Annotated in this window: 138 protein-coding genes, 1 tRNA gene, 1 other RNA gene and 1 pseudogene (2 of these 141 only partly in view); 70 read left to right on the top strand and 71 right to left on the bottom strand. The window is 61.4% G+C overall.

The window, feature by feature from the left end; genetic code table 11:
- The 6 genes in view from DXY04_RS10530 to DXY04_RS10505 are tightly spaced (at most 35 nt apart) and all read right to left on the bottom strand, a layout consistent with a single transcriptional unit that may run on beyond the window.
- Positions 1-252 carry the 5' portion of a PHP domain-containing protein gene (locus DXY04_RS10530; RefSeq protein ID WP_115162017.1) on the bottom strand. The gene continues 396 nt to the left of window position 1, outside the view, so only the first 252 of its 648 coding nucleotides appear in the window; it begins with the start codon at positions 250-252; its stop codon lies off the left edge, out of view.
- A 13-nt stretch (positions 253-265) separates the two neighbouring features.
- Entirely contained in the window at positions 266-838 is a 573-nt protein-coding gene (gene hemJ, locus DXY04_RS10525; RefSeq protein WP_115162016.1) for a protoporphyrinogen oxidase HemJ, read from the bottom strand.
- A 35-nt stretch (positions 839-873) separates the two neighbouring features.
- A complete protein-coding gene (locus DXY04_RS10520) occupies positions 874-2370 on the bottom strand; it encodes a cryptochrome/photolyase family protein (RefSeq protein WP_115162015.1) in 1497 nt (498 codons plus the stop codon).
- A gap of 2 nt (positions 2371-2372) precedes the next feature.
- Positions 2373-2660: a hypothetical protein gene (locus DXY04_RS10515; protein ID WP_115162014.1), complete on the bottom strand. Its 288-nt coding sequence runs from the start codon at positions 2658-2660 to the stop codon at positions 2373-2375.
- Complete coding sequence (gene uvrC / locus DXY04_RS10510) at positions 2657-4642, bottom strand: excinuclease ABC subunit UvrC (protein WP_115162013.1); 1986 nt, start codon at positions 4640-4642, stop codon at positions 2657-2659. The genes DXY04_RS10515 and uvrC overlap by 4 nt, the downstream gene beginning before the upstream one ends.
- A 9-nt stretch (positions 4643-4651) precedes the next feature.
- Positions 4652-5134: a flavin reductase family protein gene (locus DXY04_RS10505; RefSeq protein WP_115009275.1), complete on the bottom strand. Its 483-nt coding sequence runs from the start codon at positions 5132-5134 to the stop codon at positions 4652-4654.
- Between the two features lie 69 nt (positions 5135-5203).
- Here DXY04_RS10505 and coaD point away from each other — a divergent pair, with 69 nt between their 5' ends.
- Positions 5204-5695, top strand: coding sequence for a pantetheine-phosphate adenylyltransferase (coaD, locus tag DXY04_RS10500; RefSeq protein WP_115162012.1), 492 nt, complete (start codon positions 5204-5206; stop codon positions 5693-5695).
- A 1-nt stretch (position 5696) separates the two neighbouring features.
- On the top strand, positions 5697-6716 hold the full coding sequence (locus tag DXY04_RS10495) for a hypothetical protein (RefSeq protein ID WP_115162011.1): 1020 nt from the start codon (positions 5697-5699) through the stop codon (positions 6714-6716).
- Here the strand turns inward: DXY04_RS10495 and dacB are convergent.
- The 5 genes from dacB to dapF all read right to left on the bottom strand — a co-directional run bounded on the left by dacB (position 6661) and on the right by dapF (position 11528).
- Positions 6661-7968 (bottom strand): D-alanyl-D-alanine carboxypeptidase/D-alanyl-D-alanine-endopeptidase, encoded by a 1308-nt coding sequence (gene dacB, locus DXY04_RS10490; protein ID WP_115162010.1) that lies wholly within the window; start codon positions 7966-7968, stop codon positions 6661-6663. The two genes, DXY04_RS10495 and dacB, sit on opposite strands and share 56 nt — an antisense overlap.
- A complete protein-coding gene (locus DXY04_RS10485) occupies positions 7965-8471 on the bottom strand; it encodes a DUF4330 domain-containing protein (RefSeq protein WP_115162009.1) in 507 nt (168 codons plus the stop codon). The genes dacB and DXY04_RS10485 overlap by 4 nt, the downstream gene beginning before the upstream one ends.
- Before the next feature lie 62 nt (positions 8472-8533).
- A complete protein-coding gene (locus DXY04_RS10480) occupies positions 8534-9250 on the bottom strand; it encodes a DUF1995 family protein (protein WP_115162008.1) in 717 nt (238 codons plus the stop codon).
- Positions 9251-9262: 12 nt separating this feature from the next.
- Positions 9263-10435: a cysteine desulfurase family protein gene (locus DXY04_RS10475; protein ID WP_115162007.1), complete on the bottom strand. Its 1173-nt coding sequence runs from the start codon at positions 10433-10435 to the stop codon at positions 9263-9265.
- Positions 10422-11528 (bottom strand): diaminopimelate epimerase, encoded by a 1107-nt coding sequence (gene dapF, locus DXY04_RS10470; protein WP_115162006.1) that lies wholly within the window; start codon positions 11526-11528, stop codon positions 10422-10424. The genes DXY04_RS10475 and dapF overlap by 14 nt, the downstream gene beginning before the upstream one ends.
- Before the next feature lie 27 nt (positions 11529-11555).
- Between dapF and DXY04_RS10465 the strand changes: the two genes are divergently transcribed.
- Both DXY04_RS10465 and leuS read left to right on the top strand, forming a co-directional pair.
- Complete coding sequence (locus DXY04_RS10465) at positions 11556-11777, top strand: hypothetical protein (protein WP_115162005.1); 222 nt, start codon at positions 11556-11558, stop codon at positions 11775-11777.
- Positions 11778-11786: 9 nt separating this feature from the next.
- Positions 11787-14432 (top strand): leucine--tRNA ligase, encoded by a 2646-nt coding sequence (leuS, locus tag DXY04_RS10460; protein WP_244278663.1) that lies wholly within the window; start codon positions 11787-11789, stop codon positions 14430-14432.
- Between the two features lie 12 nt (positions 14433-14444).
- On the opposite strand, the gene DXY04_RS10455 is transcribed toward leuS, so the two are convergent.
- Entirely contained in the window at positions 14445-16043 is a 1599-nt protein-coding gene (locus DXY04_RS10455) for a glucose-6-phosphate isomerase (protein ID WP_115162004.1), read from the bottom strand.
- Between the two features lie 115 nt (positions 16044-16158).
- Between DXY04_RS10455 and DXY04_RS10450 the strand changes: the two genes are divergently transcribed.
- Together DXY04_RS10450 and DXY04_RS10445 are read left to right on the top strand one after the other, a co-directional pair.
- Positions 16159-16929 carry a helicase DnaB gene (locus DXY04_RS10450; protein ID WP_115162003.1) on the top strand — a complete coding sequence of 257 codons (771 nt, stop codon included), beginning with the start codon at positions 16159-16161 and terminating at the stop codon, positions 16927-16929.
- 157 nt (positions 16930-17086) lie between these two features.
- On the top strand, positions 17087-17386 hold the full coding sequence (locus DXY04_RS10445; protein WP_244278662.1) for a hypothetical protein: 300 nt from the start codon (positions 17087-17089) through the stop codon (positions 17384-17386).
- Positions 17387-17403: 17 nt separating this feature from the next.
- Here DXY04_RS10445 and DXY04_RS10440 read toward each other — a convergent pair whose 3' ends face one another.
- The 4 genes from DXY04_RS10440 to DXY04_RS10425 are packed head-to-tail and all read right to left on the bottom strand — an operon-like array spanning position 17404 to position 20599.
- A complete protein-coding gene (locus DXY04_RS10440; RefSeq protein WP_115132654.1) occupies positions 17404-17643 on the bottom strand; it encodes a TIGR03643 family protein in 240 nt (79 codons plus the stop codon).
- Between the two features lie 37 nt (positions 17644-17680).
- A complete protein-coding gene (locus DXY04_RS10435; RefSeq protein WP_115162002.1) occupies positions 17681-18568 on the bottom strand; it encodes an N-acetylmuramoyl-L-alanine amidase in 888 nt (295 codons plus the stop codon).
- Entirely contained in the window at positions 18550-20247 is a 1698-nt protein-coding gene (locus DXY04_RS10430) for a M61 family metallopeptidase (protein WP_170951406.1), read from the bottom strand. The genes DXY04_RS10435 and DXY04_RS10430 overlap by 19 nt, the downstream gene beginning before the upstream one ends.
- Before the next feature lies 1 nt (position 20248).
- Positions 20249-20599: a DUF1257 domain-containing protein gene (locus DXY04_RS10425; RefSeq protein WP_115162001.1), complete on the bottom strand. Its 351-nt coding sequence runs from the start codon at positions 20597-20599 to the stop codon at positions 20249-20251.
- A gap of 72 nt (positions 20600-20671) precedes the next feature.
- Between DXY04_RS10425 and purN the strand changes: the two genes are divergently transcribed.
- Complete coding sequence (gene purN, locus DXY04_RS10420) at positions 20672-21232, top strand: phosphoribosylglycinamide formyltransferase (protein WP_244278661.1); 561 nt, start codon at positions 20672-20674, stop codon at positions 21230-21232.
- On the opposite strand, the gene argC is transcribed toward purN, so the two are convergent.
- The gene (gene argC / locus DXY04_RS10415; protein WP_115162000.1) at positions 21223-22296 is read right to left on the bottom strand and encodes an N-acetyl-gamma-glutamyl-phosphate reductase; all 1074 of its coding nucleotides are present in this window, start codon (positions 22294-22296) and stop codon (positions 21223-21225) included. The genes purN and argC overlap by 10 nt on opposite strands.
- 137 nt (positions 22297-22433) lie before the next feature.
- Here argC and ribBA point away from each other — a divergent pair, with 137 nt between their 5' ends.
- Positions 22434-24029, top strand: a complete 1596-nt coding sequence (ribBA, locus tag DXY04_RS10410; protein ID WP_115161999.1) for a bifunctional 3,4-dihydroxy-2-butanone-4-phosphate synthase/GTP cyclohydrolase II — start codon at positions 22434-22436, stop codon at positions 24027-24029.
- On the opposite strand, the gene DXY04_RS10405 is transcribed toward ribBA, so the two are convergent.
- A complete protein-coding gene (locus DXY04_RS10405; protein WP_114989232.1) occupies positions 24030-24473 on the bottom strand; it encodes a peptidylprolyl isomerase in 444 nt (147 codons plus the stop codon). It abuts the gene before it with no gap.
- Here DXY04_RS10405 and mtnP point away from each other — a divergent pair.
- Positions 24472-25422: an S-methyl-5'-thioadenosine phosphorylase gene (gene mtnP, locus DXY04_RS10400; RefSeq protein WP_371634538.1), complete on the top strand. Its 951-nt coding sequence runs from the start codon at positions 24472-24474 to the stop codon at positions 25420-25422. The genes DXY04_RS10405 and mtnP overlap by 2 nt on opposite strands.
- On the opposite strand, the gene murQ is transcribed toward mtnP, so the two are convergent.
- Genes murQ through dnaK form a run of 4 tightly spaced genes read right to left on the bottom strand, consistent with a single transcriptional unit; the run spans position 25404 to position 29797 of the window.
- Positions 25404-26354, bottom strand: coding sequence for an N-acetylmuramic acid 6-phosphate etherase (gene murQ / locus DXY04_RS10395; protein ID WP_115161997.1), 951 nt, complete (start codon positions 26352-26354; stop codon positions 25404-25406). The two genes, mtnP and murQ, sit on opposite strands and share 19 nt — an antisense overlap.
- A 3-nt stretch (positions 26355-26357) precedes the next feature.
- On the bottom strand, positions 26358-26831 hold the full coding sequence (locus DXY04_RS10390) for a DUF3110 domain-containing protein (protein ID WP_115161996.1): 474 nt from the start codon (positions 26829-26831) through the stop codon (positions 26358-26360).
- A gap of 43 nt (positions 26832-26874) precedes the next feature.
- The gene (locus DXY04_RS10385) at positions 26875-27822 is read right to left on the bottom strand and encodes a DnaJ domain-containing protein (RefSeq protein ID WP_115161995.1); all 948 of its coding nucleotides are present in this window, start codon (positions 27820-27822) and stop codon (positions 26875-26877) included.
- The gene (gene dnaK / locus DXY04_RS10380) at positions 27806-29797 is read right to left on the bottom strand and encodes a molecular chaperone DnaK (RefSeq protein ID WP_115161994.1); all 1992 of its coding nucleotides are present in this window, start codon (positions 29795-29797) and stop codon (positions 27806-27808) included. The genes DXY04_RS10385 and dnaK overlap by 17 nt, the downstream gene beginning before the upstream one ends.
- Before the next feature lie 124 nt (positions 29798-29921).
- On the opposite strand from dnaK, the gene pstC reads away from it, so the two are divergent.
- From pstC to pstB, 3 genes are read left to right on the top strand one after another with little or no spacing between them, the layout of a single operon-like run.
- On the top strand, positions 29922-30869 hold the full coding sequence (pstC, locus tag DXY04_RS10375) for a phosphate ABC transporter permease subunit PstC (protein WP_115161993.1): 948 nt from the start codon (positions 29922-29924) through the stop codon (positions 30867-30869).
- A gap of 1 nt (position 30870) precedes the next feature.
- Positions 30871-31788, top strand: a complete 918-nt coding sequence (gene pstA / locus DXY04_RS10370; RefSeq protein ID WP_115161992.1) for a phosphate ABC transporter permease PstA — start codon at positions 30871-30873, stop codon at positions 31786-31788.
- A 20-nt stretch (positions 31789-31808) separates the two neighbouring features.
- Positions 31809-32630, top strand: coding sequence for a phosphate ABC transporter ATP-binding protein PstB (gene pstB, locus DXY04_RS10365; RefSeq protein WP_114989240.1), 822 nt, complete (start codon positions 31809-31811; stop codon positions 32628-32630).
- Between the two features lie 88 nt (positions 32631-32718).
- Here pstB and DXY04_RS10360 read toward each other — a convergent pair.
- Positions 32719-32805 (bottom strand) — tRNA-Ser (locus DXY04_RS10360).
- 53 nt (positions 32806-32858) lie between these two features.
- Between DXY04_RS10360 and DXY04_RS10355 the strand changes: the two genes are divergently transcribed.
- The 12 genes from DXY04_RS10355 (at position 32859) to DXY04_RS10300 (ending at position 43965) form a co-directional block, all read left to right on the top strand.
- Positions 32859-33227, top strand: a complete 369-nt coding sequence (locus tag DXY04_RS10355; RefSeq protein WP_114989241.1) for a 2Fe-2S iron-sulfur cluster-binding protein — start codon at positions 32859-32861, stop codon at positions 33225-33227.
- Between the two features lie 2 nt (positions 33228-33229).
- A complete protein-coding gene (locus DXY04_RS10350; RefSeq protein ID WP_115161991.1) occupies positions 33230-34117 on the top strand; it encodes an inositol monophosphatase family protein in 888 nt (295 codons plus the stop codon).
- A 22-nt stretch (positions 34118-34139) separates the two neighbouring features.
- Positions 34140-35318, top strand: a complete 1179-nt coding sequence (locus tag DXY04_RS10345; protein WP_115161990.1) for an ATP phosphoribosyltransferase regulatory subunit — start codon at positions 34140-34142, stop codon at positions 35316-35318.
- A 25-nt stretch (positions 35319-35343) separates the two neighbouring features.
- A complete protein-coding gene (locus tag DXY04_RS10340; RefSeq protein ID WP_006851587.1) occupies positions 35344-35568 on the top strand; it encodes a ferredoxin family protein in 225 nt (74 codons plus the stop codon).
- Positions 35569-35672: 104 nt separating this feature from the next.
- On the top strand, positions 35673-37577 hold the full coding sequence (htpG, locus tag DXY04_RS10335) for a molecular chaperone HtpG (protein ID WP_115161989.1): 1905 nt from the start codon (positions 35673-35675) through the stop codon (positions 37575-37577).
- A gap of 79 nt (positions 37578-37656) precedes the next feature.
- Positions 37657-37893: a 50S ribosomal protein L28 gene (rpmB, locus tag DXY04_RS10330; RefSeq protein ID WP_006850205.1), complete on the top strand. Its 237-nt coding sequence runs from the start codon at positions 37657-37659 to the stop codon at positions 37891-37893.
- Between the two features lie 12 nt (positions 37894-37905).
- Positions 37906-38466, top strand: coding sequence for a peroxiredoxin (locus DXY04_RS10325; protein ID WP_114989244.1), 561 nt, complete (start codon positions 37906-37908; stop codon positions 38464-38466).
- A 52-nt stretch (positions 38467-38518) separates the two neighbouring features.
- Positions 38519-40009, top strand: coding sequence for a glucosylglycerol-phosphate synthase (ggpS, locus tag DXY04_RS10320; protein WP_115161988.1), 1491 nt, complete (start codon positions 38519-38521; stop codon positions 40007-40009).
- Positions 40006-41271, top strand: a complete 1266-nt coding sequence (locus DXY04_RS10315; RefSeq protein ID WP_115161987.1) for an ABC transporter substrate-binding protein — start codon at positions 40006-40008, stop codon at positions 41269-41271. Before ggpS ends, DXY04_RS10315 begins: the two co-directional genes overlap by 4 nt.
- Entirely contained in the window at positions 41268-42134 is an 867-nt protein-coding gene (locus tag DXY04_RS10310) for a carbohydrate ABC transporter permease (protein WP_115161986.1), read from the top strand. The genes DXY04_RS10315 and DXY04_RS10310 overlap by 4 nt, the downstream gene beginning before the upstream one ends.
- A 26-nt stretch (positions 42135-42160) precedes the next feature.
- Positions 42161-42976 carry a carbohydrate ABC transporter permease gene (locus DXY04_RS10305; protein WP_115161985.1) on the top strand — a complete coding sequence of 272 codons (816 nt, stop codon included), beginning with the start codon at positions 42161-42163 and terminating at the stop codon, positions 42974-42976.
- Positions 42973-43965, top strand: a complete 993-nt coding sequence (locus DXY04_RS10300) for an ABC transporter ATP-binding protein (RefSeq protein WP_115161984.1) — start codon at positions 42973-42975, stop codon at positions 43963-43965. The genes DXY04_RS10305 and DXY04_RS10300 overlap by 4 nt, the downstream gene beginning before the upstream one ends.
- On the opposite strand, the gene csaB is transcribed toward DXY04_RS10300, so the two are convergent.
- A complete protein-coding gene (csaB, locus tag DXY04_RS10295; RefSeq protein WP_115162237.1) occupies positions 43922-45004 on the bottom strand; it encodes a polysaccharide pyruvyl transferase CsaB in 1083 nt (360 codons plus the stop codon). The genes DXY04_RS10300 and csaB overlap by 44 nt on opposite strands.
- Positions 45005-45058: 54 nt before the next feature.
- Here csaB and DXY04_RS10290 point away from each other — a divergent pair, with 54 nt between their 5' ends.
- From DXY04_RS10290 to psaK, 3 genes are all read left to right on the top strand, one after another.
- A complete protein-coding gene (locus DXY04_RS10290; protein WP_115161983.1) occupies positions 45059-45352 on the top strand; it encodes a DUF2499 domain-containing protein in 294 nt (97 codons plus the stop codon).
- A complete protein-coding gene (locus DXY04_RS10285) occupies positions 45349-45636 on the top strand; it encodes a DUF3593 domain-containing protein (RefSeq protein ID WP_115161982.1) in 288 nt (95 codons plus the stop codon). Before DXY04_RS10290 ends, DXY04_RS10285 begins: the two co-directional genes overlap by 4 nt.
- 68 nt (positions 45637-45704) lie before the next feature.
- Entirely contained in the window at positions 45705-45962 is a 258-nt protein-coding gene (gene psaK / locus DXY04_RS10280) for a photosystem I reaction center subunit PsaK (protein ID WP_041434789.1), read from the top strand.
- A 51-nt stretch (positions 45963-46013) separates the two neighbouring features.
- Here psaK and DXY04_RS10275 read toward each other — a convergent pair whose 3' ends face one another.
- A complete protein-coding gene (locus tag DXY04_RS10275) occupies positions 46014-47201 on the bottom strand; it encodes an NAD(P)/FAD-dependent oxidoreductase (protein WP_115162236.1) in 1188 nt (395 codons plus the stop codon).
- 13 nt (positions 47202-47214) lie between these two features.
- Positions 47215-49146 (bottom strand): 1-deoxy-D-xylulose-5-phosphate synthase, encoded by a 1932-nt coding sequence (dxs, locus tag DXY04_RS10270; protein ID WP_115161981.1) that lies wholly within the window; start codon positions 49144-49146, stop codon positions 47215-47217.
- Positions 49147-49226: 80 nt separating this feature from the next.
- On the opposite strand from dxs, the gene ilvA reads away from it, so the two are divergent.
- The 3 genes from ilvA to DXY04_RS10255 are packed head-to-tail and all read left to right on the top strand — an operon-like array spanning position 49227 to position 51614.
- Positions 49227-50756: a threonine ammonia-lyase, biosynthetic gene (ilvA, locus tag DXY04_RS10265; RefSeq protein ID WP_115161980.1), complete on the top strand. Its 1530-nt coding sequence runs from the start codon at positions 49227-49229 to the stop codon at positions 50754-50756.
- 39 nt (positions 50757-50795) lie between these two features.
- Entirely contained in the window at positions 50796-51293 is a 498-nt protein-coding gene (gene scpB, locus DXY04_RS10260) for an SMC-Scp complex subunit ScpB (protein ID WP_114989254.1), read from the top strand.
- 24 nt (positions 51294-51317) lie between these two features.
- Positions 51318-51614 (top strand): YggT family protein, encoded by a 297-nt coding sequence (locus DXY04_RS10255; protein WP_115161979.1) that lies wholly within the window; start codon positions 51318-51320, stop codon positions 51612-51614.
- A gap of 14 nt (positions 51615-51628) precedes the next feature.
- On the opposite strand, the gene DXY04_RS10250 is transcribed toward DXY04_RS10255, so the two are convergent.
- Together DXY04_RS10250 and DXY04_RS10245 are read right to left on the bottom strand one after the other, a co-directional pair.
- Positions 51629-52102 (bottom strand): hypothetical protein, encoded by a 474-nt coding sequence (locus DXY04_RS10250; protein WP_115162235.1) that lies wholly within the window; start codon positions 52100-52102, stop codon positions 51629-51631.
- 7 nt (positions 52103-52109) lie between these two features.
- The gene (locus DXY04_RS10245; protein WP_006850816.1) at positions 52110-52439 is read right to left on the bottom strand and encodes a nucleoside triphosphate pyrophosphohydrolase family protein; all 330 of its coding nucleotides are present in this window, start codon (positions 52437-52439) and stop codon (positions 52110-52112) included.
- A gap of 56 nt (positions 52440-52495) precedes the next feature.
- On the opposite strand from DXY04_RS10245, the gene pyk reads away from it, so the two are divergent.
- The 3 genes from pyk to ftsH are packed head-to-tail and all read left to right on the top strand — an operon-like array spanning position 52496 to position 57167.
- Positions 52496-53947 carry a pyruvate kinase gene (gene pyk / locus DXY04_RS10240; protein WP_115161978.1) on the top strand — a complete coding sequence of 484 codons (1452 nt, stop codon included), beginning with the start codon at positions 52496-52498 and terminating at the stop codon, positions 53945-53947.
- 13 nt (positions 53948-53960) lie between these two features.
- Entirely contained in the window at positions 53961-55190 is a 1230-nt protein-coding gene (locus tag DXY04_RS10235) for an ABC transporter permease (protein WP_115009117.1), read from the top strand.
- Positions 55191-55247: 57 nt separating this feature from the next.
- A complete protein-coding gene (ftsH, locus tag DXY04_RS10230; protein ID WP_115161977.1) occupies positions 55248-57167 on the top strand; it encodes an ATP-dependent zinc metalloprotease FtsH in 1920 nt (639 codons plus the stop codon).
- A 49-nt stretch (positions 57168-57216) separates the two neighbouring features.
- On the opposite strand, the gene DXY04_RS10225 is transcribed toward ftsH, so the two are convergent.
- Together DXY04_RS10225 and clpP are read right to left on the bottom strand one after the other, a co-directional pair.
- Positions 57217-57372: a DUF2256 domain-containing protein gene (locus DXY04_RS10225; RefSeq protein WP_115161976.1), complete on the bottom strand. Its 156-nt coding sequence runs from the start codon at positions 57370-57372 to the stop codon at positions 57217-57219.
- On the bottom strand, positions 57369-57962 hold the full coding sequence (gene clpP / locus DXY04_RS10220; protein ID WP_114989260.1) for an ATP-dependent Clp endopeptidase proteolytic subunit ClpP: 594 nt from the start codon (positions 57960-57962) through the stop codon (positions 57369-57371). Before clpP ends, DXY04_RS10225 begins: the two co-directional genes overlap by 4 nt.
- An 81-nt stretch (positions 57963-58043) precedes the next feature.
- Between clpP and psb29 the strand changes: the two genes are divergently transcribed.
- Positions 58044-58691 (top strand): photosystem II biogenesis protein Psp29, encoded by a 648-nt coding sequence (psb29, locus tag DXY04_RS10215; RefSeq protein WP_115161975.1) that lies wholly within the window; start codon positions 58044-58046, stop codon positions 58689-58691.
- Here the strand turns inward: psb29 and DXY04_RS10210 are convergent.
- On the bottom strand, positions 58673-59914 hold the full coding sequence (locus DXY04_RS10210) for a hypothetical protein (RefSeq protein WP_136975393.1): 1242 nt from the start codon (positions 59912-59914) through the stop codon (positions 58673-58675). The two genes, psb29 and DXY04_RS10210, sit on opposite strands and share 19 nt — an antisense overlap.
- A gap of 226 nt (positions 59915-60140) precedes the next feature.
- A complete protein-coding gene (gene petN / locus DXY04_RS10205; protein ID WP_011364412.1) occupies positions 60141-60242 on the bottom strand; it encodes a cytochrome b6-f complex subunit PetN in 102 nt (33 codons plus the stop codon).
- 72 nt (positions 60243-60314) lie between these two features.
- Between petN and clpS the strand changes: the two genes are divergently transcribed.
- Positions 60315-60611, top strand: a complete 297-nt coding sequence (clpS, locus tag DXY04_RS10200; RefSeq protein WP_115132689.1) for an ATP-dependent Clp protease adapter ClpS — start codon at positions 60315-60317, stop codon at positions 60609-60611.
- Position 60612: 1 nt separating this feature from the next.
- On the opposite strand, the gene DXY04_RS10195 is transcribed toward clpS, so the two are convergent.
- Positions 60613-60840, bottom strand: a complete 228-nt coding sequence (locus tag DXY04_RS10195; protein WP_114989264.1) for a hypothetical protein — start codon at positions 60838-60840, stop codon at positions 60613-60615.
- 74 nt (positions 60841-60914) lie between these two features.
- Here DXY04_RS10195 and DXY04_RS10190 point away from each other — a divergent pair, with 74 nt between their 5' ends.
- Complete coding sequence (locus DXY04_RS10190; protein ID WP_006851066.1) at positions 60915-61190, top strand: DUF2103 domain-containing protein; 276 nt, start codon at positions 60915-60917, stop codon at positions 61188-61190.
- Here DXY04_RS10190 and DXY04_RS12385 read toward each other — a convergent pair.
- Positions 61178-61402, bottom strand: coding sequence for a hypothetical protein (locus DXY04_RS12385; protein ID WP_136975392.1), 225 nt, complete (start codon positions 61400-61402; stop codon positions 61178-61180). The genes DXY04_RS10190 and DXY04_RS12385 overlap by 13 nt on opposite strands.
- A gap of 171 nt (positions 61403-61573) precedes the next feature.
- Positions 61574-61726 (bottom strand): hypothetical protein, encoded by a 153-nt coding sequence (locus DXY04_RS12280; RefSeq protein ID WP_170951404.1) that lies wholly within the window; start codon positions 61724-61726, stop codon positions 61574-61576.
- A 127-nt stretch (positions 61727-61853) separates the two neighbouring features.
- Here DXY04_RS12280 and DXY04_RS10180 point away from each other — a divergent pair, with 127 nt between their 5' ends.
- Positions 61854-62066 carry a hypothetical protein gene (locus DXY04_RS10180; protein ID WP_115161972.1) on the top strand — a complete coding sequence of 71 codons (213 nt, stop codon included), beginning with the start codon at positions 61854-61856 and terminating at the stop codon, positions 62064-62066.
- A gap of 329 nt (positions 62067-62395) precedes the next feature.
- Here the strand turns inward: DXY04_RS10180 and ssrS are convergent.
- From ssrS to DXY04_RS10165, 3 genes are all read right to left on the bottom strand, one after another.
- Positions 62396-62579, bottom strand: a non-coding RNA gene (gene ssrS, locus DXY04_RS10175) — 6S RNA.
- Positions 62580-62586: 7 nt separating this feature from the next.
- Positions 62587-63747 carry a 5-(carboxyamino)imidazole ribonucleotide synthase gene (locus DXY04_RS10170; protein ID WP_115161971.1) on the bottom strand — a complete coding sequence of 387 codons (1161 nt, stop codon included), beginning with the start codon at positions 63745-63747 and terminating at the stop codon, positions 62587-62589.
- A 52-nt stretch (positions 63748-63799) separates the two neighbouring features.
- Positions 63800-64672: a carbohydrate ABC transporter permease gene (locus tag DXY04_RS10165; protein ID WP_170951403.1), complete on the bottom strand. Its 873-nt coding sequence runs from the start codon at positions 64670-64672 to the stop codon at positions 63800-63802.
- Positions 64673-64733: 61 nt separating this feature from the next.
- Between DXY04_RS10165 and aroB the strand changes: the two genes are divergently transcribed.
- Complete coding sequence (gene aroB, locus DXY04_RS10160) at positions 64734-65849, top strand: 3-dehydroquinate synthase (protein ID WP_115161969.1); 1116 nt, start codon at positions 64734-64736, stop codon at positions 65847-65849.
- Here aroB and DXY04_RS10155 read toward each other — a convergent pair.
- Positions 65821-67035, bottom strand: coding sequence for a class I SAM-dependent methyltransferase (locus DXY04_RS10155; protein WP_115161968.1), 1215 nt, complete (start codon positions 67033-67035; stop codon positions 65821-65823). The two genes, aroB and DXY04_RS10155, sit on opposite strands and share 29 nt — an antisense overlap.
- On the opposite strand from DXY04_RS10155, the gene DXY04_RS10150 reads away from it, so the two are divergent.
- Positions 67034-67843 carry a TPM domain-containing protein gene (locus DXY04_RS10150; RefSeq protein ID WP_115161967.1) on the top strand — a complete coding sequence of 270 codons (810 nt, stop codon included), beginning with the start codon at positions 67034-67036 and terminating at the stop codon, positions 67841-67843. The two genes, DXY04_RS10155 and DXY04_RS10150, sit on opposite strands and share 2 nt — an antisense overlap.
- Positions 67844-67868: 25 nt before the next feature.
- Here the strand turns inward: DXY04_RS10150 and DXY04_RS10145 are convergent, their stop codons facing one another.
- From DXY04_RS10145 to DXY04_RS10135, 3 genes are all read right to left on the bottom strand, one after another.
- Entirely contained in the window at positions 67869-68588 is a 720-nt protein-coding gene (locus DXY04_RS10145; protein WP_115161966.1) for a glycoside hydrolase family 104 protein, read from the bottom strand.
- A 206-nt stretch (positions 68589-68794) separates the two neighbouring features.
- The gene (locus DXY04_RS10140) at positions 68795-69880 is read right to left on the bottom strand and encodes a hypothetical protein (protein WP_115161965.1); all 1086 of its coding nucleotides are present in this window, start codon (positions 69878-69880) and stop codon (positions 68795-68797) included.
- Positions 69874-70722 (bottom strand): TIGR04168 family protein, encoded by an 849-nt coding sequence (locus DXY04_RS10135; RefSeq protein ID WP_244278675.1) that lies wholly within the window; start codon positions 70720-70722, stop codon positions 69874-69876. Before DXY04_RS10135 ends, DXY04_RS10140 begins: the two co-directional genes overlap by 7 nt.
- Positions 70723-70775: 53 nt before the next feature.
- Between DXY04_RS10135 and nadA the strand changes: the two genes are divergently transcribed.
- Positions 70776-71708: a quinolinate synthase NadA gene (gene nadA / locus DXY04_RS10130; protein WP_115132701.1), complete on the top strand. Its 933-nt coding sequence runs from the start codon at positions 70776-70778 to the stop codon at positions 71706-71708.
- Positions 71709-71775: 67 nt separating this feature from the next.
- A complete protein-coding gene (locus DXY04_RS10125) occupies positions 71776-72207 on the top strand; it encodes a hypothetical protein (protein ID WP_115161963.1) in 432 nt (143 codons plus the stop codon).
- On the opposite strand, the pseudogene DXY04_RS10120 reads toward DXY04_RS10125, so the two are convergent.
- Positions 72208-72440, bottom strand: a pseudogene (locus DXY04_RS10120) (hypothetical protein). It lies immediately after the preceding gene.
- Positions 72441-72507: 67 nt separating this feature from the next.
- On the opposite strand from DXY04_RS10120, the gene DXY04_RS10115 reads away from it, so the two are divergent.
- Positions 72508-73494 carry a ligase-associated DNA damage response exonuclease gene (locus DXY04_RS10115; RefSeq protein ID WP_115162234.1) on the top strand — a complete coding sequence of 329 codons (987 nt, stop codon included), beginning with the start codon at positions 72508-72510 and terminating at the stop codon, positions 73492-73494.
- Here the strand turns inward: DXY04_RS10115 and DXY04_RS10110 are convergent.
- A complete protein-coding gene (locus tag DXY04_RS10110; protein WP_115161962.1) occupies positions 73491-73751 on the bottom strand; it encodes a hypothetical protein in 261 nt (86 codons plus the stop codon). The genes DXY04_RS10115 and DXY04_RS10110 overlap by 4 nt on opposite strands.
- 119 nt (positions 73752-73870) lie before the next feature.
- On the opposite strand from DXY04_RS10110, the gene DXY04_RS10105 reads away from it, so the two are divergent.
- Positions 73871-75526 carry an ATP-dependent DNA ligase gene (locus tag DXY04_RS10105; RefSeq protein ID WP_115161961.1) on the top strand — a complete coding sequence of 552 codons (1656 nt, stop codon included), beginning with the start codon at positions 73871-73873 and terminating at the stop codon, positions 75524-75526.
- Positions 75526-78033, top strand: coding sequence for a ligase-associated DNA damage response DEXH box helicase (locus DXY04_RS10100; protein ID WP_115161960.1), 2508 nt, complete (start codon positions 75526-75528; stop codon positions 78031-78033). Before DXY04_RS10105 ends, DXY04_RS10100 begins: the two co-directional genes overlap by 1 nt.
- A gap of 121 nt (positions 78034-78154) precedes the next feature.
- On the opposite strand, the gene DXY04_RS10095 is transcribed toward DXY04_RS10100, so the two are convergent.
- From DXY04_RS10095 to DXY04_RS10085, 3 genes are all read right to left on the bottom strand, one after another.
- Positions 78155-78451, bottom strand: a complete 297-nt coding sequence (locus DXY04_RS10095) for a hypothetical protein (RefSeq protein WP_115161959.1) — start codon at positions 78449-78451, stop codon at positions 78155-78157.
- Positions 78452-78511: 60 nt separating this feature from the next.
- A complete protein-coding gene (locus DXY04_RS10090; protein WP_115161958.1) occupies positions 78512-79339 on the bottom strand; it encodes a PfkB family carbohydrate kinase in 828 nt (275 codons plus the stop codon).
- Positions 79340-79658: 319 nt separating this feature from the next.
- The gene (locus DXY04_RS10085; protein ID WP_244278659.1) at positions 79659-79901 is read right to left on the bottom strand and encodes a hypothetical protein; all 243 of its coding nucleotides are present in this window, start codon (positions 79899-79901) and stop codon (positions 79659-79661) included.
- A gap of 7 nt (positions 79902-79908) precedes the next feature.
- Between DXY04_RS10085 and DXY04_RS12485 the strand changes: the two genes are divergently transcribed.
- The 5 genes from DXY04_RS12485 (at position 79909) to DXY04_RS10060 (ending at position 82695) form a co-directional block, all read left to right on the top strand.
- On the top strand, positions 79909-80346 hold the full coding sequence (locus DXY04_RS12485) for a hypothetical protein (RefSeq protein ID WP_244278658.1): 438 nt from the start codon (positions 79909-79911) through the stop codon (positions 80344-80346).
- A 319-nt stretch (positions 80347-80665) separates the two neighbouring features.
- Complete coding sequence (locus DXY04_RS10075) at positions 80666-80851, top strand: hypothetical protein (protein ID WP_244278657.1); 186 nt, start codon at positions 80666-80668, stop codon at positions 80849-80851.
- A gap of 40 nt (positions 80852-80891) precedes the next feature.
- The gene (locus DXY04_RS10070; protein ID WP_115161956.1) at positions 80892-81290 is read left to right on the top strand and encodes a hypothetical protein; all 399 of its coding nucleotides are present in this window, start codon (positions 80892-80894) and stop codon (positions 81288-81290) included.
- Entirely contained in the window at positions 81287-81832 is a 546-nt protein-coding gene (locus DXY04_RS10065) for a DUF1543 domain-containing protein (protein ID WP_115161955.1), read from the top strand. The genes DXY04_RS10070 and DXY04_RS10065 overlap by 4 nt, the downstream gene beginning before the upstream one ends.
- A gap of 608 nt (positions 81833-82440) precedes the next feature.
- Entirely contained in the window at positions 82441-82695 is a 255-nt protein-coding gene (locus DXY04_RS10060; protein WP_115161954.1) for a hypothetical protein, read from the top strand.
- A gap of 1 nt (position 82696) precedes the next feature.
- Here the strand turns inward: DXY04_RS10060 and DXY04_RS12275 are convergent, their stop codons facing one another.
- Complete coding sequence (locus tag DXY04_RS12275) at positions 82697-82846, bottom strand: hypothetical protein (protein WP_170951402.1); 150 nt, start codon at positions 82844-82846, stop codon at positions 82697-82699.
- Between the two features lie 419 nt (positions 82847-83265).
- On the opposite strand from DXY04_RS12275, the gene DXY04_RS10050 reads away from it, so the two are divergent.
- Both DXY04_RS10050 and DXY04_RS12580 read left to right on the top strand, forming a co-directional pair.
- A complete protein-coding gene (locus DXY04_RS10050) occupies positions 83266-83460 on the top strand; it encodes a hypothetical protein (protein ID WP_006850620.1) in 195 nt (64 codons plus the stop codon).
- Positions 83457-83579 (top strand): hypothetical protein, encoded by a 123-nt coding sequence (locus tag DXY04_RS12580; protein WP_006849913.1) that lies wholly within the window; start codon positions 83457-83459, stop codon positions 83577-83579. The genes DXY04_RS10050 and DXY04_RS12580 overlap by 4 nt, the downstream gene beginning before the upstream one ends.
- A 25-nt stretch (positions 83580-83604) precedes the next feature.
- Here the strand turns inward: DXY04_RS12580 and DXY04_RS10040 are convergent, their stop codons facing one another.
- The 6 genes from DXY04_RS10040 to DXY04_RS10015 all read right to left on the bottom strand — a co-directional run bounded on the left by DXY04_RS10040 (position 83605) and on the right by DXY04_RS10015 (position 86224).
- Positions 83605-83949: a molecular chaperone DnaJ gene (locus DXY04_RS10040; RefSeq protein WP_115161952.1), complete on the bottom strand. Its 345-nt coding sequence runs from the start codon at positions 83947-83949 to the stop codon at positions 83605-83607.
- Between the two features lie 18 nt (positions 83950-83967).
- Positions 83968-84690: an esterase gene (locus DXY04_RS10035; protein ID WP_115161951.1), complete on the bottom strand. Its 723-nt coding sequence runs from the start codon at positions 84688-84690 to the stop codon at positions 83968-83970.
- Positions 84672-84854: a hypothetical protein gene (locus DXY04_RS10030; RefSeq protein ID WP_115161950.1), complete on the bottom strand. Its 183-nt coding sequence runs from the start codon at positions 84852-84854 to the stop codon at positions 84672-84674. Before DXY04_RS10030 ends, DXY04_RS10035 begins: the two co-directional genes overlap by 19 nt.
- Before the next feature lie 78 nt (positions 84855-84932).
- Entirely contained in the window at positions 84933-85589 is a 657-nt protein-coding gene (locus DXY04_RS10025; RefSeq protein ID WP_115161949.1) for a methyltransferase domain-containing protein, read from the bottom strand.
- 3 nt (positions 85590-85592) lie between these two features.
- Complete coding sequence (locus DXY04_RS10020; protein WP_115161948.1) at positions 85593-85814, bottom strand: chlorophyll a/b-binding protein; 222 nt, start codon at positions 85812-85814, stop codon at positions 85593-85595.
- Positions 85811-86224 (bottom strand): hypothetical protein, encoded by a 414-nt coding sequence (locus tag DXY04_RS10015; protein ID WP_115162232.1) that lies wholly within the window; start codon positions 86222-86224, stop codon positions 85811-85813. Before DXY04_RS10015 ends, DXY04_RS10020 begins: the two co-directional genes overlap by 4 nt.
- Before the next feature lie 146 nt (positions 86225-86370).
- Here DXY04_RS10015 and DXY04_RS10010 point away from each other — a divergent pair, with 146 nt between their 5' ends.
- Positions 86371-86556 (top strand): hypothetical protein, encoded by a 186-nt coding sequence (locus DXY04_RS10010; protein ID WP_115162231.1) that lies wholly within the window; start codon positions 86371-86373, stop codon positions 86554-86556.
- Here the strand turns inward: DXY04_RS10010 and DXY04_RS10005 are convergent.
- Entirely contained in the window at positions 86540-86731 is a 192-nt protein-coding gene (locus tag DXY04_RS10005; protein WP_114989292.1) for a hypothetical protein, read from the bottom strand. The two genes, DXY04_RS10010 and DXY04_RS10005, sit on opposite strands and share 17 nt — an antisense overlap.
- Before the next feature lie 38 nt (positions 86732-86769).
- On the opposite strand from DXY04_RS10005, the gene DXY04_RS10000 reads away from it, so the two are divergent.
- Genes DXY04_RS10000 through DXY04_RS12270 form a run of 5 tightly spaced genes read left to right on the top strand, consistent with a single transcriptional unit; the run spans position 86770 to position 88898 of the window.
- A complete protein-coding gene (locus DXY04_RS10000) occupies positions 86770-87267 on the top strand; it encodes a hypothetical protein (protein ID WP_115162230.1) in 498 nt (165 codons plus the stop codon).
- Positions 87264-87695 (top strand): NUDIX hydrolase, encoded by a 432-nt coding sequence (locus tag DXY04_RS09995; RefSeq protein WP_115161947.1) that lies wholly within the window; start codon positions 87264-87266, stop codon positions 87693-87695. The genes DXY04_RS10000 and DXY04_RS09995 overlap by 4 nt, the downstream gene beginning before the upstream one ends.
- Entirely contained in the window at positions 87685-88473 is a 789-nt protein-coding gene (locus DXY04_RS09990; RefSeq protein ID WP_115161946.1) for an ABC transporter ATP-binding protein, read from the top strand. Before DXY04_RS09995 ends, DXY04_RS09990 begins: the two co-directional genes overlap by 11 nt.
- Positions 88474-88528: 55 nt before the next feature.
- Complete coding sequence (locus tag DXY04_RS09985) at positions 88529-88729, top strand: hypothetical protein (RefSeq protein ID WP_006851769.1); 201 nt, start codon at positions 88529-88531, stop codon at positions 88727-88729.
- 13 nt (positions 88730-88742) lie between these two features.
- Positions 88743-88898: a hypothetical protein gene (locus DXY04_RS12270; RefSeq protein ID WP_170951401.1), complete on the top strand. Its 156-nt coding sequence runs from the start codon at positions 88743-88745 to the stop codon at positions 88896-88898.
- 24 nt (positions 88899-88922) lie between these two features.
- Here DXY04_RS12270 and DXY04_RS09980 read toward each other — a convergent pair whose 3' ends face one another.
- Positions 88923-89747: a metal ABC transporter permease gene (locus tag DXY04_RS09980; RefSeq protein ID WP_115161945.1), complete on the bottom strand. Its 825-nt coding sequence runs from the start codon at positions 89745-89747 to the stop codon at positions 88923-88925.
- A 32-nt stretch (positions 89748-89779) separates the two neighbouring features.
- Here DXY04_RS09980 and DXY04_RS09975 point away from each other — a divergent pair, with 32 nt between their 5' ends.
- Positions 89780-91144 carry a 1-acyl-sn-glycerol-3-phosphate acyltransferase gene (locus DXY04_RS09975; protein ID WP_115161944.1) on the top strand — a complete coding sequence of 455 codons (1365 nt, stop codon included), beginning with the start codon at positions 89780-89782 and terminating at the stop codon, positions 91142-91144.
- On the opposite strand, the gene DXY04_RS09970 is transcribed toward DXY04_RS09975, so the two are convergent.
- Both DXY04_RS09970 and DXY04_RS09965 read right to left on the bottom strand, forming a co-directional pair.
- Positions 91145-91900: a metal ABC transporter ATP-binding protein gene (locus DXY04_RS09970; protein ID WP_115161943.1), complete on the bottom strand. Its 756-nt coding sequence runs from the start codon at positions 91898-91900 to the stop codon at positions 91145-91147.
- The gene (locus DXY04_RS09965; RefSeq protein ID WP_198409845.1) at positions 91900-92778 is read right to left on the bottom strand and encodes a metal ABC transporter substrate-binding protein; all 879 of its coding nucleotides are present in this window, start codon (positions 92776-92778) and stop codon (positions 91900-91902) included. Before DXY04_RS09965 ends, DXY04_RS09970 begins: the two co-directional genes overlap by 1 nt.
- Positions 92779-92966: 188 nt before the next feature.
- Between DXY04_RS09965 and nth the strand changes: the two genes are divergently transcribed.
- The gene (gene nth / locus DXY04_RS09960; RefSeq protein WP_115161941.1) at positions 92967-93620 is read left to right on the top strand and encodes an endonuclease III; all 654 of its coding nucleotides are present in this window, start codon (positions 92967-92969) and stop codon (positions 93618-93620) included.
- Here nth and DXY04_RS09955 read toward each other — a convergent pair whose 3' ends face one another.
- On the bottom strand, positions 93621-93905 hold the full coding sequence (locus DXY04_RS09955) for a 2Fe-2S iron-sulfur cluster-binding protein (RefSeq protein ID WP_006849985.1): 285 nt from the start codon (positions 93903-93905) through the stop codon (positions 93621-93623).
- A gap of 402 nt (positions 93906-94307) precedes the next feature.
- Between DXY04_RS09955 and DXY04_RS09950 the strand changes: the two genes are divergently transcribed.
- A complete protein-coding gene (locus DXY04_RS09950) occupies positions 94308-94556 on the top strand; it encodes a DUF1651 domain-containing protein (RefSeq protein WP_114989376.1) in 249 nt (82 codons plus the stop codon).
- 179 nt (positions 94557-94735) lie between these two features.
- Entirely contained in the window at positions 94736-94999 is a 264-nt protein-coding gene (locus DXY04_RS09945; RefSeq protein ID WP_115161940.1) for a hypothetical protein, read from the top strand.
- Between the two features lie 404 nt (positions 95000-95403).
- Here the strand turns inward: DXY04_RS09945 and DXY04_RS09940 are convergent, their stop codons facing one another.
- Entirely contained in the window at positions 95404-95994 is a 591-nt protein-coding gene (locus DXY04_RS09940) for a nucleoside kinase (RefSeq protein WP_115161939.1), read from the bottom strand.
- A 170-nt stretch (positions 95995-96164) separates the two neighbouring features.
- Here DXY04_RS09940 and DXY04_RS09935 point away from each other — a divergent pair, with 170 nt between their 5' ends.
- Together DXY04_RS09935 and DXY04_RS09930 are read left to right on the top strand one after the other, a co-directional pair.
- Positions 96165-96407 (top strand): hypothetical protein, encoded by a 243-nt coding sequence (locus DXY04_RS09935; protein WP_170951399.1) that lies wholly within the window; start codon positions 96165-96167, stop codon positions 96405-96407.
- A 48-nt stretch (positions 96408-96455) separates the two neighbouring features.
- Positions 96456-97868 carry a serine hydrolase gene (locus DXY04_RS09930; RefSeq protein ID WP_115161938.1) on the top strand — a complete coding sequence of 471 codons (1413 nt, stop codon included), beginning with the start codon at positions 96456-96458 and terminating at the stop codon, positions 97866-97868.
- Between the two features lie 15 nt (positions 97869-97883).
- Here DXY04_RS09930 and DXY04_RS12380 read toward each other — a convergent pair whose 3' ends face one another.
- Positions 97884-98072 carry a hypothetical protein gene (locus DXY04_RS12380; RefSeq protein WP_115161937.1) on the bottom strand — a complete coding sequence of 63 codons (189 nt, stop codon included), beginning with the start codon at positions 98070-98072 and terminating at the stop codon, positions 97884-97886.
- Between the two features lie 23 nt (positions 98073-98095).
- Positions 98096-98287 carry a hypothetical protein gene (locus tag DXY04_RS11860; RefSeq protein WP_136975391.1) on the bottom strand — a complete coding sequence of 64 codons (192 nt, stop codon included), beginning with the start codon at positions 98285-98287 and terminating at the stop codon, positions 98096-98098.
- A gap of 97 nt (positions 98288-98384) precedes the next feature.
- Here DXY04_RS11860 and DXY04_RS09920 point away from each other — a divergent pair, with 97 nt between their 5' ends.
- Positions 98385-98636, top strand: coding sequence for a hypothetical protein (locus DXY04_RS09920; protein WP_115161936.1), 252 nt, complete (start codon positions 98385-98387; stop codon positions 98634-98636).
- A 488-nt stretch (positions 98637-99124) separates the two neighbouring features.
- Here the strand turns inward: DXY04_RS09920 and DXY04_RS09910 are convergent, their stop codons facing one another.
- Complete coding sequence (locus DXY04_RS09910) at positions 99125-99490, bottom strand: hypothetical protein (protein WP_115161935.1); 366 nt, start codon at positions 99488-99490, stop codon at positions 99125-99127.
- Between DXY04_RS09910 and DXY04_RS09905 the strand changes: the two genes are divergently transcribed.
- Positions 99490-99876, top strand: coding sequence for a DCC1-like thiol-disulfide oxidoreductase family protein (locus tag DXY04_RS09905; protein ID WP_115161934.1), 387 nt, complete (start codon positions 99490-99492; stop codon positions 99874-99876). The two genes, DXY04_RS09910 and DXY04_RS09905, sit on opposite strands and share 1 nt — an antisense overlap.
- 148 nt (positions 99877-100024) lie before the next feature.
- On the top strand, positions 100025-100246 hold the full coding sequence (locus DXY04_RS09900; protein WP_244272250.1) for a hypothetical protein: 222 nt from the start codon (positions 100025-100027) through the stop codon (positions 100244-100246).
- Here the strand turns inward: DXY04_RS09900 and DXY04_RS09895 are convergent.
- The gene (locus DXY04_RS09895; RefSeq protein WP_115161933.1) at positions 100231-100524 is read right to left on the bottom strand and encodes a hypothetical protein; all 294 of its coding nucleotides are present in this window, start codon (positions 100522-100524) and stop codon (positions 100231-100233) included. The genes DXY04_RS09900 and DXY04_RS09895 overlap by 16 nt on opposite strands.
- 317 nt (positions 100525-100841) lie before the next feature.
- Entirely contained in the window at positions 100842-101702 is an 861-nt protein-coding gene (locus tag DXY04_RS09890) for an NAD-dependent epimerase/dehydratase family protein (RefSeq protein WP_115161932.1), read from the bottom strand.
- A gap of 65 nt (positions 101703-101767) precedes the next feature.
- Here DXY04_RS09890 and DXY04_RS09885 point away from each other — a divergent pair, with 65 nt between their 5' ends.
- Positions 101768-102172, top strand: a complete 405-nt coding sequence (locus DXY04_RS09885; protein WP_115161931.1) for a YccF domain-containing protein — start codon at positions 101768-101770, stop codon at positions 102170-102172.
- A 30-nt stretch (positions 102173-102202) separates the two neighbouring features.
- Here the strand turns inward: DXY04_RS09885 and DXY04_RS09880 are convergent, their stop codons facing one another.
- Positions 102203-102556 carry a hypothetical protein gene (locus DXY04_RS09880; protein WP_115161930.1) on the bottom strand — a complete coding sequence of 118 codons (354 nt, stop codon included), beginning with the start codon at positions 102554-102556 and terminating at the stop codon, positions 102203-102205.
- 449 nt (positions 102557-103005) lie between these two features.
- A complete protein-coding gene (locus tag DXY04_RS09875; protein ID WP_006851383.1) occupies positions 103006-103242 on the bottom strand; it encodes a hypothetical protein in 237 nt (78 codons plus the stop codon).
- A gap of 85 nt (positions 103243-103327) precedes the next feature.
- Here DXY04_RS09875 and sodC point away from each other — a divergent pair, with 85 nt between their 5' ends.
- Positions 103328-103864 (top strand): superoxide dismutase family protein, encoded by a 537-nt coding sequence (gene sodC, locus DXY04_RS09870; RefSeq protein WP_115161929.1) that lies wholly within the window; start codon positions 103328-103330, stop codon positions 103862-103864.
- A 1-nt stretch (position 103865) separates the two neighbouring features.
- Here the strand turns inward: sodC and DXY04_RS12575 are convergent, their stop codons facing one another.
- Both DXY04_RS12575 and DXY04_RS12260 read right to left on the bottom strand, forming a co-directional pair.
- Positions 103866-104000, bottom strand: a complete 135-nt coding sequence (locus tag DXY04_RS12575) for a hypothetical protein (protein WP_255441730.1) — start codon at positions 103998-104000, stop codon at positions 103866-103868.
- Between the two features lie 60 nt (positions 104001-104060).
- The gene (locus tag DXY04_RS12260) at positions 104061-104231 is read right to left on the bottom strand and encodes a hypothetical protein (RefSeq protein ID WP_170950615.1); all 171 of its coding nucleotides are present in this window, start codon (positions 104229-104231) and stop codon (positions 104061-104063) included.
- A gap of 112 nt (positions 104232-104343) precedes the next feature.
- Here DXY04_RS12260 and DXY04_RS09865 point away from each other — a divergent pair, with 112 nt between their 5' ends.
- Positions 104344-104610, top strand: a complete 267-nt coding sequence (locus DXY04_RS09865; protein WP_115161928.1) for a hypothetical protein — start codon at positions 104344-104346, stop codon at positions 104608-104610.
- Positions 104611-104634: 24 nt separating this feature from the next.
- Here DXY04_RS09865 and DXY04_RS09860 read toward each other — a convergent pair whose 3' ends face one another.
- A complete protein-coding gene (locus tag DXY04_RS09860; protein ID WP_115161927.1) occupies positions 104635-104880 on the bottom strand; it encodes an RNA-binding protein in 246 nt (81 codons plus the stop codon).
- Between the two features lie 192 nt (positions 104881-105072).
- Between DXY04_RS09860 and DXY04_RS09855 the strand changes: the two genes are divergently transcribed.
- A complete protein-coding gene (locus DXY04_RS09855) occupies positions 105073-105246 on the top strand; it encodes a hypothetical protein (RefSeq protein WP_011364474.1) in 174 nt (57 codons plus the stop codon).
- Here the strand turns inward: DXY04_RS09855 and DXY04_RS09850 are convergent.
- Positions 105243-105490, bottom strand: partial view of a glycosyltransferase family 2 protein gene (locus DXY04_RS09850; protein WP_115161926.1) — the 3' portion only. It continues 946 nt past the right edge of the window; the window shows 248 of its 1194 coding nt (coding positions 947-1194); its start codon lies beyond the right edge, outside the window; it ends in the stop codon at positions 105243-105245. The two genes, DXY04_RS09855 and DXY04_RS09850, sit on opposite strands and share 4 nt — an antisense overlap.

Below are 105490 nucleotides of genomic sequence, written 5' to 3'. Positions count from 1 at the left end.
GCTCCACACCGTGGGGACCTCAACACCACTGGCTCGCCGCTGATCCAGCCAGACCTGGATCTCCCGGTGGGCATGGCTGCTGTGGTGATCCGTCACCGCCAGGTGCTTGAGCCCCCGATCGGTGGCCTGCTGGATGAGCTCGAGCGGTTCGAGGCTGCCGTCACTGCAGACGGTGTGGCAGTGAAAGTTGTGCGTGGTGGGACAGCTCGACGGTCCCACCTGTTCGAGCACGACTTTGAGGGGGTGGGTCATCTCAACCCTCATCTCAGGCTTTGGCGGAGGCTTCGGCCCGCAGGCGGCGCCAACGGGCATAGAACTGAATCGACGCTGCCATGAACACCACCAGGGCGACGATGAACCAGGTCGCTGCGCTGGTGGGGAACTGCGTTTTGAACACCACCAGCATCACCACGATCACCAGCAGCAACGTGGGCAGCTCATTCAGGGCGCGCAGCTGCTTGCCTGACCAAGCACAGGTGCCGGAGTGGAGTTGGCCCATCAGCCGGTAACAAAACACGTGGTAAGCCAGCAGGGCCGCCACAAAACCGAGCTTGGCGTGCATCCAACCCTGCTGAAGCCAAGAGGGCTGGGCCAGCAGCAACCCGATGGCCATCGATACCGCCACAGCCATTCCAGGCGTGGTGATGATGTTGGCGAGCCGTTTCTCCATCAGGGTGTACTGATCGCGGAACGGCTGCTGCAGTTCCGGTGCCAACTCCTCAGTTTCAACGTGATAGATGAACAGGCGCACTAGATAAAAGAGGCCCGCAAACCAAACCACGACCCCAACGATGTGCAGGGTCTTGAACCAGAGGTAGGCCTCGGGCGAAAACGTCATCAACACAACTGAACTGGGGCGACCTTACGCAGGGTTCAGGTGAGCGCGTCAAGAAAATCGCAGGCTCGACGCTGATGGGCCAACAGAACGTCGGGAGCCATGCGATCCAGGTTGCGGGCCATCATCGCCAGCCGGTATTGGCGCCGAAAGAAATCCTGATGGCGATGGATGAACGTCCAGAACAGGCCATCCCAGGTGTCACACCACTCACCTTTGCGGTAATCCGACATCTTGCGCACGTAGTTCGAGCCGGAGAGATAGGGCTTGGTGGTGAAGATGCCACCATCAGCGAACTGACTCATGCCATAGACGTTGGGAACCATCACCCAGTCGTAGGCATCCACAAACAGCTCCATGAACCAGGTGTAGATCCGGGTTGGATGGAATCCGCAGAGGAGCATCACATTGCCCAGAAGCATCAGGCGTTCGATGTGATGGCAATAGCCGGTCTCCAAGGCATGGCGGATGGCGTCATCAATCGGGGGCAGACCCGTGGATGCGGTGTAGAAGGCGGAGGGAATCGGCCGGTCGTCGAAGCCCCAGAAATTGCCGTTGCGCATCTCCACCCCGTGGCGCCGGTACATCGCCGCCATGAACTCCCGCCAGCCGACGATCTGACGCAGAAATCCCTCCAATGAATTGAGGGGGATGTCACCGGCTTTAGCCCACTCCAGCGTTCGATCCAGCACCTGCTGCGGCGTGAGCAGACCGATGTTGAGCATCGGCGTGAGCACGCTGTGCCACATCACCTGGTGCTGGGTGCTGATCGCATCCTCGTAAGCCCCGAACTCGCGCAGGCGTTGTTCGAGGAATTGATCCAGCCAACGGGCTGCATCGCCATGGGTGACGGGGTAATGGAACCCGTCCCAGCTGCCGATGCCGGTCACCCCCTCCCCGATGAGCTGCTGCCGGGCAGCCTCAACGAGGGCAACCGAGCCACTCGAGCATTCGGCCGGGGGCTCTGGAACCAAGATTCCCTTGGGGAGCTTCTTGCGGTTGTCGGCATCGAAACTCCAGCGGCCACCGACAGGACCACCGTCAGGATCGATCAGCAGATCCAGTCGCTTGCGCTGCATCTCGTAGAAGCGACCCATCAGGGGCTTCTTGCCGGAGGCGAAATGGTCCTCGATGACGGCCTCTGGAGTGAGCAGCATCGGGGTGGCGACGATCTCCAGACCGCAGCCGTGGCGGGAGGCGAAGGCGGAGATCCGTTGGCTCAGAACATCGTCCACCGGATCCGCCAGATGAAAGGACCGATAGCCCTGATCGAGCAGATCTCCGAGGATTTCAGCGGTGCTGGCCGCCTGCCCCTGCAGCACCCGCAACACGGTGAAGCCCTTGGCCTGAAGCATCTCGGCATAGGCATTCATTGAGGCCCGATGCAGGAGCAGGCGCTGCCGATGCACCTGGATGGGCCAGCGGGGATCAGTGCCGAACAGCAACGGATCTTCGATCAGGGCAACGGCCCGTCCCGCCCGAAGCGCGGGATGGTGCTCAAACAGCTGATGGGGAAAAACGAGACTGAGATCCACCGTCAGCTGTCCTCCCCAGCAAGACGGCAGGCGCGACGACCCAGGGCGGTGGCATAGGCGCGATCCACGGGTCCGGCCATGGGGCTCAACTGGCCAGCCCGGCAATTCATCACCACTTTTTCGCGATGGCCCTGCTGATCGTTGAGCCGCAGCACCAGCTGCCAGTGGTTCTTGGCGCTGCGGGTGATGCCGTCGGCACACACAGGCCCGGTGCACAGCCCGGGAGACGCCCAGACCGGAGTGGCGAGAAGAAACACTCCTGCCAGAACCATGCAGAGCTGACGGATCATGCGGAGAGTTCCTGAGGCTGCTCTTCTAAAGCAGCCCTGGCATCAGCGTCGGCTCGGTCGTCGGAAGGATGGAAGAAATCGTGGATGTCGCGGGCCAGAGCCGGTCCTACGCCAGGGGCCTTGGACAGGGTCTCAACCGATGCCAGCTGGATGGCATCAATTGAATGGAAGTGGGCCAAGAGATCCTTGACCCGCTTGGGCCCAACTCCGGGGATGTCCGAGAGGCGTGAACGCTTCATCCGCTCACCACGCTGCTGGCGATGGAAGCTGACAGCGAAACGGTGGGCTTCGTCGCGAAGGCGGCGAAGGAGCACAACTCCGAGCTGATCCGGTTCACTCTCCAGCGGCTGGCTTTCGCCGGGGAGAAACACCTCCTCGCGCTGCTTGGCGAGGGAGCAGACGTTGAGATCCTCGTGCAGATCAAGCTCGCGCAGGGCCTCCATCACGGCAGAGAGCTGGCCTTTGCCGCCGTCGATCATCACCACATCGGGCCAGTCGTTGAGGCCGTCGGTCTGCAGAGCGCTGCCACCTTTGTGACGCAGGGCACCCACATCCACCCCTTCCGCCTTGGCCCGGGCCCAGCGCCGAAAACGACGGCGCATGATTTCCGCCATCGCCATGAAGTCGTCGCTGTGGCCAGCGCGGATGCTGCTGCTGCGGATCTTGTACTTGCGGTAGTGCTGCTTGGCGGGCAGCCCGTCGATGAACACCACCTGGGAGGCCACGGCATCGCTGCCCTGGATGTGACTGATGTCGTAACCCTCGATCCGCCGCGGCGGGGTGGGCAACTCCAGCAGTTGCGCCAGATCCTCCGTGGCCAACGACTGCTTCTCCTGACCTTGCTTGGCGCGGAGCAACTCAAACTCCGCGTTGCGCTGCACCAGTTCAATCAGGTCGGCTTTCTGCTGGCGCTGCGGGCAGTGGATCTGCACCCGACGCTCGCGCTGTTCCGAGAGCCAATCCTCCATCAGTTTCTGCTGGGGCAGAGCGTGCTGCACCAACAACTCGGGGGGCACCTCAACGGAATCCACCTGGCTGTAGTGCTCTTCAATCACCCGTTGCAGGATCAACCCAGGTTCCAGACCTGAGGCGTCAGCGGTGTAGCCAAGACGTCCCACCAGCTTCCCGGCGCGCATCTGAAACAGCTGCACGGCCGCCAAACGTTCATCGAAGGCAAGGGCCAGCACATCGCGACTTACCGAGGAATCCGGCAGGCTCATCTTCTGATCAGCGGTGAGCTGATCAAGCCCCTGAAGTTGATCGCGAACCCGGGCAGCCGACTCGTAGTCCATTCGCTCGGCATACCGCTCCATCTGTTCCTGAAGCAGCTGCTGCAGTTCATCGCTGCGGCCCTGAAACACCATCGCCACCTTGCGCAGGGTGCGGTGATAGTCCTCTGAGCTGATTTTTTCCTGGCAGACCCCCGGACAGCGCCCGATGCTGTAGTTGAGGCAGGTGCGATCGGGGTACATCGGCCGGGGGCGTTGCCGCAGCGGGAACACCCGCTTCACCAGGAACAGGGTGCGGCGCAGCAGACCCACATCGACATAGGGCCCATAAAAGCGATCCAGGGGGCTGCGGAAGCGACGGCGACGGGTGATGAAAATCCGCGGGTAGGCCTCACTCCAGGTGATGCAGAGGTAGGGGTATTTCTTGTCGTCCTTCAGCAGCACATTGAAGTGCGGCTGATGGTTCTTGATCAGGTTCGACTCGAGAACGAGGGCCTCAGCCTCGCTGTCGGTGACGATGAACTCAATCTCACAGACCTGGCGTGTCATCAGCCGGATCCGTGGCGACAGGTCATGCCGACTGCGGAAATAGCTGCGCACGCGGCTGCGCAACGCCTTCGACTTACCGACGTAGAGGATCCGGTCGTCGCCGTCCCGCATCAGATAGCAACCCGGCTCAGCGGGGATCTCCTTGAGCCGGCGTTCAAGACGCTCGGGCTGCGTCAGCAGCGGTGCACCGGAGGCGGCATCCACCAGGCCAGCTCAGCCGCCGTAATTCCAGCCGGTGCTGGCCAGGTTCAGGGCCTCGCCATCGGCGATCAGGCGCGCCGTTTTCACTTCGCCCACAAAAACGGTGTGGTCACCATGCTTGATCGATCCCACGAGTTCGCACTCCACACCACCGACGGCATCGGTGAGCAGGGGAAGACCAAGTTCGCCCTCCTCGAAGGGTGCCGCTTCAAAGCGACCTCCAAGTGCCTTCTGGGGCTTGAAGAACACGGCTGCCAGATCTTTCTGATCGGCCCGCAGCACGTTGAGAGAGAACTTGCCGGTGGCCTCGATGATGGCGTGACTGCTGCTGTCAGCCCGAACACCCATCACCACCAAGGGCGGTTCGAACGATCCCTGGGTCACCCAGCTGGCCGTGAATCCGTTGACCTCATCACCGTTGCGAACGCCGCAGATAAAGAGCCCATGGGGGATCTTGCGAAGCAGGACCTTCTTGGCGTCGGCGTCGAGGCTCATGGCACGGATGCGTTGATTGAAATCTAAACAGCGATCCACTGCATAGGATCCGCCCATCGCTGATTCCCGATGCGGGCGCTCTACCCCGGCAGTTTCGACCCTCTCACAAATGGTCATATGGACCTGATCGAGCGGGCGGTGAGCCTGTTTGGAGAGGTGGTTGTCGCGGTGCTCAGCAATCCGAGCAAACGACCCGCGTTCAGTGTCGAAGAGCGGATCGAACAGATCCGCACGGCGACACGCCACCTCTCCGGCGTTGAGGTGATCAGTTTCGATGGCCTCACCGTGAACTGTGCCGTCACCCATCGCGCCGACCTGATCCTGAGGGGCCTGCGAGCGATGAGTGACTTCGAATACGAACTGCAGATCGCCCACACCAACCGCTCCTTGGCAGACGATCTGGAAACTGTGTTCATGGCCACGACGGCCCGCCACAGCTTCCTCAGCAGCTCGGTGGTGAAAGAAGTGGCCCGCTTCGGTGGATCGATCGACCACATGGTTCCGCCAGAGGTGGCGAAGGACCTCAACAGGCTCTTTAATTCAACTTTCCATATCAGCTGAGATGAACGACGTCCGGTTCTCCGTTCTCGATCAACTCGATCAGCTGGAGGAAGTTGTGCTGGAGGGCAGTCGGCTGCCCTTCACCGGCGGACGTCTGGTCAACGAAACGGATGCCGTCGAGCTGCTGGATGCCGTCCGCGATGAATTGCCGAAGGAGCTGGAACGGGCCGCCAAACTGCTGGATCGCCGGGACGAGTTCATCAACACCGCTCGCAGGAACGCCGAGGAGATCGTTGAACAGGCCCAGCGTCAGCGCGAGCAGCTGGTGAACAACGCTGCCATCCGCCAGGAAGCGGAACGGCAGGTGAATGAGATGCGTGAGCAAGCCCGCCAGCAGTGTGAGCAGTTGCTCCAGAAAACGCGCGAGCAGGGGGCGAAGTTGGAGCAGGAGATGCAAAGCAAACTGGCCCAGTTGGAACAGCAGTTCGCCTCACGCCGCCAGCAGCTGGAGCAGGAAGCACTGGAGCGTCGCCAGCAGCTGGATCAAGAAGCGATTGAGCTGAAGCGTCAACACGCTGAACGACTCGACGCCAGCCGCCAACAGGCGCAGCAGCAAATCCAACAGATCGAGGCCAATGCAGCGGAACTCAAGCGCCATCACGCTGAGCAGCACGAAGCCAATCGACAGCAGGCGCTGCAGGACCTGGAGACGATTCGCCGTGAAGCCCTGCGTCTGCAGAAGGAAGGCCGGGATGAGGCCGAGCGAATTCACAACGACGCGCTGCAGTTCCGCCAGCAGACCCAACAGCAGTGCGAGTCGCTGATCCAACGCAGCCGCCAGGAAGCAGCCGGCGTTCAGGACGGGGCCAACCGTTACGCCGAGCAGACCCTGGGGGAGCTGGAGGTTCGCCTCAAGGAAATGGCCCAGGTGGTCATGGCCGGCCGTCAGGAGCTCTCCAAGATTCAGACGATCCGCTCTGCGGCCCCTGGCGCCAACGCTGGCGACGACAGCAAAACCGTTCCGTTCAGTCGGGCTCAGCGGGCAGCGTCACGGCTGCGGTCCATGCGGGGCAACGGCTGATCCTCTGGCTGGCCAGCAGGATCTGGCCCATCACGGAGTTGGGTGCATAGGACCCGTTGGCAATCATGCTCACGTAACGCGGTCCGTTGGTGGTTTCAAGAATGCCGGAGATCGAACGAACTCCTCTGAGGGTGCCGGTCTTTCCCCAGAAGCGACCCACAAGTGGTGTGCCCCAGAAGTAGTTGCGCAGCGTTCCCCTCTGGCCTGCAATCGCCATCGAGGCCTGGTAGTAAGCCGCCAGGGGGTGTTGCGCCATGCGCCACAGCAGCACAGACAGGGAACGGCTGGTGAGACGGTTGCCCCGTGAGAGTCCGCTGCCGTCCCGCAGCCGAAGTCCCGTCATCGGGATGCCCTGGGCTTGCAACCAGCGGGTGGTGGCGATGGACGCACGGTTCACATCCCAAACGTCCGCCGCTTCACGCATCAGCACCTCAGCGGTGAAATTGTGGCTCTCCGTGTTGGCCAGGCTGAGCAGGGCGTGCATCGGCGCGGAATCCTCGCTGTGCAGGACAACACTCGCTCGCCAGTTCCGAGCAAGGGCCGCCTCTCGGGTCCGCTGATCAACCATCTGCAGGCGGATCTGTCCCCCTTGCTGCTGCACGGTGGAGTTGAGGATCCGCTGCAGCCGTGCCGCTGGATCCATCACCGCCATGTGCAGGGCGTTGCTGGTGAGAGCAAGGCGAGTGATCGGTGCGCCGTAGGCGTAGGAGCGATCCGCAGGATCCCAATCGGCAGGCCACCAGAGTTGACGCGGTTCCTCCCGCACCATCAGCTGAACCGGCGCAGAGGCGGAGCTGGAGGTGCTGCTGGAGCCGCCCTGGCCGAGGGCCACCATGGCGAACTTTTGGATCTCGGCAATGCTGAGGTCGGGATCGCCCTCCCCCACGATCTCCAGTGATCCATCGGAATGACGCAACAGCTGCGTCTTCAGACGGAAGTCGGGGCCGAGGCGATCCAGGGCAAAGGCCGTGCTGACCAGTTTCTGATTCGATGCAGGAATCCGAGGGATCCCCCCGTTCAGATCAGCCAGCAGCTGACCCCGTTGATCGACAACGCTGACGCTCCAAAGCCGCTCTTCCGTGCCCACCGCTGATTCCAGGGCCGTCTGCAGGGCCGGGCACAGTGCACCGCCGCTGAGCATGGCCTGGCCCTGACGCTGCACCACCGGAGGTGGTGCCAACAGTGGAGGCGCTGCCCTAACGGGCAACTGGGGCGCCAGCACCAGCAGGGAGACCAGGGCAGAGCGAATCACAGAGGCATCACTCCGCTCACGACACCGTTCAAGCGGTAGAGGCGACCCTCCAGCTCAACGGGCACACCCACCTTGAGCTTGGTGCCACCGATCACAACACCGGAGGGTTTGATCTCAGCCTGGGCCTCCATCACAAACCGGGCATGGCGGGGTAGAGCCGTGGCGGGGGCATCGGCGAGCACCACCGAACCATCGGGCTGCACCGCCGTCAGTGAAGTGGTGACGTCATCCACCGACACCAGGCTCACCCGTCCGGCCGGTTGATTGCGAATCACGATGTTGAGGGCTGCTTCCTCCCGCACTGAATTCAGCAGCTGCTCGGAATCAGCGCTGTACAGCCGCACCACATCAACGCTCACCTGCACAGGCTTCACGGCACCGGTGGCCTTGGCGACCGCATTCGAAAGCTTGGGGGACCAGACAACCCCGGCCAGAGCGGCCAAGGCGACGACTCCAGCCACGGCATCGATGGGTGAAAGGGATCGAAGCCTGTTGAGCACCATCGAAGGGGAGCCTGGGCTTGAACCTTAAGGAGGGTCTGAGCCTGGATCAAGCCAGAGGCGACTCAATTGCGCAGACCATCAAGGAAGCGGTCGACCCCGGACAGCTGTTGCTTGATGCTGTCGGGATCTTCACCGGCCAGAAGCGCTGCTGTGGTGTCGGGATCCGGACGTTCGGGGAGCACCTCTAGTTGCCGGTAACCATCGGGATCCTGGCGATAGAGACGCCAGTCATCGGGGAAGCAACGCATCAACGCTCCTCCCTCCAGGGGCTGGAGCCAGTAGGCCTGCTGCCAGCTGGCCACGAAACCCTTTCGGCGCTCCCGGGCCACGCTGCCGATGCCGACGGCGGCGTCTTCGAGACGTCCATTCAGCATCAGAACCACTCCTGCGTGGTTCTCACACAAGGCCTGGAACTCCTCGTAATCCGCAGGGGAGGGGTTCACCGCAAGCAGAAGGCGGGTGTCGGGAACATCGCTTTCCGCCCGTTTGAGCTGATTGAAATCAAGGATCACCTCCTTGAGGTCCTCCGCATCGCGCCGGGCCAGGGCGGCAGCACCGGCATCGGGCCAAACCATCAACAGGTCCTGACCGGCAGCGATCAGTGCTCGGGCCAGCCGCACCGCCACCGGAAGCAGGCGGAGCCCTTCAAAACGGAGGCTTGCGGCCCAGCGTTGACCGTCGCCGGATCCAACGGCCGCCAGGGCGGCTTGCAGCATGGCCTCCTCGGCGGCAAGCAGATCCGCGGGGAGGGCGAGACAGGAAGCGTCGGATTGAGTCATCGCCAAAGCATGTCAGGAAAATGCCTCGAGCCCGGATGCAAAACGGGCGGGAACGGCGTCGAGATCCTGATCCGACAACCAGGGGCCAAGGGTCAGCCGCAGGCCCGACTGACGTTCAGGCCCTGGAATGCCCATGGCCGTGAGCACAGCACTGTCGGCACTGCTGCCACTACTGCAGGCACTGCCGCTGCTGCAGGCCACCCCCGCCGCCGCCAGCAGTCGCACCAGATCGCGTCCGGGCAGCGGCTGTCCAGCAACGGTTTTGGCCAACAACGCGATGTGATGGGGCAGACGCTGATCGGGAGAAGGGCCGCAGAGCTGAAGCTGGGGTAGCTCCAGCAGGCGTTCGAGCAGTTGATCCCGTTGACGACGGATCTGGGTTGAACTACCCGGTGGAACGTGCTGGCTGACGGGGTCAAAGCTGGGAAGGGCCATCAGGGCTTCGGCCATGCCACCCACCAACGCAACAGGTTCGGTACCGGAGCGCAGGCCGTGCTCCTGTCCACCGCCGCCCTGGAGCGGTGAAAGGTCCACACCCGGTGCCCGAATCAACAGGCCCACGCCCCGGGGGCCACGGAACTTGTGGGCGGAGAGGGTCAGCAGATCAACGCCGAGCCGGTCGAAGGCGAAGCAACCCTGGGGAACAAGCTGGGTGGCATCGCTATGGATGACGATGCCGCGCTTGCGGCAGGCCCGAGCGATCGTGCTGATCGGTTGCAGTGCACCCACCTCGCCCTGGGCTGCAATCAGGGAAACCAATCGGGTTGGAGCGGATATCAACCGATCGAGCTGATCGAGCCGCAGTACGCCCTGCCCATCAACGGGCCATTCGGCAATGGTCCAGCCCAGGGCGTCCAGTTGGTGCGCCGCAGCGACCACCGCCGGATGCTCCACCGCAGAGATCACCAACCGGCCAGGGACAAGACCGGCGGCAGTACCGAGCAAGGCAAGGTGCACGGATTCCGTCGCCCCTGAGGTGACGATCAACTGATCAGGGCTAACAGCAAAGCGCTCGGCGATGCGCCAGCGCGCTCGCTCCAGAGCTTCCGCTGCTGCCAACCCAGCCCCATGGAGGCTGCTGGGGTTGGCCCAGGCCGTCTGCTGGAGTTGCTGCATCACCGCGACCACCGCCGGCAGGGGCGGTGTCGTGGCAGCAGCATCCAGGTAGAGCTCAGGGGGTTCCACGCTCGAACCGCGCCTTGGTGCGCTGCTCCAGGGACTCACTGGCGAGATTCAGCATCGAATCGAGGGACGTGCTGCTGAGGAAAGCCTGCACCTTCTGCTGCGCCTCATCGCGGAGGCAGCGGTCGGGGCGCTGACACTGGTCAGCACAATCCTTGGAGCAATCGAAGTCGGTTGCGGCCGTCGGCGCAGGTGGAGCGGCAGGGGGTTCGCTGGTCGAAGCCATCGAGGATCCTGCCGGCACCAGATCGGGCGTCAGCACCCCGTCAAACACCGCTTCGGCGGGTCCCGTCATCAGCACGGAACCGGAGCGATCACGCCACTCAATCATCAGTGGACCGCCGGGCAGCACCACCTCGGCGCAGTCATCGGCGAGGCCCAGCAGCACCGCCGCCACCAGGGTGGCGCAGGCACCGGTGCCGCAGGCCAATGTCGGGCCAGCACCCCGTTCCCAGACCCGGATCTCCAGCCGCTCACGGCTGTGCACCTGGAGGAAATGAACGTTGGTCTTGGCCGGGAAGGCCGGATGGACCTCCAGGGCAGCACCCCAGGCATCAAAGGGAATGCTGGCCAGGTCGTCGACGGGCACCACCACATGGGGATTGCCCATGCCAACGGCCGCCACCTTCAGTTGTTCTCCCTCCAGCAGCAGCACCCCCTGCGGCAGGCCGTCTTCGGGCATCAGGGTTGTGGGGATGCCCTCGGAGGTGAGGAAAGGAGGACCCATGTCCACCCGCAACTGGCCATCGGCCATCAGTTCGGGACGAATCATTCCCGCCAGGGTTTCGATGTCCCATCGGCGGCCGGGGGCATCACCGTCGGTGTCGGCCAGGTAGCGGGCCAGGCAGCGAATGCCGTTGCCACACATTTCGGCCTCACTGCCATCGGCATTGAGAATCCGCATCCGCAGTTCTCCCTCCGCCTGAGGAGGCAGCGCCAGAATCAGGCCATCGCCACCAACGCCGAAGCGCCGATCACAGATGCGCCGCACCCAGGCGGGATCGGGATTGCTGATGGCATCGGGCAGTTGTCCCTGCCGGCCTTCAACGATCAGGAAGTCATTGCCAAGTCCCTGATATTTGCTGAACTGCAGCATGCGTGGCCGGTATTGCCCCCGAATCCTATGGAGACACCTCCACTCGATCCAAGCCTTCCGGGGGTTCGGTTGCTGCAGAGCTGGATTCGTGAACAGCTCCCCCTCAGCATTGCTGTGGTGGGACAGGAGCCCATCGAGGGGCGTCTGATCTGGCAGGACCCAGAATTTCTGGCCATCGAACGGGCGGGTGCGAGCCGGCCCGTGCTGATCAACCGTCGGCAAATCAGCGTGATCCGCTCCCTCGGCTGAACACCAGGCATGTGGCACGATCGCAACCTTCCGAGCGCTGGTTCCGTGAACGCTGCCAACCCTGCCGTCGACGCCAGTGCCCAGACCGGTCGTTATGACCCAACTGCGCTGGAGCAGCGCTGGCAGGAGAGTTGGAAGGCGGATGGGGTGGACACCACAGAAGAAGGTGGTGAGAAGCCCGGATTCTTTGCCCTGTCGATGTTCCCGTACCCATCGGGAAGCCTGCACATGGGCCATGTGCGCAACTACGTGATCACCGATGTGATCGCCCGGGTTCAACGCATGCGGGGCCATGCCGTGCTGCATCCGATGGGCTGGGATGCCTTCGGACTTCCCGCTGAAAACGCTGCCATCGAACGCAATGTAGACCCCGGCGAGTGGACCGACCACAACATCGATCAGATGCGGGCGCAGCTGGATCGCCTTGGGCTTTCGATCGATTGGAGCCGCGAACAGGCGACCTGCCACAGCGACTACTACCGCTGGACCCAGTGGCTGTTCCTTGAACTGCTCGAAGGGGGGCTGGCCTATCGCAAGAACGCCACCGTCAACTGGGATCCCGTCGACCAGACCGTGCTGGCCAATGAGCAGGTGGATGGTGACGGCCGCTCCTGGCGCTCCGGAGCTCTGGTGGAACAACGCCAGCTGAATCAGTGGTTCCTGCGCATCACCGACTACGCCGAGCCGCTGCTCAACGACCTGGACGCTCTCAAAGGCTGGCCGGAACGGGTGCGCACCATGCAGGCCAACTGGATCGGTCGCTCGGAAGGGGCGGAGATCAGCTTCAGCGTTGAGGGAGCAGAGGATCAGGGGATCACCGTGTTCACCACCCGACCCGACACCCTCGCGGGGGCGAGCTACGTGGTGCTGGCACCGGAAAACGAACTGGTGGACAGCCTCACCAGCGCTGAACAGAAGAACACGGTGGAGGCCTTCCGCAAGGAGGTGGCTCGTCTCAGCACGATCGAACGCACCAGCGATGACAGGCCCAAACGGGGGGTGCCCATCGGCAGTCACGTGATCAACCCCCTGACTGGGGCGGTGCTGCCGGTGTGGATCGCCGACTACGTGCTGGACGAGTACGGCACGGGCGCCGTGATGGGCGTGCCGGCCCACGACCAACGCGACATCGCCTTTGCCCAGTCGAACGGTCTGCCGATTCAGCAGGTGATCGACGCCGAGGGTGCTGCTGAAGCCATCGCGGCCGGTCAGGCCTGGACGGATGCCGGAACACTGATCAACTCCGGCAGCTTCGATGGCACCGCCTCCAGCGAAGCCAAGGGCGCCATCACCGGCCACGGCGCCGAGCAGGGTTGGGCAACTAGCAAAGTCACCTATCGCCTGCGCGACTGGCTGATCTCGCGCCAGCGCTACTGGGGTTGCCCCATTCCTGTCATCCACTGCGATGACTGCGGTGCTGTTCCGGTGCCCCGCGAGGACCTTCCGGTGGAGCTTCCCCGGGGCATTGATCTCTCTGGAAAAGGCGGTTCGCCCCTGAGCCAGCAGAGCGACTGGGTGAATGTGGCCTGCCCCTGCTGCGGCAAGCCGGCCAAGCGGGAAACAGACACCATGGACACCTTCATGTGTTCCTCCTGGTATTTCCTGCGCTTCGCCGATCCCCACAACACCGAGAAACCCTTCAGCAGGGAGGCGGTGAACCGCTGGTTGCCGGTGAAGCAATACGTGGGCGGCATCGAACACGCGATCCTGCACCTGCTCTATGCCCGTTTCTTCACCAAGGCGCTGAAGGATCGCGGCCTGGTCGACATCAACGAACCGTTTGAACGGCTCCTAACCCAGGGCATGGTGCAGGGAATCACCTACCGCAATGCGACAACCGGCAAGTACATCGCTCCAGCGGACGTGGCAGATCCCGATAATCCCCGGGACCCCAACACCGGCGACAAGCTTGAGGTGTTGTTCGAGAAGATGTCGAAGTCGAAGTACAACGGCGTTGACCCCGCGGCGGTGATCAACCGCTACGGCGCAGACACAGCCCGCATGTTCATCCTGTTCAAGGCTCCGCCGGAGAAGGATCTGGAGTGGGATGACGCCGATGTGGAGGGCCAGTTCCGCTTCCTGCAACGGCTTTGGCGACTTGTTGAGGCGGGTGCTGCCCGCATCGACTCACTCGAGCCGATGCAACGGCCGGCCGATCTGAGCGATGCCGACAGCGACGTACGTCGGGCGCTGCACCTGGCCATCGAAGCCGTCAGCGAGGACCTCAGTGATGAGATCCAACTGAACACGGCCATCTCCGAGCTGATGAAGCTCTCCAATGCCATCAGCTCCACGGGCATCGAGGCCCTGAGTGCACCTGTGTTGCAGGAAGCTCTTTCCGGACTGGTTCGCCTGCTGGCTCCGTTCGCGCCACATCTGGCGGAGGAGTTCTGGAGCCGTCTGGGGGGAAGCGGCAGCGTGCACCGTCAAAGCTGGCCGGTTCTGGATCCAACGGCACTTGTACAGGACAGCGTTGAAGTGGTGATCCAGGTGAAGGGCAAGGTGCGGGGCAAGCTGCAGGTTCCGGCCTCTGCAAACAAGGAGGAGCTGGAACGGCTCGCCCTGGCCAGTGATGTGGCCGAAAAATGGTTGGAGGGCGCAGCCCCCCGTCGGGTGATCGTGGTCCCTGGAAAACTGGTGAACCTGGTGCCCTGATCCCAGACGGGATCAGCCTTTGCTGAAGCGCATCGAGGCGGGCTGGCTCCAGTCGCCCTGGGCACTGAACCCGCGCTGGTTGCCGGTGAGGTGACGCAAAATCCAGAAGATGGATTCATGGGTGCCATCCCCGAGAGCCAGGCGAATTTCATCGGCGGAGCGGGCCACACCGTCGGCCAGGATCGCTTCCACACGACCTTGAAGGTCGAGAATTGCTGCTGCTGCCTTCTTGCCGGCTTCTACGCCGGGCTGGTGGTAGGCGTTGATGTTCACCAGTTCGCCGTAGAGACCGACGGCACGCTCGAACAGAGCGATCAAGGCGCCGAGACGGCGTGCATCAAAGCGGCGCATGCTGATCGTCATGCTCTGGCGGCCACCCTCGGTAAGGGCTGAGCGGGTGCCCTGGAGGAAACCATCCAGGAAGTCGCCGGGGCATTCCCCGTCAAGCGTGGGGATGTCACTCACGTCTTCGAGCACCTCGATGAAGGTGGCGAAGAAATTGTCAACACCGTCGCGCAGCTGCTGCACATAGGCGTGCTGGTCGGTGGAGCCTTTGTTGCCGTAAACAGCGATGCCCTGATGCACCACGTCACCGTTGCGATCCAGGCGCTTGCCCAGGGATTCCATCACCAGCTGCTGGAGGTAACGGCTGAACACCTCCAGACGATCGCGGTAGGGCAGAACAACCATGTCGCGCTGACCACGACCACCACCGGCCACGAACCAGGAAGCGGCCATGAGGGCGGCTGGATTGCGGCGCAGATCCGCGGCGCGGGTGGCGGCATCCATCTGAGAGGCGCCGGTGAGGAAATCGCGGATGTCACAGCCAATCAAGGCACCGGGCAGCAGACCAACGGCACTGGTGATGCTGGTGCGCCCCCCAACCCAATCGAACATGTCGAAGCGCTTGAGCCAACCTTCCTTCTGGGCCTGCTGATCCAGCTTGCTGTCAAGCATCGTCACGGCAACGGCCTGGCCGGCCCACTGGCCCCCAGCCGCCTCGAGGCGATGGCGAGCCTGCTCCATACCGAGGTGGGGTTCGGGCGTTCCCCCCGACTTGCTCACCGTCACCACCAGGGTGCGGTCGAGACGACCCTCCAACCCCGCCAAAACGTTGCTCATCCCATTGGGATCGACGTTGTCGAGGAAATGAAACGGAAGCCCCTCGCCCGGGTTCTGGAGCGCCTTGATCATCAATGCGGGTCCCAGACCACTGCCGCCGATGCCGATCCAGAGCACATCGGTGAAGGCTTCGCCGTTGGGGGCCTTGATCGTTCCGTTGATCACATCGCGCCCAAAGGCTGCGATCAGATCGATTTCCCTAGAGATGTGCTGTTGAAGCTCTGATGAGGGAGCGAGTTCAGGGGTGCGAAGCCAGTAATGCCCCACCTGGCGCTGCTCATCGGGATTGGCGATGGCGCCGGCTTCCAACTCCTGCATCGCTGCGAACGCCTTGTCCATCCGCGGCTGCAGCTGCTGCAGATCGATGGCGTTCACGTGCATCCGGCTGATGTCGAGCCAGACGCCCAGATCATCGTGGTACCAGCTGAGATCGCAGAAGCGCTGCCACTGAATATGAGCGTCGGAGGCGTTGAAATCCGGGAAGCTCATGCCGGGCGGACGGTGCATTCCTGCCGAACGTATCCAGAATCTGCCGGGATGCCCACGCAAAAGGACACCCCGGCTAGTTTCATGTCACATTCCGCTAACCCCATTTCCAGCCCCCATGGCTGAGCCACTGCGATTGACCACTGGGCTGCTGGCGATGGCAGCGAGCCTATGCCTGGTTGGTCATTGGTCACCCCCGGTTGCTGAGGTTGGGGATCAGGCGCCTGTTGTGGTGGAGAACAGGCTCGAGCCCACAGATTTCTCACCCGAAGAACTGAAGCTGCTGCAACGTCGCTTCGGGGTGCACGGCCCCCAGACGCAGCTGGCCCAGCTGTTCACCAGCGGGGTGGATCAGCTCCAACCATTGCGCGCATCCACCCTGGATCGTCTTCGCGAGCTGAAGCCAGTGATTCTGCGCCAGGCAGCGGCGCATCAGGTGAATCCAATGCTGATCACCGCCGTTCTTTTCGACGAAATTCAGCACTCCAAGCCTGGGGAGAGCCTCCCCTTCATCGCCCATTCCGGTCTCGTGAAGACCCACGGACCGGCCCAGATCAGCGTGTCGGAACTGATCCATCAGAACCGGCTGCCGGCGAACCCAACACAGGAGGAGATCACCTGGGCCCGCAATCAATTGCTGGACCCCGAGATGAACATCACCCTGCTGGCGGCAAAGTTTCAACGGCTGAAGCTGGCCCTTGGCTTGCCAGAGAGCTTGATGCTGCAGGCGAGCCGTTCCTATTTGGATGCCAAGGCGATCGCCACCCTCACCTACCTCCACAACGGAAAATTGGATTACCCAGCACGGGTGTTGGGCTACATGCAGGACCCTGAACTGCACGGGTTGATTTACGGCGGTCGCCAACCGAATCCCGACATCACGGTTTAAAGGTCCATGACGAGCACTTGGCTGCGTGAGCGGCCCAACCCAATCCCTCGTCTCCTCATCCCTCAGTTGAGAGAGTTCATCAGCTCTGCCTCTCCCCCATATGGGGGATGTGGACGCCCCCCTATCTGTTGAAACATCGATCCAGCACGGCAGATCGATGAAACAACTCCTTCACCTGCTGGCATTTGGCCTGCTTGTCCCATCAACCGCACTCGCTCAGGTGGACGCCGAAGTGGCAGCACAGTGCAGAGACGCCAGGGATTTCTATGGCTGCGTCAGGAACTTCACCACTCCGGTCCGGCGTTCCTATGACATTGACCCTTATGCCGGCGTGATGGGGCAGATGGCTGCAGGCCTGATCTCAGGCACGAGATACCGCAACGCACCCCAAAAATTCCCCCGGGGCATGAGTCCGGCGGGTCTTGTTGAAGGGATCCTGCAGGGCGTCCTGCGCTGAACCCAATCGGGCTCCATTCACTTGTGGCAGCTCGCCCGGAATCGATCGGAGCGGCTGGTGGCGGCGTGTTTGGTTTTGCGGCCGCTGACCCGCTTGCGCCAGAGCTTGAACGATGACGCTTTCATCTCTTGCCGCATCACTGCGATCACCTGCGGCTCGGAGAGTCCGAATTGAAACTCGATCGCCTCAAAGGGCGTTCGGTCTTCCCAGGCCATTTCGATAATGCGATCAAGATCCTCGCTGGGGAGCGTTTTCACCGACGCAGTACACAAGGATTCGAACGCTAACGACGCATCAACTCACGCAGAGGTCACCGAGGGCCGCCAGCCGCGTCTGAAGTTTCGACCAGTCAAAACTGCGGGGATCATCCCGTTCTCCGCCCAGATCCACGTGGCGATGGGTGGTGATCGCCGCAGGCGGCAGATTGAAGGAGCGGATCCAACCCGACAACACCAGGGCCAGCGCGTCGTATTGCTTGGAGGTGTAGCCAACATGGGAACGGTTGGCATTCGCGCCTGATGGTGGTGTCTCCAAGCTCAGATGCAGAGCAAAGTTGTTGATGGAACCCTTGAGCTTCCTGTTGGTGATCGCCCACTCCCCGAGAAAGGCCGAAAAACCTGCGCCATAGGCCCGGCTCAAGGGATCCACCAGATCCAGAACGCGTCCGTCCTGGCCCACCAGGGTGTGATAACTCACCTGATCTTCATCGCGGGGATGGGGCGTCATGAAGGTGTTCAGAGCGGAGCTCAAGGAGTAGACGGTTTCGTGCAGCACCACCACCCTCGGCGTGGCGTCGATCACACGGCCGTAGGCGTCCTTGTCGTAACGCTCGCCAAAATTGGTGGCATCGATCTTCACGAACGTCCGCCAGGAACCCGAACGGGCATCGAGCTGGTTCAAACGCGACCGCAACGCCCTGTCCACACCCGAACACTGCCGGGCCAGGGGCGATCGCCAGGAGCGCGACTTCGGTGGTAACGGCACTGAAGCGGAGGGGTTGTCCTCCCGTTGGCGACCACGCTCCATCCCCACAGAAGAGAGCTTCGCTTGCTCCATCAACGACCAGCTGGTCAGCCCCAGAGCCAACGTCCCCGCTGCAGCAACGCCGATGGAGAGCGGACGGTGCTGTTCAACGCGGTTCCACACACCGGTGCAGAAACGGCTTAGACGATCTCGAACCATCGATCCCGCAACTGCCGTTGTTCCGTTGTGCACCCAGGATCCCAATCCAACGTCCAATGGTCCACACCCGCATCAGGGAAGAGCTGGGTCTCCTTGAGCAGGCTGCGTCGTGAATAGGTGACGCGCACACACTCCTGCTTCTCAAGCAGAACTGCGAGGTCACTGCTACGACGCACCCGGTAGCCATTGATCGCCAACAGCTCATCACCCACCACAAGCCCTGCCTGTTGTCCGGGACTGTCGCGCCGCACCCGCTGAATCAAAGCGGCGCCCTCAGCATCCTTGAGGGTGAGTCCATGGTCGGGATGCTTGAGCGGCACAGGGTCCATGCGCAGCCCCAGAGCCTTCACGCAATCAAGCAGGGGAACAGCCTCGGGCTGGTCAAGCCATTGATCCAGATCCGAGGCAAGATCGCGATCCCATCGAGCCACAGCCGCCTTGATGTGATCACGGCTGTAGCCACGGGCCTGACGGCCGGGGCCTTGCCACAACTCCCGCAGGATCGCGGCCAAAGAATGGCCGCGCTGCCGCAGGCGCACGTCGAGGCAGAAGGCCACCGCTGCACCGAGGCGGTAGTAGCTGATCTGGCTATCCCGCGAGGCTGGCGTGGCTTTGTAGAGCTTGATCCACGCCTCACGGGCACTGGCCGCCAACGACTGGATCGAGCAACCGGGTGACATCAGCACGCTGGACAGCTCCTCACCCAGATCCTTGAGCAGGGTCGGTCGATCCGAACAGCCCGCCAACAGGGGCAGGCTGAGGTCGAAGTAGCTGGTGATTCCCTCGGCAAACCAGAGGCCTTCGGTGATCACCGCCTGCCCGTAGTCGTAGGGGCGAAGCTCAACGGGCCGCAGCCGCCGCACATTCCACTGGTGCAGGTATTCATGGCCGATCAGCTGCAACAGCTGCCGGTACCCCTTGGGCTTGGCCAGAGCCGACCAGCTGAACTGCAGCACAGCACTGTGGTCGTGTTCGAGGCCGCCGTAACCCTGATCAAGCAGTTGCAGCACAAGCTGGTAGCGGTCCCCCGCCGGGGGAGGGGTTCCCAGCAAGCGACAGGTGGCACTGCACACCTTTTCGATGTCGCTGATGAAGTTCGGCGGCCAACCCATCGGTGGCGTTCCGATCAGCAACAGCTCATGGGTCTTGCCCTCCACCATGAAGGGTTCTGCCTGAAAAGGCCCCGCATGCAGCGGGCTATCCACGAGGGCATCGAAATCGGCAGCGACCCAGCCCTCAGCGCTGGCCTCCAGCGGCAGATGCACACTCCAGTGCTCCGGAGCCGTGACGGCAACGTGGTGTGGTGACCAGCGGCACCCGTCGATGTCCATCGCCACAGCAGCGAGGCAGAGCGACGCGAAATCAGGATCCAGCAACCCGGTGCGGACAGTGAGATCCCGGGCTTCCAGCTGATAGTTGAGCGTGAGCGGGCTCAGATCCGGCAGATCACAGAGCCACTGGTGCGGCGCCATGCGACGCACCGGCAGATCCTCGCCATTGGCCAGCAGCTGCAGGCTGTGCAAGTGCTGGGCGTGATCACGAACCGTGTACGACCCCGGCGTCCACACCGGCATTTGGAAGGTCTGGCGTTGGGTCTGCGGTGTCCACTCGATGGACACCGCGATGGTCTGCGTTTCGGGATGGCTCAGATCGAGCCGGATCTGAACCGGTTCGAACACGTCAGTTGGTCTGCAGGATCAGCTCAGCGGAACCCATGCCACCAAGGCGCACTTCGTTCATGGCGTGGAGCAGGGCGTAGCGGCGGGTCACCCGTTGCAAGCGCTGTTCAAGCCCGGGCTGGCGGCTGATGCGTTGGATGTCGCCATGCATCACAATTGTTCCGTCCTCCCGCTGGGTCCAGCCCAGGGGCATGGCTGAGCCCTGAAACGCGAGCACATCCACGGCATGGGAGTCGTCCGCGAATCCCTGCAATTTTGTCGATCGCTCCACCGTGAAGCCCTCATCACAAAGGGCCTGAACCAGACGCTCGAGGTCGGTGAAGACAGTCGGCAGGATGGAGAGATGGGACATGGACCGAACCCAGCTTTGACAGACCCTAGCCACAACAATCGAGCTGACCAGGCCCCGCTGCAGCTGGGGGTGATGGCATCCGGAAGCGGCAGCAACTTCGAGGCCCTGGCCCAGGCCATTCAGACGGGGACACTCAACGCGCGGATCCAGCGGCTGGTGGTGAACAATCCGGGCTGTGGTGCCCAGCAGCGGGCGGAGCGTCTCGGCATTCCGGTGTCGGTGCTTGACCATCGCCTGATCAAGGACCGGCGCGAGCTGGACGGCGAACTGGTGCGCCTGTTCCGCGCCGACCAGGTGGAACTGGTGGTGATGGCAGGGTGGATGCGGATCGTCACCGAAGTGCTGGTCAGCGGCTATTCCGATCGCCTGATCAACATCCACCCCTCACTGCTGCCCAGCTTCCGTGGCCTGGATGCCATCGGGCAGGCCCTGCAGGCAGGGGTGAAGGTCACCGGCTGCACGGTGCACATCGTCACCGAGGAACTGGATGCCGGTCCAATCCTGGCCCAGGCTGCCGTTCCCGTTCTCGATGGGGATGACCACGCCAGGCTCGCCCAACGGATTCAGGAGCAGGAACACCTGCTCCTGCCCAGGGCACTGGCTGAGCTGAAGCCCACCTGGCGTCAGGGATAGAACGACTGCAGGGGCAGCCCCGTCTCCGGAGCGAGGCCCGCCATCAGGTTGAGGCACTGCACGCCCTGCCCGGCCTGACCCTTGATCAGGTTGTCGATGGCACTCATCAACACCAGCTGGCCGGTGCGGGTGTCCACCTGAACCGACAGAAGGGCGCGGTTGGTGTGGCGCGCCCACTTGGTGGCGGGATAGGTGCCCACCGGCAGAACCTGAACGCAGGGGTGGTGGCGGTAGATCGCCTCCAGAACCGTGGTGCAATCCTCGGCGGTGAGACCGGGGTCGCGCAGGCGGGCATACACCGTGGACAGCAGACCACGCACCATCGGCACCAGATGCGGCGTGAACTGAAGCCGCACCTCCTGGCCAGCCACCTCCATCGCCATCTGCTCGATCTCAGAGGTGTGGCGATGGCCGATCACGCCGTAGGGCGCGATGGATTCCGAGGCCTCCGCCAGCAGCATCGCCTCCTTCGGCACGCGCCCTCCGCCGGAGGTGCCCGTCTTGGCATCAATGATGATGCCGCTGGTCTCGATCAGGCCCTGCTTGAGGAACGGCAGCAGGGGCAGCAGGCTGGCGGTGGGGAAGCAACCCGGAGCAGCAACAAGCTTCGCGTCAGCGATGGCAGGGCCGTTCCATTCCGGCAGGCCGTAGACGGCACTGCTGCAGAGTTCAGCGTCCTGACGGTTGAGGGAGCCGGCCTCCTTGGCGTACACCTGCAGCCACTGCTCCAGGGAGCGGTAGCGGAAGTCGGCGGAGAGGTCCACCACCCGCACACCCCGCTCCAGCAGTTGCGGTGCCAACTGACAGGCCAGGCCGTTGGGGAGGCTCAGAACAGCAAAATCGGAACAGGCCGCAATCCGATCCGGATCCGCTGATTCCACCGTTGGGTCATCCGGCAGGGGCAGGAAGGAGCAGACGGAGCTCCAGCGTTGGCCAGCACTGCGTTCACCGCCAAGAAAACTCACAGACAGGCCGGGATGGCCCTGAAGCAGACGGATGGTCTGCAGGCCGCCGTAGCCGGAGGCGCCGATCACAGCAACCCGTCCGCCCTTCACCGTTGCCATCGCTTCAACCGCCGACGTTGTCCTGCCTGCCATTGAACCAACCAGCCAACGGTCGATCGTACAGAGATCAATAATGAAGTCATCTCCCGGCGACCAGGCTCCTGAACCCCAGTTCCCTTGACCCCGCGAACGAACCGATCGCGTTTGATGCCATCAGCGACGCCCTGGCGGCGATCCGCAATGGGGAATGCGTTGTCGTGGTGGACGACGAACAACGGGAGAACGAAGGCGATCTGATCTGCGCGGCCCAGTTCGCCACCCCGGAAGCGATCAACTTCATGGCCACCGAGGCACGGGGCCTGATCTGTCTGGCCATGGAGGGGCAGAGGCTGGACGAACTGGATCTGCCGCTGATGGTGGACCGCAACACCGATGCCAACGAAACGGCCTTCACCGTGAGCATCGATGCCGGCATCGAGCATGGGGTGACCACCGGCATCTCCGCCGAAGACCGCGCCGCCACGATTCAGGTGGCCCTCAACCCGGCAACGCGGCCAGCGGAACTGCGCCGCCCTGGGCACATCTTTCCCCTGCGCGCCCGTCCCGGCGGCGTGCTCAAACGGGCCGGTCACACCGAAGCCGCCGTGGATCTGGCTCAGCTGGCGGGCCTCAGCCCCTCCGGAGTGATCTGTGAAATCCAGAACAGCGATGGCTCCATGGCCCGCTTGCCCGAGCTGCGCAGCTACGCCGATCGCTGGGGGCTGAAGCTAATCAGCATTGCTGACCTGATCCGCTACCGGCTGGACAACGAGCGCTTCGTTCGCCGCATGGCCCAGGCCCAGATGCCCAGCCGCTTCGGCAGCTTTCAGGCGGTGGGCTACCGCAACGAACTGGATGGCTCAGAACACGTGGCCCTGATCAAGGGTGAGCCCAATGCCCTGAGCGAACCCGTGCTGGTGCGCATGCATTCCGAATGCCTCACCGGCGATGCCTTCGGCTCACTGCGCTGCGACTGCCGGCCCCAGCTCGAGGCGGCCCTGCGTCAGATCGAAGCGGAGGGCGAGGGTGTGGTCGTTTATTTGCGCCAGGAAGGACGGGGCATCGGCCTGATCAACAAATTGAAGGCCTACAGCCTCCAGGAAGCCGGGCTCGACACCGTTGAAGCCAATGAGCGGCTTGGCTTCCCGGCGGATCTGCGCAACTACGGCGTTGGCGCACAGATCCTCTCCGACCTCGGCATCCATCGGCTGCGGTTGCTCACCAACAACCCCCGCAAGATTGCCGGCCTTGGCGGCTATGGCCTGCAGGTGGAGGAGCGGGTACCTCTGGTGATGGACCCCGGTGCCCACAACGCCGACTACCTGGCGGCCAAGCGGGAGAAGCTCGGGCATCTGTTCGAATCCGAGAGTCCCTGCGTGGTGCTGGCTCTGGCGGTGAACGTGGGCCCCGAAAGCTGGCCCACCATTCGGCAGGAAGTGGAAGCCATCGCCCAGCGCCATGGCTTCAGCCTTGAGGCCCTGCATGAACCCCGCTTGTTAGCGCTGTGGGATCGACCGCAATTCGTCTGGAAACTGAGTCCCGACGGCGTCGATGCAGCCCCCCTGCTCAAGAGCCTGGCGGCCCTGGCGGCCACCGAGCGGGTGGGTCTGATGCGCGTTCCCACGGAGCGGATGGCATTGCACCCGCCCCAGACCCTGGAACGGGTGGAACATCAACTCAATGAGTTGATCAACCTGGGCAGTGACGAACTGCTGGAAAACGGCCCGTCACTGCTGCATTGGACCCGGAGCTGATCAGCCTTCCTGGATCGTCACTTTGTTGATCTTGGAGCCGTTGGCCAGCTTCAGCACCACATCCATGTTGCCGGTGTGGCCGAAGACGGTATGCACGCCATCGAGGTGAGGCTGGGCCTCATGGCAGATGTAGAACTGCGAGCCGCCGGTGTTGCGACCGGCATGGGCCATAGCCAGGGTGCCGGCCTGGTGCTTCTGCTGGTTGATCTCGCAATCGATCTGGTAGCCGGGGCCGCCGGTACCGGCCATGCCGCGGGCGCCTTCACGGCTGTTGGGGCATCCCCCCTGGGCCATGAAGCCGGGGATGACGCGGTGAAAGGCCAGACCGTCGTAGAAGCCATCCTTGGCCAGCTTCACGAAGTTGGCGACGGTGTTCGGGGCATCGGCTTCGAACAGCTCGAGCTCGATCAGGCCTGCTTCAGTGTCCATCAAGGCCTTGGTCATGGTGGCGCGAGCAAAATTGGAGTGTAAAGAGACGCCGACCATGCCCGACCTCTCCCAAGCCCGCGTCGGTGTGATCGGCGGCAGCGGCCTCTATTCGATCCCCGGCTTGCGGCAGGTGGAGGAACGCACGGTCGACACACCCTTCGGGGCACCATCCGATCAACTGCGCCTTGGAGAGCTCGAGGGCGTCGAAACCGTCTTCCTGGCCCGCCACGGCCGCCATCACCATCTGCTTCCCAGTGAAGTGCCCTACCGGGCCAACATCTGGGCGATGCGTTCACTGGGGGTGCGCTGGCTGATCTCGCTCTCGGCGGTGGGGTCGCTGCAGGAGCATCTGCAGCCGCGCGACATGGTCGTGCCCGATCAGTTCATCGACCGCACCCGGGACCGGCCCGCCAGTTTCTTCGGCAACGGATGCGTGGCCCACGTCAGCCTTGCGGACCCCTTCTGCCCCAATTTGAGTGCCCTGTTGGCCGATGCCGCCGAACAGGGTTTGCCGGAGGGTCGACGGCTGCACCGCGGTGGCACCTATCTCTGCATGGAGGGCCCCGCCTTCTCCACCCGGGCCGAAAGCAAGCTCTACCGCTCCTGGGATTGTTCGGTGATCGGGATGACCAATCACACCGAAGCCCGTCTGGCCCGGGAAGCCGAACTGGCCTATGCCTCCCTGAGCATGGTCACCGACTTCGACTGCTGGCATGAGGATCATGACGCTGTCTCGGTGGAGATGGTGATCGGCAACCTTCAGGCCAATGCCTCAGCCACCAAACCGATCCTGAGTGGATTGATGCAGCGGCTCAAACAGGACCCTCCCGCCTCGCCGGCCCACACAGCCCTCGCCAACGCCCTGATCACCCCCAAAGATCAAGTCCCTGAACAGACCCGGTCCAACCTTGATCTGTTCACCACCCCCTACTGGGGACCATTCGATCAGGCTTCCGCCAGCTGAGCGCCGCAGGCGGCCAAGGCAGGCCGCAGCTGTTGGTTGTGCTGCTGCAGAAGAGCCTTGGCCTGGTCCACCGACAAGGCTGCAGCGGCCATCAACAGGGCGAGTTTCACCGATCCGCCGGCCTCCTCCAGGAGCGTCAGCCCCCGCTCACGCTCCACACCGGCAAGATCCCGCAGGATCCGCAGGGAACGGTCCACCAGTTTGCTGTTGCTGGCGGCCACATCCACCATGCGGTTGCCGTAGACCTTGCCCAGTTTCACCATCACGGCGGTGGAGAGGGTGTTCAAGGCCAGTTTTGTGGCGGTTCCAGCCTTCATCCGGGTGGATCCCGTGAGCAATTCAGGGCCCGTGAGCAGGCGGATGTCGATGTCGCAGGGAAGGGGCGCCTGCTCCTTTGGAACGCAGGCCATGGCGATGGCGAGGGCTCCGATGCTTTTGGCAAACGCCAGCCCACCGCGCACGTAGGGGGTGGTGCCGCCTGCGGCGATGCCCACCAGGCAGTCCTTGGCACAGAAGCCCCGCTCCACGAGATCGGCACGTCCGGCGGCCTCAATGTCCTCAAGCACTTCCGAGCTGCGCAGCAACGCAGCGGAACCACCGGCGAGAACACCTTGCACCTGCTGGGGATCACTGCAGAAGGTGGGCGGACATTCCGCGGCATCCAACACCCCCAGTCGTCCGGAGGTGCCAGCACCCAGGTAGAAGAGCCGGCCCCCGGCATGGAGGCGCTCGGCAACGGAATCAACCGCCTGGGCTAGCGCCGGGGCCACAGCGGCAACAGCCTCCTGGGGGCGACGATCCTCGTCTGCAAACAACTCCACCAGCGCCAGGGTGTCGAGCTGATCCAGGCGTGAACTGCGCCGGTTGCTCTGCTCGGTGAGCAGGTGGCCGCGGTCGCTGGAGGGCTGCAGATCAGGGTCGAACACGGCCATGGCTCAGAGCAGACCCTCCAGGCGCCGACGCAGCTCATCCAGTTCAGGATTCGATTCCGGTTCGGTCTCCATTCCCTGGCGCGCGGGCTCAACGCTCTGCTGCTCTGCCACACCGCCGTAAGAAACAGCCTCGTCCGAAACCCCGTCGTTCGCAACCGCGTCGTCCTTCCAGTTGCTCACATCGCGGTTGCTCTGGGGCGGCGCCATGAACAGACGCTCCTCGTCATTGCTGGGCACAAAGCCCGACTCGATCAGCCTTGCCTCGTAGCCGGCCTCACGGCAGAACAGATCCACATCTTCCCGATCGAGGGCCTCCACCGTCGGAACCGGAAAGTCCTGGGCCTCCAGAAGACCGGCATAACGCTCGGCATCGTCGGGGTTCTCAAACAGCAGAACCACGGTTCGTCCGGCGATTTCAAGCGAGTGGATGCCTTCGCTATCCGTACCGGCATCAAAGAGCAGGACGTGGACGCGCATCGGGAAAACCGTCAGATCAACCGGACCGGAGTCTCACCCATCGTCAACCACCCTGCTCGGATTCGCTCGCCAGTTCCTGAAGACGTCGGTAGAGGGCCCGTTCCGCATCACCAAGATCGGACGGAATCACCACAACGATCTCCACCAACTGGTCACCCCGCTCGTCATCCAGTTGCAGCCCGCGCCCCCGCAGCCGCAGCAAACGTCCACTGGATGAGCCTGGAGGAACCTGCAGCGTCACAGGACCATCCAGGGTCGGCACATCCACAGCGCAACCGAGGGCTGCATCCGGTGGGAACAGCATCAGCTTGTAGAGCACCCGCAGACCATCAATCCGCAGCCCGTCGTCGGTCACGACCCGGAGCTGAAGGAAATGATCACGGCCGCCGGGGGCAACGCCCTCAAGCCGCAGACGCCAGCCATCCCCAGCAAAGGGGGGCGTGTTCAGCTCGATCACCGTGCCGTCATCGAGCGTCAGTTCCACAACGGTTCCCTGGAGAGCCTGATCCGGAGTGAGATGAACCACCGACTCGAGATCTTCCACGGCACGCACCGGCGGCGGCGGCGGCGGTGCCGACACCGGAGGTTCATGGCCTCTGGCTTCCCGGCTGGTGTCATCACCACTGGCGTCATCACCGCGGAAGGGGGGATCGGGCTCGTCCTCAACCTCAACGGAGGAACGTCCTGTTCCACCGCCGAAGATCACATCGAGGTAATCCTCAAAATCAGGGAAGCCCTGGGCAAAGGGATCGGCAACATCCGCACGGGAACCACCCCCTCTCTGCCAGGCCTCACGGCGGCGGGGATCGCTGAGCACCGCATAGGCCTCATTAACCAGCTTGAAGCGCTCTTCAGCAACGGGATCGTTGCTGTTGAGATCAGGGTGCCAGCGGCGCGCCTCCCGGCGAAAGGCCCGTTTCAGTTGCTGATCCGTGCAGTCGGAATCAACCCCCAGCAGAGACCAGTAATCAGGCTCAGCGGTAGATGTCATCGTCCCAAGGTGCAGGGTCACGCCGGCTTAAACCACGGCCACGGTCACCCGGACGGCTGGGGGGACCCCAGGGGTCGTCGTCCCAGTCATCGGCAAACAGCTCATCCTTGAGGGAGCCCAGGGTGTTGCGGATTCCCTGAAGCGGGCTGCCATCGGCCTGACGTTCCGCCGACAGTCGGCGGTTCAGCCCGAACAACGCCTCCTCGAGACCACTGACGCAGAGATCAAGCTCCTGGAGGTCGTCATTGGCGAGGCAGTCCTGCACGTCACGCATGGCCATTTCAACGGCGCGTTGCTGCCGTTCAGCGCCATAAGGCCCCAGCTCAAGTGAGGCATCCCGCAGCCGCCGTTCCGCCTGGGCAAGCAAGGTCTGAGCCCGGTTGCGGCGCTCGATCTGGTTGCGTTTGCGCCTGTCCTCATCAGCCCTCGCCTCCGCTTCCGCCAGCAGAGCGGTCACATCCTCCTCATTGAGGTTCGAGCCGCCCTGAATCGACACCGACTGCTTGCGGCCGGTGGTGCGATCGGTGGCACTGACCTGCAGCAGGCCATTGGCATCGATGTCGAAGGCCACCTGCACCTGCGGCACCCCCCGCGGAGCCGGTGGAATCCCAGAGAGCCGGAAACGTCCGAGGGATTTGTTGTCCGTCGCCATCTGGCGCTCCCCTTGCCAGACATGGATTTCAACGGACGATTGATTGGCTTCCGAGGTGCTGAACACATCGGACTGACGCACGGGGATCGGTGTGTTGCGGGGAATCAGCACCTTCATCAATCCGCCGATCGTCTCCAGTCCCAGTGACAGGGGGGTGACGTCGTTGAGCAGCAGATCCCTGAGTTCACCGGTGAGGATTCCGGCCTGTACAGCAGCACCGATGGACACCACCTCATCGGGATTCACCGATTGGCAGGGATCGATCGGCACGAGGGTGCGCACCAGTTGCAGAACCATCGGCATCCGCGTGGCACCACCCACCAGAACGACGTCATCGATGTCGTCAGCCGACCAGCCTGAGTCGCGCAGCGCTGCCTGGACAGGACTCAGCAGACGATCCAGCAGATCGGGGCAGAGCCCTTCGAAGGTGGCCCGGTCCAGGCGGGTTTCGATGTGCAGCGGACCATCGCTGCCGGTGGCAATGAAGGGAAGCGAAATCGGGGTGCTCAGCACGCCAGAGAGTTCCTGCTTCGCCTTCTCAGCCGCTTCCGTCAACCGCTGCAGGGCCTGGCGATCGCGGCGCAGATCAACCTTGTGCTCCTCTTCAAAGGCATCGGCAAGCCAGTTGACGATGCGTTGATCGAAATCATTGCCGCCGAGTTGCGTGTCACCGTTCGTCGCCTTGACGTCAAAAACGCCGTTGGCGATGCGCAGCAGCGACACGTCAAAGGTGCCGCCACCAAGGTCGAAGACCAGGACCCGTTTGACGGCGCTGCGGTCAAAGCCATAGGCCAGAGCAGCTGCAGTGGGCTCATTGAGGATGCGCTCCACCGAGATGCCCGCCAGCCGTCCGGCGTCACGGGTGGCCTGGCGCTGTGCGTCGTTGAAGTAAGCGGGCACGGTCACCACCGCCGCTTCCACCGGTTCACCCAGATAGGTGGATGCGTCATCGACAAGCTTGCGAATGATGCTGGCCACCAGTTCTTCGGGCGCGTATTCCCGCTCGGTCACCGGACAGGGCACCCGAACCTGCCCCTGATCGTTGGCACGCACCGTGTAAGGAACCGACAGGCTGCTGTCCTCCAGTTCGTCCCAGTCCCGGCCGACGAACCGCTTCAGGTTCGAGAAGGTGTTGCGGGGGCTGAGCACCAGCTGGCGCCTTGCCAGCTGACCCACCAACAGTTCCTGATCCTTGGTGTATCCGACAACGGATGGGGTGGTTCGGCCGCCCTCGGCATTGGCGATCACGTGGGGGCGACCTGCCTCCAGCACAGCGACAACCGAATTGGTGGTCCCCAGATCGATTCCGACGATCCGCCCCATATCCCTGAAAACTTGATCCCCACGCTAACGGCAGGTTCAAACCGGCTCCAGTCCCTCTCTTAAGCGGTTGTTAATGCCCCCAAACGGTTCGGGTCATACGTTGTAAGGGCGCGCCATTGGATGCATGTCCGACCCGGACAGTCGTTACTTGCTCCGAAGCCGTCCACCAGCGGAAAAGCTGGTGGACATCAGTTTCAGAAACCTCGCCATCGCCATGGCCTCCGTTGTGGCGATCGTTCTGTTCTCAATCCTTGTGGTGGTTTTCCAGGGGAGCCTGGATTCCATGGCCCGCTACGGATGGCAATTTCTGGTCACCTCAGACTGGAATCCCGTGGACGATCAGTACGGGGCCGGAGCCGCGATCTACGGCACCTTGATCACATCACTGCTCGCGTTGATGATCGCGGTTCCCCTCGGTGTTGGCACAGCCATTTTCATCACCGAAAACATCATTCCCAAGCGAATCAGGGACGTGATCGGCCTGATGGTGGAACTGCTCGCGGCGATTCCATCGGTGGTGCTTGGCCTCTGGGCCATTTTTGTGATGGAACCGTTCATCAGGCCTGGGCTGGAACTTCTTTATCAGCTGTTCAATTGGTTCCCCCTGTTCAGCACCCCACCGATGGGTCCTGGCACCATTCCCGCCGTGTTGATCCTGGTGGTGATGATCCTGCCGATCATCACGGCGATCTCCCGTGATTGCCTGAATCAGGTTCCGCCGCAACTGCGCCAGGCGGCCTATGGGGTAGGCACAACCCGCTGGGGAGCCATCATCAATGTGATTCTCCCGGCAGCGATTTCCGGAATCATTGGTGGTGTGATGTTGGCCTTGGGCCGGGCCATGGGCGAAACCATGGCCGTGACCATGATCATCGGAAATTCCAACAACTTCAGCGTTTCGCTGCTGGCCCCTGGCAACACCATCGCAGCGATGCTGGCCAATCAATTTGGTGAGGCGGATGGCTCCCAGGTGTCATCACTGATGTACGCAGCATTCGTGCTGATTGTTCTCACCCTGTGCGTGAATATTTTTGCCCAGTGGATCGTGAAGCGTTTGAGCCTGAAGTACTGACATGACACAGACGCTCACCCTCAACAAAGCCGAGTCAGCATCTGACCTCAGCTACAAGCCCTTTCAACGCAGAAACATCAGCAGCAGGGCGCTCTCGTTTCTGGCAGCCCTGTTTGCCGCGACTGCTGTCCTGCCCCTGATCCTTGTGCTGGGCTACGTGCTCGTGCAGGGGGGCAGCAAGATCAGCCTGGCCCTGCTGACGCAACTTCCACCACCGCCAGGCCTTGAAGACGGCGGCATCGCCAATGCGATCGTTGGAACGCTGGTGGTGACGGCCATCGCTGCACTGATCGCCGTTCCGGTGGGCGTCGGCGGCGGCATTTTTCTGGCTGAATACTCCCGTTCGGGATGGTTCGCTCAGTTCATTCGCTTCGGCACCAATGTGCTGGCCGGGGTGCCATCAATCATTGCCGGCGTTTTCATTTACGGCACGATCGTCACCAGTCGAATCCTGTTCGGAAACGCCTACAGCGCCGTGGCCGGCGGCATGGCGCTGGCGGTGCTGATGCTTCCCACAGTGATCAAAACCACCGATGAAGGTCTGAAGCTGGTGCCCGACGATCTCCGGCGTGGCGCCCTCGGCGTGGGGGCATCCCGGTTCGTCACCGTTGTTCGCATCACCCTGCCTGCCGCATTAACCCCGATAGCCACAGGGGTTGTGCTTGGCATCGCCCGAGCAGCAGGGGAAACAGCTCCCTTGATCTTCACCGCTCTGTTCTCACCGTTCTGGTCGGACCTGCTTACGCCCGAAGGGATCTTCGCTCCAATCGCGACCCTCTCGGTGATGATCTACAACTTCGCGATCATGCCCTACGAATTTCACAACGAGCTGGCGTGGGCCGCATCGTTTGTGCTCGTGGTGATGATCCTGGCCCTGAACCTGTTCTCTCGCTGGCTGGCGCGATTTGCTGCCAAATAAACCTTTTTCTGCATAAAACAATGACGACTCTTCAACAGCCCCAAGCCACCGAGTCCCACAACGCAGACGTCGCCCTTTCCCTGCAGAACGTCACGATCAGCTACGGCAATTTCGAAGCCGTCAAAAACGTCTACTGCGAGATTCCCCGCGGCAAGGTGACAGCCTTCATTGGCCCATCCGGATGTGGAAAGTCCACGGTGCTTCGTTCATTGAATCGGATGAACGATCTGATCGAAGGCTGCTCACTGAAGGGAAGCATCCTGTTTGGAGGTGTAGACCTCTACGGGCCCAGGATTGATCCCGTGGAGGTGCGCCGCCGGATCGGAATGGTGTTCCAACAACCCAACCCATTCCCGAAAAGCATCTACGAAAACATCGCCTTCGGCGCTCGCATCAATGGCTACACCGGAGACATGGATGAGCTTGTTGAGCGTTCCCTCCGCCAGGCGGCGGTTTGGGATGAGTGCAAAGACAAGCTGAATGAAAGCGGGTATTCGCTCTCCGGCGGACAGCAGCAGCGCCTCTGCATCGCGCGCACGATCGCGATTCAGCCAGAGGTCATCCTCATGGATGAGCCCTGCTCAGCCCTTGATCCCATCTCAACGTTGAAGATCGAGGAGACGATGCATGAGCTCAAGAAGAGCTTCACCATCGTGATCGTCACCCACAACATGCAGCAGGCCGTTCGCGTCAGCGACATGACCGCCTTCTACAACGCAGAGGCCGTTGAAGGAGGAACCGGAAAGGTGGGTTACCTCGTGGAATTCAACGAGACCGACAAGATCTTCAACGCCCCCCAACAGCAGGCCACCCAGGACTACGTCTCCGGTCGTTTCGGCTGATCGCCGAGCCGGCCCCAGGCAAGGCCGTGATTGGGCCTTCAGGCCTAGAAAAGGGCAAAAAAAATCCGGTCCTGATGGACCGGAGAAGCGGAGAGCGAGGGATTCGAACCCTCGATAGAGTTGCCCCTATACAGCATTTCCAGTGCTGCGCCTTCGACCACTCGGCCAGCTCTCCACCGGCTAAATGGGGCAGGTGAGAATGTAGCAGGGCACTGCCAGCAGACCTTCATGCGTCCCAGCCACAGGATCACGATTCACTGGCGCCAAGAGGGTCGCACCATCACCCACGACGTCCCTGAGGGGGACTACATCCTTCACAGCTTCGAAGAGCAGGGTGACCCACTTCCTTTCTCCTGCAGAAACGGATGCTGCACGGAGTGCGCCGTTCGCGTGCAGAGCGGCAACCTCGACCAGCGCGAAGCCATGGGTCTGTCGCGGGAGCTGAGGGACAAGGGCTACGGCCTGCTCTGCGTGGCCCGCGCCATCGGGCCCCTGGAGGCTGAAACCCAGGATGAGGATGAGGTGTACGAGCTCCAGTTCGGTCGCCACTTCGGCAAAGGGCGCGTCACTGCTCGCATCCCCCTCGAGGAGGAGTGAACATGCCGGAATCGATCTGCACCCGTGCCGCCCACGAAGCCCGTCTCACCCCAAGCGATCTGGAGCGTCTTGTAGGCGTGGCCCGCTCAGCGGCCGATGCCGGTGGCCAGGAACTGATGCGCCACTACGGGCGCCTGTCGTCCATCGAAAGCAAAGGCCGCATCGGCGACCTGGTAACCAATGCCGACCTTGCTGCCGAACGCATCGTCTTGGAGCTGCTGGCGGAGCAAACCCCTGAGATTGCTGTGCTGGCTGAGGAAAGCGGGCCAGCCGGTCAGCAGGACGGCCTGAGGTGGTGTGTTGACCCCCTCGATGGGACCACAAACTTCGCCCACGGCTACCCCTTTTTTGCCACCTCGATCGGACTCACCCTGGGCCAGCAGCCCATCCTCGGGGCCATCGCTGTGCCCTTTCTGAAGGAGATGTACTGGGGGGCACCGGGGGTCGGAGCGTTCTGCAACGACAGACCACTGCAGGTGAGCAGTTGTGATCGGCTCGAAGACTCCCTACTGGTCACCGGGTTCGCCTACGACCGGCACACCCGACTCGACAACAACTACGCCGAATTCTGCTGGTTCACCCATCGCACCCACGGCGTGCGCCGGGGCGGTGCTGCAGCGGTGGACCTGGCCTTCGTGGCCGCTGGCCGCCATGACGGCTATTGGGAACGGGGCCTGTCTCCCTGGGATCTGGCCGCTGGCGTGGCGTTGGTGGATCTGGCCGGTGGAACCGTCACCGGCTATGGCAATCGACCCTTCGACCTCTCCAGTGGCCGGGTCGTTGCCGCTGGCGCCAGCCTGCATGCGGCGATCATCGAGGGGCTGTCTCAGGTGCAACCACTGCCTGGAGCCGCCTTCGGAGCGCCCGAGGTCACGGCCATGGGATCCTGAGGCGTGGCCGAGAGGACGTGAGATGGCGCTGCAACCTGCAGCTGGCGCAAAGGATCTGAATCCACGTCAGGTGGAGACCAACCGACAGCTGACGGAACGTCTGGCGTCGGTCTACCGCCTCTGGGGCTACGACGAGGTCTCGCCACCCCGGGTGGAACGCCTGGCCACCCTGATGGCCGGCGGTGCCATCGATAGCTCAGACATTGTTCGTCTGGTGGCTGATGACCCCCTCGGGCTGCGCCCGGAGATGACGGCATCCATCGCCAGAGCCGCCTGCACCCGATTTGCAGATCGCCAGAGACCGCTGCGGCTCTGGGCCTCTGGCACGGTGTTTCGCACCCGTTCCGCCGATGAGGGTGGTCAGTGCATTGAGGAAAACCTTCAGAGCGGCGTTGAACTGTTCGGCGTCAGTGGCAGCGAGGCGGAGATGGAGCTGCTCAGCCTGCTGATGGCCTCCGTTCAGACCCTGGGGCTGCAGGCCAGCCAAAAACCAAGGCTGTTGCTGGGTCACACCGCTCTGATGGATCTGGTGCTCCGTCCGTTCAGCGGTGCGTTGCGTGATCAGATCCGCACGGCATTGATCGATTTCGACCGGTTGGCCATCGAGGGCTTCGATCTGGCCGACTCTGAGAAGACCAGGCTGCTCTCCTTGTTGGACTGCCGTGGCACCCCCGACCAGGTGCTGACGCAGCTCGGCAGTCTCTGCGGGGAACAGCCGGTCTTCGATGAGCTGCGGCGCCTCTGTGCGCATCTCGCCTCGGCAGCTCAGGCTCAGGCGGTGACGATCCAGCTGGATCCAACCTTTCAACCGCATTTCGAGCTCTACACCGGCCTGGTGTTCCAGCTGGTCTGTGATGGCCGCAGTTCACCGGTGGTGATTGCCCGCGGCGGCCGCTACGACGATCTGGTGCGCCGTTGCGGCGCAACGGATGACCGGGCTTTTGGCGCAGGGTTCAGCCTCGCAATCGATCCGATCCGCGAACTGATTTCAGACCTGGATGCTGCCGAACAGGAGCAGTCCGATGTTCTCGTTGCTTTTTCAACGGCCTCGAATCTGGAATCCGCCATGGAGCGTCAGCGCGGCTGGCACGAGCAGGGACGCACCGCTGTGATGGCCCTGGAACCCCTGGCGTCCAAGCAGGAGGCTGAGCAGCAGGCGAAGGCCCAGGGTGGTCTGCAGCTGGATTGGGTCGATCCTTAGGATCCCGCTGTGCAGCAGAACCTCCATGGCTCATTCCATCGTCACTGACGTTTGCGAGGGGATCGCTGATTGTGTTGATGCCTGCCCTGTGGCCTGTATCGACCAAGGCAAAGGAAAGAACAAGAAGGGCACTGACTTCTACTGGATCAATTTCGACACCTGCATCGATTGCGGTATCTGCCTGCAGGTGTGTCCCGTTGAGGGGGCCATCGTTGCTGAAGAGCGCCCTGACCTGCAGAAGACGCCCTGATCTGGGCCAAGGGACGTAGGCGCGAAGGTACGGGGAACCCCCTGAAACAGCCGTTGAGCCCGGGTAAAACCTGTCTCTAGTGTCTGGTTTTTCACAGCAAAGGAATGGCGGTGCTGGAGGAACAGGGTCAGATTCAGATCCACACCGAAAACATTTTCCCGATCATCAAGAAGGCCGTTTATTCCGGCCATGAGGTGTTTCTGCGGGAGCTGGTGAGCAATGGCGTCGACGCCATCAGCAAGCGCCGCATGGCGGCGATGGCCGGCGACTGCAGTGAAGGGGATGACGGGGCCATTCGGATCAGTGTGGATCGCGAAGCCAAAACGCTCACCATCAGCGACAACGGCATCGGCATGACCGCCGATGAGGTGAAGCGCTACATCAACCAGGTGGCCTTCTCCAGCGCCGAGGATTTCCTGGAGAAGTACAAGCAGGAAAACGACGCCATCATTGGCCACTTCGGCCTGGGCTTCTATTCCAGCTTCATGGTGGCCGAGCGGGTTGAGCTGCTGACCCGTTCAGCCCGGCCCGAGGCTGAGGCCGTGCGCTGGAGCTGTGATGGCTCCCCGAACTTCAGCCTCACTGCCGCCGAGAAAGACCAGCCCGGCACGGACGTGATCCTTCATCTAATGGAGGACGAGCTCGAATATCTCGAACCGGCTCGGATCCGCACCCTGATCAACACCTACTGCGACTTCATGGCAGTGCCGGTGCAGCTGGAAGGGGAAACCATCAACAAGATGGATGCCCCCTGGCGCAAAAGTGCCAGAGACCTGAGTGATCAGGACTACATCGACCTGTACCACTACCTCTATCCCTTCCAGGGCGATCCCCTGCTCTGGGTTCACCTCAACACCGACTATCCCTACAACCTCCAGGGCATTCTTTTCTTCCCCAAGCAGACCGGACGTGCCGACTGGGAGAAGGGGGAAATCAAGCTGTACTGCAACCAGGTGTTCGTCAGCGATTCGATCAAGGAGGTCGTTCCGCGCTACCTGTTGCCCCTGCGGGGGGTGATCGATTCACCCGATATCCCCCTGAACGTGAGCCGCAGTGCTCTGCAAACCGACCGACGCGTTCGTTCCATCGGCAACTTCGTCGCCAAGAAAGTGTCCGACCGGCTGCGGAACCTGAAAAAGGAGGATCCCAAGGGTTACGCCGAAGCCTGGGATGCCCTGGCACCCTTCGTGAAAATCGGCGCCATGGAGGACGAGAAGTTCGCCGAACAGGTGTCTGAACTGATCCTGTTCGCCACCACTGCTGCAGCAGGGGAAGGGGACGACGCTGACCCGATCGCCTGCGATGGCCGTGCCTTCACCACCCTGGAGGGGTACCGCAGCCGACTGGCCGCGGATCAGAACAAGCGTGTGCTCTACAGCACCGATGACGTTTCCCAGGCCGGTGCGCTCAACCTCTGGACCTCCCAGGGCGCGGAAGTGCTGAAGCTGGAGACGGTGATCGACACCCAGTTCATCCCCTGGCTGGAACATCGCCATGAGGAACTCACCTTCCAGCGCGTCGACTCGGAACTGGACGAAAGCCTGAAGGACAACGATGCCGAACTCACCGATCAGGACGGCACCACGGAGTCAGACCGACTGCGTGATCTGATCAAAGCGGCCCTGGCCAACGACAAAGTGACCGTTCAGGTGCAGGCCCTGAAAGCCGAGGGGGCACCGCCGGCCATGATTCTTCTGCCGGAACAGATGCGCCGGCTGAACGACATGGGCGCCTTGATGGAACAACGCCTGCCGGGCCTTCCCGAGCATCACGTGCTGCTGGTGAACCGGCGCCACCCCCTTGTGGAGGGGATGCTGAAGTTGCGTGCCGGTGGCGTGCTGGTGGGAGCGGCGGAAACATCGCCGACCGCAAGCCTGGCCGAGGATGTGGCCCGCCATCTGTATGACATGGCGCGCCTGGGCGTCGGGGGTCTGGAGCCCAATGAGCTGGCCGGTTTCCAGACCCGCAGCGCTGAATTGATGGGTGCCTTGATGCAGAGAGGACTTTGACCTGAAGACCTTTTGCTAAATTGGTTGTTTGGAACTGGTTTTTCAGCTCCAAACAACCTCTCAGTAGAAGGACATCGTCATGTCACGGGTGTGTCAGCTCACCGGTACTCGCGCCAACAACGGCATGGCCGTGAGCCATTCCCACATCCGCACCAAGAAGCTGCAGCAGGCCAACCTGCAGCAGCGTCGCCTCTGGTGGGCGGAAGGCAACCGCTGGGTGAAGCTGCGTGTGACCACCCGCGCCCTCAAAACCATCCAGAAGAAAGGCCTGGGCGCCTACGCCAAGTCCCTGGGCATTAACCTGGCCAAGATCTGAGATCTTGAACGGGTGAATCGGCGGGAATTACTAGTCAAGTCCGGCCTTTTCCTTGCAGCTTTGACGCTCACACCCTCGCGGGCTTCGGCCCTCGGGGGTGTTGTTTTGGAAACGGGTACAACCGTGCCTGATTTCGATCTGCCCGGATCCAGCCAGTCCGAACCCGATCGGAAGCAATGGAGCAGCCGTGATCTGCGCGGCCGCTGGCTCGCGGTTTACTTCTATCCAAGGGATTTCACCGGCGGATGCACGATCGAAGCCCGGGGCTTCGAAAGCCTTCACAACGACTTCCTTCAGGCCGGTGCGGAAGTGATCGGCATCAGCGCCGACAGCGTTGACGACCATGAATCCTTCTGTGAGAGCGAAGGATTGAGCTTCCCCCTTTTGTCTGATCCCGACGGGACCGTGAGCAAGGCCTACGGGTCGTGGATGGCGCCGTACTCGCTGCGCCACACCTTTCTGATCGATCCTGACGGGGTCTTGCGTGAACGCTGGGTGGCGGTTCGACCCAACGGTCACGCCCGCGAGGTGCTGGATTCGTTGGTGTCTTTTCAGACCAAAGCCGCCGTTTGACAAAAGAGGGCTTTTGCTGAATGGTGGACCGAACGAAGCGTTGTTCAAATAAATGGGTGCGGGTCAGAGTTCATTTGTAATCCTCTATCACCGCACGCCGTTCGACGAATCAAAAGACAAGAACGGGAAAAGAATATGGGTCGATCAGAAAAGCCCTAACGGAATTATTCCAACCCTTCGCAACCTCTTCCGTAGCTGCGAAAAAGGCACTTGGATTGCCTGGAGACGGGTCGACGATCAGTCGAATGAAGGCACTGAACGGTTTGAGATGGAACAGCCTTCGCCGTTCACTCTGTGCCGAATCCCCCTGGAAGATGAACAGATCTCCAGTTTTTATCACATCACATCCAAAGAATGCTTCTGGCCAATTCTTCATACGTTTCCAACCTATTTCAATGTCAACAACGCGAACTGGAAGATCTTTGAAGAGGTCAACAAACGTTTCGCCATGGCGGCATGCGCCGAAGCCGCCGAGGGTGCAACGGTGTGGGTGCATGACTACAACCTTTGGCTGGCTCCCGGATACATCCGAGCCGAACGTCCAGACCTGAAGATTGCCTTTTTCCATCACACTCCTTTCCCGGGGAATGATGTTTTCGCCATCCTTCCCTGGCGTGAGCAGATTCTGGAAAGTTTGCTCTGTTGTGATGTCGTTGGCTTCCACATTCCCCGCTACACGGAAAACTTTGCTCGTGCCGCCACAACCCTGGTGGGGGCCAAACGTGGGCCCAAAGTGCCGGTGGACAAGAAATTTATTGAGGTGGGAACCGCCCTTTCGGAAGGCACGGTCACCAGTCACCTCGAGCACAACGGTCGCACCATTCAGCTGCTGAGCTCTCCGGTGGGCACTTCACCGGATCTGATTCAGGAATTGTGCTGGAGCCCGTCGGTTGAAAGCCATGGCGAATTGATCGTTCAAGACACCAAAAAAGGCCGAAAACTGATCCTCTCTGCCAGTCGGGTGGATTACACCAAGGGCAACGAAGAGTTGCTGCTGGCGTTTGAACGGCTGTTGGAACGACGCACGGATCTGCACGGCCAGGTGGTGCTGATGCTGGCCTGTGTGGCCGCTGCCAGTGGAATGAAGATCTACGAAGACACCCAACGATCGATCGAGGAGATGGCCGGACGCATCAACGGCCGCTTCAGCCAGATCGATTGGGTGCCCATCCGCTTTTCCACCCGCCGAATCCCCTACGACGAAATGATCGCCTGGTTCTGCCATGCCGATGTCTGCTGGATCACTCCGCTGCGGGATGGCCTGAATCTGGTGGCCAAGGAGTACGCCGCTGCTCGACGCAACCGTGGCGGCGTTCTTGTGCTCTCGGAATTCACCGGAGCCTCGGTCGTGCTGGATGGCGCCGTGCTCACCAATCCCTATTCCAATCGCCGCATGGATGAGGCCATCGAATCGGCACTGGAAATGGATGAAGACGAGCAGCGCGACCGCATGAGCCGCATGACCGATGCTGTGGAGAGCTACACGGTGAGCGACTGGGCCGAGGAGCAGATGTCTGGCCTGTCGCCCTCCACCCCGCAATGAAACTGCGCCGCTGGCTCGCAGGCGGTGCCTTGGCGCTGTTAATCGCCCTTGGTGTTCTGGTTGGATCAGCCTCCTCGCGCGCGGAGGAAGTGAGCATCCTCATGCCCTCCTCCTTCACCGATGCCAGTGCCGATCTGGTGAAAACCTTCAACCGCGAGCATCGCGGCCGGATTCATCTCAGCTTGATTCGCGGTCCGTTGAACACGGAATCGATTTCAGACCTGGCAATCAGCAGTCTTCTGCTCGGTGATGCGCCGTTCGATGCGCTGTTGATGGATGTCACCTGGTTGCCGAAATATGCCGCCGCCGGCTGGCTGGAAGCCCTGGATCCCTGGTTTGGTCAGGGCGACCAGGAGCAGCTGGTGCAAGGTGCACGGCTGGGCAATGACTACGACGGCCATCTCTACCGCTGGCCGCTGGTGGCCGATGTGGGACTGCTCTACTGGCGCACGGATCTGATGGAACAGCCACCAGCAACGCCCGATGCGCTGGTGGAGGTTGCCGGACGCCTCGTTGAAAGCCAGGCCGTTGCCAACGGTTTTGTCTGGCAGGGACGTCAGTACGAAGGATTGAGCTGCGACTTCCTTGAAGTGCTGCAGGGCTTCGGCGGTGACTGGATGGACACCACCACCAACGCCATGGAGCTCGATACGCCTGAGGCAACGGCGGCAGCAGCCTGGTTGAACGGTCTGATCAGCGAAGGCGTCAGCCCCTACGCCGTGACCAATTACGCCGAGGCGGAGTCGCTTCAGGCCTTCAAGGCCGGTGATGCCGCTCTGATGCGCAACTGGCCCTACGCCTGGGCTGAACTCCAGAAGGACGACAGCGCGGTGAAGGGCAACGTCGGCATCAGCCTGATGGTGGCCCAACCGGGTGAACGCCCCGGAGCCACCCTCGGCAGCTGGGGGCTGAGCCTGATGCGCCAATCGCAGCACAAGGAAGCAGCGGTGGAAGCGATTCGCTACCTCACCAGCGAAGACGCCCAGCGGCAGCGTTTTCTCAACAACGGCTACACCCCGATCCAGGCGGAACTGTTCAACGACCCCGAGATGCTGAAGGCCTCTCCCGTGCTGCCGGATCTGCTGGTGGCCTTGAACCATGCGGTGGTTCGTCCGCCTACCCCGCTGTATGCCCAGCTGAGCGATGTGGTGCAGCGGGAACTCAACGGCTTGTTCACCGCGGCCGGGTCCGCCGATGAGGCCATGGCCACCAGTCAGCAGCGGAGCCAGACTCTGCTGCGCGCTGCGGGAGCCACGCCATGACGATGCTCCTGGCTGCACCTGCGCTGCTGTTGATCGCGGTGGTGTTCGGCTGGCCGATGCTTCGCTACGCCTGGCTGAGCTTCCACGCTGATTCCGTTCTCACTGGCCTCGAACCGGTGGCCAACGGCGGAGCCAACTGGTGGCGACTGGCGGCCGATCAGCGCTTCTGGCTGGATGCCGGACAAACCGCGCGATTCGCCCTGATCTCAGTGGGTTTGGAGTTGCTGTTGGCCCTGGCCATTGCGCTGCTGCTGCATCAACGCTGGCGCGGCAGGGGGGCCGTTCGCGCCCTGACCCTGCTGCCCTGGGCCCTGCCCACAACGATGATGGCCCTGGGCTGGCGCTGGATCTTCAACACCCCCTACGGCCCGATCGAGGTGCTGGCACGAAGCCTTGGCCTCAACTCCCTGGATCTGCTGTCCACCCCATCGATCACCTGGCTGGTGACCGTGTTTGCGGATGTCTGGAAAACAACGCCCTTCATCACGCTGATTCTTCTGGCGGGACTCCAGAGCATTCCCGACGACCTCTACAGCGCCTTTCGCCTGGAAGGGGGAACGCCGCTTCAGGCGCTTCGCAGGGTCACCCTGCCGCTGCTGCTCCCTTACATCCTGCTGAGCCTCCTGTTCCGCCTGGCCCAGGCTTTCGGGGTGTTTGATCTGGTGCAGGTGCTTACCGGTGGTGGTCCCGCCGGCAGCACCGAAAGCATCGCCCTCTATGCCTACCTCAACGGCATGCGGTTCCTCGATTTCGGCTACAGCGCCACGGTGATGCTCGCGGGATTCCTGCTGCTCACCGCGCTGATTCTTGCGGGCACGTTGCTGCTGAGGAGCTTCGGTCTGTTGAGGTCCCTCGACCGATGACACGTGGATCGATGACAAGTGGACTGATGACACGACGTTCCCTCTGGATTGCACTGCTGCTGGTCTGGTCCCTCGGCCCAATGCTGTGGCAGCTGCTGAGTTCCTTCACCACCGCAGATGCTCTGGTCAATGACCAACTGAGCTTCTGGAGCCGTTGGACGCTCAACAACTACCGGGATCTGCTCAGCACCGATCCACCCTTCTGGCGTTACCTGCTCAACAGCAGCTTGGTGGCTTCCATCACCACACTGCTCACCTTGATGCTGGCCATCCCTGCCGCCTACGGACTGGCAAAGCTGCCTCAGCGGTTGAAAGGAATCCTCCGCACTGCCGTGGTGGGCGCCGCTCTGTTCCCTTACGTGCTGCTGTTTCTGGCACTGCTCGAACTGGCCCGCACCTTTGCCCTCGGCAACAACCTGATCGCCATCGCCATTCCCTACAGCGCTTTGTCGATGCCTCTGGCCCTGCTGCTGCTCACCGCGGCCTTTGAAGCACTGCCCAACGACCTCGAAGACGCAGCCAAGCTGGAGGGGCTGTCGTTGTGGCAGCGGCTGCGCTGGGTGCTGCTCCCCTTGATTGCACCGGCCTCCGCCAGCACGGCAATCCTGGTGTTCCTGTTCGCCTGGAACGAATATCCCGTGGCGCTCACCTGGCTGAGCCGCAGCGATCTGCTCACATTGCCGGTGGCGATGGCCCGAATTGCGGGATCATCCACCTATTCCGTCCCCTACGGCACCTACGCGGCAGCCACCGTGCTCGGTGCCATTCCTCTTCTGGTGCTGGTGCTGGTGTTTCAGCGCCAGATCGTCAGTGGACTCACCAACGGAGCCATCAAGGGATGACACTGCAACTTCGAGCCATCAACAAGCGCTTCGGCGAGCGACAGGTTCTCCACCAGCTCGACCTCGATGTGGCCAACGGCGAATGCGTCGCTCTGCTTGGGGCCAGCGGCTGTGGGAAAAGCACGGCCCTGCGTCTGATCGCCGGGCTCGATCACCCCGATCAAGGGTCGATTCGCATCAATGGTGCGGAGATGGTCGACGTGCCCGCTGAACGTCGCCGTGTGGGGATGGTGTTTCAAAGCTATGCCCTGTTCCCGCATCTGAATGTGTGGGACAACCTCGAACTGGGGCTGCGCATGCGGGGCGGCAGCGCCGCCGCCCGCGATGAACGGATCCGAGGCGTCTTGGAGGTGTTGCAGCTCAGCGGGCAAGCCCGGCAACGGCCCTCACAACTGTCCGGCGGCCAGCGCCAGCGCGTCGCCCTGGCCCGAGCCCTGTTGCGGGACCCCCTCGTTTATCTGCTCGATGAGCCGATGAGCAATCTGGATGCCCAGTTGCGTGAGGACCTGCGGCCTCAATTGCGCCGCCTGATGATCGGCGGTGAGCAGCCTGTGGTTTATGTCACCCATGACCAGCAGGAGGCGATGGCGCTGGCAGATCGCATCGCTGTGATGCGCGAGGGAAGGATTGAACAGATTGGAACACCCCGCGAGCTGTACCTGCAACCGGCCAGCACCTACGTCGCCCAGTTCATCGGCCGCCCGCAGATGAATCTGCTGCCAGCCAGAGATGGATTGATCACCGGTATCCGACCGGACGATCTAAGGCTGGATCCCGCAGGCTCACCCTGCACGATCCTCAGCCGTGAATGGTTCGGAGCCAACCAGATGCTGCTGGTGCGCTGCGATCGCGGCGACCTGCGGCTGGTCTGCCCCGGAGAGACAGCGATCGGGGCTGAGCCACGCATCAGTTGGCCCAGCGCTTGTGAGCATCGCTTCGATGCCGTCAGCGGCCGTCGTCTGCCGTCAAATCGGCTGCCATCCGATTGAGAAGCTCGCTGTGCGCTGACGCCTGGCGGCGCAGGGCTTCGGTCTGATCAGGATCGGCTGGACGGTCCACCTCGGACCGCCAAAGCGTCAGCAGATCATCCACAGAGGGAAGCGAGCGCAAAGGGATGCAGGGCACCGTGGCCATGGCCGCTGCAGCCTCCACCTTCGGGTCGTAGCTGAGGGCAGCCATGGGGCTGTTGGCCAGTCGAGCCAGGATCAGGGCATGCAACCGCATCGGCAGCACCAGGCGCGCCCGCTGCACCAGAGCGGACACAGCCTCCAGGGTCTGGGGCACCAGGGTTGAGCTGCGCGCCTTCAATCGCGCCGGCAGCAGACCTTGATCACTCAGCTGCTCCAACAGGGGAGCGTCCTGATGGTGATGGAAGGCCAGCCAGATCACCGGCGCATCCAAGTCGGCACTGAGCCGATCCAAGGCCTCCGTCAAGCAACGCCAGCCCGCGGAATCCAGCAAAGGTGTCGGACGCCAACTGAGCACGATGGCGTCGCCACCAAGCCAAGGGCGTGCCGGCATCTGCCAGACCGGATCGGCGGCCAGCACCATCGGCAGCTTGGGGGCCCAACGCTGGGCCCAATCAAAGGAGATCTGATCCCTCCAACTCGCTGCCTTGCAGAGGGGCAACACTCTGCGAACCAAAAGGCGACTGATCCGACGCCGCAAGGGTCCAAGGCCCTGCCCCCAGAGAACCACCTCGGCGCCACCGAGGCGGGCAACCGTCATCAGCAGGAGGTAGTACACGAGGCTGCTGAAGCTGGTGCTGTCCTGCAGCAGGCTCCCGCCACCAAGCACCAAAACATCAGCTCTCAGAGCCGCACGAAGACAGCGCCGCAGGGAACGGCGGTTCACCATCTGCGCCGACGGAGCCAAGGCCAGAACGGGGGCTGGATCGCGGGCTGTGATCAACAGGTGCTGCGGCTCGGGAAGAGACGACACCAGCACCTGCAGCAGGGCATCGTCGCCGAGGTTGTGCTCTCCGTAGTAGCCGCAAAGCAGCAATACAGGCGCAGTGGAGCGGACCACGGGCAGCAGCCTGTTCACTCCGGGCATTATCAACCGATTCCTAGGATTCAGAGCATGCACTCGTTGTCGCTCGGAACCTGGTGGATCCATGTCGCCTCCGTGGTGGAGTGGTGCGTGGCGATCGTGTTGATGCATCGGCGTGGGCGGCAGGGCCTGGCCTGGGCCATGCTTCCGGCCCTCGTCAGTGCCATGGCTGCCTGCACCTGGCATCTGTTTGACAACAGCGAAGCGCTGCGAGGTCTTGTCACCCTTCAGGCCCTGTTCACCGTGATCGGCAACTGCACCCTGGCCATGGCGGCATGGCAGCTCCAACATCGCCGGCAGGTGGACGGAGCCAGTGCTCCATGAACTTCGATCCCGCACCGCTGTTCGCCGCCTCGCTGATCCCCTATCTCCTGTTTCTGCACTGGCTGCGGAAAAGTGGGGCGCTTCCGTTGATGGCGGAGCGGGGCTTTCAGCTCACCCTGCTGTTTGTGGCCGTCACGATTGGTGCTGCCATTGCCGCCCTGCGCTGCTGCTCAGCGGAATTGGTGGAGATTGACTGGTTGCACGGTGGGGCAGAAGCCTTTCTCACCCTCAGCAACACGGTTTTGGTGATCGGTTTGTTGTTACCAACCCCCAAAAAAGGGTGAACAACTCTTAAGAGAGGCAGGCAAGGCGTCGCTAGCGCCGGAAGATGAGGTGTCGCTCATTGGCTCGAATGCTGACCCACCTTTTCGCGATCGCTCCCGCCTCCGTGTCCTGGTCTCCCAAGGTCGCCCTGGTGATGATCCTCTGCAATGTGGTTGCCATCATGGTCGGCAAGGCCACGATCAAGCACCCCAACGTTGGCGCCGCACTCCCCAACGCTTCCTTCTTCGGCGGCATGGGTCATGCAGCCCTGCTCGGCACCACCAGCCTCGGCCACATCATTGGAATTGGGGCCATCCAGGGTCTGGCCGCCCGCGGCGTGCTCTGAAGCACATCTCTTGAGGGAGGAGCCAGTCTCCTCCCTGAAACAACCCTTGGCTCAGAGCAGATACGGCAGCAGACGCAGGCCGTAACGCTCGAAGTTGTAGTTGAACAACAGCTCTGAAAGAGCGGGGGCTTCAGCGGTCGCAGACAGCCCATGGATCAAACGTTCCAGGCGTCGGTCCGCCCTTGGATTGTCGAGGCCCCACCAGGTGCGCCGCGCCAGCCGTCCCGACACCAACCAACGCCAACTCCGTTGGGCCTTGAGTTGCTCTTGGTAGCGAAGGGCCATGGCCGTGGAGTCCCCAGACATCCCTTCAGCGATCAGCAGTTCGGCCAGTTGATCCGCGCTGTCCATCGCATGGCGGATCCCTTCTCCCCCAAGCAGATTGGCGGAACTGGCCGCATCCCCCACCGCCAGAAGGGCACCAGCCACCAAAGGTTCGGAGCGGGCGATGCTGCTGGACACCGGCCCGCCATGGCGATCCAGCACCGGGCAGGCGCTCAAGCCGCAGCGTTGAATCAAGCGCTGAAGGGGTCCAGCCAGGCTGCCGGGACTCGGACGATCCGCCGGTGGGAGGTGACAGACCCCCACCTTCAGCCGTTGTCCCTGCATGGGAAAGATCCAGCCGTATCCATGGGGGATCCAGTCGGTGCCCAGAAAGAAACTGATCCGATCACGCCAGGCAGCCGCCTGACGGTCATCGGCCTGCAGCAGCCACTCAACGCCGATGCCCTGCAGCAGAGGATCCTTGGGATTGGGACTGAGGCCGGCCTGCTGCAGCAGATCTCGGCGTGCACCGGTGGCATCAATCAGCCAGCGCGCTGAGCGCAATGACGAACGCCCATCACGTGTTTGCAGCCGCACGCTGGCTTGATCGGCCGTGAGCGTGCTCAGCGCGGCCCGGCAGCCCTGGATCAACTCGACCCCATGGCGGCGTGCTTCCTCCCAGAGCCAGGACCGAAGCCGGCCGAAGTCGAGCACCACCCCCAGATCGCCGGACGACCACCACTGATGAACCAGACCCGAGGGATCGTGCAGCTGCCAGCCCTGCCAGGTGGCGGCAATGGCGTCATCCGGAAGACCCAAGCGACGAACAGCCTCCAGAGGCAGGGCGCCACTGGAATAGGCATGGCGATGGGGATCAGCCAGGCGATCCACCAGGGTCACCTCAGCACCCGCCCGCGCCAGTTGAATCGCCAGACGGGCACCGGACGGTCCCGCGCCAACGATCAGAACGGACACCAAGCCCTCAGCTTCAGGCCTGCAGGGCCTTGACCGAAGCGGTGGCTGGCAGATCACCAGAGGTGTTGCTGAAGCGCTCAAGGATGCGTTCAGCCATCTGGGCAGGAGTGAGGCCGAGAGCTTCCTTGCTCTGCTGCGGCGTGGCGTGATCAACCAGCTGGTCGGGGATGCCGATGCGCAACATCGACACGTTGATGTTCTGATCGATCAACGACTCCAGAACCGCTGCGCCAAAACCACCGGGCAGGGCTCCCTCTTCCATGGTGACCACGCGGGGGATACGACGTGCCAATGGATGGATCAGCGCCTGATCCAGGGGCCTCAGGAAGCGGGCGTTGATCACGGTGGTAGAGAGACCGGCTTCCTCCAGAAGCGTTGCTGTGGCGAGGGCCGGAGCCACCATCGAGCCGTAGGCCACGATCATCAGATCGTCGCCTTCCCGCAGCAGTTCACCGCGGCCGATCGGCAGCGATTCCCAACCCTCTTCCATCAAGGGCACGCCTTCTCCGGAGCCCCGCGGAATCCGCAACGCCGTGGGCCCGTCGTGCTGCAGGCAGGTCACGAGCATGCGCTGCAGCTCAGCCTCATCCTTCGGTGCCATCACCGTGAAGTTGGGAATGGCCCGCATGTAGCTGATGTCGTACTGACCCTGGTGGGTCGGCCCGTCGGCACCAACGATGCCGGCACGATCGAGCACGAAGGTGACCGGCAGCTTCTGGATGCCCACGTCGTGGATCAACTGGTCGTAGGCGCGCTGAAGGAAGGTGCTGTAGATGGCAACGACAGGACGCAACCCCTCGCAGGCCATACCTGCCGCCAGGGTGACGGCATGTTGCTCAGCGATGCCCACGTCCACGTACTGGTCCGGAACGGCCTTCTGAAGCAGATCGAGACCGGTACCAGTGGCCATGGCCGCAGTGATGCCGATCACCCGACTGTTCTGCTCACAGAGCTTGACCAGGGTCTGCCCAAACACCTTGCTGTAGCTGGGGGGCTTGGGTTTGGACGACGGAATCGCCTTACCGGTGCCGAGATCAAAAGCTGATTGGGCGTGGTAGCCCACCTGATCGGCCTCAGCGTAGGGATAGCCCTTGCCCTTTTTGGTGACCACATGCACCAGCACAGGGCCACCCTCACGGTGAGCTGCCTGGAAGGTGCGCACCATTTCACCGATGTCGTGGCCGTCGATCGGCCCCATGTAGGTGAAGCCAAGTTCCTCGAACACGGCACCCACCTTGGGAACCGCGAGGCGACGCATGCTGCCCTTGAGGCGGTTGAGTTCCGCAGGAATCTCACCACCCATGAAGGGCAGATGCCGAACGCTTTCCTCAACACTCCCTGAGAGGAACTGCATCGGTGGGCTGAGCCGCGCACGGTTCAGCACGTTCGAGAGCGCACCAACCGGCGGAGAGATCGACATGTCGTTGTCGTTCAGCACCACAAGGAGCGGCGTGTTGGGAAGGTGTCCGGCGTGGTTGATGGCCTCCAGAGCCATGCCGCCTGTCAGGGCTCCATCACCGATGACGGCAACGCATTTGAACGACTCGCCCCGGTTGTCCCGCGCCATGGCCATGCCCAGCGCCGCTGAGATGGAGGTGCTGGCATGACCCGCTCCGAAGTGGTCGAAATCGCTCTCTGTGCGCTTGAGGTAACCCGCCACCCCGTGCTGCTGGCGCAGGGAGTCGAAATCGTTGAACCGGCCGGTGATCAATTTGTGGGGGTAGGCCTGATGGCCCACATCCCAGATCACACGGTCATGGTCGAGATCCAGCGTCTGGTACAGCGCCAGGGTCAGCTCCACAACCCCCAGGCCAGGCCCCAGGTGGCCACCGCTGGTGGACACCACCTGCAGATGCCGCTCACGAATCTGCCGAGCCACGTCCTCAAGCTGGGCCGGGCTGAGTCCGTGCAGTTCATTCGGATGCTTCAGATCTCCGAGATGCATGCACTGCCAACTCCAATACGTGCAATCTACGGGAACCAACCCGGATCCTGTCTGGATCGAACCCTTGGAAGAATGGTGAGATGACCGACTACCTGCAGCGGATCCTGCGTGCCCGCGTCTACGACGTGGCGCGGGAAACCCCTTTGGATCCCGCACCCAATCTGAGCCGCCGGCTGAACAACACGGTCTGGCTGAAGCGTGAGGATCTCCAGCCAGTGTTCTCGTTCAAGCTGCGCGGCGCCTACAACCGCATGGCGCAGCTCAGCAGAGACGAGCTCAAGCGCGGTGTGATTGCCTCCAGTGCCGGGAACCATGCCCAGGGCGTCGCCCTGAGTGCCCAGCGCCTTGGCTGTCGGGCCGTGATCGTGATGCCAAGCACCACACCCGAGGTGAAAGTGCGGGCCGTGCGGGCCCTGGGTGGTGACGTGGTCCTCCATGGCGAGACCTACGACGAGTGCTCCGCGGAAGCGCAGCGACGCTGCAAGGCCGAGGGGCTCACCTTCATTCACCCCTTCGACGATCCGGAAGTGATCGCAGGCCAGGGAACGATTGGCATGGAGATCATGCGCCAGGCCGAGCAGCCACCCAACGCGATCTATGTGGCCGTGGGTGGCGGTGGCCTGATCGCGGGCATCGCCGCCTACGTGAAAAGGCTGTGGCCGGAAACGGAGGTGATCGGCGTGGAGCCGGTGGATGCCGATGCCCTGAGTCGCTCCCTCGAGCGAGGGCAGCGGGTGGAACTGGAACAGGTGGGGCTGTTTGCCGATGGTGTCGCCGTGAGAAAGGTGGGGGAACACACCTTTGCGCTGGCCCAGCAGTTCGTCGATCGGATGGTGCGGGTCGACACCGATGCCATCTGTGCCGCGATCAAGGACGTCTTTGAAGACACCCGTTCAATCCTGGAGCCCGCCGGTGCCCTGGCGGTAGCAGGACTCAAACAGGATGTGGCCGAGCGCCAGCTAGCGGGGCGCAATCTGGTGGCGGTGGCCTGCGGGGCCAACATGAATTTCGACCGGCTGCGCTTCATCGCCGAACGGGCTGAGCTCGGGGAAGAGCGCGAAGCAATGCTGGCCGTGGAGATTCCCGAATCACCCGGCAGCCTGAGGCGACTTTGCGAACTGCTGCGGGAGCGAAGCCTCACGGAATTCAGCTACCGCATGACCGATGGGGCCTCGGCGCAGATCTTCATCGGTGTGCAGGTGAGCGATGACAACGACCGTGCCTCCCTGCTGAGCCAGCTGGAGCGTGGCGGCTTCCCCTGCCTCGATCTCAGCGACAACGAATTTGCCAAGGTCCACCTGCGCCACATGGTGGGGGGCCGTCTGCCGGCTTCAGCCCGAACGGCCTGTGCCGGAAAATGCAAAGAACTGCTGTATCGCTTCGAATTTCCCGAACGGCCGGGTGCCTTGATGAGCTTCGTGGATGCTCTCAACCCCGGCTGGAGCATCAGCATCTTCCACTACAGAAACCACGGTGCTGACGTTGGGCGCATCGTTGTTGGCGTGCTGGTGCCGGAACAGGACATGCAGGGCTGGACCGAATTTCTCAATGCCCTGGGCTATCGCCACTGGGATGAAACCAACAACCCGGCCTATGGCCTGTTCCTCTGAGTTTCAGGGCGGTAACTTGAGTGCTCTCGAGGGGTTGTGATGACGTCTCCATCCCTGCCCACCCGGCTCGAGGCGATTCTTTATCTCAAGGGTCGGCCCGTCAGCATCGGGGAACTGGCCGAGCTGGCCGACGCTGACCGCCGAACCGTTGAAGAAGCTCTCGTCGCCCTGACGGCCTCCTACGCCCAGCGGGACAGTGCCCTGGAGGTCGTTGAACAGAGCGGTCGATACGGGCTGCAGCTCCGGCCGGGCATGGGCGATCTGGTCAAAGACCTGCTGCCGGTAAACCTCTCCACGGCGACCCTGCGAACCCTCGCCACCATTGCCCTGAAGAAACGCATTCTTCAATCGGATCTTGTGGATCTGCGGGGCTCGGGGGCCTACGACCACATCAAGGAACTGCTGGCGCAGGACTTCATCGAACGGCGTCGTCAGAGCGAGGGGCGGTCCTATTGGCTCACCCTCACCGAAAAATTTCACCGCACCTTCTCCGTGCTTCCTGATCTTGGGGCAACCGATCTGACTGAAGCTGCATAAAGTCAGAGCAGATCAGCTCCCGTCATGGAATCTCTACCCGTCACCTTGCTGCAGGTGCTGTCCCAGACCCTGCAGATCTATTCCTTGGTGCTGATCTTGCGGGTTCTGCTGAGCTGGTTCCCGAATCTGGACTGGGGCAATCCGGTGCTCAGCAGCGTGAGTGCGATCACCGACCCTTACCTGAACGCCTTCAGGGGTTTGATTCCACCGCTGGGGGGCATTGACCTCTCCGCCATCCTGGCCTTCCTGGCCCTGAACCTGTTGCAGAGCCTGGTGGGGCAGTCGATCAGCGCCTTCTACATGTCGGGCTCCAGCTGGTGATCACGTCTGGGTGATCACTGCTGGTTGATGCCCCGTTCCAACGGCAACAGGTCATCCTCGTCAACATCAACGCGGCTGCGGACCGGAGCATTGAATCCACGGGCACGGGGATTTTTGATCACAAACGGCCCTGGGGTTCCGGCCGGAACAGAGATTCGCAGGGCGAACGGGGAGTGACCAGGGTTCACATCCCCGATGGATCCCACCCGGGTTCTGTTGGGAAGAACCGGTTCACCACTGGCATCCAGGATCCGTGCATACACATCGGTGTCGATGACGCTGTTCTTACTGCGGTTCTCAACGTCTCCCGTCAGCACGTAACAGCTGGCACCAACCGGGCGGCTTAATTCAGGTTGATTGCCGGCATCCAGCTCTCCGCAGGGATCCAGGCGAACCTCACTGAGCTGCAGTTCAGCGGCGTCACAGGGAAGCGCCAGCCCCAGCAGCAGGGGCAGGCAGAACAACACGGAAGCGAATCGACGGAGCATCAGGAGATCAACGTTGGTCACCACTGCCTCCGATGCGCCCACGAGCAGCCCGGCTCGACAGTTTCTGCAGGTTGGCGTCAGCCACCTCATTCAGGTCATAACCCAGTTCGCTGGCCAGCTGAGCCACGTACCAGAGCACATCTCCCAGCTCCAACTTGATCGCTTCGCGGGTGTCGGCGTCAAACACACCGCCACGGTCGCGAATCACCTTTTTCACCTTGTCGGCCACCTCGCCGGCTTCACCGGTCAAACCGAGGGTCGGATAGATGGGATTACGGCCCACATCCGGGTAGGCAGCCGTCTTTCGGGCGGCGTCCTGATAGGAATTCATCTCCATGGGGCCGGTTGGGAAACGCCCGGATGGTAGTTTCCGCAGGGATTTTCAGCCGCGATATGGGCCAGTTCGACCTGAACCGACGGACCAAGATCGTGGCCACCATCGGCCCTGCCACCGAGAGCCCGGAGCGGATCAAGGAGCTGGTGAGGGCTGGTGCCACCACCTTCAGGCTGAACTTTTCCCACGGGGACCACAGCGAACACGCCGCTCGCATCTCCACGATTCGTCAGGTGTCTGAGGAATTGGGGCAGACCATCGGCATCCTCCAAGACCTTCAGGGCCCGAAGATCCGGCTCGGGCGATTCGCTGAGGGGCCGATCACCCTGGCCAACGGTGATCCGTTCACGCTCACCTCAAGGCCGGTGAGCTGCGACAAGACAATCGCAACGGTCACCTACGACAAGCTGGCGGACGAAGTCACCGCAGGAAGCCGGATCCTGCTCGACGACGGCCGCGTTGAGATGAAGGTCGACACCGTCGACAAAGCGCAGCAGACCCTGCATTGCACCGTCACCGTGGGCGGTGTTCTCTCCAACAACAAGGGCGTCAACTTCCCGGACGTTCAGTTGTCCGTTCGCGCCCTCACGGACAAGGACAAGACCGACTTGGCCTTCGGACTCAGCCAGGGAGTGGACTGGGTGGCCCTCAGCTTCGTGCGCAATCCCTCCGATATGGAGGAGATCCGCGGACTGATCCGCGAACAGGGCCATGAGACCCCTGTGGTGGCGAAGATCGAAAAGTTTGAGGCCATCGATCAGATCGATTCGATCCTGCCGCTCTGTGACGGCGTGATGGTGGCCCGCGGTGACCTTGGCGTGGAGATGCCGGCCGAGGAAGTGCCGTTGCTGCAGAAGGAACTGATCCGCAAGGCCAACAGCCTGGGCATCCCGATCATCACGGCCACCCAGATGCTGGATTCCATGGCCTCCAGCCCCCGGCCCACCCGAGCCGAAGTCAGCGACGTGGCCAACGCCATCCTGGATGGAACCGACGCTGTGATGCTCTCCAACGAGACCGCGGTGGGGGATTTCCCCGTGGAGGCCGTTCAAACCATGGCCACCATTGCTCGCAGGATCGAGAAGGACTACCCCCAACGCTCGATCGACAGCCACCTGCCAAGCACCATCCCCAATGCCTTGAGCGGTGCGGTCAGCACCATCGCCAGCCAGCTCAATGCCTCCGCGATTCTTCCCCTCACGCGAAGCGGGGCCACAGCTCGCAACGTGAGCAAGTTCCGGCCTGCGGCACCGATCCTTGCCATCACTCCTGATCGCACGGTTGCCTGTCGTCTGCAACTGGTTTGGGGCGTGACACCGCTGGTAATTCCCCAGGGCGAACGCACCACGCAGACCTTCCAGGCGGCGATGGTCAAAGCCAAGGAGCTCGATCTTCTGGAGGAGGGTGATCTCGTTGTGCAGTCCGCAGGCACGCACACCGGCGTTTCCGGATCCACAGATCTGGTCAAGGTGAGCATCGTCGGCAACGAAGCTGAAGCGACACTGATCTGAGCGACGCCACACCATGAACCGGCGCATGCCCGCAACGGAAACGGTGCGGATGGCCCTGTCCACCCTGCGCAGCAACCGCCTGCGCAGCCTGCTCACGATGGTGGGCATCGTGATCGGCAACGCCTCGGTGATCACCCTTGTTGGGGTTGGACGGGGAGCGCAATTGCTGGCTGAAGGCCAGTTGAACAACCTCGGCGCCAATGTGTTGTTTGTGGTTCCGGGCAACACAAACGCCAGACGCCAAGGGGTCACGCGACCGAAAACGCTCGTGCTGGAAGATGCCGAAGCCATCGCCACCCAGGTTCCCAGCGTCAAGCGCGTGGCGCCCGTGATCAACACCAATCAGGTGGTGCAGGCCGGAGCCCGCAGCTCCACGGGTGCGGTCTTCGGCGCGACATCGGAGTTCCCCCCTGTGCGCGGATTCGACGTGGCCAAGGGCCGTTTCATCAACGCCAAGGACGTGGCCGGTGCGAAAGCCATCGCCGTGCTCGGCTCGGATCTGCGCACCAAGTTGTTTCCCACTGGCTCTGCGATTGGCCAGCAGGTGCGCATCGGCAATCAAAGCTTTGAGGTGGTCGGTGTGATGGCCCCCAAAGGGGCCGTGTTCGGCAGCAACCAGGATGAAAACACCTACATCCCCATCACCACGATGGTGAACCGGATCACCGGTCGGGATCCTATTTATGGCGTCAGCCTCAACTCCATCAGTGTTGAAGCCAGGGATGAAAACAGCATCAACGCAGCCAGCTTTCAGATCAACAACCTGCTGAGGCAGCGGCACCGGATTCTCCGGGACGACGATTTCGTGGTGCGATCCCAGAAGGACGCTCTCACCATCGTGGGCACCATCACCGGAGGACTCACCCTGATGCTCGGGGCCATTGGTGGGATCTCCCTGCTGGTGGGAGGCATCGGGATCATGAACATCATGTTGGTGTCCGTCAGCGAACGCACCGAGGAGATCGGTCTGCGCAAAGCCCTGGGGGCCCGCAGCGGTGATGTTCTGCAGCAGTTTCTGGTGGAATCCCTGGTGCTTGCCAGCCTTGGCGGCGCCATCGGCACGCTGGCGGGTCTTGGAACAGTGAGCCTCGTAGCGGCGGTCACGCCCCTGCCAGCGACGATCGGCGCAACGATGGTGGTGGTCACCGTTGGACTCTCAGGATCCATCGGGCTGTTCTTCGGAGTTGTTCCCGCCCGACGCGCCGCAAAGCTCGACCCGATTGTTGCCCTGAGAAGCCTTTGATCAGGCCTCAGAAATCAGTCCAACTCCTTTACACTCGTTAATGAATTTCTTCAGCTCATGAATCAGCGCTGGCGCCTTCTTGCCCTCTGGCTGTTGCCAATCGGCGTCGTGTTGCTGATCGGCTGGCAGGTGGTGAGCAACGGAGGCATCAATGGCCTCAGCCAGGACAGCAATGGCACCACCGTCGCTCCCCGCAATGCTGCGGTGGCACGGATGAGCTACGGCCGCTTCCTCGATTACGTCGAGGCCGGTCGCGTGACAGCCGTCGATATCTACGACGGTGGCCGCAACGCTGTGATCGAAGCCGTCGATCCCGACCTCGACAACCGCGTTCAACGCCTGCGCGTTGACCTTCCTGGTCTGGCCCCTGAGCTGATCAACACGCTGAAGACCGAAGGCATCAGCTTTGATATTCATCCGCCCCGCACAGCACCTCCGGCCCTCGGCGTGCTGGGAAATCTGGCCTTCCCGCTGCTGCTGATCGGTGCCCTGATCTTCCTGGCCCGTCGCAACAGCAACATGCCTGGCGGCCCTGGCCAGGCCATGCAGTTCGGCAAGAGCAAAGCCCGCTTCATGATGGAAGCGGAGACCGGCGTCATGTTTGATGACGTGGCCGGCGTCACCGAGGCCAAGCAGGAACTCCAGGAAGTCGTCACCTTCCTGAAACAGCCCGAGCGATTCACCTCAGTGGGTGCTCAGATTCCCCGCGGCCTTCTGCTGGTCGGCCCTCCTGGCACCGGCAAAACCCTTCTGGCCAAGGCTATTGCCGGTGAAGCGGGCGTTCCCTTCTTCTCCCTTTCTGGTTCTGAGTTCGTTGAGATGTTCGTTGGCGTGGGTGCCAGCCGCGTCCGCGATCTCTTCAAGAAGGCCAAGGAAAACAGCCCTTGCTTGATCTTCATCGACGAAATTGATGCCGTCGGCCGCCAGCGCGGTGCCGGCATCGGTGGAGGTAACGACGAACGCGAACAGACGCTCAACCAACTCCTGACGGAGATGGATGGCTTCGAAGGCAACAGCGGCATCATCATCATTGCCGCCACCAACCGCCCCGACGTTCTGGACTCAGCTCTGATGCGTCCCGGCCGTTTTGACCGTCAGGTCACCGTGGACGCCCCCGATATCAAGGGTCGCCTGGCCATCCTCGATGTGCACTGCCGCAACAAGAAGCTCGAAGAGGAGCTGTCCCTCGAAAGCATCGCCCGCCGCACCCCTGGCTTCACCGGTGCAGACCTGGCCAACCTGATGAACGAGGCGGCCATCCTCACCGCCCGCCGCCGCAAGGAAGCCATCGGCTTGAGCGAGATTGACGACGCTGTGGATCGGATCATCGCCGGCATGGAGGGTCGTCCCCTCACCGACGGTCGCAGCAAGCGTCTGATCGCTTATCACGAAGTCGGTCATGCCCTGATCGGCACATTGGTCAAAGACCACGACCCTGTTCAGAAGGTAACCTTGATTCCCCGTGGCCAGGCCCAAGGCCTGACCTGGTTCTCCCCGGATGAGGAGCAAACCCTGGTCACCCGTGCCCAGCTCAAGGCACGCATCATGGGAGCCCTGGGTGGTCGTGCCGCAGAGGCCGTGGTGTTCGGCCATCAGGAAGTCACTACCGGAGCCGGCGGCGACATCCAGCAGGTGGCGTCGATGGCCCGCAATATGGTCACCCGACTCGGCATGAGCGATCTCGGCCCAGTCGCCCTCGAGGGCGGCAGTCAGGAAGTGTTCCTGGGGCGCGACCTGATGTCACGCAGTGACGTGTCGGAATCGATCTCCCAACAGATCGATGTTCAAGTGCGCAACATGGTGAAGCGCTGTTATGACGAGACCGTGGAGATCGTGGCTGCCAACCGCGAAGCCATGGATCGCCTGGTGGAACTGCTGATCGAAAAGGAAACCATGGATGGTGATGAGTTCAAGGCTGTTCTGGCTGAATTCACCGCTGTTCCTGAGAAAGACCGCACCGTCGTCACCCTCGACTGATCCTGGGTTCAGGAATAAAAAGCCCCCGCCTTGTTCAGACGGGGGCTTTTTATGGATTGGATTTGTTCTTGCGTCGTCGACAACGCTCGGAGCAATACACAACCTCGTCCCAGCAATTTCTCCAGGCTTTGCGCCACTCAAAGGGCCGCTCGCAGACCGGACAGGTCTTGCTGGGACGGTTGTTTTTAGAGCTTCCCTTCTTCAAGCAACAGCCTGAACGGGACGCTTGTCGATCACCGAATCAATCAAGCCGTAGTTCACTGCTTCGGTGGGTGACATGAAAAAGTCACGGTCGGTGTCCTGCTGGATCCGATCAAGGGGTTGGCCGGTGCGATCGGACAGTTCCTTGTTGAGGCGATCCTTGAGGAAAAGGATTTCGTCCGCCTGAATGCGGATGTCGCTGGCTTGGCCCTGGGCACCACCCAAGGGCTGGTGAATCATGATCCGGGAGTGCTGCAGGCTGCTGCGCTTGCCCTTGGTACCGGCACAGAGCAGGAAAGCGCCCATGCTTGCGGCCAAGCCAACACAGACCGTGTGCACATCCGGTTTGATGTGCTGCATCGTGTCGAAGATGCCGAGGCCGTCGTAAACCGACCCGCCGGGAGAGTTGATGTAGAGGTAGATATCTTTTTCGGGATCCTCAGCTTCGAGGAACAACATCTGGGCCACGATCCGGTTGGCGGAGTCACTCGTGACAGCCTCACCAAGGAAGATGATTCGCTCGCGCAGAAGCCTGGAATAAATGTCAAAGGCTCTTTCTCCCCGGCCGGACTCCTCAATCACAATGGGGATCATCTGAGCATCAGCAGGGTCGCGTAATCCTAACGGCGATGTCTGCGGCGCTAGGGTTCCGGCCATTCATTCCTGGACTGCACGTTGGCCGCAAGTCAGACCATCGCCGACAGCAAACGCGCGTTTCATCAGGCCTTTCCCCACGTCATTGCGCCGCTGTACCGCCGCCTTGCTGATGAGCTGCTGGTGGAGCTGCATCTACTGAGCCATCAAAGTCGGTTTGAAGCCAACGGGCTGTTCAGCGTTGGGCTCTGCACAGTGTTCGACACCTTCACCAAGGGCTATCGGCCTGAAGCGCAGACCGAGGCACTGTTCAGTGCTCTGTGCAGCAGCAATGGCTTCGACGCAGCGAAGCTGCGCAAAACCAACGCCTCGCTGGTTGACCAGGCCAAAGGGAAGGATCTCGAAAGCCTCAAAAGCTTGCTGTCATCCCACAGCCTCAACGAGGGCAGCCACTACTCGCGTTTGATGGCCGTTGGACTGATGAGCCTGCTCAAGGCGGCTACAGCGGATGCCACCGGTACGGACACCGAGGCCATCGTCAAGCAGAGCAAGGAACTTGCTGAGGGACTCGGTTTACCCACCGATCGCGTTGAGAAGGATCTAACGCTGTTTGGCTCCAACAGTGAACGGATGGATCAGGCCGTTGAACTGGTGAAAGAGACCATCGCTGCCGAGAAGCGCAAGAAGGAACGTCGCTTGGAAGAGCAGGCTCAACGCACGTCCAGCTGAAGCCGAAGCCATCCGGGCTGTTGCTGCTTCTGCAGTGCCGTCATCTCAAGCTCCAGTTGAGGTGCCTTGCCAACCACCCGCGGCCAGCCCGGTCCGAGCCAACCCAGCCGAGCCAATTGATGCGGTCGTGCGCGAAGGCGAAGCTGCTGTTGGCCCATCCGTTTCAGAGGATTGCTGCGGAGGTTCGGGGCATCCCCCAGGGCCAGCAGCAACTCCACCTGACCTCGGAGTGCAGGACCCAGTGACCAACCACCTTGCGGATGACCCTGGGGATCCAACCAAACAACGGCCGCATGGTTTGAGGGCCGACCATCGGGAGACAACAGGGGACGTTCAACCCGTTGAAACCCGCGCTTCAACAAGGCGGTGGCAACGGCATCAAGACTTCGCTTGGTCATGTCGATTTCACCAGTAGCCAGCATCAACCTGGCTTGAATCGCAGCCTGAAAACGACCACCCTCCAGCGCATCCAACCGCACAAGGACAGGTGCCTTGAGCAGAACGTCGCGCAACTGCTTCGGCAATCCATAGAGGCTGTCGAGTTGTTGGGCGAATAGTGAATTGTTGAACAAGGATCCCAGCAGCGGCTGCAGGGAAACGCTGTTGAGCTCCAGGTGAGCCGACGGCGGATCGAAGCGAACGAAATTGGCTTGGCGTTCCGGGTGGTGTACCTGCAGGGACGCGAAGGGGCTGGAGGCCACAGGCCCTTGAGCCATCAGACGATCGCCCCGGAGCGCAACACCCAGACAGCCATGCGACACGCTCGCCAAGGCGGGAAAAAGGGAACCGCTGATCGAAGCCAAGCCTGAGGGTTGCCACTGAACGGCCGATCCGCTGGTCAGCAGCCGTAAGCAGCGTTGTTCCAGAGCCGAGGGCTCCCATCGCTTCAGCGACGGAAGTTGATCAAAACTGCTGCGGTGCAGTTCATCAGCGAACAGCAGATCCAGAGCAGACGAATGCGGTGCGGACGGAAGAGCCAGAAGGGGTTCACCGTCGTCCAGCCAGATCAGCCACCAGGTGCCGCGACCATGACGTGCCCAGCGATCAGGAGCTTCCGAAGAACCAAGCCGCTGCTGCCAGAGCTTCGGCACCGGTGCGGCGGGGTCCGCCTCAAAACTCTGAACCAACCGTGCCCGCCGACTGATCTCAAACAGCTCTGCTGTTCCACGGCGATTCAGGGAAGGCGTCCTCAGGCTGGAGGTGCCCAGCAGCAGGGCGGGCAAAAAAAAGCACAACCCCAGGAGAAGGGCTGTGCAGGGATAAAGTCCAATTTGACGTCGGACGGACGGAATCAGGAGGATGACTTGGTTGAACTTTGACGGCGTCGACGGTCTCTCCATTCGATCGTTGAGAGATAGATCACGGCAACGCTGACGAAGACAAGAAGCACAGCTGCCGTGACCGCCAGGGTCTGGCTGAGAAGGGGTGCGTCTTGAAGCACAGATTCGATCAGAAGTTCAGGGTGCCGTCACCATTGCGTCCCCAGACGACCATGGCGATGGAGAAACTGAACATGGCGGCCAAGGACGCCCAACCCAGAGTGAACAACATGCGCTTGACCACTTGACTGTCGGGATCCTACCTAGGGTTCAGCACCTTTTCGTCCGCCCGAAGGCATCTGTCATGACCAGCTCCAGCCCAGGTTCATCAGCAGTGCTGGAGCGTCAGGGAACAACACAGCGCTACCCCCAGGCTCGCGTGATCGTTCTGGACGACGATGTGAACACCTTCCAGCACGTGGTGGATTGCCTGCGCAAGATCATTCCCGGCATGAGTGAGGACAAGGCCTGGAACCTCGCCAACAGGATTGATGGTCAGGGTGCGGCTGAAGTTTGGTGCGGCCCCCTGGAGCAGGCCGAGCTGTACCACCAGCAGCTTCAGGCCGAGGGCTTAACGATGGCCCCTCTGGAACGCTGCTGAGTCAGGCCGCCGGCTTACGGCTGGCTTTGGTGAGGCGCAGCAGATCAGCCACCTGCAAACGCTGCAGCTGCTCGTCCATCACAAAACGCACCACCCGGCCAGGGCACAAGGCCAGGCCCCGAACCTCCGTTCCGTGCACCTCAGCGGTGAGCATGCGGGCCTGGGGGCCGCATGCATCCTGCAGCGGTCCGCTGATCACGTGGCGGAGAGCGTCTACTGATTTCAGCATCACAGCCCCAGAGCGCTCTCTCTGGCATAGCCAAAGTGGCTAACTTTCACCAGTTCTCGGGTTTTCGTTCAGCTTTGGGCCGGGTCGTCATCACCCACAGCACCTATGTGGATGGCTTGATCCCATGGCTGAAGGCCCTGTCCCACGAGACGGAGATCCAGACGATCACCCCTGCCGTGATCAGCCGGGTGCGTGGCCGCAGTCCTGAACTGCAGCTGCGGGTGTCCACCCCGATCACAGGGGGATACAAGCTGGTGGCCCGCAAGGGGACATCAGCCCAGGAAGTCTTTGTGGTGACGTCGATGAGTCGGCCAGACCTGGAACAGGCCGTCCTGCATCACCGCCCCTGAAGGCGATTGCCTGACTCAAATCCAGCAGCACGACAGGCCTCAGGATGACCATCGGCAACGCTGGGATCTCGGGAACAGAGTTCAGCCCAATCGGATCGGCGGAAACTTTGGGGAAGGATGGCCCGGCATGCGATTTCAGCGTCATCCGGCAAAAAGGTGACAGCGTCAGCCGCGGGGCTGCCGAAACAACCCACAACCAGTGCGCTTGCCACCAGGCCGAAAACAGATGAGAAGTAAGAAACCAGCACGGAAGGATGAACAATGAAGCGATGCGGAAAAGTGATTCTCAACAACACCGACAGCCAATCAACTCAATGGGAGAACGAAATGGGTTCCCTCAATCCATGCACAGTTGCATCAACAAGTGACATCAACGAGCGGCATCAATCCTTGGCGTCAGATGCAGGAATCTTGAATTCCATGAACAGCGCTTCCGCATCAGCATAATCTTTCTTTTCACGCAGATAAAAGACCTGAGCTTTCCACCAATCCCAGGTTTCCATTTGGATCAGTTCGTCCAGGCGTGGATCACGCATCTCAGCACTGCAACCAAACAAACGCTAAGGACAGGAAAAGCGCTGACAAGCTTTGTTCACACAGCCGTAAGCATCATCGACTACACAACAGCACAGAGGTAGCCTTGACGGATGCAGCGATCGATCCATGCCCCTCGAAATTGCCGTCAAACAAGGGCAACAAACGATGGAGAGCATGGGCAGTTTCGACGACCTCGAAGACGCTTTGACCGAATTCAACGAATTGATCAACCGTCGAAACTGGCATCAGAGCGTGACCACCATCTCGCTGACCGACACGGATAAAGACAAATGCCTCGCCCAATACGCCCTTAAGGAATTCAACCACTCCGAAAACTAGCTCCACCAAAAATCTCCACTCCAACCCAGACGAACGTATCTAGAGTGCAATAAAAGCGAAAATTTCAGCATGAATGGCAAACTACTGGTGATCGGCATCGGCTCATTCTTTCTTCTGTTTTTTGTGATCGAGTCTTGGCTGATGAGGGGCCTGCCCCATTAACAAAGCTGAGACGATTTAAGGCAGAACCTAGAGAGAAGAGAAAAAGTCATCTGGTAAACCAAGTCCAAAAAACAAACTTTCAGAATATTGACGCAGAAAGGTGGAGATATTGGTTTTGTGATGGCTTGGCGAAGTCCAAAGCACCCACCACATTGATCAAGCGAAGGGGGTGAACCGCCATGCCGTGCGAGCCCCAGTGGTCGACCTGGAAGAACCAGAAGGGGCGACAAAGTGGGGTTTCGTTTCCGGCTGCATGGCCGGTCTACGTCACCGTCACGACAGTCTCCCCAAGTCGAAAGAGAGTCAGATCAGAGCACTAGAAAAAGGCCGTCACCAACACAGCAGTTCGCTACCAACCCTAGTCCTGACTCTCGCTCTCGAGGGGCCAGATCCGGCGAATGGCGGCAAGTGCTGACTCAGCCTCATCGCGCCGCTTGAGGAGCGTGTCACCCTCAAGCAGCAGCGTCACGTGACCCAACTTGCGGCCCGGTGTTTCCGGCGACTTGCCGTACCAGTGCAGGTGAAGCCCCGGCACGGCCTCAAGGGCCTCAAGCCGCTGATCCAAAGGAGGATGACGCTCGGGGTCGAGGCCGAGCAGGTTGACCATCAAGGCACCACGGCTTTTGAGCTCGGGATCAGGCACGGGAAGACCAGCCGCGATGCAGAGCTGCTGATCGAACTGACTGCTGGTGCAGGCCTCGATCGAGAAATGCCCGGAATTGTGGGTGCGTGGAGCAATTTCATTCACCTGCAGGCCAGCAGGCCCATAGAAGAACTCCAAAGCCAGCACCCCCACATAGCCAAGCTTCGTCATCAGAGAGGCCGCCACGTTGTAAGCCAGCGCAGCCACCGAAGGATCCACGGGCGCAGGGGCCAGAACCCAGTCACAGACTTGTTGATGTTGGTGGGTTTGCACCAGCGGAAAATGACGGATCCGGCCGCGCTGATCGCGGCTGACCACGAGAGCCAACTCCAGCTCGTAGTCCACCCAGGATTCCAACAGCCAGTCGTCGGCAGGGACCGCCCGCAACAACTGCGCCAGGCCCTCGATGTCGCGCAACACCACCGTGCCCTTGCCGTCGTAACCACCACGGGAGGCCTTGGCCATCACCGGAAAGGTCCAGCCCTGAGGAAGCGCGGGCTGGGCCGGTGAAATCAAACTGAGCGGACACCAGGGCGGGCTCGGGATCGCCAGATCGTCGAGCAGCTGGCGCTGGGACAACTTGTCGACCAGGGGCGAAAGCGCAGCCAGCGAGGGCTGGAAACGAACCCCCTGCTGCTCCAGCGGCAGAAGGGCATCGATATTGACCCACTCGTTCTCGAAGGTGATGCCGTCACAACCCACCACCAGATCCCGGGTTCCTGCCACATCCCGGGGATCCGCTGCCACGAGGCGCGAGGCCAAACTAGCCGCGGGATCAGCTGCATCGGACGTTTGAACAGCGATGGGAACATCGCGTTGCGCGGCGGCCTGCACAAGCATCCGTGCCAGCTGACCACCTCCAACAACGCCGATCATCGTGTCCGATCTGATGTCCGCAGCTTGCCAGTTTGCAGGGTCGATGACAGCGTTAGATCAGGGGGCGATCGCCGGCAAAGGCCAACCGGATCATGGTGAACAGCAACACCAACAGGAACAGCGCCAGGCCCAGGGTGCAGGCGTAGCTGATCTCCAATTCGGCAAAGGCCTGGTCGTACACGTAATAAACGATGGTTCGGGTGGCATCCGCAGGACCTCCCTGTGTCATCAGGAACACTTCCTCGAACACCTTCGTGGCCGCGATCGACGACACCACAGCGACCAGGGTCACGTAGGGACTCATCAAGGGCAGGGTGATGTCGAGATGCTTTCTCCAGCCCTCGCTGCCATCCAGCTCCGCAGCCTCATAGAGCTCCTGGGGAATGCCCTGCAGACCCGCCAGAAAAATCACCATGTAATAGCCAAGCCCCTTCCAGAGGGTCACCAACATCACGGCGGGCAGGGCCAGGTGCGGCGTGGTGAGAAAACCAATCGGGCTGAAGGCATCACCGAGCAGGGCACTCAACCATCCATTGATCAGTCCGTTCTCGGCATACAGCCAGCGAAAGGCGATGGCTGCAACAACGATCGACACCAGTACCGGGGTGTAAAAGGCGCCCCGCAGAAAAGACCGACCGGGCAGCCCCTGGTTCACCAGCACCGCCAGCGCCAGCGCCCCCAGAACGATGGGAGGCACCACACCAACCAGATAAAGGAAGGTGGTGACCAGCACCTGCCGCGCCATCGGATCCGACAGCAGGCGCTCCAGGTTGGCCAAACCAACAAAACGCAGGGGTTCACTGACATCCAGCCCCGTGGCGGTGAAACTCATCACTAGAGCCATCAGGGCCGGCACCAGCACCGACAAACTGATCAGCACCACAGCCGGCAACAGGAACGCCCACGCCGAAAGGGAGTTGCGCACTGATCTTTCGCGCACAGGACCAGCGACACTGTTGCGAGAGTAGGTGGGTTCCAACGGTTTCATGACCACAATCACCCCGTTGCATCACATCCGCGTTGCGCTGGAGCGCAACCCCTACGACGTGGTGATTGGAGACGGCGGCCTGGCCAGGCTTGGTCAGCAGATGCTGGACGCTGGAGTGCAGGCGGGTCGGCGTGTGCTGGTGGTCAGCAATCCGGATGTGGCCAGCCCCTATGGCGACGCCTGCCTGAACAGCCTCAGAGCGGCAGGTTTCAGCGTGGAGTTGTTGGTGATTGACGCCGGCGAAACCCAGAAGACACCAGCCACGGTGGCGGAGATCCACGATGCGGCTTACAACGCCAAGCTCGAACGCAGCTCCTTGATGGTGGCCCTCGGCGGCGGCGTTGTGGGTGACATGACCGGCTTTGCGGCAGCCACATGGCTGCGGGGCATCCAGGTGGTGCAGGTGCCCACAACCCTGCTGGCCATGGTGGACGCGTCAATCGGTGGCAAGACCGGGGTCAACCATCCCCGCGGCAAAAACCTGATCGGCGCCTTTCACCAGCCGCGGCTCGTGTTGATCGATCCCTCCACCCTGAACACCCTGCCCGAACGCGAGTTCCGGGCCGGCATGGCTGAGGTGATCAAATACGGAATCCTCGGTGACACGGCGCTGTTCGAGGAACTGGAGGCCTGCCCCGACCCGAGCACGCCCGCTGGGCTTGGATCGGAACGCCTGAGCTCGATCCTGCAGCGATCGGCCGCGGCCAAGGCCCGGGTGGTGGCAGCCGATGAAAAGGAGGGTGGCTTACGCGCGATCCTCAACTACGGGCATACCTTCGGCCATGTGGTGGAGACCCTCTGCGGCTATGGCACCTGGCTGCATGGCGAGGCGGTCGCCATTGGCATGGTGGCCGTGGGTGAACTTGGCGTGCTGCGGGGCAGCTGGAGTCGCGACGACGCCGAGCGCCAACGCCTACTGATCGACAGCGCTGGACTGCCCACCGCCTGGCCCGATCTCGCCGCCGATGCGGTTCTGGACAGCTTGCAGGGGGACAAAAAGGTGCGCGACGGTCGCCTGCGCTTCGTGATGCCCACCAGCATCGGAACCGTTGAGATTCGCGATGACGTCAGTCGCGACGAGATCCTCAGCTGCCTTGAGCGCCTGAAAGGCTGAAGCCGTCTTCAGGCAATCCGCGCCGGTAGGTGAGCCAGCGGAACGCACCGAGCCCCGCGGGGTCCACCAGGCGAAGCAGGGCTTCACGCCGTTGCAGGGCTTCTGCCAGCTGTTGGCCCGGTAGTTGCTGCAGCCCATGCAGACGCTCTGCAAGCCCCAAGGCCAGCAGGGCCTCGCCCTGCTTCGCCTGATCACCCACCATCCAGCCGTTTCGCTGAGCCGCCTCATCCACAAGCTCGATGCAGAGGTGGGCCGTAAGGTCCTGCTCGCCGGGCTGATCCAAGGGCGACAGGCCCGCCTGCTGAGCACAGACAGCCATCAACGTGCCGTCGGAACGCCGGGCTGTGAAATAACGCTGGGCCTCCAGGGCGTAATCAATCACCAGCAGCACGCCCGCATCCACGGCGGCCGCAGCAGCAGCAAACCAGTCGGGCAGTGCACTGTTCCACTCCGTGGTCCACCCCTCTTCGGCATCGGGGGGCGGCAACTGAATGCCGCCTTGGCTGCATACACGCCTGATCTCCTGCTGCAAACCATCGGGGAGAGGCCGATGCGTCGTTCGCAAACCACCGTTTGGGTTGAGCTCCACCCACTGCTGCTGGAGGGATCCCTGCCGCCAGATCAAGCGCTCCACCGGGAGGGCATCCAGCAACTCATGGGCGATCACCACCCCATGAACCGGAGCGCTGCCCAACTCCTCCAGGGAACACCAGCGCAGCGGCAGATGGTCTGCCTCTTCCAGCAGAGCCTGTTGCCGCCGTCGCATGCCGGGATTGGCCTCCACCAACACCAATTCGATCCGAGCCAACAGCTCTGGATCAGCACCACGCAACGCAGCAACGAGATCCCGGGCCAGATGGCCTTCGCCAGGTCCGATTTCCACGATCGACAGGCGTTGATCCGGATCACTTCGGGACATCGACGTCAGCCAAGCCAGGATCTGAGGAGCCAGAAGGGCTGCGAAATCACTGCCCAGCGAGGGGGAGGTGACGAAATCACCCTGGGCTCCGATGCGTGCACGGCCTGAGCCGTAATACCCGTGCTCCGGCTCATTCAGAGCCAGATCCATGAACTGGGAAAACGGAACGGCACCCCCCGCCTGATGCAGATGCGTTGCCAACCAGTCGGGACAGGACGCAGCGATCGGTTCCATTGGAGAGAATGCCGGTCGCTGCAGCAGTTCCATGGGAACACATCACATCCGACATATGTGGAGCCTCGTCGTGGTGGCTCTGGTCAGCCTGGGTGTTCTGGTGACCCCGGCTGAGGCCTACGACAACCCGGAGCTGCTGCCGGATCACCCCACCCCGGTGATCGACCTCGCCAAGGTGTTCAGTGATACCCAGCGGGCCCAGCTGGAAGCATCCCTGGCGGATGTGGAGGAACGCACCGGCTGGAAGATGCGGGTGTTGACCCAGTACGAACGCACGCCAGGTCTGGCCATTCGCGAGTTCTGGGGCCTGGATGAAAGCAGCCTGCTGCTGGTGGCCGACCCCCGCGGCGGGAACCTACTGAACTTCAACGTTGGCGATGCCTACTTCGCGATGATGCCCCGGACCTACTGGGTGGAGCTGCAGACCCGCTACGGCAACCAGTACTACGTGAAGGATCACGGCGAAGACGGAGCCGTGCTGGATGCCCTCAATGCGGTGGAAATCTGTCTGGACCGTGGTGGCTGTCAGGTGGTTCCTGGCCTTCCCCAGGAACAGTGGCTTTGGACGCTGACCACCTCAATCTTTGGCGGTTTGATTGCTGGCTTTGCGGCTTATCCCCGCAAGGAGGGCGAAACCATCGCCTGGGCCTGGTTGCTGCTGCTCTCACCGCTGTGGGTGATGCTGTTCGGCGTCTTCGGCGTTGCCCCTGTGATCACACGCACGTCTGAAGTGATGCCCCTGCTGCGCAATGGAGTCGGCTTCCTGGCGGGAGGCATCGCCGCTTATCTGATCGCCCAGGCCACGGTTGGTCGAAAGCTTCAGAACGACGCCGAAGGCTGAGGAAGGTCGAGAAACGTGAATGCCGTCAGAGCCGGGTGGCGCATTTAATGCGTGACCCGGTGCAAAGAGCCGGAGGGGGAGTGACGAGCGCCTGGCGCTTGACGTCACGCAGACGCCGCAACTCCGCGAGGTTCACGTCATAGAAAGAACGCAGTCGTGCGTATTTCTTGACGGGTTGGCCGTAGTAGCTGCGACCGGCGAGGGTTGGAAACGACGCCCATTCCGGAGCCAGCATGGCGGCGAGCAGCGGGCTGAGAACGCCGGTGTCGGTCAGACCCAGGGCTTTGCGACGCTGAATCAGAAACAACGCGCCCTGGTCTTGAGCCTCAGGGCCGAAACCGCGCACGCCGATGCTGCGCTGAACCAGATTCCAGGTGAAGGGCATGAACTGGTAAGCCCCCGCAGCTGCACTGGCGTAGCGGGAGCTGTAGATCACTCGGTTGGGATGCCGGTCGAGCGAAGGCATCAAGCCACCGCCGAACATCACCCAATAGCCCACATCCAGTCCACCTTTCCAGGTGCCTTCCGCAAAACGGATCGTGTTGAGCATCGCCCGACGTTCGGGCGTAATCACATAGGGAATGGCCCGGCTGGGCTGGAAGTCAGAGGTATGGATCAGCTGCGCCCGAGAAGCGGGGGGGAGCAGGCTCGCCTGGACAGGAAAAAGTGAACTGAGGGCAGGCAGAACTCCGACGATCACGGCCGCATGAAGCGTCTGACGACCGATGAATGCAGAGATAGCCATAAAGAGCGTTCAAGGAGCATGCCCTCGCAAGAGGGCGATGAGCAGATCAGAAGCGGATGAAATGCTCGAGCGGAAAAATTTCCACACGCAATGACTTTCTCGAATTAAAAGCTCAAATCAATAGGTATATATGCCAGTCAAGTAATCGGCCAAACCACTAACAGGCAGACAAATCAGCTCAAAAAGGTGATGAAAAAGACCAAAAATTAAAAACGCCTTGCAACCCAACCCACCAGTGCCAGAGCGGCTTCTTCAGCCCCTGATGCAGAAAGAGGGGCTTCGCTTGGCGCCAGCAACGGCTGGTCCAGCTGCCATGCGCCGGTGTCCAGCTCCTGACGGCTGAGGCAGCGGTGCTGGCCGTGGCGACGCAAACCATCCATCAGCGCCGAAGCTTCGGCAAATCCGCTGCGCTCCACCACGTGCATCCCAACCCCTTGGGCCATCGCCTCGCAGAAGCTGCTGAAACCCGGCTTGCCCAGAAAACGGGAGCAACGGCCGAGCACATCGACGGGGCGTAGCCCATCCGGCAGAAACGTGAGGTTGGGGAGCACCGCCAACTCAGGCGCGTGCGAGGCATCTGCTGACGCCGGAAGCAGGAAATGGTGGTTGGGCCAGAGCTGAAACAGATCCCGCGAAAGGGACAAGCCCAGGCCTCCAAACCCCACCAACACCAGGGGAGCATCCTGGGCATCAAGGCAAGCCTCAAGATCCGCCGGAATGGGCCGCGGGCTGGCGCAAACCAAACCGAGCTTCTGTTCAGGCAACCCCCAATGCATGGCGAGGTCAAACGGGCAGCGCAGCAACAGATCACCGCAGCGGTAGGCCTCAGCGGCAGCATCGAGCCAGCGTTGGAAGGCTGAGCCCAAGGGGCGATAGATGTCATCCCACCCGAAATTGCTCATCCACACCAGAGGTGCATCGAGGCGCTGGGCCAGGGCGGCTGCGGCCGGGGGAATGTCCCCGATGATCAACACCGGCTGCCCTTGCGACGCAAGCCAGAGAGCCTCAGCCTCGATCAGGGCCGGCAGCCGTTGCTCCAGCTCATCCAGGGCCCTGAGGGTGGCGGCGCAATCCACACCGAGCGCGTCGGCCTGCACCATGCCCACATCCCATTGACAAGACCGCTGCTCAATCGCTGCATCCCCCAACAGCAGGTTGAGTACGGGGGAGGGCAGACCCGAGCTCATTACCAAGGTCCATTCAGGACGCAGGCGGCGCAGTTGCTGGAGCACCGCAGCATCGCGAGCCGCATGGCCGAAGCCATGGCTGCTGCTGCAGAAATAGATCAGCACGGCAATGGAGCATCGATCGGCAACTGCTCCTGATGGATCAACTCAGCTTCTGGGGTGTACCAGCGATGGGCGAGCTGCGTGAGGCGGGCCCCCTGGAATTCAGCCCAGGAGAGATGCAGCAGCGTTCGACCTTGCCCATCCACACCTGAACGGGGCACACAGGCGGCATTGATCAGCGCCGTTCCATGGCGATGACGCAACAGGGTCTGGCGGAAACCAGAGCCGCGCTTGAGGGCATGGTGCATGTGGCCAAAGATCACCAGATCGGCAGGTCGGTCTTTGGCCATGCGGTCCAGAGCAAGGGCCAGATCCTGATCCCCCCAGTCCACTGCCGGCGTCTTCCAGTCGCGTCCGCAGGGACTGGCGGCCTCGGATCCCAAGCCTGAGGGACCGCAGTGGGCCATGACGATCAGGGGCTGATCAGCGGGTACATCAGCGGCGGCCTGCACAATCCGCTCGGCTGAAGCCTCAAGCGACACCGGGCCGTACACCGCCTCCACCGCTTTCGATAGCTGAAAACCTCCACCAGCACTGCATGGACGCGCACCCACAATCGTCAACGGGAGCTCCGGCCATTGAATTGAGCGCCAAGCGCAATGGAGATCGCCGAGCACAGCGCGTTGTTGCTCGAGGATGCCGCCACTGCGATCACGCCCGCGGTCGTGGTTCCCCAGGATCACGGCCACGGGGAAGGGAAGCCGCGTGATCCGGCGCGTCAGACGCAGATCCCCATCAGCAAGATCACCAACGAAAAGAACAGCGTCGGGCTTGAGCCGCTGCAGCAGCTGCTCATCCGCGTCGCCCCAGGCGCCGTGCAGATCACCGGCAATGGCAAGTCGCAGGTGCTTCAGAGCGAATGCCTAGGCTGTGGCCATCCTGCCCCGAACCGGTCCTGATGAGCGCTGACACCGCCCTTGTTGCGGCGATCAACCGGCTTCGCCAGGACCGCAATGCCGTGATCCTGGCTCACTACTACCAGGAGCCGGAGATTCAGGACATCGCCGATTTCGTTGGTGACTCCCTGGAGCTGTCGCGCAAGGCCGCCAGCACCGATGCAGACGTGATCGTGTTCTGCGGCGTGCACTTCATGGCTGAGACCGCCAAGATTCTCAGCCCGGAAAAGACGGTGGTGCTGCCGGATCTAGAAGCCGGATGCTCCCTGGCGGACGACTGCCCCGCCGATGAGTTCGCCCGCTTCCGGGCAGAGCACCCCGACCACTTCGTGGTGAGCTACATCAACTGCACGGCCGCAGTGAAGGCGCAAAGCGATCTGATCTGCACCAGCAGCAATGCCGTTGATCTGGTGAATCAGCTGCCTGCCGATCAGCCCGTGCTGTTCGCCCCCGATCAGAACCTGGGGCGCTGGGTTCAGCAACAGAGCGGTCGCGAGCTGACCCTCTGGCCGGGACGCTGCATCGTTCACGAGACCTTCAGCGAAGAAGCCGTGCTGGCCCTCAAGCACGAACATCCCGGGGCTGAAGTGATCGCCCACCCCGAGTGCCAGCAGAATCTGCTGGACCTGGCGGATTTCATTGGATCCACCAGCAAGCTGTTGAATTACGCCGAACAAAGCTCCTGCAACAGCTTCATCGTTCTGACGGAACCGGGGATCCTGCATCAGATGCAGCAACGGGTTCCTGAAAAAACCCTGCTCGACGTTCCAGGAATCGATGGATGCAGCTGCAATGCCTGCCCCTACATGCGGCTCAACACCCTTGAAAAACTGAAGGCATGCCTGGAGACCCTCACGCCTGCGATCGAGATGGATGAATCGATGCGTCTGAAAGCCATGAAACCCATGCAGCGCATGCTCGAAATGAGCCGGTGACGCGCCAACAGATCAAAGAACGACGCGGTACGCGAATAAATTTTCGACAATCCAGCCCCTGCGATTCATGGCCAGCGTCATCCAGCCCCAGGGCATCAGGGTTCTGACCTTGATGGCAGCGATGGCGGGGACGTTGTGCACCGCAGCGACTGCACAACCGTGGAACCAACCGATTCCTGAACCCGCAACGGAGTCCACAGAACAAACAATTAAGTTGGCCGAGCAACTCAACACAGTGGGCGCCAGGTTTTTTGGAGCCCATTGGTGCCCCGCCTGCAAAGAACAGATGAAGCTCTTCGGCAAACAGGCCGGAGCCAACCTGAACTACGTGGAATGCGGTCTGCCCGACAAGTACCCCAACCAGCTCAGGCAGTGCAGGGATGAAAACATTCGATCCATCCCCACCTGGACACGGCCGGGATCAACGCGGCTCCAGGGTGTTCAATCAATCAACACCCTGGAGCGCTGGAGTGGCCTGAGGCCTGAGCCACTGAATTGATTACTTCTTACGGCAATAGCCAGCGCCAACATTCATCCAGCCGGAGGGGCAGGCTTCACCGTTGGTGGGCTTCATCTCGTAATAGATCGGAGACACACAGGTGGTGCCCAGGGTGTTGACGTAACCCAGGGGCATTGGTTGTGGCCTTGGGCCTTGGGAATCTTTTTCTGAGCCAAAGCGGAACTGGGCACAGCCAGGGCTGAAACAAACAGAGCGGCAGCGAGCAGCTTCATCGCAAGCGGGTCGAACGCGCTCAAGGTATGGGCCTTTCAGACTGTCTGCAGCGATCGGCGGTTGAGCTTGATCGAACGCACACCGGAGGGGTTGTATTGCCGTGCCGCGAAGGCCTGGGTCGACCCATGGAGTCCGGTTCCCCGGGCCCTGATCACCCACGCCCATGCCGACCACGCCCGCCCCGGATGCGGGGAGTACTGGGCCGTGGCCTCCAGTGAAGGGGTGCTGCGCCAGAGGCTCGGCAAGGACATCACCCTTCACCCAGTGGCCTACGGCGAAGAACACTGGCTGGGGCAATGCAAGGTGTCGTTTCACAGTGCCGGACACGTGCTCGGTTCGGCGCAGATCCGTCTGGAATCAGAGGGTGAGGTGTGGGTGGTCAGTGGTGATTACAAACGGGATGACGACCCCAGCTGCGAACCCTTTGAACCGGTGCGCTGCGATGTGTTGATCACCGAAGCCACCTTCGGAATGCCGATCTATCGCTGGCAAAGCGGTGACCAGGTGGCCAAGGAGATCCATGCCTGGTGGAGCCGTGATCGCAGCAGGCCATCCCTGCTGTTCTGCTATGCCTTCGGCAAAGCCCAACGCTTGCTGGCTGAACTGAAGGCCATCGGCGTGGAGGAGGAGGTGCTGCTGCACGGCGCCGTTGAAACCGTGACCCGTCATTACCGCGAGGCAGGGGTTCCGATGACCCCCAGTCGTCCCGTCAGCGAACTGCCCCGAAAGGATCCGCTCGAAGGGCGGTTGATCCTGGCGCCACCGTCGGCCCATCGCTCCAGCTGGATGCGCCGCTTCAAGTCACCCCAAACCGCCTTTGCCTCCGGCTGGATGGCCGTGCGCGGAGCCCGTCGACGGCGGGGCTACGAGCGGGGATTCGTGCTCAGTGATCATGCCGACTGGCCTGGACTGATCCAGACCGTTCGCGACAGCGGCGCCCGCAAGGTGTACGTCACCCATGGACAGAGTGACGTTCTGGCCCGTTACCTGCGGGAGGTGGAGGGTGTGGATGCAGAGCCGCTGGACACCCTGTTCGAAGGGGAGTCGGACTAGAACTTGGCGATGCCGTCCGGCAGCTCGGGGAGGTTGAGGTTTGCTTCGCGACCTTCGATCGCGGCTGTGAGCGATTCGATCATCATGGCGTTGCCGCTGTCTTTCACGGCCTCGAGCGCCTTCTGAAGACGACGACGACGGTCGGATGGATCATCCGATGTGCCGGAGACGGCCACGGGGGTGACGACGGCCGTGGCTGAGGCGGTAGCGCGCACGCTGCTGAGTTGTTGCGCGAGGTTGTCCCAGAGGAGTGCCATCCGGCTGATTCAGGAATCTGTGGCTCAGATCAACACAGGTCTCTGCCGGATTTCCAGCACTGCTCACAAAATGTCTTGTCAGGATGGCGGGGCTTTCCATCCATCCCGTTCCAGCGCGCATGCGTGCCTTTCAGAACCTGTTCAATCAGTTGGATCAGGTCACGGGCACCAAGGCCAAGGTGCAAGCGCTGGTGGATCACTTTCAGGGGGTCGAACCAGGGGAGGCGGCCTGGGCGTTGATGCTGCTGCTGGGCAAGCGCCGCAGGCGCCTGATCACCGGTCGCCGACTCCGCGACATCCTGCGGGACCGCGGTGGTCTTCCGGATTGGCTGATCGACGACTGCTATGGCCAGGTGGGCGACTCAGCTGAAACCATCAGCCTGCTCTGGCCCGCCGTGCAAGAGCGCGTCGAAGCAAGCGATCCGGATCTGCCCAGCGGTGATGGAGACATGCCCCTGAGCTGGTGGATGGACACTCTGCTGCCGGCCATCAGCACCAGAAGCGACGACGATCAGGCCAATGTGGTGATCTGGCTCTGGCACCGAACCCCGCCCGACCAGCACTTCATTGTCAACAAGTTGCTCACGGGGGGATTCCGTGTCGGCGTGTCGACAGGCCTGATCAGCCGGGCCATCGCCGAAGCGTTTGATCTCGAAGAAAGCCTTGTGGTGCAACGGCTGATGGGCGGCTTTGAGCCCTCCGCAGAGCGCTTCAGGCAACTCACCGCCTGCGCAACGGCGGATGAACACCGTTCCAGCGGCACCCCCTACCCCTTCTATCTCGCCAGTCCCCTGGAACCCGACCGACTGCTGGAGACATCGGCGAGCGATTGGCAACTGGAGTGGAAATGGGATGGAATCCGCGGTCAGCTGATTCATCGCGGCTCCGGCGTCTACCTCTGGAGCCGTGGAGAAGAGCTGGTCAACGAGAGCTTCCCTGAGCTTTTGGAGGTTGCCAAGGCCTTGCCATCCGGCAGCGTTCTGGACGGCGAGCTGATCTGCTGGCAACAGGACGCCGCCGCGCCGCTTGGCTTTGATCAGCTGCAACGACGGCTGGGCCGCAAAAGCGTTGGAGCAACGTTGAAACGGGATTGCCCGATGCGGTTCATCGCCTACGACCTGCTGGAACATCAGGGCGTGGACATCCGCCAGCAGGGATTACGGCAGCGACAGCAGCAGCTGGCTGCGCTGCTGGGCAGCATCGAGCATCCCGAATCGTGGCGGCTGAAGCAGAGCCCGTCCTGGTCGATCGACTCCTGGGAAGAACTGGAGACACAGCGCAACCAGGCCCGTCAGCACAACGCCGAAGGGCTGATGATCAAACAGGCGGAATCGCCCTACCTGAGCGGCCGCAAACGCGGCAACTGGTGGAAACACAAGCTGGAGCCGATGACCCTCGATGCGGTGCTCCTCTATGCCCAGGCCGGCAGTGGGCGTCGCGCCAACCTCTTCACCGACTACACCTTCGGCCTCTGGACCAACGCTGAAGAGCCGGAGTTGGTGACCTTCGCCAAGGCCTATTCCGGCCTCAACGATGCCGAAATCCTCGAGCTGGACCGCTGGATCCGACGCAACACCCTGCAGCGCTTCGGACCGGCACGGTCCCTGAAAACCGAGCTGGTGTTTGAAATCGGCTTTGAGGGCATCAACCCCTCAAAACGCCATAAATCCGGCATCGCCGTGCGTTTCCCGCGGATCCTGCGCTGGCGACGCGACAAACCCGCCGATGAAGCGGATTCACTCCAGACCGCGATGGCATTGATCGAGAACCGCTGATGGCAGCTTCAGAAAAGAAGGCAAAAGCGAAGGCCAAGGCCAAGGCCAAACCATCAACCGACGACCCTCGCTTGGAGCCGATTCATGACTGGTTCGCGCAAAGGAACTGGACACCGCTGCCGTTTCAGCAGGAGACCTGGAGCGCCTATCTGGCAGGGCGGAATGGCTTGATCCAAGTGCCCACAGGGTCTGGCAAAACCTTCGCCGCCGTGATGGGACCGATCGCGCGGATGTTGGCGGAGGAGCAGACGTTGAAGGGAATGCGACTGCTCTACATCACGCCCTTGCGGGCCCTCAGCCGCGACTTGTCGCTGGCGATCCGCGAACCGATCGAGGCGATGGGCTGGCCGATTCGGGTGGGCATCCGCAATGGCGACAGCAGCAGCAGCGAACGCACCAAACAGCTCAAGGCACCACCACAGATTCTGGTAACGACTCCGGAGTCCCTCGCCCTGCTGCTGAGCAACGCCAAGGCCGAAGAGCTGTTTGGCCAACTCGAAACGGTGATCCTCGATGAATGGCACGAGTTGATGGGCAGCAAACGGGGCAGCCAGACGGAGCTGTGCCTGAGCTGGTTGCGCCAGCTGCGCCCCCAGCTCCAGACCTGGGCCATTAGTGCCACCATCGGCAACCTCGAGCAGGCAGCACGCCATGCCCTGGGGACAGCAAGTGAGCCACAGCTGATCGGGGGCGCTCCTGCCCGCAGCACGGAGATTCAGAGCATCCTTCCGGAGACGATCGATGGCTTCCCCTGGGCCGGACACCTCGGGTTGCGGATGTACGAGGAGCTGGTGGCCCGCCTCAATCCCGGCATCAGCACCTTGCTGTTCACCAACACCCGCAATCAGTCGGAGCGTTGGCACCAGTGTCTGCGCTTCGCCTGCCCGGAAATGGAAGAGGGATTGGCCCTGCACCACAGCGCCATTGATCGCAGCGAGCGGGAAGCGATCGAAGTCTCCGTGAAGGCCGGCGGCATTCGTTGGGTGGTCTGCACCAGCTCCCTGGACCTCGGGGTGGACTTCCAACCCGTGGAACAGGTGGTGCAGATCGGAAGCCCGAAGAATCTGGCGCGACTGCTGCAGCGGGCGGGGCGGTCAGCGCACTTGCCCGGCGGAACATCCCAGGTGCTGTTCATGCCCACCAATGCGCTTGAACTGCTCGAACTCAGTGCTGTGCGTCGGGGACTGGCGGAGGGGCTGGTGGAACAACGCAAGCCGCCGAAAGCCCCTCTGGATGTGCTGCTGCAGCACCTCACGGGGTTGGCCTGCGGCCCTGGCTTCCATCCGGAGCAGACCTTGCAGGCCGTGCGCAGCTGTGCGGCCTATGCCGAGCTGAGCCAGGAGGATTGGGACTGGTGCATGCTGTTTCTGGAGCAGGGCGGAGAGTGCCTCGGTGCCTACCCCCGCTACCGCAAGCTCGAGTGGGAGGAGACAAGCCAGCGCTACCGGGTTCGCGAGAAGGCCATCGCCCGGCTGCACCGTCTCAACGTTGGAACGATCACGGCCGCACCAGCGATCACCGTGCGCTTTGTGCGTGGTGCCGTGCTCGGCCATGTAGAGGAGACCTTCATCAGCCAGCTGAAGCCGAAGGATGTGTTCTTCTTCTCCGGCCGCCAGCTGGAATTCGTGCGGCTGCGCGACATGACCGCCTACGTGAAGGTGAGCACCAAGAAAACGCGCACGGTGCCTGCCTGGGCTGGGGGGCAGATGGCTCTCTCCGATCTGCTGACCCATCACCTGCGTCTGGAGGTGGACCGCGCCAGCCGTGGTGATCTCGACAACGCTGAACTTCAGGCTCTGAAGCCCCTGTTTGATCGACAACAGGACATCTCGGTGTTGCCGTCAGTGGGGCAGCTGTTGATTGAGACCTGTCGCACCCGGGAAGGCACACACCTGTATGCCTTCCCCTTTGAAGGGCGGTTCGTGCATGAGGGCATCGGCTTCCTCTGGGCATCGCGGCTCACCCGCCTGGAGCGGGGCACGATCACGGTGTCGGTGAACGACTACGGCTTTGAGCTGTTGGCACCGAAGAGCTACCCCATGGCGGAGTTGCTGGAAGACCACATCGATCTGCTGCTCGATCGCCAAAAGCTGGAGCGGGATCTGAAGAACGCACTGAATCTTTCCGAGCTGCAACGGCGACGCTTCCGCGCCATCGCCCAGATCGCAGGCCTGATGAACCGGGGATTCCCGGGATCGAGCAAAAGCACCGGTCAGCTTCAGATCAGTGCATCGCTGCTGTTCGATGTGTTCAGCCGCCATGAGCCGAACAACCGCTTGCTGCTGCAGGCGCAGCAGGAGGTTCTCGATGACCAGTTGGAGATCTCACGCCTGGAGGCGGCCTTGGAGCGCGCTGCAAGCCAGGAATGGCTGCACGTTGAAACTCCGCGGCCCAGTCCATTGGCCTTTCCACTGTTGGTGGAACGGCTGAACAACAGGATGAGCAATGAATCCGTTTTGGAGCGGGTTCAACGGATGAAGGACGAGGCGATCAGGCGCGAGGGGTAGCGATCATTGCAAGCCCCACCAAGAGCGGGTGGCACTGAGGCCATACAAAACCCGGGCGAGAGAGACCAGGGAACCTGAAGTCGATCTGTTCCGAAGCTGAGTGTTCTGGCCGCAACCCGTCTCAGTTCTGTTGACGAGATTGCTTCGCTGCGAGCCCGGCTTCAACTGCTGTTCCAGCCGCGAGAGCAACGAGCCCAAGCAAGCCAATCCATTGGTTTTGGATTTCTTCGGCAGCCTCAGCCCCCTGTCCCAGCAGTCCACCCAGGACAAACCAGGTCGTCGCCAAAGCAGACGTGATCCAGTACGCCTTCCAGCGGCGCTGGTAGAGGTACCCGGCACCCAAGCCCGGAACCACGTTCAACGTGACGGCAACCCAGCCTGCCGATGCGGCAAGGATCTCTCTTTTGGTGGGCGCCATAACAACATGTGTTTCAGTGCATTTTTGTCGATATTGAGAGCCATCGCGCGTGGCGAGCACTCATCCATAGGGCCCAAATCGCGTCGCACAGGCGGCACCACACTGGGCACCCAAAGCGATGGCCTCCTCCAGGGGCCAGCGCGCCGCAAGACCCGTGACCACGCCTGCCGCAAAGCTGTCGCCGCAGCCATAGCTCTCGACCAAGGGCCCCGGAAGGGGTGATGGGTCATAGCGGCCGCCTGGATGACTAATACCGCCTGCGGCACCTTCCGTGCGAATGATTGTGTGGGGAGCTGGATTCAACTGCCCCGACTCCACCCGTTCACCCGGATCAAGGCCACTGCCAATCAAGGCATCGAGGGGTACCCGGGCCTGCTGAAGCACGGGCAAACGAACGCGCGGGGTCGCCGCCAAAACTGCAGCAGAACGGCAGGCTTTCAACAGAGGAGCATCAGCGGCCGTGACGAACAAGCCGTCGCATTCGCCAAGGGCCTCCCAAGGAAGGTCGTCATCCAGTGATGGGGTCAGCCGCTCGCCGATCACCGTGATCGCCCGATCCCCCTCACCATCAACCATGCTCACGCCACGACGGGTTGGCACCTCCCTCCAGGCGACATGAACCTCAAGGCCCAGATCCTCGAGTCGCTTGACGCAGGTTTCACCAACCGAATCACGGCCTAAAGCCGTAAAGAACTGGACGGGTTGCTGCTGCAACCGTGCCATTTGCACCGCAACGACGGCTCCACCACCAGCAGGCTCCTGCAGAGACCGCAAGGCGTGACCAATGGCCCCGGGGCGGGGCAACTGATCCACCGCCAGAAATTCCACCCATTCGACATGACCCACAACGGCCAAGCGCAGGGGCGGCAGGGCTGAGCCGGAAGACAAAGGCCGTTGAAGCTGCTGGGCCCCATCCTCTCTGCAGGAACGGCTCAACAACAGAATGGGGGCGCGGATGGAGAACGAGGCACTCAGATCCGATATTTATCGTTTGCATAAGTTTTTCTCTTGCATTATTTGATAAGTTTAACCCCTGTATTCACAGCATCTTGTGCACTCCTGGGATTCACATATTCCGGTCGATTCATTATTTAGACCGATTGCAGTTCTTCTAATGACCGAATGATATGGAGCTCAATCAAGCCACAAAAAAGCCCCGCCTGAGCAGCGGGGCCATTCAAACCACATTCTTGGAAGGATTCTTCAATTAAAGCGGTGAACCGTTGTAGACAACATCAACAATCGAAGCTCCGTCTCGAGAGACAAGAATTTCAGTTTCAACAGTGGGTTGACCACCAGCCTCTTGCCAGCCTGGAGAGCCACCATCAAACACGAACAGGTAGCCATCGCTTGCATTCTTCAAGCAGTTGCCACCTCCCTTACCGGTGGCGTACATGCATTTCGAAGCTCGGTAGTTGTTGAGTCCACCGTTGATGGACTCAGCTTGCATCCTGTCGGTGTTCAGCGCACGGACGTTTTCTTTCGAAACCTTTTGGGCAAAAGCGGGGGACACCAGCAGTGCACTCACCAGGAATCCCGTCGACAGACTGACGACTCTTTTCAAGATGAATCAATTGGAGGGGCTTCCATTGCCTAGCAACGTGTCAGCCGATGAACAGCAGCCCAGGAAAGGTTTGTTCGTTTCGGACCAACAGGCGCGCCTTAAGCTCCAGCAGCACACGCGATCAGCAACGTTGGCCAAGCTCGGGGAGATCAAGCTCAAACAGATTCCGCAACTGAACACGGCCAACAGCTCACCCTTGATTCGGAAACACAAAGAGGTTCTGAATCTGATGATGAGAACGCTTTCCCTCGATACCTACGGCCTCACCTGGGCCCAGTTCATCAAGGGGTTTGGTTGCGGTGCTTTGGCCGTTTGGCTGCTCATGCGCTGAGCTCAGCCATGACGCACGGGCCTTCCACCCCGTCGCAGTGACTCCAACATTCCCTTTTCCAAGGCCGTCAGTTTTGGTGCCGGCTCGTTCAATGCAGCTTCCGCCCGTGTCTTGGCTGCGGCAATGAAGCGATCTGTCTTATCTCCAGAATCAAAAGCCACGGTTCCTCAGCAAGAACCACTAAAGGTATGGATCAGCACCTGTTGAGGCTCAGGACTTAAGAAAGATGCCTGAACTCAACAGAATTGGAGGTGAGCTCCCCGCAGCCATTTCCTCGATCGCAGAATCGTTGCTATCGGTTGGAGGTTGCAGCAACCCGATGAGCCGTTACCCCGTCTTCTATTGCGCTCCAGCGGCCGTTGACGCTGGCTTCAAGCCTGTCGAAGCGGCGGATGCCTACGAGGCTGAGCAGATCGTGCAGCGCGAGCACCCCGGCGCAGTCACGGCATCTCTGAGCGAACGGGTGACCAACGAAGAGGAAATCCGCCGGTTGTTCTTGGCCTGACTCGAAAAAGTCTGAACACCTGGAGCCACCAAAGGGGTGCATGGAACGCAATCCGTTGTCGGTCACGCCCCCCAGCTGGCTGGACATCGACCCCGACAGCTACAAGCGGCTGCTGAACCGCACGGCGGTGACGATCACCAAGCGCGCCAGGAAGCGAGGGGCGACATATCAGGTGAGGGAGGCCATCGATGCCATCCATGCAGCCTTTCAGCGTTGTGACGGCACCGATCCCTACGACGGACTGCCGCTGGACAATCGCCTTCATGATGGAAGCCGCAGTCCGACCGTCTCCCCGGTGAGCAGCAGCACCACCGCAACCTTTGAGATTCTCAGCCTGCAGACCAAGGAAGCCAAAGGGGAGAGGAACGGCGAGGAGTTCATCGCCCACTGCCGTGCCGTCGTCGCCCATGCCGACGCGTCATCACCGGCCCAGCGATGAGCAGCGCCAAGAAGCTGTTCCTGGTGGTGCTGGGGGGCCGTTGCAAGGGCTGCCATGTGGAGCAGCACGATGTTCGCTGGGTCGTGGGCGAGACCATCGACGCAACGCTGCCGGCGCTGCGGCAGGAATGGATCGGCCTCCGCCGTGGCTTGCACATCGACAGCTACCGCTGCATCGACCATGTCGATGGCTATCGCGTTGAGGTTGTTGAGCGAGCGCAGGATCCATCCAGTACTGACGGTCCGCAGCTGTGGTTCGTCAACCTTGGCGCCTATGACCCCACCTCGATGGCAGAACAGCATGCCTTCGGGGTGATCGTGGCCCGCTCTTCAGCCTCCGCCAAGGCGCGGGCACGGCAGCGTTGGCTGAACGGACAAGAGCAGGTGCACAAGGACGATCTTCACCCTGTCGAAATGGACAGCGCGCTCGATGATCTGCTGCCGATTCACGGCAATGGCCAGTGGCACTTGAAACTGATCGCGGATGGCCAAGTTGACGACGGCCCAGCCCATCCCGATTGGTACGGCTACTGGAAGATCTGACCACAGAACCAACACGGCTCAGCTACAACAAACCACCACGTTGAGGATGTGTCGTGCTGATCTTGATCCTCCTCGTGCTGACGGGCTCCTACGCCGGACTGTGGGCCCTGCGTTTCGTGCTCGAACAACGCACAGACACCGAGTAGGGAATCACGCCCTCAAGACGCATCCAGTCACATCTGGCCGAGATGCTGTCACGTTCACCAGGCAAAGCCGAAATACGTTTTCCTCAGTCCATCGACGCCCCATGTCGCTTGTTCAACGTCTTGGCATCGCTGCGTTCGTGGTGGTCATCACTGGTGTCGGCCTCAGCCCTGCGGTGGGAGCCCATAGTGCTCATCACCACCACTCCCGCAAAAACAAAAAAAGAAGGCCTACAACAGGGGCTACAAGCATGGCTACAGAAGGGCCATCGAAAACAGCTACCGCCCCCACTACCGAAGGCACTACCGCAGCTATTCCCCGCTGTACGGCCCCATGGTTTCACCAATGCCCCGGCGCGTCATCGTCACCCCAACGCCCTGGATGGTTCCGGTTCACCCGCATCACCACGGCACCCGCGTCAACGTTGGGCACGGGTTCCATCTCTAGACATCGCGTCATCCACCATGTCTGATCGAATCAGCAAAGACGCCAGCGAGGCCTGGCGCGACCTTGTGCTGAAGCAGGTGGTGAATTACCTGGAAAGAAATCGCGATGAAATCATCGATGGCTTCGAAGCGGAGAACGCCCACAACTTGAAGCGTGAGGACATCGAACAATCAGATCTTCTCGATTTCGATGTCTCAGTCACGCTGCATCGCGATCAATCCTCATCCTTTGGCCTCGGATTCGGTTTTTTCAAGGCCAACATCATCCGCTGAATCAACCAGCGGGCTTCCAGATCAAGTCTGGATCCTGGCGTTGCAGGGTTTGTTCAGCGAGCTTCAGGTAATAGAAATAGCTCTGCCTGTCTTCCGACTCAGCAGCTTTGTTCATCAAGTGCAGATAGCTGAGACGCTGATCGCTGTTCATGCATGGGCTGGAAGAGACCCAAACAATCACCTCAGCCGACCTGTGGTTTCGGTATCGGAGCGAACAATCGAAACAATTATGGGTATCAAAAGATCACTTTTTATCTTTTCTTTTGAAACTTTGGCCATAAAACCCTTCCTCGCAATGCAATCAACAGGGCTGGAAATTCGTCGTGACAGGTGGACCACCTCCAGGAGGAACAACACAGCTTGGATCGGATGAGCCTGTGTTCTGCTCAGGCAACGCAGGAGCGCGGCCAGCCCCTCCCGGCGATGCCGGGCCCAAGTCAATCTTGCCGGGCCGGATCAGTTGGGACGTGACGTTGAACGCCAAGCCGCCGAGCAAGCCAAGCCCCATCGAGGCCGAAAAAGCAACGAGAATTTGACGCTGACGGTTGTTCATCCCACTGCTCGATCCCGATGAAGGTTGATTGGCCGCGAGCTCTGGCCTCAATCTCAGTGAATAACGGAGATTTGACAGATCAAAACAGACCGCCGGATGATCCGCTTGCTGCAACCGGAACGATCGAAACACAGTCTCTGCTGACGCTGCTCACGCCCTTCCTCGTGTTCGGGGCCTTGTTTGTGGTGCTCCTGCTGGTCTGGGACCGATGACAGCCCCCGTTGCGGGACTGTTCTGGACGCCATACGCCGATTGGATCTACACCGTGGTCAGCCTGAGTGGATTGATGCTGATCACCTGGCTGGTGCTGGGACGCAGCAGCGGCAGCTGACGCCCTGGGACGCACGTCAGGGCCGTCAGGCAGCAAGCATCTCCATCTCGGGCTCAAGCAGCACATCGCGGGCGGTGTTGAACCGTGTCATCACCTCAGGGTCGCCCCCTTTATCGGGATGATGTTGAACAGCCAGAAGCTTGTGAGCCCGCTTCACCTGGGCAAGGGTTAACCGCCCGGTGAGCGGCAGGCCAAGGCACTGCCTGGCCTGAATCGCCTCGAGGCCGGGGTCGCGCCCCATCGGACATTGATCACGGCGATGGTTTGACGTTCCAGGCTTGCGCTTCTTGCTGGATTTGCGTTTGGCCGACCTGGCCTGCCCCCCAAACCCTTTCGAATCCTGCACAAACTGATCGCCGAAGGAGGCCACAATGCCTGATCGCCTGGTTCAGTCTCCGAGCTGCGACCACCAGCGCTCGATGCGATCGGTGGAGCCGTACCAGCTTTGGCCGAACAATCCACCGTGGGCCATATCGTCCAGCTCAATCCAACGGGCATCCCGCAGCAGGGCTGATGGGAGCGGCACCAGACCATCCCCCTGCAGATCCGGGTCGCCCATGATCTGGCGATAGCTGCGGGCAGCGCTGCGGCGCGAAAAGTTGGATGCATTCGCTCCCAGCGGGTCAAGCCGACCCGCAACCGCGACGTAGTCCACCCGATCGGCTTCAGGGCAACCCGGAAACTCACGATCCACGCGAGCCCGCAGCGGTGTGGCACGCAGGGCCTGGTGGGGGCTGCCGAGAGTGATCAGGCGATTGCATCGGGCTGCACCGTTGAAACGGCGTCCCAGAAAGATCTGATCAGCCAGATAGGGGCGCAACATCACCCCGCCGGAACTGTGACCAATCAACGTGACGCGCTCTGTAGGCGACTGGCTTTGAAGTTCACACACAGCGGCATCAACGCGATCAAGCAGGCGACGCCAACCGAAGCCCCAGCTGGTGGCCAGCCAATCCAATTTGGACACAGGCACGATGCGCACCGCAGCGCCGGTTGCCTGATCAATCCAATCAGCGAGGGGGCGATAGGCCTCCTGCGTGATCAGAAAGCCACCGAAGATGACGACGGGCTGGGTGAGGCGAGACGTGCTGCTCACCGGATCAACGCACATTGCGGAGCCTTGATCAGGTCATAGCCACGCCGAATGCGGCTTCCACAAGGTTCAAGAACCGTGCTCAGCTGCTGATCCTCAGACGAAGCCTCAAGAACCACCTGCTGACCGATCAACACGATCCTGAAGCGCCAGGGGAGAAGACCCGGAAGGGTGAAGCTCATGCAGATCCTGGTTCTCGCCTCACGCTGCCGCAATTCAGAACAACGTCCATCCCTGCAAGGCAAAGGAAAGTCGAGGAATCAGTAGAGAGGTTTCTTGGCCACAACGGCGAAGAAAGGATCTCCCTTGCCACCGAACAAGCCCATCACACCCTCGGCGCGGGTGTCTTCAGCAACGATCTCCGGCTGGGGCCAGCCTTGGGCCATCAACACCTCAGCGACGTAACGCAGGTGATCACCGTCATCACCATCGGTCCAGACCTGGGGAGCCTTGGTGAAGAACATTCGATTGGAAAACGCCACGATCACCTGGCCCCGGGGGCGGGTGATCCGCCACAGCTCAGCGGCGATCGGCTCGGGCTGTTGCAGGTATTGCCAACCAGCCACGATCAAGGTGGCATCGATCGATGCATCCTCAACCGGGAGGGTTTGGTCGCGGTTGAGGTTCTGAACCCAGTGCCGATCCAATCGGGGGTTGGCACTCAGCTCCTCAGTATTGAGGCCATGGCCGATGACGTTGTCGTAACTGACGTCGTCCGGCAGGTGGCTCACCCAACTGCTCATCAGATCCAGCACCTGGGCACAGGGAGGAATGCGCTCGCGGTAGAGGGCCGTCAGCCGAGCACGAAAACCAGCATCCAGATGGTGAACGAAACGCGGCTCGCTGTAGAAGATCGCGTCGTCGGTGGCATCCAACTTGAAGCGTTGGGAGTCCTTCAGAACAGGAACAACCGTCATCGATCAACCCAGCTGCAGGTACCAGCGCAGAGCTGCACCAAGCTGACCCGCGATTCCCAAGCCCGTGGACTTTTCAAGCACCACAGCAGCCAAAAAACCGAGCATGGCCACCCGGCCATTGAGCCGCTCCACATCGGTCAGGGCAGACCGGTTCCAGGGGCGTGCTGTGGTGAGCGACTCGCCGAAGCGTTCCGGTTCCTCGTAACGAAAAGCAGGCCGACTCATCGCAATGCGCAGATCCAGCGGACCTTAACCACGGTTCCATCGCGACCGGGGTAGACGGTCCAGGCACCATCGGCCTGGCGTTGCTCCAGCCGACCTTTGGCACAGTTGGCTCGCATCGGCAGAACCCGTTGGGTCCACCGGTCCTGGCCAGCGCGCTGGATCAGCAGGCCTGCTTCCACCTCAACGGAACCGTCCACGCTCTTGGGGGCCCGGATGTATTCAGCCGCCTTGATCGCGGGGGTGTCGAGGGCTTCCATGAAGATCCAGCCGTCGCCCGGCAGCAGATCGCCGCGACGGGATTGCCAAACCGCCGGCTCCTGCATCGGCTGCCATTCCGCCTGAACAGGCCCCGCGATCAGGGACAGGAATGACGCGAGAGCAACGTTGAATGCCAGAGCAGAGGAGGCCATGGGCAGCTGGATGCGGGAAGAGAGGTGAGACGGACTGTCGGTCGCTTCAAACAGCTTTACGAAGCGTTGAAACGCAAACATGAATGAATGGTTATGGAATTCCTCAGGGCAGGAGTGCCAGCTTGAAACCACTGCTTCATCAGTCCATGGCCAGCATTGCTCAGGGACGGGCTGCCTACACCGTCCGACACAAGACATCCAACGGAGAAAAGCTGGAATCCTGCTTCTACGCCACCGATGCCTTTGAGGCCCGTCTGCTGGCTATGGAGTTCAACACCTATATCCGACAGCACCCGAACTGCATCGATTCGATCCTCAGGACGGAGGCTTGAGCGGCGCCCGGCGACGCTCCACCTGAACGAAGACCAGCCAGGCCAAGCTGGCGAGCCCCCCTCCGATCCAATCACTGCGCAGCAGTTCCACCAGGGCAACGGTGCTGGCCCCGATGCGCAGTCCCCGTAGAAGCAGATCCGTTATGGGAGGTGTCCGGCGCTTGTCGCGCTGCATGGGCCGACTCCGAAAAGATGGGGGTGTTGCAGAGCCCCATGATCTCAGCCTTGCCTGGTTCTCCTGCCGCAGCTCTTCTGGCGAGGGAAGACCAGAGCCGCCGTGAGGGCAGCGGCATTCAGATCGAGCAGCTGCCGGGCTGCTGGATGTTGCAGCAGACCTGGACGCGCAGCGGGGATCCACCGACGCCCGGCACCGCAACGCTGCTGCGTTGGCTGCAGGCCAGCCTGACCTTGAGCCACGGCGAACAGGGCCTGAGCATCGTGAATCAGGTCTGCCTGGCCGGTTTCCGGTTGCGGTTCAGCGGCCAGGCCCAGCTGAAGGGTTCCAGACCACTGCTGATGTTCAGCTTCACGTCGTTGGAGCTGAGCTGGTCCGATCAGGTGCTGCTGCAGCGAAGCCTGCCGTCACCGGAACCCCAACGCTTGCCCTTCTTTGCCCTGATTGAACTGAACGAGCAGCAGGGAACACTCACAGCGCGGGGGCGGGGCGGTGGACTGGCCCAGTGGTCCCGCAAGACACCGGAGGCGTCATGAAGCCCGCCGTCGCCCTGGCCATGCTCGAGCGGGAAGGCCGATGGCTGCTCCAACTGCGCGACGACATCGACTCGATTATTTATCCGGGCCAGTGGGGGTTGTTTGGCGGCCATCTCGATCCGGGAGAAACTGCCAGCGAAGCCGTGCACCGCGAATTGCAGGAGGAGATCGCTTGGTCACCCAGCGTGCCGCTCGAACCATGGTTCAGCGATGACAGCGGCAACCGGGTGGCCCACGTGTTCCGCGGAACGCTCAGCGTGCCCGTGAGCGAACTGCAGTTGAAGGAGGGCCAGGAGATGAAGTTGGTGCCCCTCAGTGATCTGGTGCGTGACGCCATCTGGAGTGAGCGGCAGCAGGAGCTCCGGCCTGTCGCTCCGCGCCTGTCGATCGTGATCGATCGGTTGCTGAAGGAGGGCCATGACCACTGAAACCTGGCTCGATCTCCGCAATGTGGAGGCATGGCTGGGCGATCGCCCAGTGCTGCACAAGCTCAACCTGCAACTGAAACTGCGGCAGTCCACAACGGTGTTGGGGCCCAATGGCGCAGGCAAAAGCAGCCTGGTGAAACTGATCGACCGCAGCCTGTATCCCATCGTTCGCCCCGACGCTCATCTGCGGTTGTTTGGCAGCGAGACGGTGAACCTCTGGGCGCTGCGCAGCCGCCTGGGGGTGGTGTCGAGCGACATGGAACAGCGGCTTCATCCCAAAACAGCTGTTGAAGAGGCGGTGGTGAGCAATTTTTTTGGGGCCACCCGGCTGGGCCTGGATCAGAAGCCCAGCGCGCGGCAATGGGAGCAGGCGCGGGATCTGCTCGATCAACTGCACCTCCACAGCATCCGTGAACGCTGCTGCGGAGAGTTATCGGACGGACAGCGGCGCCGCCTGTTGATCGCTCGCGCCCTGGTTCACCAACCGGAAGTGCTGGTGCTGGATGAGCCGAGCCGCGCCCTCGACCTCCAGGCCTGCCATCAGTTGCTGGTGATCCTGCGGCGCTTGATCCAAGCGGGAACCACCGTGGTGCAGGTCACCCATCGCGTGGACACGATCGTTCCAGAGATGGAACGGGTGCTGTTTCTGGCACAGGGACGTCTTGTTGGGGATGGAAGCCCACGGGAGATGCTGCGGCCCGCCGAGCTGAGTGAACTGTTCAACACCCAGCTCAACGTGGTGGAAGCCCATGGCTTTCGCCAGGTTCTTCCGGGGTAGATCCGTAAGCAGCACCCTGCTCTGCTAGGGATGAGGGCCAGACCACGCAATCGCCATGGCAACGGCAGAACAGAAAAAGACCATCACCAAGAAGCGCCTGCAGGAGCTGCGCAACCAGTGCCGTGACCACTACAACGTGGTGGCCGATGGTGTTCTTCCCGACGGTGCCGATGTGCGCGTCACCATGGGCAAGCTCCAGGAGCTGATCGAACTGCTGGATGGCAAAGCCAAGTGGGATGACAGCGAAGCCTCCTGAGCCGTTCCAGAACATGCGGGACGATCTTGATTACCGCGAGCCGTGGGACCAGGACGGTTCCAAGCAAACGGCTTCTGATCAGGGTCGTTCCGCCAAGGACTTTCACTTTCGAGAAGCCGGCGTTCAGCGCTTCAACGACACCTACGACTGGGACGAGGACGAGCGCTGATCCACTGATCCACGCATCAACTGATCAGAGACGCCGCAGCACCCCCTGCCCAGGTGCAAGAAGGAAGGCGAGCACGAATTGCGCGGTTTGCGCCAGCACAATGCAACCGGCGGTAGAGCTGTCAGTCCAGTAGCTGATGAACACCCCCAGCACACTGGAGAGCACGCTGCTAGTGACGGCCAGCAGCGTCATCCGGTCGAACCGATCGGTAAGCAGATAGGCCGTGGCACCGGGGGTGACGAGCATCGACACCACCAGGATGATTCCCACGGTCTGCAGACCGGCAACGGCGGCCAGGGAGAGGAGTCCCAACAGCATGTAGTGCAGGAGTCCGGTGTTGATCCCGATCGATCGGGCGTGGGTGGGATCGAAGCAGAAGAGCATCAGGTCCCGCCGGAACAGCAGCAGCACCACCAGCACCAACACCGAAATCACCAGGGTCTGCTGCACATCCCCCGCTGAGATCCCCAGCACATTGCCAAAGAGGATGTGGGTGAGATCGATGTTGCTGCGCGTCTTGGAGACGAGCACCAGCCCCAGAGCGAAGAAACCGGTGAAGACAAGCCCGATGACGGTGTCTTCCTTCACCCTCGACTTCTGCTTCACAAAGCCGATGGCGGCAACGGAGCCCACACCGAAGACGAACGCCCCCAGGGAGAAGGGCAGGCCCAAGGCATAGGCGACCACCACACCAGGGAGGACCGCATGGGAGACGGCATCGCCCATCAACGCCCATCCCTTCAGGGTCATGAAGCAGGACAACAGCCCGCAAACACCCCCAACCAGGGCACTAATCATCAACGCCTTCACCATGAAGGCGTGACTGAGGGGTTCCAACAAAAGCTCCATCGGATCAGTATGGGCGCGCTGCAGTCGGTTCGATGCCTCGCGCCTCCACCCAGAACGCTCGTCCCGCACTGCGCCGGCTGCCCACCCGTCCCAGCCGGATGGTTCAGGCCGTGGTCAGCCGTCTGCTTCCGCTGCTCTTCCGCAGTCAGGGCCTTGAGCTGAGCCACCGTGATGCAGCAGAAGCCCTGGCCGAGGCCTTTGCAGCCCAGCAGTCGGGGGCCTGCAATCTGCTGATCGCCTTTCGGCACCCCAGCACCCGTGATCCAGTGGTGATGGCGGATCTGTTCTGGAACGGCATTCCCCGGGCAGCACGGCGACTCAAGCTGCAGCTGCCAGGACCCATCCAGCTGAGCTTTCTCTACGACCGCGGCATTCCGATCTGGGCTGGCCCGGTGATCGGCTGGCTTTTGCAACGCAGTGGCGGCATCGCCATCCACCGCGGCCGCTTGGATCGCCCAGCGTTGGCCCAGGCCCGCGGGGCTCTGGCCCAGGGGCGCTACCCGCTGGTGGTGGCACCGGAAGGAGCCACCAACAACCTCTCCGGCGAGATGGCGCCCTTGGAGCCGGGAGTGGCCCAGCTGGCGTTCTGGGCCGCAGAGGATCTGGAGAAAGCCAACGACGAGCGGCCGCTGGAGGTGTTGCCCATCGGCATTCACTACAGCTGGAGGCACCCCAACTGGATCGCCCTCGAAGCGCGGTTGGCGACCCTCGAACGCCATCTCGGCATCCCCTCCCCCGACGCCGACTCAGACAATTCAGAGACCAGCACTCGCGACCGGCTGATCCAGATCGGCATGAATCTGCTCAAAGCCCTTGAGCAGCTCGAACGGCTGAAGCCCGATCCAGCTCAGACCTTCAACGAGCGGATTGATGCCTACCGCCGGCATGGCCTGGCCAAAGCCGAGACCCATTTCGGCCTGCGTGCCGTCGGCAATCTTCAGGAACGCTGCCGCCGGATCGAGCAGGCCGCCTGGGATCGGATCTACCGGGAGGGTGTTGATCAGCTCCCGCCGCTGGAGCGGAGCCTGGCGGACTGGGAGGCACGGGAAGCCGACCTGCAACTCACCCGCATGCGACTGGTGGAGCATTTCACCAGCGTGAGTGGTCATTACATCAGTGATCGACCCGACTTTGACCGCTTTGCCGAGATGTTGCTGCTGGTGGAGGAAGCGATCAGCTGGATCGAAGACAAGCCCTGGAAGGGTCAGCCCAGCCTCGGCCCACAAAGGGTGGAGGTGCAGCTCGGACGAGCCTTGCCCGTGCGGCCTCGCCTGAATCAGTACCGCAGCAACCGTCGCGAGGCGATGCAGGTGTTCATGCAAGACCTGGAGCAGGCTCTCGTTGCCCTGATGCCCGACGCATCTCGGGCCATGACGACGGACGCAGGAGAGGTCTGATCAGAATGTCTCCTCCGGGGAGCTGTTGCCCGTCAGCAGATCGGGCGGCACGCCACCGAAAGTCATGGCGAGGTTCTCGGGGGTGAACACCTCTGAGGTTTCCCCGTAGGCCAGCACGGTCTTGTTGATCAGAACCACCAGATCGCAAAAATCACGAACGTGGCCCAGGTCGTGGGTGGAGATCAAGATCGTGCGGCCCTCGTCGCGGAACTGAAGAAACAGCTGGGCCATCAGCTGCTCCGTGCGCACATCAACCCCATTGAATGGCTCATCCAGCAGCAGCACATCAGCGCGCTGGGCGATGGCTCGGGCCAGGAACGTGCGCTTGCGCTGACCACCGGAGAGGGTGCCAAGGGGACGATCGGCCAGCTCCAGCAGATCAACCCGCGTCAAGGCGTCCCGCACAGCCACACGATCGGAGCTGCGGGGAATCCGCAACACATTCATCGCGCCGTAGCGGCCCATCATCACCACATCCCACACCGACACGGGAAACTGGGCATCCACCCCTTCGCTCTGGGGCACATAGGCCACCGCTTGATGACGCTGCGCTTCGGCAACGCTGCTGCCGTTGATCCGGATTCTGCCGCGCGAAGGGCGAACAAACCCAGTGAGAGCCTTGAAGAACGTCGATTTACCGGCACCGTTCATGCCCACCAAACCGCAGATGCAACCGGCTGGCAGGTGCAGGCTGGCGTCGTACAGGGCAACGGTGCCGTTGTAGTCCACACAGAGCTGGTCAGCCTGAATGCGCATCAGCGGTTGCTCTCGGACAGGTCCAGTCCCTTGCGGATCAGACCCACATTGTGCCGCTGCAATTCCAACAGGGTGGGGGCAGGCCCGTCCGGAGGCGAGAGGGAATCCACGTAAAAGGTTCCACCGAATCGCGCCCCTGCCGCCGCTGCCACCTCCCGTTGGGCTTTATCGCTCACGGTGCTTTCACAAAAAATGGCTGGCACCTCGCGCTCTCGCACCGTGTCGATCAACCGTGCCATGCGTTTGGGTGTGATCTCGCTTTCGGCATTCACCGGCCAGAGGTAGGCCTCCTCGAGTCCGTAATCCGCTGCCAGATAAGAGAAGGCTCCCTCGCAACTCACCAGCAGCCGTTGCTGAGCCGGCAGCGCAGCAATCGCCGTGCGCAGCTCCTGATCGAGGGCCTGGAGCTTGGCTTTGTAAGCCGACGCGTTAGCGGCAAAGTCCTCGGTCCCGGCTGGATCGAGTTGGCTGAAGGCCCGCTCCAGATTGTCCACGTAGCCCATCGTGCGCTGGGGGGACATCCAGGCATGGGGATTGGGCTTACCTGAATAGGCGTCCTCTGTGATCAGCAGAGGCTTCATCCCTTCCGAAAGGGTGATGGTGGTCACATCCCCCGCTGCTGCCGTGAAACGCCGGGCCCACAACTCCAGCCCCAACCCGTTCTCAACAATCAGATCCGCCTTGCTGGCGCGCTCGATGTCACTGGGGGTGGGTTGGTATCCGTGGATCTCGGCACCGGGCTTGACGATCGAAGCCACCTGCAACCGATCACCCGCCACGTTGCGGGCCAGATCGGCCAAAACCGTGAAGGTGGTGAGCACCTGGGGGCGTGAATCCGTGCTGGCGTACTGATCTCGGCTGCGGCAGGAGGCCAGCATCACGGCCACCACAACCAGCAGGACTGCTGCCGAACGGTTCCAGTTCAACAGGGGCAATGCGTGCCGACGCGGCCTGATCGAGGATCGCATCATTGGTTCCTAAAACAATCTCGGCGATGGCAGGAAAAGGCTGCAACGAAGCGATGCAATCACCGAAGCGCCAAGATCACCTCACCCACTGAACACCCGTGCGCAGGTCTGAGCGGGTGGAGGTGATTCTGCAGCGCCTCCACGAGCAGTACCCGGAAACACCGATCCCCCTGGATCACAGTGATCCGTTCACCCTGCTGATCGCTGTTCTGCTGAGTGCCCAATGCACCGACAAGAAGGTGAATGAGGTGACGCCGGCGCTGTTTGCCGCTGGGCCAACACCCGCCGCCATGGCAGAACTCGAGGAGGAGCAGATCCTGGCGTTCATCCGGCAGCTCGGGCTGGCCAAAACCAAGGCAAGAAACGTGCGCCGCCTTGCCCAGATTCTGGTGATGGCCTACGACGGCGATGTTCCCCAGAGCTTTGAAGAGCTCGAAGCCTTACCCGGCGTGGGGCACAAGACAGCGAGCGTGGTGATGGCCCAGGCCTTCGGCGTGCCCGCCTTCCCCGTCGACACCCACATCCACCGGCTGGCCCAACGCTGGGGATTGAGCGACGGCAGCAGTGTGGCGCGCACGGAACAGGACCTCAAGCGCCTCTTCCCCAAGGAGCACTGGAACCGCCTGCACCTGCAGATCATCTTCTGGGGCCGTGAGTTCTGCACAGCACGGGGCTGCGACGGAACCGTCTGCCCCATGTGCCGTGAGCTTTATCCGAAACGGCGCCGTCCTGTGATCACCCGCAAGCCCTGATCAAGACAGCAGCTCTTCAGCGTTGGCCTTGATCACGCAATCAGCGGTGGGGTAGCTCACACAAAGGAGGGCAAACCCCTGGCCGATCTGATCATCATCGAGAAAGCTCTGATCGGTCTGATCCACCGAACCACTCACCAAACGGCCGGCGCAGGTGGAACAGGCGCCTGCCCGGCAGGAATAGGGCAGATCCACACCGGCCTCCTCGGCTGCATCGAGGATGTACGTGTCATCAGGGCACGAAAAGCTGGCACCACCCTCGATGCTGATGTTGAAAGAGGCCATGACGAGGAAGATCCTGAAGGGTTGGTAGCTGGATCACCCCATCAGCGCCAAGGCAGCTGGATCCGCACCCTGCTCCTATGAACGTTTGGGGGAGGCGCAGGCGAGGGAACCTGCGCTCGTTCAACTCCCCGAAGCGTTGGCAGTGATGCTCGCGCCTCCGGAATCATCACGCGAATGAGAACAGTTCTTACTAAGCAGTAATGCCTAAAAACGTGCGGATCGATACCCGCCAAAGCGCCATCGTCTTGGACAGTGCATCACGAAAGCAGTGGTGCTTTCCATGCGTCACGAAGGGGGTGGGCTGAGGGGCCTGCTCCTTTTTTTTGGCCTGGGCCTGAACCAGAAGGCCACTTGACCAGCCAAACCCACCACTGCTAGTACTGATGTACTTGCAGCATGGTCATGGGAGAGGGCTGGCTGATTGACAGCGACGACCGCTGGATCTGGCGATTCCATCGCGATCAGAAAGGATGGATCCATGAGCCGAAGGTCTTCATCGACAGAGGCCGGCGCCTGCCTGACGGCCCTCCGCTGCTGAAGGAACGCCGACACCTGCGAAAGGCCGAAGCAGAACAACTCTGGGCGTCCTTGCAGACCCAGGGCTGGAAACGCCTTGCATCTCCGGCCTGGGGCGACGCGGTTGAACTTTGAAACAGGTCGCTGGGGCCAACCGCGAGGCTGTCCATCAGCAACCCCAACCCACGCATCGGATTGGCATGTTGGCTTTGTGAGGAAAAACGCCTCACAGGGTGGAAACAAGGACACACTCCTGCGAGTCGTTTTGGAACCCCTGCCTTTGGCGGGGGTTTCTTTTTGTCTGTAAGGAGCCCATGGAATCGGTCATCAACGAAATCGAGTTCAACTTCGAGCAGACCGTCAGCATTCGAACTGACGTGAAGCTGAGCAAGGACGACGTGAAGCAGATCGTCTCAGAAGCTCCCGCAGAAACCCTGGAGGAGATCGTTTACCAAAGCCTGGTGACCGATGAGCTGTATCTGAGGACGAGGGCCAAGGAGATCGCCGCCAAACTCAAACAAGACGACCTTGAAGTGAACAGAATCGAATACTGGGACGACGAAGGAAACAAGGTCTGAACCTGTCGGCCCTGGGCGGAGCACTACCGGAGGCCTCTGATGAACGAGAGGCCCCTGCTGGCGGAACAGGACCTGCTTGAGCCATGGTGCAAGAAGGTGCCTTTGAAGGCTGTTGCGCACTCAACGTCAGCTTCGCCAGCAGGTGCTGGCTCAGTCCCCGGCCGGCAAGCCCCGATCCTTGATGGATTTCCGCTGGGCGCTATCAGAACCTTTAGGCCCTAACCCTGCGTCAGCCAAGCAAAGAGCAGCGGTTGTTTCGACGCAACAAGCTGCACCGGGTCGATGGATGACCAAAATCTCGCGCCTGTTGTCTCGCCCTAAAAAGCAGACTCGCTGATCGAATTAGCCTCGATAGACAGGCCTACGCAGAAACAAGCCACTGAGGCTGATCAACGCTTAAGAAGCTATCCAATTCTGCTGAGAATCGGCTCCAGATCAAAGTTGTAGCCCCGAACAACAAGATCTGCGCGGCGCTTCAAGGGGTGAATGAAGCGACGCTCACCCGGGAGCATTTCGCGCAGCATCTGGCGAATCACATAGGAAGCCGGCCTCTGCCTGTCGCGAACATCACGCCAGAGACGCTTGATCAACCTCTGCAGCAGTGGGGTTTCGACGTAAACAACCAGCGAGATGGGCACAGCCTCCAACAGATGTTGCGGCCCGTAGGAGCCTTCCACCAGAACCAGGTCATAGGGCTGCTGCAACAACCTGGAGCTCACCCTGCGGCTGCGCATGTCGTAGCTGCGCAACGCGTTCAACTGGCGGTAGCGAACAGCGCTGAGCTGCAACCTCAGCTGGTCCGCGTCAATGGCATCCACCGTGTCAAAGCCATAGCGCGAGCTGGGCGACCAACCACAGCGGTAGTAGTCGTCGCAGGCGATCAGCAGGGGATGACGCCCCCTGGCACGCAGCTGCTCGGCCAGACGGGCGGCCAGGGTTGTCTTGCCGGCCGCAGACGGCCCGCAGATGCACACCAGAGGAACTGCCCCAGACAAGCGCTGCCTTCATCCAGAACCATGCTGACAACGCACCGCCAAAGGAAGCAGAAAAAACAGTAGCCGTTGATACCAATTGGAGCTAGGGTGTGGTCACGTTGAGCCTCATCAACAGGCCGCAGTCAGATCCGCGCCAGGCAACGGGGGCGTGGGCACCGCGCAAGAGAGAGATGAACACCCTTCAACTGATCAAGGCACGGACTGTGCGCAATCAGGCCATCGAAACGGCCAAAACCCAGATGGCACGGGCCTACCGCCGCCAAGGCCATACCGACCGGGTGCACACCCCGGTGGGAAGCAAAGCCAAGGTGCTGCGCTATCGCGGCGTCGCCTACGAACCGATCGACCCACAACAGCACCCAAGCGGTGGGCGTGAACTGCGTTACCGCGGCGTCAGCTACGACGTGTACTGAAGCCAGCGTTCCATCCATGATTGAAGCGGGGACCCCCCCGCTTTTTTCATGGCCGTTGAGGGTGACAAAGCAAGGGTGACAAAGCAGCAGTGGCGGACGGTGGTGATCTCCATAGCGGCCGTGGCCTTCAGCGCCACAGCAGGCCTGGAACCTCCGCTGCGCAACCTGATCACGTTCGCCAGGGCGGGTGCGAGTTTCAGCGCTAAGCAGCTCTGCAGCAGCGTGCTGATGGCTGGAATGGATCCAGACCAGGTGCTCAACGAAGATCTGGCCGCCGGCCAGGGGATGATCCACACCCGGATCAAACCAAACGCTGGACGCGTTGAAGCCAGCGCCCTGTTCGGGCTGATTCGTGCTGAAGCGATTCAGAACGGCGAACGGGGCTGCACCTGGCAGATCGATAGGCATCCAAAACCCCGGCTGCCCAAGCCAAACCAGCCTGACTCCGCGACGCCCCATCCCATTGGCTCTGCCTGGCCCCTGAGCGACACAGCCGCCGCAGAACCGCCGGAGATCGATGAGCAGGCACTGAAGGACGCTCTCGATCGCGCCTTTGAGGAGAACGAGTCGCTCACACCCAAACGCACCCGCGCCGTTGTGGTGGTGCAGAACGGCTGGGTGATCGCCGAGCGCTACGCCCAAGGCATCCAGCCCGACATGCCACTGATTGGCTGGTCGATGAGCAAAAGCATCACCCATGCCCTGATCGGACGGGCCATCCAGGAAGGGCTTCTGGATCCAGGCAAGCCACCGAAGGTGCCTGAATGGAGTGATCCGCAGGATCCACGCCAAAGGATCAGCCTGGATCAGCTGCTGCGCATGAACAGCGGACTGGCTTTCGAGGAATCGACGGGAACACTGAACTCGGACCTGGTGCGGATGCTGACCCAGCAAGCCGACATGGCAGGGTTCGCCGCCAGCAAACCCCTCAGCAAAAAACCGGGAAAAAAGTGGAGCTATTCATCCGGAACCACCAACATCCTCAGCCGGATCCTCAGACACGCCATCGATGACGATCAGCTCTACTGGAGCTTTCCCAAGCAGGCATTGTTCGGGCCTCTCGGGATGACAACTGCAGTTGTCGAAAGCGACAACAGCGGAACCTTGGTGGGCTCATCCCTGGTATGGGCCAGCGGCCGCGATTGGGCCCGGTTTGGCCAGTTGTACCTGGATCAGGGCAGCTGGAACGGTAAGCAACTTCTGCCCGCAACCTGGGTTCAGCAGGCACGGACGGCATCGCGGGGATCCAAACAGGCCTATGGCGCGCACTGGTGGCTCAGCCGCCGCAAATCAAGGCCCGACCTACCCAATGGCAGCTATTCAGCTGAGGGCTATCAGGGACAACTTCTTCTGGTGGCTCCATCCCAGCGCGCGGTGATCGTGCGACTGGGACAGACACCCAAAAAGCCGGGATTTGATGCCAATGCTTTCGGGGCTGATGTTCTCTCAGCCCTTCGATGAAGCGAACGGCAGGGCTCAGTTCTCGTCGCCGCCCTTGGGAACGAACGCCTGGGATGCTGCAACGAGAAGTCCGGTGATCAACAGGGCCGGAAGAATGACAGTCGGACCGCCTGGAGCTGTCTGGGAGGCGAACAACAGCATGGTCTGGCAATAAAAACCACTGATAACCCTGGCAGAACAGGGGGCAAACAGCGACTCCTGCAAATGTTTGTCGCAGAGACCAAGGTTCAGCAGATCACGACGGGAAAGAGAAAAAGCTCGCCCTGCACGGCATCACAGGCTCGAACAGCAGTGGTGGGCCTGGCACGAGGCTTCGCCACCGCCGAGGCTGCCGCCGGAAACGCCTTGCGGGGTCGAATCAAGGAATGACGCATCCACTCGTCAGCGCGGAAGGTGGCGTATGGAGAACTCGCAGCCATGGGTTTCGGAGCAGTACATCTGTTTTAGTGCGCATGTACTACAGCGTCAACCCAGGGCCTCTCCGCAACAATCACGGGAACCACCGCCCATCCGCAGGTGACGCAACAGGACGATGCCATCGGCAGCCGCTTGAGCCGGATCGAAGCTCGGCTGGCCAGGATTGAAGAGCTTCTGGTCAGCACGGGAGCTGGTGAAGGTCAGAACCCATCAGCAACGCAGGAACAGTGCTACGAGGCATGGATCCAATATCTGAACAACGCCCCTGAGGCCGTCGAAGCTCACCTCACCGCCCACGAGATGGCCGCCCTAAAAGCCTCCATCAACGCCCAAGTTCCAAGCGATTCGTAGAGTTATACACAGCTTTTCCACAGGGCCAAAACAGCTGATCCTGGCGAGCACAGTGGTTTTGGCCACCGGCGTGGAAAACAAGCTTCAGATGCTCGGCAGTCCCTGGCAGATCCTGCCGCTCAATGTGAAGAATGCTGTGCTGGCCATTGTTTTCAAGCAACAAATGCATCAGTGATTTCGAAGACGCCTCAAGTGGCAACGAAGCGCTCCCTGCTGTGAACGAAGCAAGCAATCCTCAGGAGAAGCTTCAGGGCACCGATCCGCCAGAGGGGTCGGTTGAAAAACTGTGGAAAAACAAAAGATTCTGTTGTGATCACTGCAGACAGCCGGGAGACGTCCATTTCCGGGTGATCACCGCCCAACTCGCGGACTGGATCCTGGTGTGCGAAACCTGCTGGCCGAACTTTCGCGAAAAAGCTGGTTATCGCTATGGAGGAACCCGCAAGGCCAACCGTCGCAAGCGAAAACGGCGGTAGCTGGAGGAAGGCTCAGATCAGTTCACATTGGTGGCGAATCACCGTGCCGCGGCGTTCCCAAAATTCCGGCGCTGATTGATCAACGACCCGCCACCACCAACGGCCATCGGTGTAACTGGGGGCACCTGCATTGTTGGTGCGCGGTAGTTGCAACTCCACATCGCCCCAGCGCAACAGAACTCCGTCCCCCGGCAGGGTTCCGTCCAACGTGTTGGGAATGCCTTCCGCCAACCCGGTGAGATCAACGGCTCCCCGAGTGATCTCAACACTGAGCCGATCCCCATCGCAGATCCAATCTGCCGATGACGGCTGGGGAGCCAGCAGCAGGCAGAGCATCAACAACGCCAGGCCCAGGCCCTTCGCGACAGAATTCAGCAATGCTGTTGACCCTCATCTACGACGGCGGATGCCCATTCTGTCGAGAGTTCGCCCTCCGCAGTGAGCTCCAGGCGGGTGTTCCCAACCTGCGCATTATTGACGGGCGCGCCGATCACACGATCCGTCGCGAGCTCAATGCCCTCGGCCTGCCTCTGCGCAATGGCGCCGTGCTGATCGAAGGGGAGCAGACGTGGCATGGCAGCGAAGCCATTGCGGAACTCAGCCGGCGCATGAACCCCAGCGATCCCCTGCTCGGACTGCTGGCCAAGCTGTTCAGTGACAACCAACGTTCAGCACTGGCTTATCCAGCCCTGTTGGCAGCCCGGCGCCTGGCCCTCGCCACCCGCGGGCTGAGCGTTGACCCGGATCAAGCTCGATCACGCTGACGCAATGAGCCAAAACACGGGTGGTCACAAGCGATACCCCTGAACTACGGTCGAAGCATGCCTAAAGATTCTCTTAAGCATCGATCCTGATCCCTTTGTTCCTGACGCGCTGAGCCATCAGCAACTCAACGCCTTGCTGAAAGCGGCGATGGACACATCCGCCGTTCCTGAAGGGCGGCTAAGCGATGACGAACTGCTCCGCGCAGCATTGAGTGCATGGGCCGACCAAACCCAGGAGTTGCTGCGCTGGATCGAAGGACAAGGCGATGCAGTGAGCGACACGCGATCGCCCAAGCAGGTGATGGCGCTAGGAAGTTTTCGCACCCATCTGGTGATGGGCCTCAAGGCCCTTCGTTATTCCGAAGGCTGAGCCCGCTGCTCTTCCCGACGGGCATCACAACACTCCTCGAGAACGGAAAGAAACTGTTCCGGCTCCGGTTGATCGTCAAGATCGAAGCGGGTGGCTGTGGTCACCGTGAAGTTGATCCAGGTTTCAACTTCAGGGCCGCCGGATGCCATCACAAGGTCGTAGCAAGCCTGAAAATCTGAATCCGGTGCAAGATCACGCGCCGCATTGATGACGTCGTACAACTGATCCATGGCCTCGGCTTGGGCATCAGCAAAGACGGCACGAATGTGATCCAGCATCAGCAGGCACGCTCAAGCTCAACAACAGAAAGCTCGGCTGTGACGTTGGAGGCTTCGTCTGCAAGCTCAAGAAGTTCTGCGTTGAGCTCGAGCAACATCAAGGCCAAGGAGGACGCAAATTCGATGCAGAACAATTCGTCTTTCACAGCGCCGCCGCGTTGAATGTGGAGGGTCTAATCAACGCAGCAAGTTGAACGTGGATTCCGCAATCCTGCTTTACATCAACAACGAAAAATGAGAAATCGGGGCGCAATCTGTATCGAAAAATCAAATCCGCCGCGAACGTTGAACAGCTTCGCTATGAGGGGGCTGGACCCTCAGGCCGCAACAGGTTCCAGCATGGAGCTGACGCTGGGCTGGAATCCGATTTCACGCAGCCGGGCGTTGCTGACACGGGCATTGAAGATGCGTGCACCGGGGCGATCGTGGTTGTCCCAGATCACTGGGGGCAATCCGAAGTCATCACACAAGGCATTGGAAAGCTGACGCCGGGTGAACTGGAGATCATCCACAAGGTTGTAGATGCCTTGGAGCCGCCGGCCGAAGGCGAAATCCACACCGCGAATGATGTCGTGAAGATGAACCCAGGCATTGATGTGATTGCCGTTCTTGCGAACCGGCTGCCCAGCAGCACTGCGGATGTACGACGGGATGTCCTTGCCAGGACCGTAGATACCACCCAGCCGCAACACACAGGCCTGGGTTGAAGCGTCGTTCAAGGAAAGAACAGACGTCTCGGCGCTGGCCAGAAGAGCATTGGCGTTGTTGGAACAATCCGGAGGGGTCAGCTCATTGCAGATCGCGCCGGCCTGATCGCCATACACCCCTGCACTGCTCAGGTAGGTCACATGCAGCGGTCGACGCCCCTGGCGCTGACGCAGCGCCTCAACAAGGGCCGGCACCGCTTGGCCGTAAACCTTCTCGTACTGATCTTCTTCAAAGGTGGCGGTGGTGGGCGCCATCGCAATCAGAACCCCATCGAGCCGATCCAGGAAACTGGCATCCGCCATCGGATCGCCAGCGCTGTAGAGGCGGGGGTGGTCGACCAGATCGCAGAGTTCAGCCAACCGTCCGAGGCTGGTGGTGGTGCCGACAACCTCATTGCCCTGGCGCCTGAGATGGGTGGCAACAGCGGATCCCACATATCCACAACCCACAATCCCGTAACTGCCCGCCATGCCCGGTCAAACACCTTTTACAGAATTTAACGAACGAGCTTTAAGCCTGCCGTGACAATGGAGACATGATCTCGATGGTCCTCAACCTGCTCTGGGTGGTTCTCGGCGGACTTCCCATGGCTCTGGCCTGGTGGCTGGCCGCGTTGATCTGCGCCATCACTGTCGTTGGCCTGCCATGGGCACGGTCGTGCTGGGTGGTCGGTTGTTTCTCGCTCTGGCCCTTCGGCTCCGAAGCGGTGAGCCGTCGTCAGTTGAGAGGACGAGGTGATCTGGGGACGGGCCCGCTGGGTGCGCTCGGCAATGTGATTTGGTTCCTTGTGGCCGGCTGGTGGCTGGCCCTGGGTCACCTCAGCAGTGCCCTGGCCTGTTTTGTCACAATCATCGGCATTCCCTTCGGCATTCAGCACATCAAGCTGGCTTTGATTGCCCTGGCCCCCGTCGGCATGACGGTGGTGAAATCACGCAACTGATCCAGCAGAGCTGATCAGAACAGCACCTGATCAGAACAGCCACTGAATCAACCAAACCATCGCCAAACCAAGCACGCCGGCCAACAGCAATCCGCCCACCAGAAAGGTGATGGCGGCGGCCAGCCCGATCCTGGCCATGGTGTCTGGATAGAGAAGAAACAGAGTCAGCCCCAGGGCCACAGGCCACAACGGCGGAATCAACAGGCAGACACCCGTGAGGATCATCAGCTTGCGATCACGCTGTTGCTTTGCCTCCACCAGAAGGGCTTCGGCATCCGCTTCACGATTAAGCGCAGCCTGCTCATCGTCACTGAGCCAACGGCCACGAGCCTTGGCACGATCGAGCTCGTCCTCGAGCCGTTCAGCGGGATTGCCCTTGCTCATCGGCTCACCATAAGAAGCAAGGGACCAACTCAAACAAAAAGACCGACCCTCACAATCGATCAGATATAGGTAATTTTATCTAGGTATTTACCCGCCGCAATAATTTCATTGCCCAAAAAAGAAAATCGGCATAGTGTCGCTCTGCGAATCGAGAAAGATGTGCTGAATACAAACCTGGAGCCGCCAAATGCTGGACAAGCTTGCGTCACTGAATCACAAGTGAATGCCTATTTTGAATGCCTGACCCTCTGCAATCTTGATGATGGCAGTTGCTATGAGCAATGCATTCTCGTGCATCTGAAAAACGAGGTTGACGCATGAAAAGCCTGAGCCATCAAACACAAATGAGCTTGGCATCCATTGCCTCAACCGTTGCTGTTGCTCTTCTCGTGATCGGATTTATGGGCATGGCCCAGCACATCAGTGCCAGCCCGCTCTGAAGCAGCTGCTCACTTCTGACGTTTGAAGGTGTAGCAACCACCGTGGTAGCCCGTGAAGGGTTGGGCGTAGGTCACCAATTCCCAACCCTGCTCTCCCAATTCATTCATCAAGCCCACCAGGGTGACATCACGCTGCGGATGACTTCTGGAGATCAGCTGGCGATCATCCAGCCAGAGCTCCTCGATTTCCCCGGTCCACGACTTCCCCCGGGGCACGAAGCGCAACTGGGTGTACTCCCAACGCATCACCAAGCATCAGCTGAACGACGCACCATCTTCACCGCAGACGGCACCAACCGGGGGCGAGAATTCAAGAACACGCTGTTCTGTGATGCGTCGCCTGCTCGCCCAGCTCGTTCTGCTCATCAGCCTGCTCACGCTCACACCGGGCTGGTGCGGAGCCCTGGAGGTGAGCCTGCAACGCATTGATGCCAACGGCATTGGCGAATCGATCGGCAGCGTCACAGCGCAAGACACCGACCAGGGCCTGGTGATTTATCCCGATCTGGCGGGGCTGAGCCCTGGGGAACACGGCTTCCATCTCCACAGCACGGGAAGCTGTGACGTGGGCGAAACCGTCGAGGGCATCGCTGTTGCCGGCTTGGCCGCCGGAGGTCACTGGGACCCTGACGAAACGGGTCAACACCTCGGCCCCTTCGGAAACGGTCACCGGGGCGATCTCAGCAGGCTGGTGGTGGATGACGACGGCAAGACCAACACCAGCGTGGTGGCGCCTCGGCTCAGCACCGCTGACCTGAAGGGGAAAGCCCTGATTGTTCATGCAGGCGGCGACACCTACAGGGACGAGCCCCCCCTCGGTGGAGGTGGAGCACGGGTTGCCTGTGGTGTGGTGCCGGACGAGCGCTGACTCAGCCGTTCACCAGGCGGGCATGGAGGCGACAGACCCTGATGGCCTGAGCGGGTGGCTCCTGACAGAGGGCACCGAGTTCCCTGTTCAGCTGTTGGAACAGGGATAGATCCGCTCCGGGAATTGAGGGAAACACCAGGAACAAACCTGAGGCGATCAAACCGATCACAACATCGCTCCAACTCTTAAGAAAACCCTAAGCCCGCGTCGATTCGGGGTCGTGTTCGTCCCTGCAGACCACGGCCATCAGCGCCTCGATGTGCAACATCAGGCCAGCGCGCCAGGCAGCATCTTCGTCACAGGCCTCGATGGTTTCCACCACGATCGAGCCTCCACGCTCAATGATCAGGTCATAGGCGGGTGGCATCGGAGCGTTGCATTGCCTCCCCATTCAGCAGGTATGGCACGTCCGGCACATCCCCCAGTTGAGGGAGTTCAACGGCAGGAGAACATGATCAAACGCTTGAGCTCTCACAACGTTGTTCAAATCACCCCTGTTTCGGCGCGTCGGGATCTACCTCGTGCTCAGCACCGCTGCTGTCACCGTCGTCAATCAGCTCGAGATTGAACAACAAAGCGCCTATCAGATCTACATCCCGATGTTCATTGGGATCTACATCGTTTCGCGTTGGCTCGACAGTCGGTTCAACAAGGCCTCATCACAGCAGGCCTCTCAACAGCCACAGCCCAACGCAACGCAGGACAAAACCTCACCATCCACAACCGACCGCGGTTTTGGACAGTGAGGTGAAGCGAAGCTGTTGTGAAGCTCAGCGGCGGGGTTCGGCCTTGCGGACGGAGATGGCGCGACCCATCCACTCAACGTTCTGCAGGTCGTCGATTGCCGACTGCTCATCGGCTTCGTTGCTGAGGTCAACAAAAGCGAAACCACGCTTGCGGCCCGTCTCCCGGTCGAGGGGCAAGGAGCACTTGCTCACTTCGCCGTACTGACCGAACAGATGAATGAGATCCTCCCGCTCAGCGTCCCAGGAGAGATTTCCGATAAAGATCGTCAAAAAAAAGAATTGATCAAGACTTCTTACCTTCGCACACAGCGGCCAGATGCCGAGCCTTCAGAGGGGATGGCTCATCAATTGGATCAAGGACTACCAAACAATTCCGTTCAAACCTGAATTCGATAGAAAGCCTTTGCTTCGAGCCCAATGAAGCCGCAACGGAACCAGGCTTGATTCAGTTGAGGCATGGAAATGGGTGGACTCAGCGGTACCAAATCGGACGATTTCATCAACGCAGCCAAAGCCCGCGGCGAAGCTGCCCTGCAAGACAAACAACCCAAATTGACCAAGCTGGAAAAAGCATTCCGGCATGCGGCAATCCGGCGGCGGGCTGAAGATGCCCGCAAAAAGGGACACCACGCCTAATTCAAAGCCCTGCCTTTCCAGGTCCACCCGCGTCCCGTGCGGGTGCGCCAGATCGAGACGGGGCCAATTGCACCCACCAGCAACCCACCGGCTCCCATCAGCCACCAGTAGCTGAGGGGCACATCAAAGTTGCTGCGCGTCCACAGCCGCAGCAGCAACTGTTGAAGGATGGCCAAGCTCGCCAGGGCCAACACCCACCACCAAGCCGAAGCCAGCAGGGGTTGGAGCCAGAGCAGCAGCAGCG

The sequence above is a fragment of the Synechococcus sp. UW86 genome (genome assembly GCF_900474085.1).
Taxonomy (GTDB): Bacteria; Cyanobacteriota; Cyanobacteriia; order PCC-6307; family Cyanobiaceae; genus Parasynechococcus.
Note: the sequence above shows the minus strand (reverse complement) of the source record. Positions and strands in the feature narration are given on the sequence as shown.

Coding starts and splice junctions, on each gene's coding strand:
- DXY04_RS10110 (WP_115161962.1), bottom strand. CDS start 73,751: ATGGCACTCCTCTGGGACAACCTCGCGCAACAACTCAGCAGCGTGCGC.
- DXY04_RS10145 (WP_115161966.1), bottom strand. CDS start 68,588: ATGGCTATCTCTGCATTCATCGGTCGTCAGACGCTTCATGCGGCCGTG.
- DXY04_RS09890 (WP_115161932.1), bottom strand. CDS start 101,702: ATGGCGGGCAGTTACGGGATTGTGGGTTGTGGATATGTGGGATCCGCT.
- DXY04_RS09970 (WP_115161943.1), bottom strand. CDS start 91,900: ATGCGCATTCAGGCTGACCAGCTCTGTGTGGACTACAACGGCACCGTT.
- DXY04_RS10300 (WP_115161984.1), top strand. CDS start 42,973: ATGACACTGCAACTTCGAGCCATCAACAAGCGCTTCGGCGAGCGACAG.
- ggpS (WP_115161988.1), top strand. CDS start 38,519: ATGGGTGCGGGTCAGAGTTCATTTGTAATCCTCTATCACCGCACGCCG.
- DXY04_RS09985 (WP_006851769.1), top strand. CDS start 88,529: ATGGCAACGGCAGAACAGAAAAAGACCATCACCAAGAAGCGCCTGCAG.
- DXY04_RS10480 (WP_115162008.1), bottom strand. CDS start 9,250: ATGACTCAATCCGACGCTTCCTGTCTCGCCCTCCCCGCGGATCTGCTT.
- pstB (WP_114989240.1), top strand. CDS start 31,809: ATGACGACTCTTCAACAGCCCCAAGCCACCGAGTCCCACAACGCAGAC.
- DXY04_RS10310 (WP_115161986.1), top strand. CDS start 41,268: ATGACGATGCTCCTGGCTGCACCTGCGCTGCTGTTGATCGCGGTGGTG.
- DXY04_RS09945 (WP_115161940.1), top strand. CDS start 94,736: ATGGAATCGGTCATCAACGAAATCGAGTTCAACTTCGAGCAGACCGTC.
- hemJ (WP_115162016.1), bottom strand. CDS start 838: ATGACGTTTTCGCCCGAGGCCTACCTCTGGTTCAAGACCCTGCACATC.
- DXY04_RS09930 (WP_115161938.1), top strand. CDS start 96,456: ATGGCCGTTGAGGGTGACAAAGCAAGGGTGACAAAGCAGCAGTGGCGG.
- DXY04_RS09980 (WP_115161945.1), bottom strand. CDS start 89,747: ATGGAGCTTTTGTTGGAACCCCTCAGTCACGCCTTCATGGTGAAGGCG.
- DXY04_RS10155 (WP_115161968.1), bottom strand. CDS start 67,035: ATGGAACTGCTGCAGCGACCGGCATTCTCTCCAATGGAACCGATCGCT.
- DXY04_RS10315 (WP_115161987.1), top strand. CDS start 40,006: ATGAAACTGCGCCGCTGGCTCGCAGGCGGTGCCTTGGCGCTGTTAATC.
- DXY04_RS10445 (WP_244278662.1), top strand. CDS start 17,087: ATGAAACAACTCCTTCACCTGCTGGCATTTGGCCTGCTTGTCCCATCA.
- purN (WP_244278661.1), top strand. CDS start 20,672: ATGGCATCCGGAAGCGGCAGCAACTTCGAGGCCCTGGCCCAGGCCATT.
- DXY04_RS10050 (WP_006850620.1), top strand. CDS start 83,266: ATGAAGGTTGATTGGCCGCGAGCTCTGGCCTCAATCTCAGTGAATAAC.
- dxs (WP_115161981.1), bottom strand. CDS start 49,146: ATGCATCTCGGAGATCTGAAGCATCCGAATGAACTGCACGGACTCAGC.
- htpG (WP_115161989.1), top strand. CDS start 35,673: ATGGCGGTGCTGGAGGAACAGGGTCAGATTCAGATCCACACCGAAAAC.
- DXY04_RS10180 (WP_115161972.1), top strand. CDS start 61,854: ATGCCCCTCGAAATTGCCGTCAAACAAGGGCAACAAACGATGGAGAGC.
- DXY04_RS10000 (WP_115162230.1), top strand. CDS start 86,770: ATGATCTCAGCCTTGCCTGGTTCTCCTGCCGCAGCTCTTCTGGCGAGG.
- DXY04_RS10170 (WP_115161971.1), bottom strand. CDS start 63,747: ATGATCGGCGTTGTTGGAGGTGGTCAGCTGGCACGGATGCTTGTGCAG.
- DXY04_RS10065 (WP_115161955.1), top strand. CDS start 81,287: ATGAGCAGCGCCAAGAAGCTGTTCCTGGTGGTGCTGGGGGGCCGTTGC.
- DXY04_RS10030 (WP_115161950.1), bottom strand. CDS start 84,854: ATGAGCTTCACCCTTCCGGGTCTTCTCCCCTGGCGCTTCAGGATCGTG.
- DXY04_RS10025 (WP_115161949.1), bottom strand. CDS start 85,589: ATGACGGTTGTTCCTGTTCTGAAGGACTCCCAACGCTTCAAGTTGGAT.
- DXY04_RS10005 (WP_114989292.1), bottom strand. CDS start 86,731: ATGCAGCGCGACAAGCGCCGGACACCTCCCATAACGGATCTGCTTCTA.
- DXY04_RS10125 (WP_115161963.1), top strand. CDS start 71,776: ATGGCCAGCGTCATCCAGCCCCAGGGCATCAGGGTTCTGACCTTGATG.
- DXY04_RS10505 (WP_115009275.1), bottom strand. CDS start 5,134: ATGAGCCTCGACGCCGACGCCAAGAAGGTCCTGCTTCGCAAGATCCCC.
- DXY04_RS10425 (WP_115162001.1), bottom strand. CDS start 20,599: ATGTCCCATCTCTCCATCCTGCCGACTGTCTTCACCGACCTCGAGCGT.
- pyk (WP_115161978.1), top strand. CDS start 52,496: ATGGGCCAGTTCGACCTGAACCGACGGACCAAGATCGTGGCCACCATC.
- DXY04_RS09950 (WP_114989376.1), top strand. CDS start 94,308: ATGGGAGAGGGCTGGCTGATTGACAGCGACGACCGCTGGATCTGGCGA.
- DXY04_RS09965 (WP_198409845.1), bottom strand. CDS start 92,778: ATGCTGGCCTCCTGCCGCAGCCGAGATCAGTACGCCAGCACGGATTCA.
- aroB (WP_115161969.1), top strand. CDS start 64,734: ATGACCACAATCACCCCGTTGCATCACATCCGCGTTGCGCTGGAGCGC.
- DXY04_RS10075 (WP_244278657.1), top strand. CDS start 80,666: ATGAGCCGTTACCCCGTCTTCTATTGCGCTCCAGCGGCCGTTGACGCT.
- mtnP (WP_371634538.1), top strand. CDS start 24,472: ATGGTGGCGCGAGCAAAATTGGAGTGTAAAGAGACGCCGACCATGCCC.
- DXY04_RS10340 (WP_006851587.1), top strand. CDS start 35,344: ATGGCTCATTCCATCGTCACTGACGTTTGCGAGGGGATCGCTGATTGT.
- clpP (WP_114989260.1), bottom strand. CDS start 57,962: ATGATCCCCATTGTGATTGAGGAGTCCGGCCGGGGAGAAAGAGCCTTT.
- DXY04_RS10405 (WP_114989232.1), bottom strand. CDS start 24,473: ATGACCAAGGCCTTGATGGACACTGAAGCAGGCCTGATCGAGCTCGAG.
- DXY04_RS10105 (WP_115161961.1), top strand. CDS start 73,871: ATGCGTGCCTTTCAGAACCTGTTCAATCAGTTGGATCAGGTCACGGGC.
- DXY04_RS10465 (WP_115162005.1), top strand. CDS start 11,556: ATGGAGACACCTCCACTCGATCCAAGCCTTCCGGGGGTTCGGTTGCTG.
- DXY04_RS09975 (WP_115161944.1), top strand. CDS start 89,780: ATGCCTCGCGCCTCCACCCAGAACGCTCGTCCCGCACTGCGCCGGCTG.
- dnaK (WP_115161994.1), bottom strand. CDS start 29,797: ATGGGGCGGATCGTCGGAATCGATCTGGGGACCACCAATTCGGTTGTC.
- DXY04_RS10450 (WP_115162003.1), top strand. CDS start 16,159: ATGGCTGAGCCACTGCGATTGACCACTGGGCTGCTGGCGATGGCAGCG.
- pstC (WP_115161993.1), top strand. CDS start 29,922: ATGTCCGACCCGGACAGTCGTTACTTGCTCCGAAGCCGTCCACCAGCG.
- DXY04_RS10485 (WP_115162009.1), bottom strand. CDS start 8,471: ATGGTGCTCAACAGGCTTCGATCCCTTTCACCCATCGATGCCGTGGCT.
- DXY04_RS10015 (WP_115162232.1), bottom strand. CDS start 86,224: ATGGCCTCCTCTGCTCTGGCATTCAACGTTGCTCTCGCGTCATTCCTG.
- DXY04_RS09995 (WP_115161947.1), top strand. CDS start 87,264: ATGAAGCCCGCCGTCGCCCTGGCCATGCTCGAGCGGGAAGGCCGATGG.
- nadA (WP_115132701.1), top strand. CDS start 70,776: ATGAGCGCTGACACCGCCCTTGTTGCGGCGATCAACCGGCTTCGCCAG.
- DXY04_RS09855 (WP_011364474.1), top strand. CDS start 105,073: ATGGGTGGACTCAGCGGTACCAAATCGGACGATTTCATCAACGCAGCC.
- ilvA (WP_115161980.1), top strand. CDS start 49,227: ATGACCGACTACCTGCAGCGGATCCTGCGTGCCCGCGTCTACGACGTG.
- DXY04_RS10355 (WP_114989241.1), top strand. CDS start 32,859: ATGCGTCCCAGCCACAGGATCACGATTCACTGGCGCCAAGAGGGTCGC.
- DXY04_RS10455 (WP_115162004.1), bottom strand. CDS start 16,043: ATGAGCTTCCCGGATTTCAACGCCTCCGACGCTCATATTCAGTGGCAG.
- DXY04_RS10060 (WP_115161954.1), top strand. CDS start 82,441: ATGTCTGATCGAATCAGCAAAGACGCCAGCGAGGCCTGGCGCGACCTT.
- pstA (WP_115161992.1), top strand. CDS start 30,871: ATGACACAGACGCTCACCCTCAACAAAGCCGAGTCAGCATCTGACCTC.
- DXY04_RS12260 (WP_170950615.1), bottom strand. CDS start 104,231: ATGCCACCCGCCTATGACCTGATCATTGAGCGTGGAGGCTCGATCGTG.
- argC (WP_115162000.1), bottom strand. CDS start 22,296: ATGGCAACGGTGAAGGGCGGACGGGTTGCTGTGATCGGCGCCTCCGGC.
- sodC (WP_115161929.1), top strand. CDS start 103,328: ATGCGTCGCCTGCTCGCCCAGCTCGTTCTGCTCATCAGCCTGCTCACG.
- DXY04_RS10195 (WP_114989264.1), bottom strand. CDS start 60,840: ATGCTGAAATCAGTAGACGCTCTCCGCCACGTGATCAGCGGACCGCTG.
- DXY04_RS12280 (WP_170951404.1), bottom strand. CDS start 61,726: ATGCGTGATCCACGCCTGGACGAACTGATCCAAATGGAAACCTGGGAT.
- DXY04_RS10035 (WP_115161951.1), bottom strand. CDS start 84,690: ATGTGCGTTGATCCGGTGAGCAGCACGTCTCGCCTCACCCAGCCCGTC.
- DXY04_RS09875 (WP_006851383.1), bottom strand. CDS start 103,242: ATGCGTTGGGAGTACACCCAGTTGCGCTTCGTGCCCCGGGGGAAGTCG.
- leuS (WP_244278663.1), top strand. CDS start 11,787: ATGTGGCACGATCGCAACCTTCCGAGCGCTGGTTCCGTGAACGCTGCC.
- DXY04_RS10435 (WP_115162002.1), bottom strand. CDS start 18,568: ATGGTTCGAGATCGTCTAAGCCGTTTCTGCACCGGTGTGTGGAACCGC.
- DXY04_RS10385 (WP_115161995.1), bottom strand. CDS start 27,822: ATGACATCTACCGCTGAGCCTGATTACTGGTCTCTGCTGGGGGTTGAT.
- DXY04_RS10255 (WP_115161979.1), top strand. CDS start 51,318: ATGGAATCTCTACCCGTCACCTTGCTGCAGGTGCTGTCCCAGACCCTG.
- DXY04_RS10245 (WP_006850816.1), bottom strand. CDS start 52,439: ATGGAGATGAATTCCTATCAGGACGCCGCCCGAAAGACGGCTGCCTAC.
- DXY04_RS10345 (WP_115161990.1), top strand. CDS start 34,140: ATGGCGCTGCAACCTGCAGCTGGCGCAAAGGATCTGAATCCACGTCAG.
- clpS (WP_115132689.1), top strand. CDS start 60,315: ATGACCAGCTCCAGCCCAGGTTCATCAGCAGTGCTGGAGCGTCAGGGA.
- DXY04_RS10100 (WP_115161960.1), top strand. CDS start 75,526: ATGGCAGCTTCAGAAAAGAAGGCAAAAGCGAAGGCCAAGGCCAAGGCC.
- DXY04_RS10020 (WP_115161948.1), bottom strand. CDS start 85,814: ATGAGTCGGCCTGCTTTTCGTTACGAGGAACCGGAACGCTTCGGCGAG.
- DXY04_RS10235 (WP_115009117.1), top strand. CDS start 53,961: ATGAACCGGCGCATGCCCGCAACGGAAACGGTGCGGATGGCCCTGTCC.
- DXY04_RS09885 (WP_115161931.1), top strand. CDS start 101,768: ATGATCTCGATGGTCCTCAACCTGCTCTGGGTGGTTCTCGGCGGACTT.
- DXY04_RS12580 (WP_006849913.1), top strand. CDS start 83,457: ATGACAGCCCCCGTTGCGGGACTGTTCTGGACGCCATACGCCGATTGG.
- DXY04_RS12270 (WP_170951401.1), top strand. CDS start 88,743: ATGCGGGACGATCTTGATTACCGCGAGCCGTGGGACCAGGACGGTTCC.
- DXY04_RS10350 (WP_115161991.1), top strand. CDS start 33,230: ATGCCGGAATCGATCTGCACCCGTGCCGCCCACGAAGCCCGTCTCACC.
- DXY04_RS10390 (WP_115161996.1), bottom strand. CDS start 26,831: ATGCGCGTCCACGTCCTGCTCTTTGATGCCGGTACGGATAGCGAAGGC.
- DXY04_RS10305 (WP_115161985.1), top strand. CDS start 42,161: ATGACACGACGTTCCCTCTGGATTGCACTGCTGCTGGTCTGGTCCCTC.
- DXY04_RS10495 (WP_115162011.1), top strand. CDS start 5,697: ATGAACGACGTCCGGTTCTCCGTTCTCGATCAACTCGATCAGCTGGAG.
- DXY04_RS10010 (WP_115162231.1), top strand. CDS start 86,371: ATGGCCAGCATTGCTCAGGGACGGGCTGCCTACACCGTCCGACACAAG.
- psaK (WP_041434789.1), top strand. CDS start 45,705: ATGCTGACCCACCTTTTCGCGATCGCTCCCGCCTCCGTGTCCTGGTCT.
- DXY04_RS10150 (WP_115161967.1), top strand. CDS start 67,034: ATGGGAACACATCACATCCGACATATGTGGAGCCTCGTCGTGGTGGCT.
- coaD (WP_115162012.1), top strand. CDS start 5,204: ATGCGGGCGCTCTACCCCGGCAGTTTCGACCCTCTCACAAATGGTCAT.
- petN (WP_011364412.1), bottom strand. CDS start 60,242: ATGTTGTTCACTCTGGGTTGGGCGTCCTTGGCCGCCATGTTCAGTTTC.
- DXY04_RS10250 (WP_115162235.1), bottom strand. CDS start 52,102: ATGCTCCGTCGATTCGCTTCCGTGTTGTTCTGCCTGCCCCTGCTGCTG.
- dapF (WP_115162006.1), bottom strand. CDS start 11,528: ATGCTGCAGTTCAGCAAATATCAGGGACTTGGCAATGACTTCCTGATC.
- scpB (WP_114989254.1), top strand. CDS start 50,796: ATGACGTCTCCATCCCTGCCCACCCGGCTCGAGGCGATTCTTTATCTC.
- DXY04_RS09895 (WP_115161933.1), bottom strand. CDS start 100,524: ATGCTGGATCACATTCGTGCCGTCTTTGCTGATGCCCAAGCCGAGGCC.
- murQ (WP_115161997.1), bottom strand. CDS start 26,354: ATGGCCGTGTTCGACCCTGATCTGCAGCCCTCCAGCGACCGCGGCCAC.
- DXY04_RS10095 (WP_115161959.1), bottom strand. CDS start 78,451: ATGGCGCCCACCAAAAGAGAGATCCTTGCCGCATCGGCAGGCTGGGTT.
- DXY04_RS11860 (WP_136975391.1), bottom strand. CDS start 98,287: ATGGCTGCGAGTTCTCCATACGCCACCTTCCGCGCTGACGAGTGGATG.
- DXY04_RS10290 (WP_115161983.1), top strand. CDS start 45,059: ATGCACTCGTTGTCGCTCGGAACCTGGTGGATCCATGTCGCCTCCGTG.
- DXY04_RS09905 (WP_115161934.1), top strand. CDS start 99,490: ATGCTGTTGACCCTCATCTACGACGGCGGATGCCCATTCTGTCGAGAG.
- DXY04_RS10070 (WP_115161956.1), top strand. CDS start 80,892: ATGGAACGCAATCCGTTGTCGGTCACGCCCCCCAGCTGGCTGGACATC.
- DXY04_RS09880 (WP_115161930.1), bottom strand. CDS start 102,556: ATGAGCAAGGGCAATCCCGCTGAACGGCTCGAGGACGAGCTCGATCGT.
- DXY04_RS09935 (WP_170951399.1), top strand. CDS start 96,165: ATGAACACCCTTCAACTGATCAAGGCACGGACTGTGCGCAATCAGGCC.
- DXY04_RS09955 (WP_006849985.1), bottom strand. CDS start 93,905: ATGGCCTCTTTCAACATCAGCATCGAGGGTGGTGCCAGCTTTTCGTGC.
- ftsH (WP_115161977.1), top strand. CDS start 55,248: ATGAATCAGCGCTGGCGCCTTCTTGCCCTCTGGCTGTTGCCAATCGGC.
- DXY04_RS10085 (WP_244278659.1), bottom strand. CDS start 79,901: ATGCAAGCTGAGTCCATCAACGGTGGACTCAACAACTACCGAGCTTCG.
- DXY04_RS10285 (WP_115161982.1), top strand. CDS start 45,349: ATGAACTTCGATCCCGCACCGCTGTTCGCCGCCTCGCTGATCCCCTAT.
- rpmB (WP_006850205.1), top strand. CDS start 37,657: ATGTCACGGGTGTGTCAGCTCACCGGTACTCGCGCCAACAACGGCATG.
- DXY04_RS09900 (WP_244272250.1), top strand. CDS start 100,025: ATGGACACATCCGCCGTTCCTGAAGGGCGGCTAAGCGATGACGAACTG.
- DXY04_RS09990 (WP_115161946.1), top strand. CDS start 87,685: ATGACCACTGAAACCTGGCTCGATCTCCGCAATGTGGAGGCATGGCTG.
- DXY04_RS10515 (WP_115162014.1), bottom strand. CDS start 2,660: ATGATCCGTCAGCTCTGCATGGTTCTGGCAGGAGTGTTTCTTCTCGCC.
- DXY04_RS12275 (WP_170951402.1), bottom strand. CDS start 82,846: ATGAACAGCGATCAGCGTCTCAGCTATCTGCACTTGATGAACAAAGCT.